Origin of the sequence: Rugamonas fusca, assembly GCF_014042365.1 — a bacterium.
Taxonomy (GTDB): domain Bacteria; phylum Pseudomonadota; class Gammaproteobacteria; order Burkholderiales; family Burkholderiaceae_D; genus Rugamonas; species Rugamonas fusca.
The window spans coordinates 1-86326 of the sequence record NZ_JACEZS010000024.1 but is presented as its reverse complement, the minus strand read 5'-3'; the positions used below and the strand labels follow the sequence as shown (position 1 = coordinate 86326).

At 65.4% G+C, this 86326-nt stretch carries 78 protein-coding genes, 4 tRNA genes, 1 pseudogene and 1 riboswitch; of the genes and pseudogenes, 45 read left to right on the top strand and 38 right to left on the bottom strand.

Annotated features, from left to right (window positions below; genetic code table 11):
* Positions 1-361: 361 nt before the first annotated feature.
* Positions 362-946 carry an LAGLIDADG family homing endonuclease gene (locus tag H3H36_RS22160; RefSeq protein WP_182220245.1) on the bottom strand — a complete coding sequence of 195 codons (585 nt, stop codon included), beginning with the start codon at positions 944-946 and terminating at the stop codon, positions 362-364.
* Between the two features lie 75 nt (positions 947-1021).
* Here H3H36_RS22160 and H3H36_RS22155 point away from each other — a divergent pair, with 75 nt between their 5' ends.
* Positions 1022-1261 carry a helix-turn-helix domain-containing protein gene (locus H3H36_RS22155; RefSeq protein WP_182220244.1) on the top strand — a complete coding sequence of 80 codons (240 nt, stop codon included), beginning with the start codon at positions 1022-1024 and terminating at the stop codon, positions 1259-1261.
* 425 nt (positions 1262-1686) lie between these two features.
* Here H3H36_RS22155 and H3H36_RS22150 read toward each other — a convergent pair whose 3' ends face one another.
* The 7 genes from H3H36_RS22150 to petA form a co-directional block, all read right to left on the bottom strand.
* Complete coding sequence (locus H3H36_RS22150) at positions 1687-2748, bottom strand: tyrosine-type recombinase/integrase (RefSeq protein ID WP_182220243.1); 1062 nt, start codon at positions 2746-2748, stop codon at positions 1687-1689.
* Between the two features lie 352 nt (positions 2749-3100).
* Positions 3101-3176 (bottom strand) — tRNA-Thr (locus tag H3H36_RS22145).
* Between the two features lie 26 nt (positions 3177-3202).
* Entirely contained in the window at positions 3203-3676 is a 474-nt protein-coding gene (locus H3H36_RS22140; protein WP_182220242.1) for a ClpXP protease specificity-enhancing factor, read from the bottom strand.
* 82 nt (positions 3677-3758) lie between these two features.
* Entirely contained in the window at positions 3759-4370 is a 612-nt protein-coding gene (locus H3H36_RS22135; protein WP_017877976.1) for a glutathione S-transferase N-terminal domain-containing protein, read from the bottom strand.
* A gap of 121 nt (positions 4371-4491) precedes the next feature.
* Positions 4492-5256, bottom strand: coding sequence for a cytochrome c1 (locus H3H36_RS22130; RefSeq protein ID WP_182220241.1), 765 nt, complete (start codon positions 5254-5256; stop codon positions 4492-4494).
* A 33-nt stretch (positions 5257-5289) separates the two neighbouring features.
* On the bottom strand, positions 5290-6702 hold the full coding sequence (locus H3H36_RS22125; protein ID WP_182220240.1) for a cytochrome b: 1413 nt from the start codon (positions 6700-6702) through the stop codon (positions 5290-5292).
* 1 nt (position 6703) lies between these two features.
* Complete coding sequence (gene petA, locus H3H36_RS22120; RefSeq protein ID WP_182161662.1) at positions 6704-7312, bottom strand: ubiquinol-cytochrome c reductase iron-sulfur subunit; 609 nt, start codon at positions 7310-7312, stop codon at positions 6704-6706.
* A gap of 342 nt (positions 7313-7654) precedes the next feature.
* Between petA and mscL the strand changes: the two genes are divergently transcribed.
* Genes mscL through H3H36_RS22105 form a run of 3 tightly spaced genes read left to right on the top strand, consistent with a single transcriptional unit; the run spans position 7655 to position 9987 of the window.
* On the top strand, positions 7655-8089 hold the full coding sequence (mscL, locus tag H3H36_RS22115; protein WP_311196674.1) for a large conductance mechanosensitive channel protein MscL: 435 nt from the start codon (positions 7655-7657) through the stop codon (positions 8087-8089).
* A gap of 43 nt (positions 8090-8132) precedes the next feature.
* Positions 8133-9281 (top strand): trypsin-like peptidase domain-containing protein, encoded by a 1149-nt coding sequence (locus H3H36_RS22110; protein ID WP_182220239.1) that lies wholly within the window; start codon positions 8133-8135, stop codon positions 9279-9281.
* Between the two features lie 16 nt (positions 9282-9297).
* Entirely contained in the window at positions 9298-9987 is a 690-nt protein-coding gene (locus H3H36_RS22105; protein WP_182220238.1) for a DUF2461 domain-containing protein, read from the top strand.
* Between the two features lie 112 nt (positions 9988-10099).
* On the opposite strand, the gene H3H36_RS22100 is transcribed toward H3H36_RS22105, so the two are convergent.
* From H3H36_RS22100 to H3H36_RS22080, 5 genes are all read right to left on the bottom strand, one after another.
* On the bottom strand, positions 10100-11152 hold the full coding sequence (locus H3H36_RS22100; RefSeq protein ID WP_182220237.1) for an NAD(P)H-dependent glycerol-3-phosphate dehydrogenase: 1053 nt from the start codon (positions 11150-11152) through the stop codon (positions 10100-10102).
* 47 nt (positions 11153-11199) lie between these two features.
* Positions 11200-11643 carry an SH3 domain-containing protein gene (locus H3H36_RS22095; protein WP_182220236.1) on the bottom strand — a complete coding sequence of 148 codons (444 nt, stop codon included), beginning with the start codon at positions 11641-11643 and terminating at the stop codon, positions 11200-11202.
* Between the two features lie 70 nt (positions 11644-11713).
* Complete coding sequence (secB, locus tag H3H36_RS22090; RefSeq protein ID WP_182220235.1) at positions 11714-12190, bottom strand: protein-export chaperone SecB; 477 nt, start codon at positions 12188-12190, stop codon at positions 11714-11716.
* 157 nt (positions 12191-12347) lie between these two features.
* Positions 12348-12608, bottom strand: a complete 261-nt coding sequence (gene grxC, locus H3H36_RS22085) for a glutaredoxin 3 (protein WP_182220234.1) — start codon at positions 12606-12608, stop codon at positions 12348-12350.
* Positions 12609-12623: 15 nt separating this feature from the next.
* Positions 12624-13025 (bottom strand): rhodanese-like domain-containing protein, encoded by a 402-nt coding sequence (locus H3H36_RS22080; protein WP_182220233.1) that lies wholly within the window; start codon positions 13023-13025, stop codon positions 12624-12626.
* Between the two features lie 106 nt (positions 13026-13131).
* On the opposite strand from H3H36_RS22080, the gene gpmA reads away from it, so the two are divergent.
* From gpmA to H3H36_RS21990, 18 genes are all read left to right on the top strand, one after another.
* Positions 13132-13878 carry a 2,3-diphosphoglycerate-dependent phosphoglycerate mutase gene (gene gpmA / locus H3H36_RS22075; RefSeq protein WP_182220232.1) on the top strand — a complete coding sequence of 249 codons (747 nt, stop codon included), beginning with the start codon at positions 13132-13134 and terminating at the stop codon, positions 13876-13878.
* 70 nt (positions 13879-13948) lie between these two features.
* A complete protein-coding gene (locus H3H36_RS22070) occupies positions 13949-15391 on the top strand; it encodes a murein hydrolase activator EnvC family protein (RefSeq protein ID WP_182220249.1) in 1443 nt (480 codons plus the stop codon).
* Positions 15392-15436: 45 nt separating this feature from the next.
* Positions 15437-16996: a S41 family peptidase gene (locus tag H3H36_RS22065; protein WP_182220231.1), complete on the top strand. Its 1560-nt coding sequence runs from the start codon at positions 15437-15439 to the stop codon at positions 16994-16996.
* Positions 16997-17033: 37 nt separating this feature from the next.
* Positions 17034-17798: a HesA/MoeB/ThiF family protein gene (locus H3H36_RS22060; protein WP_182220230.1), complete on the top strand. Its 765-nt coding sequence runs from the start codon at positions 17034-17036 to the stop codon at positions 17796-17798.
* A gap of 90 nt (positions 17799-17888) precedes the next feature.
* A complete protein-coding gene (locus H3H36_RS22055; protein WP_182220229.1) occupies positions 17889-20027 on the top strand; it encodes an amidohydrolase family protein in 2139 nt (712 codons plus the stop codon).
* A gap of 249 nt (positions 20028-20276) precedes the next feature.
* A complete protein-coding gene (gspG, locus tag H3H36_RS22050; protein ID WP_182220228.1) occupies positions 20277-20720 on the top strand; it encodes a type II secretion system major pseudopilin GspG in 444 nt (147 codons plus the stop codon).
* A 21-nt stretch (positions 20721-20741) separates the two neighbouring features.
* Positions 20742-21206, top strand: a complete 465-nt coding sequence (gspH, locus tag H3H36_RS22045) for a type II secretion system minor pseudopilin GspH (RefSeq protein ID WP_182220227.1) — start codon at positions 20742-20744, stop codon at positions 21204-21206.
* Positions 21207-21209: 3 nt separating this feature from the next.
* On the top strand, positions 21210-21599 hold the full coding sequence (gene gspI, locus H3H36_RS22040; protein WP_182220226.1) for a type II secretion system minor pseudopilin GspI: 390 nt from the start codon (positions 21210-21212) through the stop codon (positions 21597-21599).
* Positions 21596-22342: a PulJ/GspJ family protein gene (locus H3H36_RS22035; RefSeq protein ID WP_182220225.1), complete on the top strand. Its 747-nt coding sequence runs from the start codon at positions 21596-21598 to the stop codon at positions 22340-22342. Before gspI ends, H3H36_RS22035 begins: the two co-directional genes overlap by 4 nt.
* A complete protein-coding gene (gene gspK / locus H3H36_RS22030) occupies positions 22339-23325 on the top strand; it encodes a type II secretion system minor pseudopilin GspK (RefSeq protein ID WP_229220046.1) in 987 nt (328 codons plus the stop codon). The genes H3H36_RS22035 and gspK overlap by 4 nt, the downstream gene beginning before the upstream one ends.
* A gap of 27 nt (positions 23326-23352) precedes the next feature.
* Entirely contained in the window at positions 23353-24597 is a 1245-nt protein-coding gene (gene gspL / locus H3H36_RS22025; RefSeq protein WP_182220224.1) for a type II secretion system protein GspL, read from the top strand.
* Positions 24594-25112, top strand: a complete 519-nt coding sequence (locus H3H36_RS22020) for a type II secretion system protein M (RefSeq protein ID WP_182220223.1) — start codon at positions 24594-24596, stop codon at positions 25110-25112. Before gspL ends, H3H36_RS22020 begins: the two co-directional genes overlap by 4 nt.
* 37 nt (positions 25113-25149) lie before the next feature.
* On the top strand, positions 25150-25926 hold the full coding sequence (locus H3H36_RS22015) for a type II secretion system protein N (RefSeq protein ID WP_182220222.1): 777 nt from the start codon (positions 25150-25152) through the stop codon (positions 25924-25926).
* Positions 25923-28151, top strand: a complete 2229-nt coding sequence (gene gspD, locus H3H36_RS22010; RefSeq protein ID WP_182220221.1) for a type II secretion system secretin GspD — start codon at positions 25923-25925, stop codon at positions 28149-28151. The genes H3H36_RS22015 and gspD overlap by 4 nt, the downstream gene beginning before the upstream one ends.
* Before the next feature lie 9 nt (positions 28152-28160).
* On the top strand, positions 28161-29582 hold the full coding sequence (gene gspE, locus H3H36_RS22005; RefSeq protein ID WP_182220220.1) for a type II secretion system ATPase GspE: 1422 nt from the start codon (positions 28161-28163) through the stop codon (positions 29580-29582).
* Position 29583: 1 nt separating this feature from the next.
* On the top strand, positions 29584-30804 hold the full coding sequence (gene gspF, locus H3H36_RS22000; protein WP_182220219.1) for a type II secretion system inner membrane protein GspF: 1221 nt from the start codon (positions 29584-29586) through the stop codon (positions 30802-30804).
* 11 nt (positions 30805-30815) lie between these two features.
* Positions 30816-31406, top strand: a complete 591-nt coding sequence (locus H3H36_RS21995) for a type II secretion system protein N (protein ID WP_182220218.1) — start codon at positions 30816-30818, stop codon at positions 31404-31406.
* Positions 31407-31424: 18 nt separating this feature from the next.
* The gene (locus tag H3H36_RS21990) at positions 31425-33686 is read left to right on the top strand and encodes a patatin-like phospholipase family protein (protein ID WP_182220217.1); all 2262 of its coding nucleotides are present in this window, start codon (positions 31425-31427) and stop codon (positions 33684-33686) included.
* A gap of 400 nt (positions 33687-34086) precedes the next feature.
* On the opposite strand, the gene H3H36_RS21985 is transcribed toward H3H36_RS21990, so the two are convergent.
* From H3H36_RS21985 to H3H36_RS21975, 3 genes are all read right to left on the bottom strand, one after another.
* Positions 34087-34629 carry an ion channel gene (locus tag H3H36_RS21985; protein WP_182220216.1) on the bottom strand — a complete coding sequence of 181 codons (543 nt, stop codon included), beginning with the start codon at positions 34627-34629 and terminating at the stop codon, positions 34087-34089.
* Between the two features lie 399 nt (positions 34630-35028).
* Positions 35029-36018, bottom strand: a complete 990-nt coding sequence (locus H3H36_RS21980) for a hypothetical protein (protein WP_182220215.1) — start codon at positions 36016-36018, stop codon at positions 35029-35031.
* A gap of 441 nt (positions 36019-36459) precedes the next feature.
* A complete protein-coding gene (locus H3H36_RS21975; protein WP_182220214.1) occupies positions 36460-37209 on the bottom strand; it encodes a helix-turn-helix domain-containing protein in 750 nt (249 codons plus the stop codon).
* A gap of 176 nt (positions 37210-37385) precedes the next feature.
* Here H3H36_RS21975 and H3H36_RS21970 point away from each other — a divergent pair, with 176 nt between their 5' ends.
* Positions 37386-37997 carry an outer membrane protein gene (locus H3H36_RS21970; RefSeq protein ID WP_182220213.1) on the top strand — a complete coding sequence of 204 codons (612 nt, stop codon included), beginning with the start codon at positions 37386-37388 and terminating at the stop codon, positions 37995-37997.
* 41 nt (positions 37998-38038) lie between these two features.
* Here the strand turns inward: H3H36_RS21970 and H3H36_RS21965 are convergent, their stop codons facing one another.
* From H3H36_RS21965 to H3H36_RS21920, 10 genes are all read right to left on the bottom strand, one after another.
* Complete coding sequence (locus H3H36_RS21965) at positions 38039-38233, bottom strand: hypothetical protein (RefSeq protein WP_182220212.1); 195 nt, start codon at positions 38231-38233, stop codon at positions 38039-38041.
* 10 nt (positions 38234-38243) lie between these two features.
* Positions 38244-39578, bottom strand: a complete 1335-nt coding sequence (hslU, locus tag H3H36_RS21960; RefSeq protein ID WP_182220211.1) for an ATP-dependent protease ATPase subunit HslU — start codon at positions 39576-39578, stop codon at positions 38244-38246.
* A 4-nt stretch (positions 39579-39582) separates the two neighbouring features.
* A complete protein-coding gene (gene hslV / locus H3H36_RS21955; protein WP_182151455.1) occupies positions 39583-40119 on the bottom strand; it encodes an ATP-dependent protease subunit HslV in 537 nt (178 codons plus the stop codon).
* Between the two features lie 68 nt (positions 40120-40187).
* Positions 40188-41513 carry an STAS domain-containing protein gene (locus H3H36_RS21950; RefSeq protein WP_182220210.1) on the bottom strand — a complete coding sequence of 442 codons (1326 nt, stop codon included), beginning with the start codon at positions 41511-41513 and terminating at the stop codon, positions 40188-40190.
* 228 nt (positions 41514-41741) lie between these two features.
* The gene (gene dksA / locus H3H36_RS21945) at positions 41742-42191 is read right to left on the bottom strand and encodes an RNA polymerase-binding protein DksA (RefSeq protein WP_182151453.1); all 450 of its coding nucleotides are present in this window, start codon (positions 42189-42191) and stop codon (positions 41742-41744) included.
* A 205-nt stretch (positions 42192-42396) separates the two neighbouring features.
* Positions 42397-43440, bottom strand: a complete 1044-nt coding sequence (locus H3H36_RS21940; protein ID WP_182220209.1) for a CobW family GTP-binding protein — start codon at positions 43438-43440, stop codon at positions 42397-42399.
* A 133-nt stretch (positions 43441-43573) separates the two neighbouring features.
* Positions 43574-44527, bottom strand: coding sequence for a tyrosine recombinase XerC (locus H3H36_RS21935; protein ID WP_182220208.1), 954 nt, complete (start codon positions 44525-44527; stop codon positions 43574-43576).
* Position 44528: 1 nt separating this feature from the next.
* Positions 44529-45200, bottom strand: a complete 672-nt coding sequence (locus H3H36_RS21930) for a DUF484 family protein (RefSeq protein WP_182220207.1) — start codon at positions 45198-45200, stop codon at positions 44529-44531.
* A 143-nt stretch (positions 45201-45343) separates the two neighbouring features.
* Complete coding sequence (locus tag H3H36_RS21925) at positions 45344-46639, bottom strand: porin (protein ID WP_182220206.1); 1296 nt, start codon at positions 46637-46639, stop codon at positions 45344-45346.
* A 287-nt stretch (positions 46640-46926) separates the two neighbouring features.
* A complete protein-coding gene (locus H3H36_RS21920; RefSeq protein WP_182220205.1) occupies positions 46927-47958 on the bottom strand; it encodes a porin in 1032 nt (343 codons plus the stop codon).
* Between the two features lie 482 nt (positions 47959-48440).
* On the opposite strand from H3H36_RS21920, the gene H3H36_RS21915 reads away from it, so the two are divergent.
* Positions 48441-49958 (top strand): tetratricopeptide repeat protein, encoded by a 1518-nt coding sequence (locus H3H36_RS21915; RefSeq protein WP_182220204.1) that lies wholly within the window; start codon positions 48441-48443, stop codon positions 49956-49958.
* Between the two features lie 79 nt (positions 49959-50037).
* On the opposite strand, the gene dapF is transcribed toward H3H36_RS21915, so the two are convergent.
* From dapF to H3H36_RS21900, 3 genes are read right to left on the bottom strand one after another with little or no spacing between them, the layout of a single operon-like run.
* Entirely contained in the window at positions 50038-50901 is an 864-nt protein-coding gene (gene dapF / locus H3H36_RS21910; RefSeq protein WP_182220203.1) for a diaminopimelate epimerase, read from the bottom strand.
* A 38-nt stretch (positions 50902-50939) separates the two neighbouring features.
* A complete protein-coding gene (locus H3H36_RS21905; protein WP_182220202.1) occupies positions 50940-51821 on the bottom strand; it encodes an LpxL/LpxP family acyltransferase in 882 nt (293 codons plus the stop codon).
* Positions 51818-52672: a lysophospholipid acyltransferase family protein gene (locus tag H3H36_RS21900; RefSeq protein WP_182220201.1), complete on the bottom strand. Its 855-nt coding sequence runs from the start codon at positions 52670-52672 to the stop codon at positions 51818-51820. The genes H3H36_RS21905 and H3H36_RS21900 overlap by 4 nt, the downstream gene beginning before the upstream one ends.
* Positions 52673-52867: 195 nt before the next feature.
* Between H3H36_RS21900 and metK the strand changes: the two genes are divergently transcribed.
* The 4 genes from metK to metF all read left to right on the top strand — a co-directional run bounded on the left by metK (position 52868) and on the right by metF (position 56885).
* Positions 52868-54034, top strand: coding sequence for a methionine adenosyltransferase (gene metK, locus H3H36_RS21895; RefSeq protein ID WP_182220200.1), 1167 nt, complete (start codon positions 52868-52870; stop codon positions 54032-54034).
* 82 nt (positions 54035-54116) lie between these two features.
* Positions 54117-54187, top strand: a riboswitch (S-adenosyl-L-homocysteine riboswitch).
* A gap of 25 nt (positions 54188-54212) precedes the next feature.
* Positions 54213-55640 carry an adenosylhomocysteinase gene (ahcY, locus tag H3H36_RS21890; protein WP_182220199.1) on the top strand — a complete coding sequence of 476 codons (1428 nt, stop codon included), beginning with the start codon at positions 54213-54215 and terminating at the stop codon, positions 55638-55640.
* A 74-nt stretch (positions 55641-55714) separates the two neighbouring features.
* Positions 55715-56071 (top strand): phage holin family protein, encoded by a 357-nt coding sequence (locus tag H3H36_RS21885; RefSeq protein WP_182161742.1) that lies wholly within the window; start codon positions 55715-55717, stop codon positions 56069-56071.
* Entirely contained in the window at positions 56058-56885 is an 828-nt protein-coding gene (gene metF, locus H3H36_RS21880) for a methylenetetrahydrofolate reductase [NAD(P)H] (protein ID WP_182220198.1), read from the top strand. Before H3H36_RS21885 ends, metF begins: the two co-directional genes overlap by 14 nt.
* A 105-nt stretch (positions 56886-56990) precedes the next feature.
* On the opposite strand, the gene H3H36_RS21875 is transcribed toward metF, so the two are convergent.
* Complete coding sequence (locus H3H36_RS21875; RefSeq protein WP_229220045.1) at positions 56991-57578, bottom strand: 5-formyltetrahydrofolate cyclo-ligase; 588 nt, start codon at positions 57576-57578, stop codon at positions 56991-56993.
* Positions 57579-57678: 100 nt separating this feature from the next.
* Here H3H36_RS21875 and H3H36_RS21870 point away from each other — a divergent pair, with 100 nt between their 5' ends.
* The 4 genes from H3H36_RS21870 (at position 57679) to H3H36_RS21855 (ending at position 62455) form a co-directional block, all read left to right on the top strand.
* Positions 57679-59625, top strand: coding sequence for a lytic transglycosylase domain-containing protein (locus H3H36_RS21870; protein ID WP_182220196.1), 1947 nt, complete (start codon positions 57679-57681; stop codon positions 59623-59625).
* 28 nt (positions 59626-59653) lie between these two features.
* Positions 59654-60370 carry a glutathione S-transferase family protein gene (locus tag H3H36_RS21865; RefSeq protein WP_182220195.1) on the top strand — a complete coding sequence of 239 codons (717 nt, stop codon included), beginning with the start codon at positions 59654-59656 and terminating at the stop codon, positions 60368-60370.
* 3 nt (positions 60371-60373) lie between these two features.
* Positions 60374-61687, top strand: a complete 1314-nt coding sequence (locus H3H36_RS21860) for a multifunctional CCA addition/repair protein (protein ID WP_182220194.1) — start codon at positions 60374-60376, stop codon at positions 61685-61687.
* A gap of 96 nt (positions 61688-61783) precedes the next feature.
* Complete coding sequence (locus H3H36_RS21855; RefSeq protein WP_182220247.1) at positions 61784-62455, top strand: GNAT family N-acetyltransferase; 672 nt, start codon at positions 61784-61786, stop codon at positions 62453-62455.
* 3 nt (positions 62456-62458) lie between these two features.
* Here the strand turns inward: H3H36_RS21855 and H3H36_RS21850 are convergent, their stop codons facing one another.
* Positions 62459-62980 (bottom strand): Lrp/AsnC family transcriptional regulator, encoded by a 522-nt coding sequence (locus H3H36_RS21850; RefSeq protein WP_182161754.1) that lies wholly within the window; start codon positions 62978-62980, stop codon positions 62459-62461.
* 126 nt (positions 62981-63106) lie between these two features.
* Between H3H36_RS21850 and hppD the strand changes: the two genes are divergently transcribed.
* The 3 genes from hppD (at position 63107) to H3H36_RS21835 (ending at position 69763) form a co-directional block, all read left to right on the top strand.
* On the top strand, positions 63107-64240 hold the full coding sequence (gene hppD, locus H3H36_RS21845; RefSeq protein WP_182220193.1) for a 4-hydroxyphenylpyruvate dioxygenase: 1134 nt from the start codon (positions 63107-63109) through the stop codon (positions 64238-64240).
* Positions 64241-64480: 240 nt separating this feature from the next.
* A complete protein-coding gene (locus tag H3H36_RS21840; RefSeq protein ID WP_182220192.1) occupies positions 64481-68053 on the top strand; it encodes an indolepyruvate ferredoxin oxidoreductase family protein in 3573 nt (1190 codons plus the stop codon).
* Between the two features lie 195 nt (positions 68054-68248).
* A complete protein-coding gene (locus H3H36_RS21835; protein ID WP_182220191.1) occupies positions 68249-69763 on the top strand; it encodes a S41 family peptidase in 1515 nt (504 codons plus the stop codon).
* A 42-nt stretch (positions 69764-69805) separates the two neighbouring features.
* On the opposite strand, the gene H3H36_RS21830 is transcribed toward H3H36_RS21835, so the two are convergent.
* Both H3H36_RS21830 and H3H36_RS21825 read right to left on the bottom strand, forming a co-directional pair.
* Complete coding sequence (locus H3H36_RS21830; protein WP_182220190.1) at positions 69806-70315, bottom strand: GNAT family N-acetyltransferase; 510 nt, start codon at positions 70313-70315, stop codon at positions 69806-69808.
* 102 nt (positions 70316-70417) lie between these two features.
* Positions 70418-70666: pseudogene (locus H3H36_RS21825) on the bottom strand (hypothetical protein); the annotation flags it as partial.
* Positions 70667-70799: 133 nt separating this feature from the next.
* Between H3H36_RS21825 and H3H36_RS21820 the strand changes: the two are divergent.
* Positions 70800-71597: an AraC family transcriptional regulator gene (locus H3H36_RS21820; RefSeq protein WP_229220044.1), complete on the top strand. Its 798-nt coding sequence runs from the start codon at positions 70800-70802 to the stop codon at positions 71595-71597.
* Between the two features lie 42 nt (positions 71598-71639).
* Here H3H36_RS21820 and ttcA read toward each other — a convergent pair whose 3' ends face one another.
* From ttcA to H3H36_RS21805, 3 genes are all read right to left on the bottom strand, one after another.
* Positions 71640-72560 carry a tRNA 2-thiocytidine(32) synthetase TtcA gene (gene ttcA / locus H3H36_RS21815; RefSeq protein ID WP_182220188.1) on the bottom strand — a complete coding sequence of 307 codons (921 nt, stop codon included), beginning with the start codon at positions 72558-72560 and terminating at the stop codon, positions 71640-71642.
* Entirely contained in the window at positions 72557-72955 is a 399-nt protein-coding gene (locus H3H36_RS21810; protein WP_182151429.1) for a dihydroneopterin aldolase, read from the bottom strand. Before H3H36_RS21810 ends, ttcA begins: the two co-directional genes overlap by 4 nt.
* Positions 72956-73043: 88 nt before the next feature.
* Positions 73044-73841: an SDR family oxidoreductase gene (locus H3H36_RS21805; RefSeq protein WP_182220187.1), complete on the bottom strand. Its 798-nt coding sequence runs from the start codon at positions 73839-73841 to the stop codon at positions 73044-73046.
* A 109-nt stretch (positions 73842-73950) separates the two neighbouring features.
* On the opposite strand from H3H36_RS21805, the gene H3H36_RS21800 reads away from it, so the two are divergent.
* Complete coding sequence (locus H3H36_RS21800) at positions 73951-75114, top strand: class I SAM-dependent methyltransferase (protein ID WP_182220186.1); 1164 nt, start codon at positions 73951-73953, stop codon at positions 75112-75114.
* Between the two features lie 134 nt (positions 75115-75248).
* Positions 75249-76265, top strand: a complete 1017-nt coding sequence (locus H3H36_RS21795) for a J domain-containing protein (protein WP_182220185.1) — start codon at positions 75249-75251, stop codon at positions 76263-76265.
* 12 nt (positions 76266-76277) lie between these two features.
* Here H3H36_RS21795 and H3H36_RS21790 read toward each other — a convergent pair whose 3' ends face one another.
* Positions 76278-76772 (bottom strand): chemotaxis protein CheW, encoded by a 495-nt coding sequence (locus H3H36_RS21790; protein WP_182220184.1) that lies wholly within the window; start codon positions 76770-76772, stop codon positions 76278-76280.
* 300 nt (positions 76773-77072) lie between these two features.
* Between H3H36_RS21790 and H3H36_RS21785 the strand changes: the two genes are divergently transcribed.
* The 3 genes from H3H36_RS21785 (at position 77073) to H3H36_RS21775 (ending at position 82085) form a co-directional block, all read left to right on the top strand.
* Positions 77073-78656 carry a DUF3369 domain-containing protein gene (locus H3H36_RS21785; protein ID WP_182220183.1) on the top strand — a complete coding sequence of 528 codons (1584 nt, stop codon included), beginning with the start codon at positions 77073-77075 and terminating at the stop codon, positions 78654-78656.
* Positions 78657-78835: 179 nt separating this feature from the next.
* The gene (locus H3H36_RS21780) at positions 78836-80488 is read left to right on the top strand and encodes a tetratricopeptide repeat-containing response regulator (RefSeq protein ID WP_182220182.1); all 1653 of its coding nucleotides are present in this window, start codon (positions 78836-78838) and stop codon (positions 80486-80488) included.
* A gap of 52 nt (positions 80489-80540) precedes the next feature.
* Positions 80541-82085, top strand: a complete 1545-nt coding sequence (locus H3H36_RS21775) for an HDOD domain-containing protein (protein ID WP_229220043.1) — start codon at positions 80541-80543, stop codon at positions 82083-82085.
* A 27-nt stretch (positions 82086-82112) separates the two neighbouring features.
* Here the strand turns inward: H3H36_RS21775 and H3H36_RS21770 are convergent, their stop codons facing one another.
* A complete protein-coding gene (locus tag H3H36_RS21770; protein ID WP_182220181.1) occupies positions 82113-85385 on the bottom strand; it encodes an EAL domain-containing protein in 3273 nt (1090 codons plus the stop codon).
* Between the two features lie 198 nt (positions 85386-85583).
* Between H3H36_RS21770 and H3H36_RS21765 the strand changes: the two genes are divergently transcribed.
* From H3H36_RS21765 to H3H36_RS21750, 4 genes are all read left to right on the top strand, one after another.
* Positions 85584-85668, top strand: a tRNA-Tyr gene (locus tag H3H36_RS21765).
* A gap of 48 nt (positions 85669-85716) precedes the next feature.
* Positions 85717-85790: transfer RNA gene (locus H3H36_RS21760), tRNA-Gly, on the top strand.
* A 36-nt stretch (positions 85791-85826) separates the two neighbouring features.
* Positions 85827-85901: transfer RNA gene (locus tag H3H36_RS21755), tRNA-Thr, on the top strand.
* Between the two features lie 100 nt (positions 85902-86001).
* Positions 86002-86326 (top strand): GTP-binding protein (locus tag H3H36_RS21750; protein ID WP_229220042.1); only part of this gene is annotated, 325 nt, incomplete at its 3' end.

Sequence of the window (86326 nt, the reverse complement as noted above, 5' to 3'; positions counted from 1 at the left end):
TGGCGGGCCTAACCTTACTATCTGGCGCAATCGTCTTCGTGAGGATGACCGAAACCCTGAGAGGCTAAATTGGTCGGAGGCTGCGCCCTTGTTTTGGTCGCAATAACGGTCTTGTTCTTGTTGGACGTCAGCATGGCGTTGGCCGTGCCCAGCAAGGGCGTCCGTATCTGCGCCGTGGTCAGCCGCTCGCCGTCAGCAACGCTGAGTTCCGTGTCCCTGCGGCTGTCGTACAGGCGCAGGGACGCGATTTCTTTGACGAGCTGGTGCGCAACTACCGCCGGCCCACCGGCACGCCCGACGGGCCGATGCCGACCAGCCACGCTGGTTTTACACCGTCTAGCGCCCCCCCTTCCGAAAGGGTTCACCAACTCAGAATTATGTTGGCTGTACGGTTAGTGTGTATGGGTTCAATGAGGGAATCGCGTTCGACTGCCATTGCATCGATATGTTCCCAAAATGCTGGCAGCTCTGAGTAGGGTTGACCTTTAGAAAATCGTCCACGGTGTGGCTGTGCATCTACCCATTTTATCGTGTCAAGTAGTAGCTCCGCATAGCGTCGCTTCGCAACTAAGTAAGGTAATACCAACTGCAACAGTTTGACGATGTTGACCTTTGCAGACACGGTGATTTCAAGTTGGTTTCGCCAGGTCGATTTGCGGTTCTTGTATCGCTTCACGTGATTGATTGCGTAGAAAAACACGATACCATGTTCAACGTAAATTTCAGAAATCCGCTTAATCATGCGAACGTCCGTGTTGGTGATTCTGACCTTCGGCTCAAAGTAATTGCGCCGCGTTCCATCCGATCCACATTTTTTTTCCTGTACGGTAGCTTGTAGGTTACCTTCCCCATCAATGATACCGGCAAGCCAGGCAAGTCGATTTTTTCTTGCCGCTGGCCTATCGTCAATTCTCTGCAATAAAGCGTCTAAGGGGTGGGGTTTCATTTAGGAAATATTGGGGTCATCGGATGTCACGATTAGTGCGTGGTCGAATAGTGTACATTACTCCAGAGTCTTGGGGTGACTACAATCCTAAGAAAGCAATTTGGCGCGAGAATCAAGGAATTACGACTTGAGCGCGGCCTGTCGCAAGAAACCTTCGCTGACCGTTGTGGGTTCGCACGCAGCTATATGAGCCGCATCGAACGCGGCGGCGCGAATCCGTCGCTTGATGCGATTGAGATACTGGCGGACGCTCTGAGAATTGAGGTCGGTAGCCGCTGCTCCAGCAAATCCAGGTCGGCGCCTGTTAGGCGTTGACGAGCCTCCTGCACGTAGTCAGGAAACGCATCTGCGTCAAGCTCAAGTCGCCGCTGTATATCGATGGTGTTCGTACTGTTCCAGGGTGGTTCGGGCAGCAGATCGAGTGCGAGGTTGCATCGAAAGTCAGGACGGGGGGAGAAGCGTTGGCTCTGTGTGTATAAGAGAATGGAGAAATTCGGTCCATGCCTGGTCAGCTGTTCATGGAGGTCGCGTTGTAGTGGCTTAAAGATGGCGTCGGCGAGGTCATTCACCGAAATCCCCGTTGCTATTGCTTCGAGCTGGATGACGACAGGCACGTCCATGTAGTTCTTTTCCAATGCGACTTCCTCATATAGGCGTTAATAGTGGCCACAGCTTGGCGGATCAAGCCATGGGTCAGCGTCAATGCAAGCGTTAATTGGCCCCATGTGATTTGGCGTGAACTATTCAACCCCCATGCGCGTGGCCAGTAGATCGCCAAGTTCGACCACGCTTTCAGGCGCCAGGTGGGAATATCGCGCAACCATAGCCATGGTTCGTTGTCCCAGAATCTTTGAAATCATGAGTGGGGACGTGCCTGCCATCGCTAGGTATGATGCGGCTGTGTGCCGTAAGTCATGCCAATGGAAATCGACGATGCCTGCACTGTTCAACGCTGCCTTGAAGGGAGCGCGCAGGTCCAGGTAAGGTGATTTACTTCCTTGCTTTGGCGGAAATAGCCGGTTATCGTCGACGGCTACTACGGTTGCTCGTTCACGAAGTAGCCGGATGGCGTCGCCGCTCAAGGGGAGCGATCGAGCATCACCGTTCTTGCTGTCACCCAGCAAGGCTGTTCTGCGCGCAAAGTCGATTTGTGGCCAACGCAGCCCCATCACCTCTGATTGTCGCGCACCTGTGGTGAGTGCAAGTACCACCGCCAGATAGAGGTGGCTGTTGGTTGACTCGCGGCAGGCTTGCAAGAATCGAGGCAGCTCTTCGCTGGACAGGAAGCGTACTCGGCCTTTGTTCTCAGAAGGCTTGTTCACCAGTTCGAGTGGGTTGCGGTCCAGCCACCCGAGTTCTTTGACGGCGAAGGAGCATACGCTGGATAAAGCCGCGAGCGTCCGGTTCACATCTGCCGCTGACCGTTGCCCGCTGCCCCGTTGTTTCGGTGTAGCCTGTAAGTCATCACGCGCCTTGGCGATTATGTCGCGTGTCATTTCCGATAACATTTTTTCGCCGTGATGGCGCCGCCACCAGTCAAGCTTCGCCTTGACTGTCCTGGCTGATTTGAGTTTTGACAGTTCGGACTGCTCATAGCGGTCGAGCAGCTCAGCCAAGGTGTGGCGCTTACTGGTGCCGAAGTGTCGTCCGGCCTTGATGTCGGCCTCAATTCGTTGTGCCCACTCTTTTGCGTCGGTGCGCCGGTCGAAGCTGGCCGTCTCTGGTGCGTGTCCTTTTAGGCGCACCTTCACACGATAGGTCACCGCACCATCGCCACCCACCCGCTTTTCAATTGTTGCCATTCCACCCTCCAAGAGTACAAACGGACACCTCAGGAAAGCATAGAACAAATAGGAAATAATGGCAACAGAAGATAAATAATCTTCAGATGTGCAAGTAAAACTTGCACTTAATCAGTGAGTTAGCAAGTTTTAGTTGCACCATGGGGCAAATTTGGGGCAGTTGGATGAGGCCGGGCCGTGAAATTTCCGGTTCAAACATCAGTTGGGTGTGAAAAATCAGGAGGGAGGCGCTGCTGCTTCCGCAAAACATAAAATTTGGATTGAACTGTCCCGCCAGTGTCCCATGCATTCAAAAAACAAAAAGGGTTGCATGCTCTTATGCATGCAACCCTTTGATTTTCCTGCGCATTTCTGGTGCCGACTGCCGGTTTCGAACTGGCCACCTGATGATTACAAATCAACTGCTCTACCAAATGAGCTAAGTCGGCGAAACTTGTACGGTGCGGATTATAGCTTATTTAATCCGCGTAAGGGTGGGGCGGCCACCCTTTTTGGGCGGGTCGGTATCGTCGTCCGGCGCGCTTGCGGCGGGGCTGTCGGGCTCGCCCTGGGCCGGTGGCACGGCGGCCAGCGATGGTGCGGGCGGGGCCGGTTCCGGCACCGGTTCGCTAAAGCCAAGCTGGGTTTCGAACGCCATGCCTTGGCCATTCTCGTTGGCATAGATGGCCATCACGTTGTTGACCGGGACGAAGATTTCACGCGACACGCCGCCAAAGCGGGCATGGAAACGGATGCTGTCGTTGTCCATCTTGAGGCCGGAGGTGGCGCCGAAACTGATGTTGAGGACAATCTCGCCCTTCTTCACATATTCCATCGGCACCGTGGTCGCGCCATCGACCTTGACGGCCAGGTAAGGGGTGTAGCCGCTATCGGTGCACCATTCGTAGATGGCGCGCAGCATGTAGGGCTTGGTTGAAATTTCGGACATGATGAGTCAGCAGTAAAACGCGGCGCGCCGCCCCTGTGGGCTGCGGCGCGCCGATACTTCAAGTGAGGCGGTCGGCGTCCGCTTAGCGGCGCATGACCTTTTCCGACGGGGTCAGCGCTTCGATGTAGGCGGGACGCGAGAAGATGCGCTCGGCGTACTTCATCAGCGGCGCGGCCGTCTTCGACAGTTCAATGCCGTAGTGGTCGAGGCGCCACAGCAGCGGGGCCACGGCCACGTCCAGCATGGAGAACTCGTCGCCCAGCATGTACTTGTTCTTCAGGAACAGCGGCGCCAGCGTCGTCAGGCGGTCGCGGATTTCCGCGCGGGCCTTGTCGTGGCTCTTGTCGTTACCCTTGGCGCGTTCGCTTTCCAGCACGTGCACGTGGACGAACAACTCTTTTTCGAAGTTGAACAGCATCAAACGGGCACGGGCGCGCATCAGCGGGTCGGCCGGCATCAGTTGCGGGTGCGGGAAGCGCTCGTCGATGTACTCGTTGATGATGTTCGATTCGTACAGGATCAGTTCGCGCTCGACCAGGATCGGTACCTGGCCATACGGGTTCATGGTCGAAATGTCTTCCGGCTTGTTGAACAGGTCGACATCGCGCACCTCGAAGTCCATGCCTTTTTCAAACAGGACCAGGCGGCAGCGCTGGGAAAATGGGCAGGTCGTACCCGAATAGAGAACCATCATTTTTATAGTTCCTTAGAAACAAAGAGGGTGAATCCGAAAAACGGATCACCCTGGATCGCCCGCCAACGCGGGCCACGCAAACACATGCGCCGCCACATGGGCGGCGGCGCACAAACTTATTTTATTTGACTTCTTTCCAGTAGGAGGCGTTCAAGCGCCACGCCAGCAAGGCGAACAGCGACATGAACATCACCACCGCCACGCCGAGGCGCTTGCGGGTACCCTGGGCCGGTTCAGCCATCCATTCCATGTAGCCTACCAGATCGGCGACGGCCGTATCATACTCGATCTTGGACATCTTACCCGGCGTGACTTGCTCGAAGCCGACAAATTGGTGGATTTTCTTGCCTGGTTCGTGCGGATCGTCCACCTCTTCCATCTTGGCCGTCTGCACGCCTTGCAGTTCCCACAGGATGTGCGGCATGGCCACGTTGGCCAGCACCAGGTTGTTCCAGCCGGTGGGGCGGGTGTCATCCTTGTAGAAGGTGCGCAGGTAGGTGTACAGGTAGTCGCCGCCGCTGCCGGCGCCCGACGCCTTGGCGCGGGCGATCACGGACAGGTCGGGCGGCACCACGCCGAACCATGCTTTCGCATCTTTCGGATTCATGGTGGTGGTCATCATGTCGCCCACTTTTTCGCCGGTAAACAGCAGGTTGGCCTTGATCTGGTCTTCCGTCAGGCCCAGGTCCTTCAGGCGGTTGTAGCGCATGGAGGAAGCGTTGTGGCAGTTCAGGCAATAGTTGACGAACAGCTTGGCGCCGTTCTGCAGCGCGGCCATGTCGTTGGAACGGTCAGGTGCCTTGTCCAGCGGATAGCCGCCTTCGTTGGCCAGTGCCAGGCCTGGCAGCAGGGCCAGCATGGCGAGCAATTTCTTCGTGAAATTCATGTAATGTCCTTTGTGTGCTGAGCGTGGGTCGGCTTAGTGCGCGTGGAACGTCACACGGTCCGGCACTTTCTTGAAGCTACCCATGGTGCTCCACCACGGCATCAGCAGGAAGAAGCTGAAGTAGAACAGCGTGCACACCTGCGAGATCATGGTCTTGGTTTCCGTCGGCGGCTGGGTACCCAGGTAGCCCAGCGTCAGGAACGACAGGCCGAACAGCAGGTACACGTATTTATGCCAGTCCGGACGGTAGCGGATCGATTTCACCGGCGAGTGGTCCAGCCATGGCAGGAACGCCAGGATCACGACCGAACCGCCGAAGAACACCACACCCCAGAATTTCGCGTCCAGCACCTGCGGCAGCATGCCGATGATGGCCAGCAGCGCGATACCGGCGATGGCGGCCTTGACCTTGCTTGGCAGGCGCGACTTGAGCCACACGAACGACACATAGGCGGCCGTGGCGAACATCAGCACGTACATGAAGTCGGCCGTGGTGGCGCGCAGCACCGAGTAGAACGGCGTGAAGTACCAGGTCGGCGCGATGTGCAGCGGGGTCTTGAGCGAGTCGCCCGGCAGGAAGTTGTTGTACTCCAGGAAGTAGCCGCCCATTTCCGGCGCGAAGAACACCACGGCGCTGAAGATGGTCAGGAACACGGACACGCCGAACAGGTCGTGCACGGTGTAGTACGGGTGCGACGGGATGGAATCGACCGGGTGGCCGTCCGGGCCCAGGTTTTCCTTCACTTCGATGCCGTCCGGGTTGCTCGAGCCGATTTCATGCAGCGCGATCAGGTGGGCAGCCACCAGGCCCAGCAGCACCAGCGGGATGGCGATCACGTGGAACGCGAAGAAGCGGTTCAGGGTGGCGTCGGACACCACGTAGTCGCCGCGGATCCACAGCGACAGGTCAGGGCCGATGAAGGGGATGGCGCCGAACAGGTTGACGATCACCTGGGCGCCCCAGTACGACATCTGGCCCCATGGCAGCAGGTAGCCGAAGAACGCTTCGGCCATCAGGCACAGGAAGATGGCGAAACCGAACAGCCAGATCAGTTCGCGTGGCTTGCGGTAGGAACCGTACATCAGGCCGCGCGTCATGTGCAGGTAGACGATGATGAAGAACGACGAGGCGCCGGTCGAGTGCATATAGCGCACCAGCCAGCCCCATGGAACTTCACGCATGATGTATTCGACCGAACCGAAGGCCAGGTTGGCGTCCGGCTTGTAGTGCATGGTCAGGAAGATGCCGGTGACGATCTGCAGCACCAGCACCAGCATGGCCAGCGAACCGAAGATGTACCAGAAGTTGAAGTTTTTCGGGGCGTAGTACTTGCCCCATTGGTCGTTCCACAGCTTGGTCAGCGGGAAGCGGTCGTCGACCCAGCCCAGCGCCTTTTGCGCCACCGGTGCGTCGGCGGGGAATTTGGTTTCTTTGAAAGCCGCCATATTATGCCTCGCCCTTTTCGTCTTTACCGATGACCAGTTTGGTGTCGCTCAGGTACATATGGCGCGGCACTTGCAGGTTGTCCGGTGCGGGTTTGTTCTTGAACACGCGGCCGGCCAGGTCGAAGGTCGAACCGTGGCACGGGCACAGGAAGCCGCCGGCCCAGTCGTCAGGCAGCGAGGGCTGCGGGCCCGGGGCGAACTTGGACGAGGGCGAGCAACCGAGGTGGGTGCAGATGCCGACCGCCACCAGGATTTCCGGCTTGATCGAGCGCCATTCGTTGCGTGCGTACTCGGGCGTGAATTCGGCCGGGTTACGCTTCGATTCGGCGTCGGCCACCTTGCCATCGGTCTGCTTGAGCGAGGCGATCATTTCCGGCGTGCGGCGCAGGATCCACACCGGTTTGCCGCGCCATTCGACCGTCTTCATCTCGCCCGGATTGAGGGTGGAGATATCCACTTCCACCGGCGCGCCAGCGGCTTTCGCCCGCTCCGACGGCTGGAATGTACTTACCAAGGCTCCTGCGGTGCCTACACCGACCACACTGCCCGCCGCACACGTGGCGACGAGCAAGCCACGTCGGCCGGAATCGACCTGCTTTTCGTTACTCATACAAACCCCAATCAGTCAAAATGCGAACAAAACTCGAAAGCTTACGATGCGCTAAGATAGCCGCTAATAACCTTAAATTATATTTGAACCGTGTAGCGAGTTAAAGCAAAAACGTTGCTCAGACCGTAAGTCAAATCAAGCCGAGGCCACTCAGGACTTGAATTTCTGCGACTCCATCCCGAACTGCGTGCCCCCGCTGGGTTCAATTGACGCAAATCAAGCTTATAGCGCAAAAAGCATGCGTTGCGTGCAACTGTGTGCCTTGTTTGGCTTCTAAATGAAACAATAGTATGATCCAGTTGCAACTTTGTTCAAAATTGACCACACAGCGAGGATAAAAAGATGGCAATGATGCAAGAATTTAAAGAATTCGCCATGAAGGGTAACGTGGTCGACCTGGCCGTCGGTGTGATCATCGGCGGCGCGTTCGGCAAGATCGTCGATTCCCTGGTGCAAGACATCATCATGCCGCCCATCGGCAAGCTGTTTGGCGGCCTCGATTTCGCCAACTATTACCTGCCGCTCAATGGCCAGAACCCTGCGCTGAGCCTGGTGGAAGCGAAGAAGCTGGGAGCTGTTTTCGCGTACGGTAACTTCGCCACCATCCTGTTAAACTTCCTGATACTGGCGTTCGTGATCTTCCAGATGGTGCGCCTGATGAACAAGGCCCGCCACCTGGCCGAGCCGGTCAAGCCGGCTGAACCGGAGGGGCCGCCACCCACGCCGGAAGACGTGGTGCTGTTGCGCGAGATCCGCGACGCCCTGAAGAACCGCTAGACCCGGGCACGCCGCTGCGGCGTGTCCCCCTGATAGAAACGCTATGCGACGACTGTGGTTATTGTTTGCGCAAACGGTGACCATCGTACTGGCACTGTATTTTGTCTACACGGCCCTGGGTAACGGGACCATCGGTGGGCGGGCGCCCCTGTCCGCCGGCCCGGCGCCGGTGTCGGCGCTGGCGCTGCAAGCGTCGTCGGCCCACACCTCGGGCAGCTACCGCGTGGCGGCCGCGCGCGCCATGCCGGCCGTCGTCAACATCCTCACCAGCAAGGTGCCGCGGCGCGGCAAGCACTTGCTGCGCGACCCCTTCTTCAAGAAATTCTTCGGCGACCGCGACGGCGAGCCGGACGATGAAGAATCGAGCCTGGGCTCGGGCGTCATCGTCAGCGCGGAAGGCTATATCCTGACCAATAACCACGTGGTGGAAGCGGCCGACGAGATCGAGGTGGTACTGGCCGATGGCCGCAAGGCGGCCGCCAAGGTGGTGGGCACGGACCCGGAAACGGACCTGGCCGTCATCAAGATCGGCCTCGACAAGCTGCCCGTGATCGTGCTGGGCCAGCCCGAGCAAGCCCAGGTGGGCGACGTGGTGCTGGCCATCGGCAACCCGTTCGGCGTGGGGCAGACGGTCACCATGGGCATCATTTCCGCGCTGGGGCGCAACAACCTGCACATCAACCACTTCGAGAACTTCATCCAGACGGACGCCGCCATCAACTTCGGCAACTCGGGCGGCGCGCTGATCGACACCAACGGCAATCTGCTGGGCATTAACTCGGCCATTTATTCGCAGACCGGCGGTTCGGTCGGCATCGGCTTCGCCATTCCCGTCTCCACGGCCCGTTCCGTGATGGAAGCGATCATCAAGTCCGGCCACGTGGTGCGCGGCTGGATCGGGGTGGAGACCCAGGAAATCACGCCGGAACTGGCGGAAAGCTTCGGCCTGAGCCGGCAAAGCGGCGCCATCATCGCCGGCGTGGTGCGCAACGGCCCGGCCGACAAGGGCGGCATGAAGCCGGGCGATATCCTGCTGTCGGTGGAAGGGCGGCCCGTGGCCGACACCAACGAAGTGCTGAACCTGATCGCCCAGCTCACGCCGGGCGGCAACGCGAAAATGACAGTGCTGCGCAAGAGCCGCGAAACCACGCTCGACATCGTGGTGGGCAAGCGGCCGGCCGGCGTCAAATAACCTTACCGGAACCTGCATGCACCTGCGCGACCTGACCCGCTACCTCCAAGAACTGGAAGAGAACAACAACCGCCCCTGGTTCATCATGAACAAGCCGCGCTACGACATCCTGCGCGAAGAATTCCTGCAAGTGGTGACGGAGCTGATCGCCGCGCTGGGCAAGTTCGATCCGGCCGTCAAGTTCTGCAATCCCAAGAAAGCCATGTTCCGCATCAACCGCGACGTGCGCTTTGCCCACGACAAGCGCCCGTACAAGACCCGTTTCTCGGCCGCCATCGCGCCGAACGACATGCGCCGCCCCAGCAAGGCGGGCGGCCCCACCTATTATTTCCAGATGGATGGCAACGGCAAGCTGCTGTTCGGCGCCGGCGAATACATGCCGCCGCCGGGCCGGCTGCGCGCCTTGCGCCAGCTGATGGTCGATGACGCGGCCGGCTTCACCAAGGTGCTCAAAAACAAGCGCCTGCGCGCCACTTTTGGCGACATCCAGAATGAGGGCAAGCTGATGCGTCCGCCCAAGGGTTTCGATCCCGAGGCCGAGCACATCGAATACATCAAGCTCAAGAGTTTCTTCGTATGGACGGAGATCGATTTGCCGATCAACCGGCCCGAGCAGCTCGTGCCCACCATCGCCAGCGGCATGCAGGATGCGTTCCCGCTGGTGACCTGGATGCGGCAAGCGAAGGAAGAGGAAGTGGCCGAATAAGGCGGCCACGGAAAAGAGCGAAAAGCGGGGACGGAAAAATGGGGACGGACCCCAATTTTCACATCGTGAAAATTGGGGTCCGTCCCCATTTTTCACAACTGTCTACAGCGGATTAGTTGCCGCTGGTCGGGGCGAGCTTCTCGTCGCGCGGGTCGCGCGCCAGCAGGCGCGCTACCATGGCCTTGGGCGGCACGCCGTCGAACAGCACGCCAGCCACGGCGTTGGTGATGGGCATGTCCACACCGAGCTTGCCGGCCAGTTCGCGCACGGCCTTGGCGCAGGGCACGCCTTCGGCCACGTGGCCCAGTTCATGCACGATCACGTCCAGCGGCTTGTCCTGCGATAAACCCAGGCCCACGCGCCGGTTGCGCGACAGGTCGCCCGTGCAGGTCAGGATCAGGTCGCCCATGCCCGTCAGCCCCATGAAGGTTTCCACCTGGCCACCCAAGCGGGTGCCAAGCCGGGTGATTTCCGCCAGGCCGCGCGTGATCAGGGCCGCGCGCGCATTCAGGCCCAGGCCCAGGCCGTCGGCCACGCCGGTGGCGATGGCCAGGATATTCTTGACGGCGCCGCCCACTTCGACCCCCACCAGGTCGGTGCTGGCATAGACGCGGATATTGCCGCCATGTACGGCCGAGACGACGGCTTCGCGCAGCGGCGCCGAGTCGGACGCGATGGTCAGCGCGCACGGCAGGCCGCGCGCCACTTCCTGCGCGAACGAGGGGCCGGACAGGGCGCCGGCCGGCACGGTATCGCCAAGCACCTGGCGCACGATCTGGTGCGGCAGTAGGCCGGTGCCATATTCGAAGCCCTTGCACAGCCACACGAGGTTGGCGATGGCGCGGGTTTTCAGTTGTTCCAGCAGCGGGCGCAGGCCGGCCACGGGGCAAGCCGCGATCAGCAAGCCGTCCGGAGCGGCTGCGTGGGCCAGGGCCGCGTCGAAATCGGGCTCGACGGCCAGGCCGGCCGGGAACGGGAAGCCGGGCAGGTAATGGGTGTTTTCGCCGGCGGCGGCCATGGCTTGCATGGCGGCCGTGTCGCGGCCCCACAGGCGCACGGCATGGCGCTGGGCCAGCGCGATGGCGACGGCCGTGCCCCAGGCGCCCGCGCCCAGCACGGTGATGTGGCGCGCGATGGCGTTCTTATGGTTTGGGTGGTCTTGCATGGCGCCTCGGGCAGCGTTGAATGGGCGGCGTCATGCCGCCCTGGGCCTCACAGGCCCCAGATGTCGGTATTCTTGATGTAGCCGGTCAGGCCGTCGCGGTGACGCACCTTGACCCAGCCGCCGGCGGCCGGTTCGGCCAGTTCCAGCAGCACGCCCTTGTCGGCGATGAACACGGGGGCGCCATTGTCGTCGGCCGTGGCGCGGATCTTGACGTTGGCCGTACGCACGATCACGTTGCGCTTGGCGCTCAGGCCTTTCGCTTCCGTCCACGCCAGCTCGCCGCTCAGGTCGCGCACCTTGACCCAGTCGCCGTAGGTCAGCACCACTTCCAGCGGGGTGCCGCGTGGCACGATGAACAGCTTGCCGCCCTTGGTGGAGGGAGCATCGTACAAAATGGCCGGGGCCGCGCCCACCGTCTTGAAGTCGAACGCCTGGCTGGTGGCCGTGGCCAACAACAGCAGGGCGCCTGCAATCCAACGGGGAAAAGTCATTGCTTGCCTTAAAGGTAACAAACCGGCGGGCGCGTGTGACGCGGCCCGCCGGTCTGGCTTGCTGTCTTGCTTAGTTCGCTGGTGCGGCGGCGCCGTTGGCCTTGGCGGCCGCTTCGGCCATCGCTGCCATGCGCTGCTGGTAGAACACTTCGAAGTTGATCTCAGCCAGGTGCACGGGCGGGAAGCCGGCACGGGTGATCACGTCGGCGATGTTGGCGCGCAGGTAAGGGTAGACGATGTTCGGGCAGCCGATACCCAGCAGCGGGTCCAGTTGTTCGGCAGGAATGTTGCGTGCCTCGAAGATGCCGCCTTGCTTGCCTTCGACCAGGAACGCCACTTTATCCTTGACCTTGGCGGTCACGGTGATGGTCACGGTCGATTCGAAGATGCCGTCGGCCAGGGGCTCGGCGCCCACGTCCAGGGCCACTTCGATGGTTGGCGCTTCCTGTTCCAGGAAGATGGCTGGGGAATTCGGTTGTTCCAGCGACATGTCTTTCAGGTAGACGCGTTGGATTTGGAATACTGGTTGCAGGTTTTCTTCAGACATGGAACGCTTTCGTTATAGTGGAAACGAGCGGCAGCGCCGCCCCGTGTAAGTTTGTTTGCGAGGTCTTGTGGAAGGCTCAAATCAAACGCGAGGGCAATTGTATCAAAACCAATTCAAAATCCGACGATTTCCGCCCTCGCGTTGTATTTGGGGGTGCTTAACCTTTTAACAAGGGGTCCAGGCCGCCGGCCTGGTCGAGCGCGTACAGGTCGTCGAAGCCACCGACGTGGGTTTCGCCGATGTAAATCTGGGGCACCGTGCGGCGGCCCGTGCGTTCCATCATCGCGACGCGCTGTTCAGGGTCGAGGTCGACGCGGATCTTGTTGATCGCGGTCACGCCTTTGGCTTCCAGCAGGCGCTCGGCGCGCACGCAGTAGGGGCAAACGGCGGTGCTATACAGGGTGACGGGGGCGGTCATGCAAACTTCCTTCCTTTATTTCGACAGCGGCAGGCCGGCGGTTTTCCACGCGGCAACACCACCATCCAGATTGACGACTTCGGCGAAGCCGGCCTTTTGCAGCAGGCCGGCGGCCGAGGCGGCGCGGGCGCCGCTCTGGCACACCACGATTACGCTCTTGCTTTTCGCGCCATCGAGTTCGCCCACGCGCTGGGCCAGCTCGGCCAGCGGAATGTTCTTGGCGTTAGGCAAGTGTCCGGTGGCGAACTCGGTGGCGTCGCGTACATCCACAATGGTGGCTTTGCCGCGGTTTATCAACTGAGTCACTTCCAGCGCCGAGGCGCGCTTGCCCCGTTGGGTCAGGGCTGGCCACAGCAGGGCGCCGCCCGAAACGAGCACGATGGCGATGATGAAAATATTATCAATGAAGAATTTCACGGTGGTCCAATGGTTGAAGTTGATGCGCGCATTATAAAATAGAAGGCTGGAAGAGTTCTGTTAGCCGCGTTTTTCTGTCCGTTCACTCCTTTTTGAAGATAGTCCTATGTACAAAATCGTATTCATGCGCCATGGCGAATCCACCTGGAACCTGTCGAACCGCTTCACCGGCTGGACCGACGTTGACCTGACGGAAAAAGGCATCGCCGAAGCGAAGGCGGCCGGCGCCGTCCTGAAGGAAGCCGGTTTCACCTTCGACCTGGCCTATACCTCGGTGCTCAAGCGCGCCATCCGCACCCTGTGGCTGACGCTGGACGCGATGGATATGATGTACCTGCCGATCAAGCACGACTGGCGCCTCAACGAGCGCCACTACGGCGCCCTGCAAGGCCTGGACAAGGCGGAAACGGCCGCCAAGTACGGCGACGAGCAAGTGCTGGTGTGGCGCCGCAGCTACGACACCCCGCCGCCGCCGCTGGCCGAGAACGACGACCGCACCTCGTTCAACGACCCGCGCTACGCCGGCCTGCCCAAGTCGTCCATCCCCCTGACCGAATGCCTGAAGGACACCGTGGCCCGCGTGATGCCGGCCTGGGACGAGGAAATCGCCCCCGCCATCCGCGCCGGCAAGCAAATCCTGATCTCGGCCCACGGCAACAGCCTGCGCGCCCTGATCAAGATGCTCGACGGCATCAGCGATGAGGACATCGTCGGCCTGAACATCCCCAACGGCCAGCCGCTCGTGTACGAGCTGGACGCCGACCTCAAGCCGATCCGCCATTACTACCTGGGCGACGCGGCCGCCATCGCGGCGGCGCAAGCGGCCGTGGCCAACCAAGGGAAGGCCAAGTAATTTGCCGCTGCCTCATGTCCCCCGCGGCCGCGGCCGCGGCGTAGCTGTCCTGTTGTGCGCCCTGCTGACCATGGCCCTGGCCGGCGGCACGGCGCACGCCCGCACCACGGAGCGCGCCAAGCAGAAGGCGGCGGCCGAGGCCGAGCGCGCCGGCTTGCAGCAAAAGCTCAGCGCCCTCAAGCGCGACATCAGCAAGACGGAGTCGGCCAAGGATGACGCGGCCGACACCCTGGCCGAGTCCGAGCAAGCCATTTCCGACGCCAACCGCACGCTGCGCGACCTGACGGCCGAGCAGGCCGCCACCAACGACAAGCTGGCCCGCCTGTCGGTCGAGCACGACCGGCTGGTGGTGACGGTCGAGCAGCAAAAGCAGCAGCTGTCCCGGCTGCTGCGCCAGCAGTACGTGGCGGGCAATGAGGATCGCATCAAGTTATTGTTGTCAGGTGACAACCCCAACCGCATCAACCGCGACTTGCAGATGCTGGCCTATGTGTCGCAGGCACAAGCCCGTCTGCTGGACGCGTTGCGGGCCAATCTGAAGGCGGTGGAAGCCAACCAGGCCGAGGCGCAGAACGCCAAGGACGAGCTGGCTGAGATCGCGGCAGAGGAATTACAGCAAAAAGCCTTGCTGGAGCAGGAAAAAGGCCGCCGTGCGGCCTTGCTGGCCACGCTGTCCAAGCGGCTGGCGGCCCAGCGCAAGGAAGCGGGCAACGTCGAGCGCGACGAGCAGCGCATGGCCGGCCTGGTCGACAAGCTGTCGCGCCTGATCAAGGAACAGGCCGAGGCCGCCGCCGCCGAGCAGCGCCGCCAGCAGGCACTGGCCGCCGCCCGCGCCGCCAAGGCCAAGGCCGAGGCCGAAGCGAAGGCCCAGGCGCTGGCCAAGGCCCGCGCGGCCGAGGCCGAGGCACGCGCCGAACGCGAACGGCTGGCCAAGGCGGGCAAGACCGGCGCCGCCAAGTTGCCGCCAGCACCCGTCAAGCCACCCGTCAAGCCCGAACCGATAGTTGTGGACGAACCCAAGGTGGCCCAGCAGCCCAAGCCGGAACCGAAGGACGAGTCTTCCACGCCCCCAGCCGCCAAGCCGGCCGATATTGCCCTGGCACCGGCCGCGCCGGCCGGCGCGTTCGAAGCCTTGAAAGGCCAGTTGCGCGCGCCCGTGGCCGGCAAGCTGGCCGCCAAATTCGGCGCCAAGCGGGGCGACGGCCCCAGCTGGAAGGGCGTGTTCATCCGCGCCACCGAAGGGGCGGACATCCACGCCATCGCCGCCGGCCGCGTGGTGTTCGCGGAATGGCTGCGCGGTTTCGGCAACCTCATCATCGTTGACCACGGCGGCCAGTACATGAGCATCTACGGCAATAACCAGTCGCTGCTCAAACGGGCCGGCGACATCGTCAAGGCGGGCGACGCCATCGCCAGCGCCGGAAACAGCGGCGGTAACGAAGAATCAGGTTTATACTTCGAGCTTCGCCACCAGGGCCGTCCGTTCGATCCGGCTGGCTGGGTCAGGTTCTAGCGTTTTCAGCCGTTTTAGTCCGCCGTTATCGGCCGCAGAGGTTTCATGGGCAACAAAGTCAAGAGTTTCGGCCTGATCGGCCTGGGCATGGTGGCCGGCATCACGGCTTCCCTGCAGTTTTCCGCCATCGCCCAAAAGGCCGGCGTGTCGCCCCTGCCGCTGGAAGAGCTGCGCCAGTTGTCGGACGTGTTCAGCCTGATCAAGTCCGACTACGTGGAAAGCGTGGACGACAAGAAGCTGCTGACGGAAGCCATTTCCGGCATGGTGTCCTCGCTCGACCCCCATTCCGTCTACCTGGACAAGAAGGCGTTCAATGAAATGCGCGAGACGGTGGCCGGCAAGTTCGTCGGCATCGGCATCGAAGTGGGCATGGAAGACGGCTACATCAAGGTGGTGTCGCCGATCGAGGACACGCCCGCGTTCAAGGCCGGCATCAAGGCCGGCGACCTGATCACGCGCATCGACGGCAACCCGATCAAGGGCCTGACGCTGGAGGAAGCCGTCAAGAAGATGCGCGGCGAGCCCCATTCCAAGGTGGTGCTCAACATCACCCGCAAGGAACTGGACAAGCCGCTCACGCTGACCATCGTGCGCGAGGAAATCCGGGTCCAGAGCGTCAAGGCCAAGATGATCGAACCCGGCTACGCGTGGGTGCGCATCTCGCAGTTCCAGGAACCGACCGTGGAAGACATGGCCAGGAAGATCGGCGCCCTGTACGCCCAGGACCCGCACATCAAGGGCATGGTGCTGGACCTGCGCAACGATCCGGGCGGCGTGGTGCCGGGCGCGATCGGCGTGTCGGCCGCCTTCCTGCCCAAGGACGCCGTGATCGTCTCCACCAACGGCCAGCTGCTCGAATCGAAACAGACTTTCTACGGCCGCCGCGAGTTCTACGCCGGCCGCAATGGCGGCGACCCGCTGGCCAAGCTGCCGCCCGCGCTCAAGGACGTGCCGCTGGTGGTGCTGGTCAACGGCGGCTCGGCCTCGGCTTCGGAGATCGTGGCCGGCGCACTGCAGGATTACAAGCGCGCCATCATCATGGGTTCGCAAACCTTCGGCAAAGGCTCGGTGCAGACGCTGCGCCAGCTGACGGCCGATACCGCCGTCAAGCTGACCACGGCCCGCTACTACACCCCGCACAACCGCTCGATCCAGGCCAAGGGCATCGTGCCTGACCTGCTGGTCGATGAAACGGCCGATGGCGATGGCCTGAACGGCTTGCGCGTGCGCGAGGCCGACCTGCAAAAGCACCTGGGCAGCGACGACGGCCAGGATGGCGCTGCGGGCGCGGTGGCCCGCGCCGACAAGCGCGACGAGCTGGAAGAGGAGCAGCGCCTGCTGGCCGCGGCCCGCAAGCAAAAGCCGTTCGAGTACGGCTCCAGGGACGACTTCCAGCTGGCGCAGGCCCTGAACCACTTCAAGGGCTTGCCCGTCAAGCTGGCCAAGGCCGAAGGCGCGGCCGTGGCTGATGCGAAAGCGGAAGCCAAGCCGGCCGCCAAGTCCGACACCAGGGCGGAAGCCATCCCGGCCGTCAAGGCGGACGTCAAGACCGACGCCAAGGCGGACTCCAAACCCGACACCAAGCCGACTCCGACCAAAAAATAAGCGGCCGGCGCCCCAGTGCCGGTCCAGTCCCCCACCGATGAACGACTCGCAACTGCTGCGCTACTCGCGCCACATCCTCCTCGACGAAATCGGCATTGAAGGCCAGACGGCCCTGCTGCAGGCGCACGCGCTGGTGATCGGCGCCGGCGGCCTCGGTTCGCCGGCCGCCATGTATTTGGCCTCGTCCGGCGTGGGCAAGCTGACCCTGGTCGACAACGACACGGTGGACCTGACCAACCTGCAGCGCCAGATCGCCCATACGACGGCGCGCGTGGGCCAGCCCAAGGCCACCTCGGCGCAGCTGACGCTGGAACAGATCAATCCCGAAATCGTCATCGAGGCGCTGGTCGAGCGGGTGGACGACGCCCGCCTGGCCGAACTGGTGGCGGCGGCCGACGTGGTGCTCGACTGCACCGACAACTTCGCCACCCGCCATGCCGTCAACCGTGCCTGCGTGGCCCACAACAAGCCGCTGGTGTCGGGCGCCGTGATCCGCTTCGACGGCCAGGTCAGCGTGTTCGATCCGCGCGGCGGCGCGCAGCCGTGCTACTCCTGCCTGTTCCCGCAGGATCAGAAATTCGAGGACGTGGCCTGTTCCACCATGGGCGTGTTCGCGCCACTGGTGGGCGTGGTGGGCGCCATGCAGGCGGCCGAAGCGCTCAAGCTGATCATGGGCATTGGCCAGTCGCTGGCCGGCCGCCTGCTGCTGCTCGACGGCCTGCACATGGAGTGGACCAGCATCGCCGTGGCCCGCAACGCCGACTGCCCCGTGTGCGCCGGGCGCCAGCCGCCGCCCGCATAACGCTGCGACAAAGCGCATCATCAAAACGCATCGACATAATTGATGCGAGACGACGTTCCATCCCTTCCCCAAAAAACGGAGACCCCCACGATGCTGAACCGCCTTTCCCTGTTATCCCTGGCCCTGGCCGCCGCGTTCGGCGCGTCCGCCCATGCCGCCAGCACCACCCAATACCTGATCATCGCCGAAAACGGCAAGCAGATCGGCCAGCAGGTGGTGCAGCACGAAGACGATGGCCTGACCAAGGTGCGCTTCAGCTACAAGGACAATGGCCGCGGCCCGGAACTGGAGGAGCAGTTCCGCGTGGGCGCGGACGGCACCATGACCGAATACACGGTCAAGGGCAGTTCCACCTTCGGCAACGCCGTCAATGAACACTTCGAGCGCAAGGGCGACCAGGCGCAATGGAAGGCCACCTCCGAGCAAGGCAGCAAGAGCGTCAGCGGTCCGGCCGCCTACCTGCCGCTGAACAGCTCCTTCGAAGTGGTGTCGGCCAATATCGCCGCGCTGGCCGCCACGGCCGACGGCAAGCTGCCGTTGCTGCCGTCCGGCACCCTGAGCCAGCGCGTGCTCGACACGGTGGAAGTGACGGGCGACGACGCGGCCCACCCGCAAACCCAGACCGTGCAGCTGGTCGCGCAGACGGGCGTCGGCCTGTCGCCGTCGTTCTACTGGGCCACCACGGGCGCCAAGCCGCGCCTGTTCGGCGTCGTCATTCCCGGTTTCGCCACCATGCTGGAGCAGGGCTGGCAGCACAACGGCGCGGCGCTGGCCACGCGCCAGAAGGCGGCCGAGAGCAAGATGCTGGCCGACGTGGCGGCCCAGCTCCAGCATCCGCTGACCGGCCTGACCGTGGTGCGCAACGCGCGCGTGTTCGACAGCGAGAAGGCCACCGTGGATGCGCCGTCCGACGTGTACGTGCTGCGCGGCCGCATCACGGCCGTGCTGCCGGCGGGCGCGCCCGTGCGCGGTGCCGTCAACCAGATCGACGCAGGGGGGCGCATCATGCTGCCCGGCCTGTTCGACATGCACGGCCACGTGGACCGCTGGTCCGGCGCGCTGAACCTGGCGGCTGGCGTGACCAGCGTGCGCGACATGGGCAACGACAACGCCCAGTTGCAGCAGATGCTAGACGAAACCGTCGCCGGCAAGCTGCTGGCGCCGCAAGTGGTGCCGGCCGGTTTCCTGGAAGGGGAAAGCCCCTATTCGGCCAATGGCGGATTTGTCATCAAGGATCTGGCGCAGGCGAAGAACGCCATTGACTGGTATGCCGAACATGGCTACCCGCAGCTCAAGATCTACAACTCGTTCCCGAAGGCGATCCTGAAGGAGACGGTGGCCTATGCCCACAGCCGCGGCATGCGCGTGTCGGGCCACATTCCGGCCGGGCTGCGCGCGCAGCAGGCGCTGGACGCGGGCTACGACGAGATCCAGCACATCAACCAGGTGCTGCTGAACTTCCTCGTCACGCCGACCACGGAAACGCGCACGCTGGAGCGCTTCACGCTGCCGGCCGAAAAAGTGGCGGGGCTGGATTTCAATTCCAGGCCGGTCAGGGACTACGTGGCCGAACTGGCGAAAAAGCAGATTTCCATCGACCCCACGCTGTCGGCGTTTGCCTTCCTCAAGCAGCGCGACGGCGACATGAGCGAGCCGTTCGGCCCCATCGCCGAGCACATGCCGCCGGACGTCAAGCGCGGTTTCTCGGTCGGCACCATGAAGATCGCGGACGACGCCAGCTACCAGCGTTACCAGAAGTCCTATGACAAGATGGTGCAGTTCGTCGGCATCCTGTACCGCGCCGGCGTGCCCATCGTGGCTGGCACGGATGATCTGGCCGGCTTCACGCTGCAATCGGAACTGCAATTGCTGGTCAAGGCCGGCCTCACCCCGGCCCAGGCGCTGCAGGTGGCCACCCGCAACGGCGCCCGCTACACGCGCACCAGCAATGAACGTGGCAGCATCGTGCCCGGCAAGCTGGCCGACCTGGTGCTGGTCGATGGCGATCCGACCAAGGACATCGCCGACGTGCGCAAGGTGGCCGCCGTCATCACGCGCGGCTACCTGATCTACCCGCGCGAGATCGACACCGCGCTGGGCATCGCGCCGTTCGTGCAGGAGCAGCCGGCCGTGCAGGCGCTGGCGCCCGTGTCCACCAACCATGCCTCGGCCGGCGGCAACGACGGCGCCCGCGCCCGCATCGAAGCGCTGGCGCGCCAGCGCGACTGAGGCGGCGCCGCGATATGGAGGCCATCCTCTAAGAAGTTGTTTCAAAATGACCATGGCTAGGCCTGGCGCCGAAGACAGTGCGCCTGCACGGCAAGGCGCCACAACGACGCCATGGGCTGTTTGAAATGACTTCTAATAGGGCTTTAAGGGTGGCTGGTGCATAATCGCCGGGGCGGCTTTGCTGGCCGCGCCGGTTCGGCCTTATACTCAGCATTCTTTTCAAATATTTAACCTACATTTGCCGGTCCAATGAAAAAACAGTCCATCCCCCGCCGCGCCGCGCGTGGCTTTACGCTGATCGAAATCATGGTGGTGGTGGTCATCATGGGTGTGCTGGCCGCGCTGGTCGTGCCCAAGCTGCTCAGCCGCACGGGCGAATCGAAGATCGCCGCGGCCAAGGTCGATATCGCCACCGTGATGCAGGCGCTCAAGCTCTACAAGCTCGATAACCAGCGCTACCCGACCACGGAACAGGGCCTGCAGGCGCTGCTGACCAAGCCCACCGCCGGCCCGGCCGCCAATGGCTGGAAAGCCGGCGGCTACCTGGAGAAGATGCCGAAAGACCCATGGGGCAATCCCTACCAGTACCTCTCGCCCGGCATCAAGGGCGAGGTGGACGTGTTCTCGCTGGGCGCCGACGGCCAGCCCGGCGGCACCGGCGACGATGCCGACATCGGTTCCTGGGACAATTAAGTCGGGCGGGAGTCATCTGTCATGCGCGCCGCGCCGCGCGGGTTCACCCTGATCGAACTGCTGGTGGTGATGGTCATCCTGGGCGTCACGCTGGGGCTGGTGTCGCTCAACGCCATGCCCAGCCGCCAGCAGGGCATGCAGCAGGAAGCCCAGCGTATCGCCTTGCTGCTGCAACTGGCGCGGGACGAGGCCATCGTGCGTAACCGCCTGATCGCGTTCGAGGCGGAGCCGGACCGCTACCGCTTCCTGGTCCGCAATGAGCAGCAATGGCAAACCGTCACCGGCGACGACCTGTTGCGCGAGCGCGAATTCAAGCACGCCCCCATCACGTTGCTGCTGGATCCGCCGTCCACCACGCCCGGCGCCAGCCTGCGCATCACGTTCGGCCGCGAGCCGGTCGACAAACCGTTCGTGCTGACGCTGGCCAGTGACAGCGGCACGGTCGCCATCCGCGCCGACGGCATTGGCCACTTCACGGTCGACTGATCCATGGCCCGCATCCTGTCATTCCCCGTCCGGCGCCAGCGCGGCTTCACGCTGCTGGAAGTGCTGGTGGCCCTGGTCATCGTCGGCACGGCGCTGGGCGCCTCGCTGCGCGCCGTGGGCAGCCTGACCCAGAACAGCAATGGCCTGCGCAGCGCCATGATGGCCACCTGGTCGGCCGAAAACCGGCTGGTGCAGATCCGCCTGGCCCGCACCTTCCCGGCCGTGGGCAAGCAGAGCTTCGACTGTCCGCAGGGCGACCTGCAGCTGGTATGCCAGGAGGAGGTGATCGCCAGCCCCAATCCGCGCCTGCGCCGGGTCGAGGTGAGCGTGGTGGACCAGAACAATCCCGAGCGCCGCATCATCAAGCTGGTGCAACTGGTGCTGAACCAATGACGACGCGCCGCCATTCGCCGCGCATGCGCGGCTTCACCCTGATCGAGCTGCTGGTGGCCATTTCCATCCTGGCCATCGTGGCCGTGCTGGGCTGGCGCGGGCTCGATGGCATCATCCGTTCGCGCCAGGCGCTGACGGCGCAGATGGAGCAGACCCGCGGCATGCAGCTGGCGTTCGCGCAGATGCAGAGCGATTGCGAAAACCTGGCGCCCACCACGCTGTTGCACGGCCGCGCCAACCTGCTGGCCGAAACGGATCGCCTGACGCTGGTGCGCACGGTGCTGACGGAAGATGAGCCATCGCGCTTGCAAGTGGTGTCCTACCGCGTGCGTGACGGCGTGCTGTTGCGGCGCGAATCGTCCGCCACCCGCGACCTGGCGCAGCTCGACATGCTGTGGCAGGGCGCGCGCAGCGACACCGATCCGGCGCCGGCCGTCCCCCTGCAATCGGGCCTGAACGGCATGACCATGCGCCTGTGGCTAAACGGCAGCTGGCGTCCGGCCACCAGCGTCTCGTTGCCGGCCACGGGCCAGCAGCAAGTGGTCATTGGACAGGGCGGCGCGGCTGGCCAGGGCGGCGCCTCCGCGCCAAGCGGCGGCGGGGCATCGGGACCGAATCCGTCCACCGCAACGCAGGTCACGGCCCCGCTGTCCAATAACGCGCCGACCGGGCTGGAAGTATCGCTGCAGTTGCCCGGCATGCCGACGGCGCTGGTCAAGATTTTCCTGCTGGGGGCCGTATGATGGCGCGCAGTTTGCGACAGCTGCGGCGACAACCGCGGCGCCAGCGCGGCGTGGCCGTGGTCACGGCGCTGTTGCTGACCACGCTGGCCGTGACCATCGTGGCCAGCCTGTTCTGGCAGGTGCAGGTGCAGGTGCGTTCGATGGAGAACCAGCGCCTGCAACTGCAAACGCGCTGGATCCTGCGCGGTGCGCTGGACTGGGCGCGCCTGATCCTGCGCCAGGATGGCATGACCGGGGGGAAAACCACCACGCTGGACGGCGTGTGGGCCACGCCACTGGCCGAGACCCGGCTGGACCAGTACGTGGAACGGGAGCGGGTGGAAGGAGAAAACTTCAATGCCACGCTGTCGGGCCAGATGACGGACGCCCAGTCGCGTTACAATCTGGCCAATCTTGCCGCCAGCCGGGCGCCGGTGGCAGAGCAGGTGGCCGTGTTCCAGCGCCTGCTGACGGTGTTGCAGCTCGACGGCTCGCTGGCCCAGGCCGTGGCCGACGAGGTGGCGCGCACGCAGCAACCGGCTCCGCAAGGCCAGGCCGCGCCGAACGCGCTGCCGGTGCGCGCCGGCACGGAACCGATGGAATTGATGCGGGCCGAGGACTTGCTGGCGGTGGCCGGCTTCACGCCGCAGGCGATCGAGCGCCTGCGCGATTTTGTGATCGTGCTGCCCACGCAAACGGCCATCAACGTCAACACGGCGCCGGTGGAATTATTGGCGGCGCTGCCGGAGAATTATTCGATGGCCGAGGCGGCGGCCTTGGCCTATCAGCGCAAGCAGGCACCGTTTAACCAACTGTCCGAATACACGGGCAAATTGTACGGCAAGCAGGTGAGCGCGAAGGTGAAGACCGATGTCAGGAGTGATTTCTTCCTGGTGTTGAGCAAGGTGCGTCTGGACCGCGCCAACCTGGACGCGCAGGCGCTGATTCAGCGCGAGAGCAGTGGGAATTACAAGACAGACCTGGTCTGGATACGGCAAAACTGAGATGGCGAAACACGAAAGCGAGCTCCTTTGACTACCCTATTTATCCGCTATCCGGCCAAGGCCAGCATCGACAGCGGCGCGGCCCAGGCTTGCCCGTTCGCGCTGGTGGGCGACGGCGGCAACGTGCTGCAGCAGGGCGCGTCCCCGCTGGGCAGCCTGGCCGACATGGTGGCCTCCGCGCGGCGCGTGACGCTGTTGCTGGCCGCGCCGGACGTGACCTTGCTGCGCGTGAGCGTGCCGCCGCTGTCGCCGGCGCGCCTGAAGGCGGCCCTGCCGGCGCTGGTGGAAGAACACATCCTCGGTGACCCGGCCGATTGCGTGCTGGCCGTGGGCCCGGCGCAAGATGGCGGCGCTGAACGCACGGTGGCCGTGGCGCAGCGCGCCTGGCTGGAGGTGCTGGTCAAGGCCTTGCAGGCGCAGGGTGCGCACAGTATTGCGCTGCTGCCGGCCCAATTATGCCTGCCGCTGCAGCCGGGCGCCGTGTCGGCCGCGCTGTGCACCACGGACGGTGGCAGCGAACTGACGCTGCGCCAGTCGCAGACGGATGGCCTGGGCCTGGCCCTGCCGGCCCAGCCCGAAGCCGTGCTGCAAACGCTGCGTGCGCTGGCGGGCGACTCGCCCGTCACGCTGTACCTGCCCGGCGCCGAACTGCGCCGCTACGAGACGCTGGCCGCCAGCCAGCCCGCCGGGCAAGCCACCATCACGCTGCAGGAAGACCAGTGGGCGCACTGGATCGCCGCCGCCCGCACGGCCGCGCCGGACCTGGCCGCCGCCGTGGGCGCCAGCGGCACGGCGGCGCGCCAGTGGCAGCGCTGGCGCTGGCCGCTGCGGCTGGCCGTGCTGGCGCTGGCCGTCAACGTGGCGGGCATGAATATCGAATGGCTGCGCATGAAGCGCGAGGCGGGCCAGGTGCACCAGACTATCCAGCAGATCTTCAAGGCGGCGTACCCGAATGAATCCATGCTCGATCCGGTCGCCCAGATGCGCCAGCACATCGCGGCCGCCCAGGCCGACAATGGCGCGCTGGCCGGTGATGAATTCGGCGCGCTGAGCGCGGCCTTTGGTGAAGCGCTGGGCAGCCTGCCGAACAAGAACATCGTGGCCTCGCTCGAATACCGCGAACGCGCGCTGCAAGTGAAAATCAAACCCAATACGGTGGATGCCGCCGCCATGGGCCAGATCCGTGCGGCCCTGGCCGCGCGCAAGCTGGACTTGTCGGAAGCGGCGCCCGGCGTGTGGAAGATCCGCGTCGGCACCGGGAGCAAGGCATGAGCACATTGAAAACGACGCTGGCCCAGTACCGCGCCGGCGCGGAGCAGTTCTGGCAGGCGCGCACGGAACAGGAGCGCAAGTTCCTGGCCGTGGGCGGGGCCGTGGTGGGCGTGGCGCTGGCCTACGCGGTGCTGGTGGCGCCGGCTATGGAAGGGCGCGTGAAACTGCGCAAGGAACTGCCCCAGTTGCACCAGCAGGAGGCGCAATTGCAGGCGCTGGCGTTGCAGGCTTCCGCGCTCAAGGGGCAGGCCAGGGTGGCGCCGCCGCCCATGACGCGTGACAGCCTGACGGCCAGCCTGGCGGCGCGCAGCCTGACGGCGCAGTCGGTCGCCATCACGGGCGAGTACGCGCGGCTGCAACTGAATAACGTGTCCTTTCCCGGCCTGATGGACTGGCTGGCCACGCTGCGCCGCGATGGCCATATCACGGTGGAGGACGCCGTGATCAACGGCCAGGCCACGGCGGGCCAGGTGGACGCCACGCTGACGCTGCACCAGGCCGGTGGCGCGCAATGACGCGGCGCCCGTCCTCGCCCGCCATGGTGGTCCAGCCATGAAGCGCGCCGCCCTGTGGCTGCTGACGATCGCGCTCAGCGCCGTCGTCACGCTGCTGGTGTGCTTCCCGGCCAGCTGGCTGGGCGCGCTGGTGGAGCGCCAGACGGGCGGACGTTTGACGCTGGGGGACGCGCAGGGTACGCTGTGGCGCGGCTCGGCCTTTATCGGTGGCGCGGCCGGCGGCAATGGCCCCGTCACGCCGCTGCTGCCGGGACGTTTCGCGTGGCAGGTGTCGCCGCTGGCGCTCTTGGGCGCGGTGGAACTGCGGCTCGAGAACAGCGAGGCGCTGGCCCAGCCGGTGACGTTCCGCGGCGGCTGGCGCCAGTGGCAGCTCAGCCCTTCGGCCCTGCTGCTGCCGGCCGAAGGCTTGTCCGGCCTGGGCGCGCCACTGAACACGATCGCGCCGGCCGGCACCATGCGGCTGTCGTGGACGGCGCTGGAACTGGCCGTGGCCGGCGGCGCCGTCAGCGTCAACGGCCGCACCACGCTGGAGATGACGGACATGGCGTCCAAGCTGTCGGCGATCCGGCCGCTGGGCAGTTATGCGCTGGCGCTGGACTGGCATGGCCAGCAGGCGCAGCTGACCTTAAGTTCGGTCAAGGGGCCGTTGCTGCTCAGTGGCAGCGGCAGCCTCGATCAGGGCCACCTGCGGTTTTCCGGGCAGGCGCAGGCGGCCGATGGATATGAAGATACGTTGGCCAACCTGTTGAATCTGTTGGGCCAGCGCCGTGCAAACAGCGACAAGAACATCATCGCCTTAGAGTTCAACCAATGAAAAAACAGACCGTGAGCAAACCGACCTTTCCCGCGCTGCGCCGCCTGAGCGCGGGTGCGATGTTATGCTGCGCCGTGGCCGCCGCTGTGCCGCCGGCCGCATGGGCCGCCAACGATGATGCCGCGCTCAATTTCGTCGGCGCCGACATCGAATCGGTGATCAAGGCCGTGGGCCACTACACCAACATCACGTTCGTGATCGATCCGCGCGTGAAGGGCACCTTGACGCTGGTGTCGGAAAAGTCGATCAGCAAGTCGCAAGCGTTCTCGCTGCTCACCTCGGCCCTGCGCCTGCAAGGCTACGCCGTGGTCAGCGGCGACGGCTACGCCAAGGTGGTGCCGGAGGCGGAAGCGAAGTTGCAATCGGGGCCGACCCTGATCGGCACGGCGCCCAGCGCCATCAAGGGCGACCAGATCGTCAGCCAGGTGTTCCATCTGAACTATGAGTCGGCCGCCAACGTGGTGACGGTGCTGCGGCCCCTGATCTCGCCCAACAACACCATCAACGCCAACCCCGGCAACAACTCGGTCGTCATCACGGACTACGCGGACAACCTCAAGCGCCTGACCAAGATCATCGCCGCGCTGGACGCGCCGGCCGCCACCGACATGGACGTGATCCCCGTGCGCTACGCCATCGCCAGCGACCTGGCCGTCATGGTCAACAAGCTGATGGAGACCGGTTCGGGCGCCGGCGCCACGGACGCGGGCCGCGTCAGCGTGCTGGCCGACCCGCGCACCAATGCGCTGGTGCTGCGCGCGCCGTCGGCCGCGCGCGCCAACCTGGCCAAGTCCCTGATCGCCAAGCTCGATCAGCCGACGGCGGAACTGGGCAACGTGCACGTGGTCTACCTGAAGAACGCGGAGGCGACCAAACTGGCGCAGACGCTGCGCGCCGTCGTCTCGAACGACGCTTCGTCCGGCGCCACCAGCGCCACGGGCGGCGTGGCCCAGGGCAGCACGGCCAGCCAGCCCGGCCAGGCGGGGCAGGGCGGCATGGCCGGCAACAGCCAGGGCATGGGCGCCTCCAGTGGCCCCAGCAATCCGCTGCTGAGCAGCGGCACCGCGCCGCAGCAGGCCGGCTCCAATTCGGCCGGCTACATCCAGGCCGACGCGTCCACCAATACCCTGATTATCACGGCGCCCGAATCCGTGTACCGCAACCTGCGGGCCGTGATCGACCAGCTCGACGTGCGCCGGGCCCAGGTCTACATCGAATCGCTGATCGTGGAAGTCACGTCCGACAAGGCGTCCGAATTCGGCGTGCAGTGGATGGGCGCCACCGGCAACGATCGCAGCACCTACCGCGTGGGCGGACTGCAGTCCTACAACACGGGCGGCACCAACAACAACATCGCGGCATTGGCCTTGTCGCAACGGGCCGGCAGCACCACCACCAGCACCAGCACGCCCACGCTGCCCGGCGGCGGCCTGTCGATCGGCGTGTTCAAGCAGGTGGCCGGCCAACTGGGCCTGGGCGCGCTGGCGCATTCGCTGGAATCGGACGGCAACGCCAACATCCTGTCCACACCCAACATGATCACGCTCGACAACGAGCTGGCCACTATCCAGGTGGGCCAGAACGTGCCTATCCTGACGGGCCAGTTCACCACCACCGCCGGCACCAATTCGAACCCGTTCCAGACCATCGACCGCAAGGAAGTGGGCCTGACGCTGAAGGTGCGGCCGCAGATTTCCGAAGGCGGCACGATCAAGATGGCGATCTACCACGAGACCTCCAATGTCGATAAATCGACCCTGACGGCGACGGCCGGCATCACCATCAACAAGCGCGTGATCGAGAACAACGTGATCGCCGACGATGGCCAGATCATCGTGCTCGGTGGCCTGATCGAGGACACCACGGGCGACGGCACGGACAAGGTGCGCGGCCTGGGTGACATTCCCGTGCTGGGCAACCTGTTCAAGTACCAGACCCGCAGCCGCAAGAAGACCAACCTGATGATCTTCCTGCGCCCCGTGGTCATCCGCAGCAAGGAGCAGAGCGTGAGCCTGGCCACGGACCGCTACGACTACATGCGCAGCGCGCAGCAGGGCATCAAGCCGGCCGACAGCATCCTCGTCAACGACTTCGGCCAGCCCGTGCTGCCGGCGTTGACCAATGGCCGCCCCACGGGCAGCGTCACCGTGGCCCAGCCCGTGCCGCCGGCGCCCCAGCCCAAGCCCGACCAGGCGCCCGGCGCGGCCACCCCGGTGAACAACTAAGGCGGCGCCATGAGCAACCTGCTGCCTTACGCCTTCGCGCGTGACTTCATGCTGCTGGCCCATCCCAGCGACGAGGCGGAAAACACGGTCGAAGTGCTGACCTGCGGCGCCACGGCGCCGGCCGCCATCGCGGAAGTGTCGCGCCGCTTCGGCCGTATCACGCTCAAGAGCATGACGCGCGCCGACCTGGAGACGGCCATCGCCGCCGCCTACGCCAGCGCCGGCGCCAATGCCTCGCTGGTGGCCGATGAATTCGACGCGGAACTGGACCTGACCAAACTGCTGCAGGACGTGCCGGCCATCGAGGACTTGCTCGAATCGTCCGACGACGCGCCCGTGATCCGCATGATCAACGCGCTCCTGACCCAGGCCCTGCGCGACGGCGCCTCCGACATCCACATCGAGCCGTTCGAGCAAACCTCGGTGGTGCGCTTCCGCGTGGACGGCAGCCTGCGCGACATCGTCCGTCCGCGCAAAGCGATCCACGGCTCGCTGATCTCGCGTATCAAGATCATGGCGCAGCTCGACATCGCGGAAAAGCGCCTGCCGCAGGACGGCCGCATCACGCTGCGCATTGGCGGCAAGCCGGTCGACGTGCGCGTCTCAACCCTGCCCACCGGCCACGGCGAACGGGCCGTGCTGCGCCTCTTGGACAAGGAGGCGGGCCGGCTCGACCTGCAGCATCTGGGCATGAGCGACGCCATGCTGGCCCAGTTCAATGGCCTGATCAACCAGCCGCACGGCATCGTGCTGGTGACCGGCCCCACCGGCTCGGGCAAGACCACCACGCTGTACGCCGCGCTGTCGCTGCTGAACGCCTCCAGCACCAACATCATGACGGTGGAAGACCCGATCGAATACGACCTGGCCGGCGTGGGCCAGACCCAGGTCAACGCCCGCATCGACATGACCTTCGCCAAGGCCCTGCGCGCCATCCTGCGCCAGGACCCGGACGTGATCATGATCGGCGAGATCCGCGACCTGGAGACGGCGCAGATCGCCGTGCAGGCCTCGCTCACGGGCCACCTGGTGCTGGCCACGCTGCACACCAACGACGCCGCGGCCGCCGTTACCCGTCTGCTGGACATGGGGATCGAACCGTTCCTGCTGTCGTCGTCCTTGCTGGGCGTGCTGGCCCAGCGCCTGGTGCGCAAGCTGTGCCCCAGCTGCAAAACCTTCGAAGGCGGCCAGTGGCATGCCGTCGGCTGCAGCCATTGCGGCCAGACCGGCTACCAGGGCCGGGTCGGCGTGTATGAACTGCTGCAGACGACGGAGCAGATCCGCGCCCAGATCCACAACCGCGCGGCGGAAGCCGAAGTGAAGGCGGCCGCCATGGCCAGCGGCATGCGCACCATGCGCGAGGATGGCGAACGCTGGTTGCGCGAAGGCGTGACCACCCAGGCCGAACTGCTGCGCGTGACCAAGGACTAGGATGCCTGCATTCCGATACGAAGCCGTCGATGCCGGCGGCGCCACCAGGAAGGGCGTGCTCAACGCCGACAGCGCCCGTTCCGCGCGCGCCGATTTGCGCACCCAGGGCCTGTTGCCGATCAAGGTGGACGCCATCGGCGCCCAGGTCGACGCGGCCGGCGTGGCCAAGAGCCGCGGTTTCGGCGAGCGCCTGTCAACCACCGAACTGGCCCTGTTCACGCGCCAGCTGGCCAGCCTGCTGGAAGCGGGGCTGCCGCTGGAGCAGGCTTTCACGGCCTTGCTGGAGCAGGCCGAACGTCCGTACGTGCGTGACCTGATCGCTTCGATCCGCTCGGAAGTGATGGGCGGCGCCGCGCTGTCGGATGTGCTGTCGCGCCACCCGCGCGACTTCGCCGAGATCTACCGGGCGCTGGTGGCATCCGGTGAGCAGATCGGCCACCTGGCGCGCGTGCTGTCGCGCCTGGCCGACTACATCGAGCGGCGCAACGCGCTGGTGCAGAAGGTCAAGCTGGCGTTCACCTATCCGGCCATCGTGACGGTGGTGGCGTTTTCCATCGTGATCTTCCTGCTCACCTACGTGGTGCCGCAGATCGTGTCCGTGTTCGCCAACACCAAGCAGAAGCTGCCCTTCCTCACCGTCGTGATGCTGGCCGTGTCGGACTTCGTGCGTCATTACGGCGTGCTGGTGGCCGTGCTGCTGGTGGGCGCGTGGTTCGCGTGGCGCCGCGCGCTGGAGAACCCGGCGCTCAAGCGGCGCTGGCACAGCTGGCTGCTGACGGCGCCCCTGTACGGCAAGTTCGAGCGCAGCCTGAACACGGCGCGCTTCGCCAGCACGCTGGCCATCACCACCGGCTCCGGCGTGCCGATTTTGCGCGCGCTGCAAACGAGCCGTGACACGCTGTCCAACGTGGCCATGCGCGAGCTGGTGGACGAGGCCAGCGACAACGTGCGCGAGGGCGTAAGCCTGGCGCGGGCGCTGTCGGCCCAGCAGCATTTCCCGCCCATGCTGATCCACATGATCCGCGCCGGCGAACTGACGGGCGAACTGCCGGCCATGCTGGACCGGGCCGCCAGCGCGCAGGAACAGGACCTGGAGCGCCGCACGCTGACCATCGCCGGCCTGCTGGAGCCGGCCCTGATCCTGGCCATGGGCGTGGTGGTGCTGCTGATCGTGCTGGCGGTGCTGATGCCCATTATCGAAATCAATCAGCTGGTGCGCTGAACAAGGAACCCATGAAGCGTCTGCCTTTCATCCTCACCGTGGCCGCCGTGGCGGCCTTGTCCGCCTCGCTGGCTTACTGGGGGCTGCAGCTGTTCAAGCCGCAGCAGCGCCCGATCGCGGCCGCGCCCGTGGCGCCCGCGCCGGAAGCTAGCCTGGATGCGGCCAAGGGCCTGTTCGGCGGCCAGATCGCCGTGGCCGTGGCCAGCAACTACCAGCTCAAGGGCGTGGTGGCGGCCGGCGATGGCCGCGACAGCGCCGCCATCCTGGCCGTCGATAACAAGCCGGCCGTGGCGCTGGCCGTGGGGCGCGAGGTGGCGCCCGGCGTGACGGTCAAGGAAGTCCATCCCAAGTACGTGCTGCTGTCCGAGGGCGGCGTAGTCAAGCGCATCGACCTGGCCAGCGACGCCGGGCCGCAGAGCAATCCCAACCTGGCGCCGCCATCCATCACGCCGCCGCCCCTGCCGCAGCCGTCGGTAGCGCCCGCAGTGCCGCCGCAGCCGGCCGTGATGCCGCAGCCGCAGTTGCAGCAATCGCCGCCGTCGGCGGCGGCGGCAGGGCACGCGGGTGTGGCGCCGGCGGGGCCCGGCCCTGACCGCCGTTGACGCTGCGGGTGTAACACCATGTGGTTCCTCCGCGCCCTGGGCGTTGTGCTGTGCTGCTGGCTGATGGCGGCGCAAGCACAATCGCCGACGCCAGCCTCCGTATCTGCAAACACGCCGGCCGCCGCGCCCGCGACTGACGCCGATCCCGTTCACCACCGTCCCCGCATCGCATTGGTGCTGTCGGGCGGCGGTGCGCGCGGCTTCGCCCATATCGGCGTGCTGCGCGTGCTGCAGGAATTGCGGGTGCCCATCGACATCGTGGTCGGCACCAGCATGGGCAGCGTGGTCGGCGGCGCCTACGCGGCCGGCAGCTCCGTGGCCCAGCTTGAACAACTGGTGCGCCGCACGGACTGGAACAGCGTGGTGGCCGACCGCCCGCCGCGCGACGAACTCAATTTCCGCCGCCGCGAGGAAGACTTGCTGCTGCCATCGCGCATCGAGTTCGGCGCCACGCTGGAAGGCATCTCGCTGCCGCCGGCCGCCGCCGGCAACGAGGCGCTGGAGCTGGCGCTGACCCGCGTGCTGCCGCAGGGCACGCGCGACCGGCCCGTCAACCAGTTGCCGCTGCCGTTCCGCTCCGTCGCCTCCGACCTGGTCACGGGCGAGCTGGTGGAACTGGACGACACCCCGCTGTTCCTGGCCATGCGCGCCTCGTTGGCCGTGCCCGGCGTGTTCGCGCCGGTGCGGGTCAAGGAGCGGCTGGTGGTCGACGGTGGCCTGGTGCGCAACCTGCCGGTGGACGTGGCGCGCGCCATGGGGGCCGACGTGGTCATCGCCGTCAACGTGGGCACGCCGCTGGCGCCGGAAAAAGACTTGAGCAGCGCGATCCGGGTGGCCCAGCAGATGCTGCAGATCCTGACGGAGCAGAACGTGCAGCGCTCGCTCAAGGAGTTGGGGCCGCGCGACATCCTGCTGGCGCCCAACCTGAACGGCATCAGCTTCCTCGATTTCGCGCGCCACGACCGTGCCATCCTGGCTGGCGAGAAGGCGGCGCGCGCGCTGTCGGCCCAACTGGTGCAACTGGCCGTGCCGGAGGCGGAATACACGGCGTTCGAACAGCACCGCCTGGCCGGTCCCGTGGTGGCCGACCAGCCGCTGCCCATCACCAAGCTGGCCGTGGAACCCAGTGGCCACATCAATCCCAAGGCGCTGGAAGTGCAGTCCGGCCTGGCGCTGGGCCAGAAGGTCACGGCGGAACAGGCGCAGCAGGCCGGGGCCCAGTTGTTTGGCCGCGGCGACCTGGCGCGCGTGGAAACGGAAGTGCAGGACGTAAACGGCGGGCGCGAAGTGCTGATCAAGCCGACCGAGGCCGACTGGGCCCGCAGCCGCCTGCGCGTGGGCCTGGAACTGGCCAGCGACTTCTCCGACAACAACACGTTCGCGCTCAAGATGATGCACGTGCGCTCCTCGCTCAACGACTGGGGCGCGGAGCTGCGCAGTTCGGCCCGCATCGGCACCGAGCGCGCGTTTGAAGTGGAGTTCTGGCAGCCGCTGGGGCCCGGTTCGCAGTGGTATGTGGCGCCGGCCGTCAAATATGGCGCGGCCGCCTCCGACACGTTCAGCCTGACGGGCCAGCGCCAGAACCGCATCGGCTTCAACTACGCCGGCACCAGCGTGGTGCTGGGACGCCAGCTGGGTAACTGGGGCGACGTGCACCTGGGCGTGGCGCGCCAGAGCGCCAACGTGCGCGTGACGATACCGGAAGATCCGACGGTGCCGGCGGCCCGCGTGCACCAGACCGTGCAAACGCTGGCCTACAGCGTCGACACGCTGGATTCCGTGGCCTTCCCCACGCGCGGCGGGCTGTTCAACCTCAACCTCGAACGTTCCGTGCTCAACGCGGGCACGCGCGTGTCGCTGATGCAGCAAAGCGTGGAGGGCTTACGCGCTTTCCATGCCGGGAACTGGGCCGGCCACTTGTATGCGGAATGGGCGCGCAGCCAGCAAGGGCTGGCGCCGCTCAACCTGGGCGGCTTCCTGCGCTTGTCCGGCACGGCGCCCGAATCCGTGGCCGGCAACCGCGTGGTGCTGGGCCGCGTCGTAATGGCGCGCACGGTAGGCGCCATGCCGGCCGCGCTGGGCGGTGACGTGCGGCTCGGTTTCTCGCTGGAGGCGGGCGCTGGTTATGGCGCCGACAATCCGCTGCACTGGGCCAGCGTGAAGCAGGCCGGCAGCATCTTCACGGCCGTCGATACGCGCTTCGGTCCACTCTACTTCGGCGCCGGCAGCACCAAGGGCAACAGCGGCACGCTGTATTTGTTCCTCGGTCCCGTCTGGTAAGGCGGCCCTTGGCATGCCATGGCCCCTTGGCGGGCGCGGGCTGCCTGCGCCTCCCAGGCGGCTGAATATTCTCATCACTGGCGCCACTATACTCCTAAGGGTACCTCGAAAAACCCTGTTTTCTAAAAATTCCCTCCTCTATAAATCAAAGGCTTACGAAGCGAGCAATATTGAAAAAGGAGGTTTTTCGAGGTCCCCCTACGTCGCCGCCATCTGTTCTCACTGACCGCCGCCACCCAATCGCATGGAACGCCGCCACGCGTTCTCATGCAGTCCCGCCAGCGCTCTGCTGTGGCTGCGGCCAACACCGCAGGGCTGCGAAGGACTGCTTGCACCCAAAGCGGAAGCATCTCCTTATATTTATGTTTTCACTCGACTATTATTTCGTAACATGCATGGATTATTCTTCCTGACTTGCATTGTCGTTCGGTTGCCCAAGGCTACCAATTACATAAGTCACGACTACTGCGAGAAAAATAAATGAACAAAATGCCTCAATTACGACCAGCTTCCTGCCGTCAAATGTTGGCACAATATCGCCATACCCAATAGTTGCGGAAGTTATGACACTAAAATAATAAGCAGAAAAAGAATCGGTTACTGAGGCTGAGCCAAAGCGAAGAGCGTCGAAATGCAAATATAGACCAGCAAACCACGCCGTAAATTCAATGAAATTTAACCCTAAAGATATCAACGTCCTGTTTAGTGACAATGGTGCATGCCAAAAATTTCTCAGCAGGACTATAGCGAGAATATTCGAAAATAAATCAACTAAGGAGATCGTACATAGAATTACGTATAGGTTTCCCGCCCACAGCCCACCAAAGAGTGCAAATACTGCACCACATGTTTTTAATAAAACATACACTTCAATCGAAAGCTTCCTTGCCATTCGGCTTATTTTTCCTGCGATCCAGCGCACGACCATTGCTGGAGTTGCCATCAGAGTTATGCAAAGAATAATAATAAAAAATCGTTCCAGTAATAAAATTTTCCGATACTTTATATTATTGAATTTTAATAGATCGAATACCAGTGAGCCATGTTTTGCGTATGGGTTGTGTGTCGAAGGAGTCATTGCCACTTTATTAGATCACTTCCATTTTTTTTGATTTTCAACTATCAGCTCGTGCTTCGGCAGCCGCCACCTGTCTCGCGAGCACTTTCCTGGATCGGTACCTTTTCTGGCCTTCGGCATCGGACACAGTCCAGGGTGCTTTCGCAGTCCAGGCAGGCTACCGGACGTGCGTGCCGTCCGTGGCCTTTCCCCGATTCACGGGCGCTCCGGCTACGGCTTGAACGGGAACTGGTAAGGTGCTTCAAATGGCAGATCATTGAGGAGCTAAGCTGCTTTGTCTCCTAGCATTTCGTCAAGCTTCTCGAACTCTGCAGCGATCTCGGCGTGGATTTTCTGCGTGTAGCGTTCGAAAAGGTGCCCCTCCAATTCCATCGCAAAGTCTCGCACTGCATCCATCAACTCTTGGATTTCGAACTCACCCAGCTCAATAGGCTCACCATCCTTGGAATTGCCGCTGCGGTGAATGATGTCGTGGCGCTTGATGGTAGGCTCAATAAAGGCATCGAAGGACGGCGCCTTTATCTCCAAAGCATGGGCAATCAGCATGGTGACGCTATCCCATTTGTGCCAAACCGTGTCTTGCAGATACCCTTTTACCAAACCACGCAGGCTGTCGAACTTGTCGTAGATTTGTCCAAGCTTCATCCCTTGGTCTTTAAAGTGCGGAAAGCGCGTTACTATGTTCTTCAAAACCCGATCATCGTTCTCAACGGCATAAGTCATCGTCTCCCAGAGATAGGACTCAAAGGCAGTTATGACGTTGCTGTACGCAAGCTTCTTGGCTAAAGCGACGGCCGCCTCTGATCCAGTAAGAGTGAGCACTTCCGATATTTCTTGGAGCCGGCGCTCGAGGACATTTGCAGGATCTTTTGGATTAGCAACGTTGACTCCGAATTCCTCGTCGTAATCGTCGTCATCGCCCCATTGAACTGGAGCCCAATCGTCTCCTACGTTCGATTGCAGTTCATCAACCACATCGGAGATTAATTCTTCGTCCACAATTCCGCTGAATCTCTGATCAAGTTCATCTTTAGGATGATATGGGCCGCCATGCACAAAGATATAGCCACCCTCGGCAGATATGTAGGGAGTTTCCTCCGCAGGGTCGCAGTAGCGAGCCAGAAACCAAGCCTTCATTGCCTGTCGCTTGAGTGAGGGGCTGGCCTTCTGGAGCCACACCTCATCAATATCCATTAAACGTGAACTGTTATCGACTGCCTCATCGGGCAGATTTGTTACGAACCATTCATCCATTCGATCATTCCAACCCATAAATATCCTTATTTAGATTCAGATTTCTTGAAGAGTTCGGAAGGGGGTAATTTTGTGGCATTAAAACTTAAAATTATACTCACCCAGTTTCGAGTCGGTTTTCGCCTAATCTTGGGGCATTTCCCAGAAAATGAACTATACCTTGAAAACCATGAACACAATTTCCTACTTTATTTACGGTTCGAAATGGCCGCTGCTGGCCGAACTCGGCCGATGACCATAAAGGATAACATCTTGCTCATCTGAAAAAAGCGCGGATTCTCACAAGCCCGGGTGGCGGCGCTGCATGAGAGCGAGTGGCGGCGTTCCATGCGCTTGGGTTGCGGCGGTCAGTGAGAACAGGTGGCGGCGACTTAGCAGAATGGGTGGCGGCAGTGATGAGAATACTCAGGCGGCTCAAGCGGCTCGGGCGGCACAGCAGACTCAGGCCGCTTGCTGCGGCTGGCGCCGCAGCGCCGTGAACGCGGCGAATTCCCACGAACGAAATCCCACCAGCAAGGTGTAGCCGTCGCGCTCGGGCGCGGGCAGGCGGCGGTCGCCCTGGTGCAGCCGCGCCAGTTCGCCGGCCAGCGACTGGATCTTGGCGGCCAGTTCCAGCGCGCTGGCGCGCGACAGCCGCGCGGGCAGGCACAGCAGCGCTTCACCGGCACCGTTGAACGGGCCGCTGAAATAATCGGCTACCACATGGCTGCGGAAGAACTGTTGCACGGGGCCGTCGGCCAGCCAGTGGAACGCGTTCGACACGCGCAGCCGGTAGCGGTTCAGCGGCTTGAGTTCGATCAGGCCCAGCCGGTCCAGCTCGGCCAACAAGACGATGCATTCCGGCTCGCTCAGCTGGTAAGTTTCCAGCACCTGCTCCAGGCTCCAATGGCCCAGGCAGCAGATTGCCATCAACAGCAGGCGCGGGTGGGCCACCAGCGCCTTTTCCTGCAGCAGGGTCAGCGTGTCCGCATGGGGCGTGGCGTCGGCCGCGCCGCGCAGCACGTCCTCCAGCGCGATGCCGGCCGCCTTGCAGATTTGCGCCAGCCGCGACAGCGCCATGTCTTGCTGGCCGAACATGCGCTTGACGCTCGATTCGCTCATGCCGATGCGGCTCGCCAGTTCCTTGTAGGTGACGCCGGCCGCGCGCAATTGGGCGCGCAACACTTGCAGCAGCAATTCCGGTGAACTCATGCCTGCCCCTGTGCTTGTCATAAAGGCAAAAAAGTAGCACGGTTCGCTACCGTCTGTACAGGATTTTGCGCCCTGGTACTTTCCGCTAGGACTTTCGATGGAACGGGATCACACTGCGCAGCGATGTCACTCGTTGCAGCGACGTCATCCAGCCACAAGAGACTACGAGGGGAACGATGATGAAATTTAACGTGCGCACCATGCTGTTGGCCAGCGCCTTGCTGGGCGCCAGCGGCGCCGCCGCCGCCGCCGACCTGTCGCCCGGCTACATGGGCGTGGACGTGGGCTACCGCAACCACTACAACTTCGACTGCCTGAGCGGCAGCCCGTGCGAGCGCAACGCCGGCGCCAGCACCCGCGTGTATGGCGGCTATACGCTGGGCCAGGGCGAGGCGTTCGGCCTCAAGTCTACCCGCGCCATCGAAGTAGCCGCCTTCACGGGGGGCAGCGTCAAGGGCGCGTTCAGGGATGGGAGCGGTGCGCTCAGTCCGGGCAAGGGCAAGTTGTCGGGCGTGAGCGTGGTGGTCGCATCGGCCACCCAACTCAGCGATAACTGGGCCTGGACCACGCGCTTGGGCCTGGTGGCCGAGCATGGCAAGGTCAACTACACGGCCGGCGGCAGCGACAGCACCAATACCCTGGCCGTGACGGTGGGCACGGGCCTGTCCTACGCCATCGACCGGAACTGGTCGCTCAACGCGGACTGGAACTACCTGCCGGCCCGCATGGGCAAGGCCGCCAAGTCCAACCTGAATGTGTTCTCGGTGGGCGCCGCCTACCACTTCTGATTACCCGAGAGCGGGCGCCAACCCCGGCGCCCGCTGACGGTTCACTCTTCGTCGTGCTTCTTCAGCAAGGCCTTGGCCAGCGCCCGCTTGGCCGCCTGGCGCTGGCCGGACGGCGTTTTCACATGCGGCCCGGCCGAACGCAGCTTGGCCGCCACGGCCACCGGATTGCGTGGCTTGGGCGACGGTCCCACGCGGAACTGCATTTTCTGCCGGGTCGCCAGCGCCTTGTTGGCCATGATCTCTCCGTTACAGCACGTAACGCGACAAGTCTTCGTTGACGGCCAGCGCGTCGAGCCGGGCGTTGACGTAGGCCGCGTCGATGGTGAGCACCTTGTCCGACGTTTCCGTGGCCGTGAACGAGATTTCCTCGAGCAGCTTTTCCATCACCGTGTACAGCCGGCGCGCGCCGATGTTCTCGGTGCGCTCGTTGACGGAAAACGCGATCTCGGCCAGCCGGTTGATGCCGTCCGGCGCGAACTCGAGCTTGACGTCCTCGGTGGCCAGCAGCGCTTCATACTGCTTGGTCAGGCAGGCGTCGGTGCTGGTGAGGATGCGTTCGAAATCGGCAATCGACAGCGATTCCAGCTCCACCCGGATCGGGAAGCGTCCCTGCAGCTCGGGTATCAGGTCGGACGGCTTGGCCAGGTGGAAGGCGCCGGACGCGATGAACAGGATGTGGTCGGTACGGATCATGCCGTACTTGGTGTTGACGGTGGTGCCCTCCACCAGCGGCAGCAGGTCGCGCTGCACACCGGCGCGCGACACGTCGGCCCCGCCCACTTCCGAGCGCGAGGCGATCTTGTCGATTTCGTCGAGGAACACGATACCGTTCTGCTCCACGTTCTGGATCGCCTTGTGCTTCATCTCGTCTTCGTTGATCAGCTTGGCCGCTTCCTCGTCCACCAGGATCTTCATGGCGTCCTTGATCTTGAGCTTGCGCGATTTTTTGCGCCCGCCGCCGATGCCCGAGAACATGGTCTTGATCTGCTCCGTCATTTCCTCCATGCCGGGCGGGGCCATGATTTCCATCTGCGGGCTGGCCTCGGCCAGCTCCAGCTCGATTTCCTTGTCGTCCAGTTCGCCCTGGCGCAGCCGCTTGCGGAAGGTCTGGCGCGTGGCGTCGCCGGCCTGCGGTTCGCTGCTGGCCGTGTTGAAGCCGAAGTCGCGCGCCGGCGGCACCAGGATGTCGATCACCCGGTCCTCGGCCGCGTCCTCGGCGCGCGCGCGCACCTTGGCCATCTCGGACGAGCGGGTCTGCTTGATGCCGATGTCGATCAGGTCGCGGATGATGGTGTCCACGTCGCGCCCCACGTAGCCCACTTCCGTGAACTTGGTCGCTTCGATCTTGATGAACGGGGCGTCGGCCAGCTTGGCCAGGCGGCGCGCGATCTCCGTCTTGCCCACGCCGGTCGGGCCTATCATCAGGATGTTCTTGGGCGTGATTTCATGGCGCAGCGGCTCGGCCACCTGCTGGCGGCGCCAGCGGTTGCGCAGCGCGATGGCGACGGCGCGCTTGGCCTTGGCCTGGCCGACCACGTGTTTATCGAGTTCGCCGACGATTTCCTGTGGGGTCATGTTCATGGGTTCAGTCCAGGGTTTCGATGATGTGGGACAAGTTGGTATAGATGCACAGCTGGCCGGCGATGGTCAGTGACTTTTTGACGATGTCGGCCGGCGACAGTTCCGTGTTTTCCTGCAGCGCCAGCGCGGCCGACTGGGCGTAGGTGCCGCCCGAGCCGATGGCGCCGATGCCGTTCTCCGGTTCCAGCACGTCGCCATTGCCGGTGATGACCAGCGTCGATTCGCTGTCGGCCACCAGCAGCATGGCTTCCAGGCGGCGCAGCACGCGGTCGGTGCGCCAGTCCTTGGCCAGTTCGACCGAGGCGCGCAGCAAATTGCCCTGGTGCTTTTCCAGCTTGCCTTCGAAGCGGTCGAGCAGCGTGAAGGCGTCGGCCGTGCCGCCGGCGAAACCGACCAGCACCTTGCCCTGGTACAGCTTGCGCACCTTGCGGGCCGTGCCTTTCATGACGATATTGCCGAGCGTGACCTGGCCATCGCCGCCCAGTGCGACTTGCTTGCCGCGGCGCACGCACAGGATGGTGGTGCCGTGAAATTGTTCCATAGTGACCTCGGTTAGTGATGCGATTCAAGTCCCGCACATGGGGCTAGCCACCGCAATTGCAAGACGGGTCAGTATTTGTGCGGGTAGATCTTGGCCAGTTCGCCGTAGCCGAGCAGCCGCAGCAGGGCCGCCACCAGGTGGTTGACGTCGCGGAACTCCACCTTCTTGCCGTCTTGCACCAGCGCTTGCAGCCTGGTCTGCAAGGCGTTGGCGGCGCTAAATTCCACGCGCGCCAGCCGCGAGCAGTCGAACACGAGGGTCTGGTACTGTTCAGCATAGGCGGCCAGCGCGGCAAGTAAACCGTCGAGCGGGTTCTCGACCACGGTGGGCAACAGGTAGCGGTCCGGCGCGCCGGCCAGCGGCTGGCGGGCCGCCGTGGCCACGGCGCGCGGCGCCACGAACGACGGCGGCGACACTTCGAACGTGACGCAGTAATCCATGCCCGTTTCCTCGAAGTCCTTTTCGCGGTTGAGCAGTTGCAACAGTTCCAGCAACAGCAGCCACGGCGCCGGGCCGCCGTCGCGGTTGCCCACGGCCACGGTGGCCTGGATCAGGGCCGCCAGGTGGTCGGCCGCCACCACGATCAGCTCGCGCTCGCCGCCGTGCAGTTGCTGCAGCACGGGCAGCAGCAGCGCGCAGCCCTCGGGCGTGACGCCCTGCACCCGGCTGAAGTCCAGCCGCAGCACGGGGTGGCTGGCCATTTGCTGGCGCAAGCGCTCGAGCTGGGGGGCGATGGTGTCGTCGAGCTGGCCCGAGAACAGTTCCGTGGGCGTGACGCCCGACCAGGCCCGGCCGCTGGCGGCGGCGGCAGGTGGCGGCAGCGCGTTCCAGGGCGGCGGCGACGTTTCGAAGGTGCTGGCGTAATCGATCGACAGGCTGTCGAACTTGTCCTGCTGGCCGGTGACCTGGTACAGGTCGAACAGCATCCACCACAGCGTGCGGTCCTGGGCGCCGGCCGGCGGCAGGTTGTCCACCAGCATCTGCTCGGCCATGTCGGCCTGGCCGTTGGCGTACACGATGGCGATTTCCTCCACCACGGGCGCGGTCTGGGCCGCCACGGCCTGGGCCGGCAAGTCATCCTCGCCCAGCAATTCCGTCGTATTCTCGTCCAGCAGGGGCAGGGTGGGATGGTCGCCGGCCACGGCGGGGCGCGGCGGGCGCGCGGGGCGGCTGCCCCAGGCCGGTTCCGTGTCCTGGAAGATGTCGAGTGCCATGGCGGCCTCGATGGCGTCGATCTTCATGGCCGTGGCACGGGCCAGGTCGCGCTGCAGGGCCTGGGCTTGCTGGCGTTCCAGTTCGCTGTTCGGGCCAAGGCGCACGCCCTCGTCGGCGCCGGCCGTGGCGGCCGGCGCGCGCTGCGCGTCCTGTTTCTTGAAGAGCGAAAATATGCCCACGTCGTGCCCCGTTGGTGCTCCATTGTGTTTCACGCTGGCCGGCACGCGCACAGCGCGTGCCGCAGGATATGTAGTGTAGCTTATGGGAAAGGTCTTGCCATGTGCGCACGCAAGCGGATACAACAATTTTCACCAAATTCCACAATTCGGCGCGCCAGCTTGCGAAAGCGTGGACGAAAAAAAAGCACGCGAGGGCATCGCGTGCTTCTTTGGCAGTGGCCGGATGGCTCAGTCGCCGTACAGCTTCTGTTTCAGTTCGCGACGCTGCTGGGCTTCCAGCGACAGCGTGGCCGTGGGACGGGCGATCAGGCGGGGAATGCCGATCGGTTCGCCCGTTTCCTCGCACCAGCCATAGTCGCCGGCGTCGATGGCCACGATCGATTGCTGCACCTTCTTCAACAGTTTGCGCTCGCGGTCGCGGGTACGCAGCTCCAGTGCGTGCTCTTCCTCGATGGTCGCGCGGTCGGCGGGATCGGGCACCAGCACGGTTTCGCGCAAGTGTTCCGTGGTCTCGTCGGCGTTCTTCAACAATTCTTTTTCAAGGGCCTGCAGCTTGGCCTTGAAAAATGCCATTTGCGCCGGGTTCATGTAATCCTTGTCATCCATCTTCAGAATTTCTTCTTCGGTCAGGATGCGTTCAGTGCTCGCGGCGGGGGTCGATTTATTAGTTTTAGTCATCACTTCGCTTACCTTCGATACGACAGAGTTTTCAAATGGATGGGCTGTTGGGGTGCCAGGCCACACAGCCGCACCGGTATCCGCATCGGCACTGCTTGCCGGATGGTGCAACACTTAATCTTTCGTTATGGTCTTTCGCATCATACGCGTTCGAGCGAGCCGTGCCCGATTCGCGGGGGAGTCTGTCGCTAAAAACGCAGATAGTTTATACCAAACATTGTTCCAAACCGCGAATAAAGATGTCTTTCGGTAGATTTTTGCCAATAAATACCATTTTGCTGCCACGGTTTTCCGTTTCCCCCCATTTCGCGCCCAGGTCGCTGCCCATCAACTGGTGCACGCCCTGGAATACCACCTTGCGTTGCGCCCCTTGCATCCACAATACGCCTTTATAGCGCAGCATGCGAGGGCCGTACACCTGGACCAGTCCGTTCAGGAACTCATCGAGCTTGCCGCTGTCGAACGGGCGCTCGCTCTTGTAGACGAAGGCGGCGATGTCGTCCGTGTGGTGGCTGTGGTGATGGTCGTGGCCGCAATCGGGACCGTGGGCATGGCCGCAGTGTTCGTCGTGCACGTGCGCATGCTCGTCCTCGGCGGCCAGGAAGTCCGGGTCCAGTTCCAGCTTGTCGTTCAGGTTGAAGCCTTTCAAGTCCAGCACTTCGGCCAGTGGCAGGCGGCCGAAGTCGGAGCGCACGATGGGGGCGCGCGGGTTGATGTGCTTGACGCGGGCCGTCAATGCGTCCAGTTCGGCCGCCGTCACCAGGTCGGTCTTGGATAGCAGCAACTTGTCGGCGAAGCCGATCTGGCGCTGGGCTTCCTCGTGCTCGTCGAGCTGTTGCATGGCGTGGCGCGCGTCCACCACCGTGATCACGGCGTCGAGCATGTAGTGAGCGCCCACTTCCTCGTCGATGAAGAAGGTCTGGGCCACGGGGCCGGGGTTGGCCAGGCCGGTCGTCTCGATCACCACGCGGTCGAACTGCAGCTGGCCGGCGTCGCGCTTTTGCGCCAGCGCCGTCAGCGCCACGATCAGGTCGCCCCGTACCGTGCAGCAGATGCAGCCATTGTTCATTTCCACGATCTGTTCCTGGCTGTCCTGCACCAGGATTTCATTGTCGATATTTTCCTGGCCGAATTCATTTTCGATCACGGCGATGCGCATGCCGTGCTGTTCCTGCAGGATGCGGTTGAGCAGCGTGGTTTTGCCGGCGCCGAGAAAGCCCGTCAGGATGGTGGTGGGGATGAGTGCCATGGTCGCTCGTCGAAATGAATGATGGGGTGCTGGGGGCGCCGTCTGGGGCGATCCAGCCAAGCCGCCGATTATGCCGGAATTTCGCAAACGGTTGCAAACCGTGTGTTTGCTGCGCATCAAGCCATTGTGCGCGTTATTTGATTTTTGCGCGCGGATGCGCCCGGTCGTAGACGTCGGCCAGGTGCTGGAAGTCGAGCGCCGTGTAGACCTGGGTGGAACTGATGCTGGCGTGGCCCAGCATGTCCTGCACGGCCCGCAGGTCGCCCGACGATTGCAGCACGTGCGAGGCGAACGAGTGGCGCAGCATGTGCGGGTGCACGTGCACCGGCATGCCGCAGGCCAGCGCATGGGCGCGCAGCCGCTGCTGCACCACGCGCGGGCTGACGCGGGCGCCGCGCGTGTTGACGAACAGGGCCGCGCTGCCGTCGGACGGGGCCGGGCGCACGGCGATCCAGGCCGCCAGCGCGGCCAGCGCCGCGCTGCCCACGGGCACGGTGCGCATCTTGTTGCCCTTGCCGGTGACGACGGCCTCGCCCTGCGCGAGATCGAGCCAGCCCAGCGAGGCGGGCAGGGCGCCGTCGGCCTTGCGGTATTGCAGGTCCATGGCGGCCAGTTCCGACACCCGCAAGCCGCTGGAATATAAGAGTTCGAACATGGCGCGGTCGCACAGCGCGGCCGGTTCCGGGGCCGCGCCCGGCTGTGGCCGGCCGGCGCCGCTCACCAGCCGCACGGCGTCGTCCACCGACAGTGCGCGCGGCAGGCCGCGCGCTTGCTTGGGCGCCCGCACGCCGGCAGCCGGATTGGCGGGCAGCTCGCCCTGTTCGATGAGCCAGTCGAAAAAGCCGCGCCAGCAGGACAGCTTGCGGGCGATGGAACGCGGTTCCAGCCCCTGGCCGTGCAGGGTGGCGGCCAGCCGGCGCAAATCGGCCTGGCCCAGTTGACGCCACTCGCGCCCGGCGGTGAGGGTGGCCAGCTGGCGCAAGTCGCGCCCGTAGGCGGCCGTGGTGTGGGACGACAGCTGGCGCAGGGTGCGCAGCCGTTCCAGCCAGGCGGCGGCCCAGTCCTGCTTGCCGCGCCCGGCATCCATGTCAGGCCAGCAGCGGCAGCAGCGCGGTGCTGCTGGTTTCGCCGATGTGGACCAGGAAGTCGGTCGCCATCATGGCCGTAAAGCGGGCCGGGTCGGCCGAACCGAGGATCAGCAGGCCGAAGGCGCTGCCCTTGCTGCCGGGTTGGCGCAGCGCAATCATGACGGTCGACTGCACGCTGGCCGCGTCGGCCAGCCAGCGCACGGCTTCGAAATCCTTGTTGCTGCCGCAGTAGGGCGCCAGCAGGCTGTTGGCGAACAGGCGCGCATCCTCCGACACGCCGCGCGTGAACCAGGCGGCCTCATGCTCAGGCGCCGTGTTCCACAGGCGCAAGGTCACCTGCGGCACGTCGAACGCCGTGCGCAAGCCGTCCGACACGGCGCCGGCCAGCGCATCGGCGCCGCGCGCCGTCACCAGGGCCTGGGTCCAGCGGTGGAACTTGTTGGCGATGGCTTCGTTCTCGGCGGCCAGGCGCATCAGCTCGGCCATGCGCAATTCCAGCGCCTTGTACTTGTCGCGCATCACTTCCATCTGGCGCTCCTGCAGCGAGACCGCGCGCCCGGTCAGCGGGCTCGACAGCTTGATCTCGCCCAGCAGGCTGGCGTGTTCTTCGAAGAAGTGCGGGTGATCGGTCAGGTATTGCGCGACGGCGGCGGAGTCCAGAGGGGCGGTCATTGATGGTGTCGTTCTAATTAAGAGAGGGAAAGCACACCGCATTTTAACCGAGTGCGCACCTTGCCATGGGCCCTCTGTGCGTTTTGTGCCGCAGCAATGAAAAAGACGCCCGCAGGCGTCTTGTGGACTGGCGTGGCCGCCGATCAGAAACGGTGGCGCATGCCCAGCTGGATGCCCTTGCTGGACTCGCCCGGATGGCCCGTGAAGCCGCCCGAGGCGCTGGCCGCGCCGATCGCGTACTGGCCATCGTTCTGGTTCTTGATGTAGGCCACCACCGAGTACAGGTCGGTGCGCTTGGACAGGTTGTAGTCGTAGCCGAGGCCGTACTGGGTGGCGTCGCTGTTGGAGGCGCTCTTGTCGTTCTGGCGTACCACGGAGGCCATGATGCGGCCCTGGCCCACGCGGTAGTGGAAGCCGAGCTGGTAGCTGACGGCGTCGAGCAGGAAGGTGCGGCGCAGCGTGGTGTCGAGCTGGCCGGCCAACACCGGGCCCAGCGCCGGGCCGAAGGCGGCGAAGGTGGGCGCCAGCGCGTCGTGGGCATAGCGGATGATGACGGAATTGTCGTTGTTTTGCTTGTGGTAGCCGGCGAACAGTTTCCACTGGTCGATGCTGTACGAACCGCCCACGGTGGTGGTCACCAGGCCGCGCGCGCCGACCTGGTCGGTGCCATAGTTGTGGCCCAGGCCGACGTCCCAGCCGTTGGCCTTGTAGCGCAGGTTGGCGCCCCAGGAGCGCTTGTCCATGCCGATGTAGCCCGAATGCTCGGTGCCGTACATCAGCGCGGCGGCCACGCCGTTGGGCAGTTCCATCCGGTATTGGATCGACTTGTCGGAACGGATCGCCACGCCGGCCGTCAGCAGGCCGCCGGTGCCGCCCACGATGCCGCCCCAGCCGGCCGCCGTGCCCGACTCGAACACGTCGGCGTTGTTGAACACTTCGTAGTCGGGCGTGTACATGCGGCCCAGCAAGACCGCGCCCACCGGCGTGACCAGGCCCACCATCGAGGTGCGGTCGAACAGGGCGTTGTTGATATTGACGTTGACGGCCGGCTGCAGCGCCGACTGCACGCCGGCCAGCAGCTTGGCGGCCGTGGCGGCGCCACCGGCGGCGGCCGGTACCGTGAAGGCCAGTCCCTTGGTCAGCGCGTAGCCCTGGTTGCTCGACAGATTGCCGGCCTGCTGGCCGCCCGTGTCGAGCTGCACCCGCGCCTCCAGGTTGAACACGGCCTTGTAGCCGTTGCCCATGTCTTCCGTGCCCTTGAAGCCGAGCCGGGAGCCGTCGGCGATGCCGCTCACTACCTTGGTGCGGGCATCGCTGCCGCCATTGTCGGCGTACATCACGCCGGCGTCGGCGATGCCATACACGGTGACGGACGACTGGGCCAGGACGGGGGCCGCGCAGCCGGCGGCGATCAGGCCGGCCAGTACTTTGATTTTCATTGTGTCTCCAGTTTTTATCGGTTTTCTTATCACGACTTTAAAATAGCACGGACGTGCTAATCAACTATGACAGCGATAGTGCATGCTGTACAGCAAGGTTTGCGCTGGACAGCGCGCGTGGTTGCGCGGAAGACACGATCCTTGTTGGGGATTCAAAAAAAGTGCGCGCCATCTGACGGGCGGTGGCGGGGCGGGCGGCCAGGGCGGCCAGGGCGGGGCGAAAAAAAAAACGGACAAGGTGGCCCCTGTCCGTCGCGGTGAAGGCAAGCGGCCGCAGGCCGCCGCGATCAGAAGTTGTGGTGGATGCCCACGCCGTAGAAGTTGACGGTGGTGGCGGCGCGCTTGTTGGACGCGTCCAGGTACACATAGGTACGGGCCGACAGGCTGTACTCATAGCCCAGCGAAGCCTGCTTGGTCTTGGCGACGCCGTCCGGGGTCTTCTGGCCATAGCCGGCCAGGATCTTGCCGGCGCCGACGGTGTAGTTGGCGCCCAGGATCCAGGACTTGGTGTCATAGTTGGTGAACACGGTCTGGCCCTGGTCCTGCTTCTGGTACGAAGCCATCAGTTTCAGGGCAGGGATAGGCTTGACGGACGCGGCCACCGACCACAGTTTGGTTTCCAGCGCGTTCTTCTCGTAGGCGGCCATGGCGGCGAACTGGCCATTGTCCACGGTGGCGCTCAGCGAGTAAGGCGTGGTGTTGGGCACCATGTTGGCCGGGATGGCGACCGAGTTGGCGGTGGCGGCGACGGCGGCGTTGCCGTTCGCTTCCTTGGCCTGGATGGTGGCATTCAACTGGAACACGCCGCCGATGACGGGGGTGTTGTAGAAGAAGGCGTTCGAGAAGCGGTTGGCCGAGTTGCCGGTCTGGTCCAGCGGCGAGCTGGTGTAGCCAGCCACTTGCAGGTCGGTCTGGTAGCCGGCCACCGATGGGATGCCGCTCCATGGTTCGAAGGCGGTGATCGATTCCTGGAAGGCGGTCAGGCCACGACCCAGGCGCACGGTACCGAAGTCACCCTGCAGGCCGACGCGGCTCTGGCCCTGGAACAGCGGACGGCTGTTGGCGCCGGAGGTGTTCTCGATGGTGCCGGTGTCGGGCTCGTAGCGAATTTCCAGCTGGAACAGTGCCTTCAGGCCGCTGCCCAGGTCTTCCACGCCTTTGAAGCCCAGTTTGTTGTTGTCGCGCTTGCCGATGGCCGTGGAGGTGCCGCTTTTCTTGGTGACGCCCGCATCCACGGTGCCGTAGATGGTCACGGACGATTGCGCATATGCAGCGGAGAATGCGCCCATGAGTGCCAGAGCCACTAAAGATTTTTTCATTTGTTATTCCTTTTGAAAGTGAATCGTCCAAACATCTAAAAGCCGACAAGTGCGCCTAACGCCACCTGGGATGAGCTGAACCTTAATGGCTGCCCGCGTCAATGGCGCCGGTTTGGTTGATTATGGGGGCGAGTCTTGGTCGAAATGGGGAAAACCGCACTTCCCTGTTGTATTTTTGAAACGCTTGATGGGCCGTCCAGAATGGCATCGCGCATATGATTTCCTTTCACGTGTGGAGCAGGGATTGCTTTCACACTACACGGCACATAGCGCGGAGATTTGCGCCATATCAAGCAGATAGCCACGCCGTCGCGCGCACGCTACGGTGCCGGCCGCGCGCCGCGCTACACTGCCGTCTGTGTTTATCTGGCCCTATCTTCTTCTTTCATGGCAAGATGTGGGCACAACATCGGCCGTCCCAAGCTCGCGCAGACAGCACGGACGCACCGCCCGCTTTCATGAATCACATGCATAGTGAGACGATGGCAAATCGAGAAGAACTAGGAATCATCCGGGGGGCTCGCGCGGGAGACGCGGTCAGCCAACTGGCGCTGGGCAAGCTGTACCTGTTTGGCGGGGCCAGCCTGCCACGCAGCATGCCGACGGCCTTGCACTGGCTGAGCCGGGCGGCCCAGCAGCAGCAGGACGAGGCATGGATGCTGATCGGCCACCACATTCCATTTGAATACGCACAACATTGCCAGCCGGCCGTGCTGCCCTGGTATGACCGCGCCTATGACGCCGGCGTGGCGCCGGCCGGCCTGGTGCTGGCCCAGCTGGTGCTGGGCGGGCAGGCCGACGGCGTCGATGACGGCTTGCGGGCCAAGGCCCTGCTGGCGCTGGAGGACGCGGCCAAGGGTGGTTCGGCCGAAGCCCGGCGCCTGCTGGCCAGCCAGCGCGGCGAACCGGCGGCGCTGGCCGCCGCTGCCCCGGCTTGCGCCGCCGGCATGGGCCCGGTCCGGCCCGATCCGTGCGCTGACCAGTACGGGGTACTGGAGCAGGCGTGGCAGGCGGGGGATTTGCGCGGCTACCTGACGCTGGCCTTGCCACTGGCGCGCACCGTGCTGCAGGGCGCGCCGGCCGATGCCGAGGCGGCGCGGGTGGCCGCCTGGCCGGTCGAGCCACAGCAGGTGCAACTGCTGGCGCGCTGTGCCGAGGCGCTCGATCACCTGGCCGAGCACGATCCGGAATTGCAGCAGTGCCGGGAGCTGGCCGCGCATGGGGGCGACCGCCAGGCGCAGCTGGCGCTGGGGCTGTGGTTCGCCCGCATGAATTGCGCCGGCAAACGGTTGGCGGCCGGTATCGCCGCCGTCAACTTCAAGCGTGCCATCCGCTGGCTCACGCTGGCCGGCGAGCAGGGCATGGCCGAGGCGTGGTTCGCGCTGTCGCGCATCTACCTGAAACCGGAATTCTCGCAACGCTCGGTGGCCGAAGCCCAGGCTTACCTGGAACGGGCGGCCGAGATGGGGCACCGGGTGGCCCAGCTCGAATGCGGCCTGTACGCCTGGCGCACCCGCCGCAATGGCGAACTGAGCGACGTGCGGGCCGCGTACTGGCTGCAAAAGGCGGCCGCCCAGGGCTGTGCCGAGGCCGAGGCTGTGCTGGCCAAGATCGCCGCCCCGGCCGTCACCCCCAGCTGGACCGAGGCCGTGCTGCCGCTGCTGACGCGGGCCCTGGCCGACAGCCAGCCCTTGCTGGCGGCCCGCATCGAGCTGGCCCGCCTGTTCGGCCTGACCCGGGCGGAAACCTTGTTGCTCGACGTGAAGGCGGCCGACCATGGCCATTGCCTGGTGGTCGATATCCGCGCCAGTTACGGGCGCAGCAAGCGGCGTTTGATCCTGCTGCGCACGGCCCAGCAGCGCCAGGCGCTGGACCGCATCGTGCGCCAGTTCGAGCATGTCGATAGCGGGCCGGACGGGCTGGAAGGCAATTACCGCCAGCGTTTGTACCGGCTCAAGACGTGGATGGGGGCGGGCATGCCCAGGCTGCTGGCGGCCTGAGCGTCCGCCAGGGGAGCGGGGGGCGGCGGCCGGCCCCCGCGGCGCGCCAGATCCGCAGCGGATCCGGCCTGGGACGGGGTCAGATCTCGATCTCGCCCTCGAACACGGTCACGGCCGGGCCCGTGAGGAACACGGACTGGCCTTCGCCGTCCCAGGCGATGGAGAGCTGGCCGCCGCGCGCATCCACGCGCACGGGCGAGTCCAGCAAGCCGCGCCGGATGCCGGCCACCACGGCCGCGCACGATCCCGTGCCGCAGGCCAGCGTCTCCCCGGCGCCACGCTCATAGACGCGCAGCTTGATGTGGTGGCGGTCGACGATCTGCATGAAACCGGCGTTGACGCGGTTCGGGAAACGCGCATGGTGTTCGATCAGGGGACCCGTCAGTTCCACCGGCGCCAGTTCCACATCGTCGACCACTTGCACGGCGTGCGGGTTGCCCATCGACACGGCCGACACCAGCACCTGCTCGCGCGCGCCGCCCAGTTCCAGCACCAGCGGCCACAACGTGTCGCGGCCCTGGGGCTGGCCCTGCAGGCCGTCGGCGTCGAATGGCACGCGGGCCGGTTCCAGCACGGGCGCGCCCATGTCGACCGTGATGCTGCCATCGTCCTCGAGCCGGGGGGCGATCACGCCGGCCTTGGTTTCCACCGTGATGCCGCGGGCCTGGCTCAAGCCTTTCTCGGCCACGAATTTCACGAAGGCGCGCGAGCCGTTGCCGCACTGCTCCACTTCGCCGCCGTCGGCGTTGAAGATGCGGTAGCGGAAGTCGCAGCCGGGCACGGTGGGCCGTTCCACCAGCAGGATCTGGTCGGCGCCCACGCCGAAGCGGCGGTCGCCCAGCTTGCGCCACTGTTCGGGCGTGAAGTCGATTTGCTGGTGGATCGCGTCGATCACGACGAAGTCGTTGCCGGCGCCATGCATCTTGGTGAATTTCAGTTTCATCTTCGCTTATTTTTATCTATCTACGTTGATCTGTCGGGTCAGGGGGCGGGCCGCTGGTACAGCGACGCTGCGCCCTGGGGCCGGGTCTTGAACCGCTTGTGGGTCCAGAAGTACTCGGCCGGGGCCAGGCGGACCTCGTCCTCGATAAAGGCGTTCATCCGGCGGGTGGCGGCAACCATGTCCGTGCCCGGGTAATTGTCCCACACCGGGTAGAACTTGACACGCCAGCCCTGGTAATTGGGCAGGAAGGTGGCGATCACGGGCATGACCTGGGCGCCGGTGGTGGCGGCGATGCGGGCCGTGGCCGTCAGCGTGGCGGCCTGGATGCCGAAGAAGGGCACGAATTCAGCGTCCTTTTCGCCGAAATCCATGTCCGGCAGCATGAAATACGGCAGTTTTTCCTTCAGCGCGCGCAGGATGGGCTTGATGCCGTCCTGGCGCGTGAACAGCCGCACGGGCTTGAAGCGGGAGCGGCCCTGGCGCAGCACCTTGTCGAACGCGGCGTTCTTTTGCTGCACGTACATCGACGATGCGCTCGCTTCCATGGCGATGGCGACGCCGGCCACGTCCAGGCACACGAAATGGGGGCACAGCAGGATGGTGGGCCGTTCCGTCATCTCGGCCACGGGTACCGGGCCCGGTTCCAGCTTGATCAGGCGCCGCAGCCGCGCTTCCGAGGACCACCACAGGATGCCGCGTTCCCACACGCTGCGTGAATACGCCTGGAAATGCTGGCGCGCCAGCACCACGCGTTCCGCTTCCGTCAGTTCCGGCATGCACAGGCGCAAATTGGTGAGCGCGATATGGCGCCGCGAGCGCAGCAGCACGAACAGGATGCTGCCCACCAGGTTGCCGAAGCGGCCCAGCAGGGGCAGGGGCAGCCAGTGCAGCAGCCACATCAAACCAAGCATGGCTTTCATGCACCCTCCTGGACGGATGCGGGCGCGGTGGCGCCGGCCGGCACCTTGTAGCGGTTGTAGCTCCAGAAATACTGGGCTGGCGCGCGTGCGATCAATTGTTCCATGGCGGCGTTGATGGTGCGCGCCTGCTGGGCCGGGGTGCCGTCCAGGCTGTCCGTGAACGGCACGAAGCGGATCAGGTAGCCCTTGCCGTGCGGCAGGCGCTCGGCGTAGGTGACGATCACGGTGGCGTCGCCCATCTGGGCCAGCTTGGCCGGCAGGGTCATGGTGTAGGCGGGGCGGCCGAAGAATTCGGCCCACACGCCTTCGCCCTCCTGCGGCACCTGGTCCGGCAGCAGGCCGATGGGCCGGCCTTTCTTGAGCGTCTTGGCCAGGATGCGCACGCCCGACATATTGGCCGGCGCCAGCAGCAGGTTGTCGCGCGCGCGCGCCCCTTCCACCAGCGGCTTCAGGGCCGCCTTCTTCGGTGGCCGGTACATCACGGTCAGTTCCGTGCGCAGCGCGATTTCCTGCGCCACGATCTCAAAGCAGCCCAGGTGGGGGGTGAGGAACACGATGCCGCGCCCTGCGTCCAGTTCCGTCTGCACCAGTTGCCAGTTCTCGTCGCTGGCGTGGCGCGACACACGCTCGGGCGCGCCGCACCAGATGAAGGGCAGTTCCACGATGCTCTTGCCCGCTTCCGCGATGGCGGCCGGCAGGTAGGCGCTGTAGCCGGCCTGGGCCAGGTTGTCGCGCATGCGCCGTCGATAGGACGGCGAGGACAGGTAGACCACCCATCCCAGCGCGGCGCCCAGGGCGTGTAAGACCGGCAAGGGGAAGATGGACAGAAAGCGAAACAGGAGGACTAGCATGGAGATTCGTTATATTGATATGAGGCAAAAATCGAGGAGTTGCCTAGGCAAATTTTTTTTAAGAAGCGTAAAATACCACGTATGTAGTAACCGCTGAGTTAACAGACAACTTGCGAGGCGGAATATAAATCTCGCTAAAGCGTCGCAAGCCGTATTGGTAAGCGACAACATTTTCACCAATATCAGGAGCTTGCGATGTCCAACGATTACCTTTTTACCTCTGAATCCGTGTCGGAAGGCCACCCGGACAAGGTGGCCGACCAGATTTCGGACGCCATCCTCGACGCCATCCTGGCCCAGGACCCCAAAGCCCGCGTGGCCGCCGAAACGCTGTGCAACACCGGCCTGGTGGTGCTGGCCGGCGAGATCACGACGCACGCGAACGTGGATTATATTCAAGTTGCGCGCGAAACCATCAAACGTATCGGTTACGACAACACGGACTACGGCATCGACTACCGCGGCTGCGCCGTGCTGGTCGGCTATGACAAGCAGTCGCCCGATATCGCCCAGGGCGTGGACGAGGGCGCCGGCCTGGACCTGGACCAGGGCGCCGGCGACCAGGGCCTGATGTTCGGCTACGCCTGCGACGAGACGGCCGAGCTGATGCCCGCCGCCATCCACTACGCGCACCGGCTGGTCGAGCGCCAGTCGCAGCTGCGCAAGGATGGCCGCCTGCCATGGCTGCGCCCGGACGCCAAGTCGCAAGTGACGCTGCGCTACGTCAACGGCCGCCCGGTGGCCGTGGACACGGTGGTGCTGTCGACCCAGCACTCGCCCGAGATCAGCCACAAGCACATCGAAGAAGCCGTGATCGAGGACATCATCAAGCCGGTGCTGCCGCGCGAATGGCTGAATGACACGCGCTACCTGGTCAACCCGACCGGCCGCTTCGTCATCGGCGGCCCGCAGGGCGACTGCGGCCTGACGGGCCGCAAGATCATCGTCGACACCTACGGCGGCGCCAGCCCCCATGGCGGCGGCGCGTTCTCGGGCAAGGATCCGTCCAAGGTCGACCGTTCGGCCGCCTACGCGGCCCGCTACGTGGCCAAGAACGTGGTGGCGGCCGGCCTGGCGCGCCAGTGCCAGGTGCAGGTCAGCTACGCCATCGGCGTGGCCAAGCCGATCAACATCACGGTCTACACGGAAGGCACGGGCGTGATCCCGGACGAGAAGATCGCCAAGCTGGTGATGGAACACTTCGACCTGCGCCCGAAAGGCATCGTGCAGATGCTGGACCTGCTGCGCCCGATCTACCAGAAGACGGCCGCCTACGGCCACTTCGGCCGCGAAGAGCCGGAATTCACGTGGGAACGCACCGACAAGGCCGCCATCCTGCGCGCCGCCGCCGGCCTGAAATAACCAGCGGCAAAATCGGGGACGTAACACGATTATTCTTTCGGGAAAAATGGTGTTACATCCCCGATTATTCTTGTAAAATACCCCTTCCGAGGAGCGTTGCGACGAATCGCCCCGATTCGCCAGGCTCGGAATCTGCAACCGCGCTCACGTTACTTTTTTCTATCGAAAGGAGGGCGTGATGAACGCCGTACTCAAATCCGCACAAGACTACCTGGTCGCCGACATCTCCCTGGCCGCCTGGGGCAACAAAGAAATCAAGATCGCCGAAACGGAAATGCCGGGCCTGATGGCCATCCGCGAGGAATTCGCGGCCAGCCAGCCCCTGAAGGGCGCCCGCATCACCGGCTCGCTGCACATGACGATCCAGACGGCCGTGCTGATCCAGACGCTGGAAGCGCTGGGCGCGCAAGTGCGCTGGGCTTCGTGCAATATCTACTCGACCCAGGACCACGCCGCCGCTGCCATCGCGGCCAACGGCACCCCCGTGTTCGCCATCAAGGGCGAAACCCTGGATGAATACTGGGATTACACCCACCGCATCTTCGAATGGCCCGCCGACGCGGCCGGCAACCCCGTCTACTCCAACATGATCCTGGACGACGGCGGCGACGCCACGCTGCTGCTGCACCTGGGCGCCCGCGCTGAAAAAGACATCTCGGTGCTGGCCAACCCCGGTTCGGACGAGGAAATCTGCCTGTTCAACGCCATCAAGGCGCACCTGGCCAAGGACGCCAACTGGTACTCCAAGCGCCTGCCGCACATCCTGGGCGTGACCGAGGAAACCACCACCGGCGTGCACCGCCTGTACCAGATGCACAAGGAAGGCAAGCTGGCCTTCCCCGCCATCAACGTCAACGATTCGGTCACCAAGTCCAAGTTCGACAACCTGTACGGTTGCCGCGAATCGCTGGTGGATGGCATCAAGCGCGCCACCGACGTGATGATCGCCGGCAAGATCGCCGTCATCGCCGGCTATGGCGACGTGGGCAAGGGTTCGGCCCAGGCCATGCGCGCCCTGTCGGCCCAGGTGTGGGTCACCGAGATCGACCCGATCTGCGCGCTGCAGGCGGCCATGGAAGGCTACCGCGTGGTGACCATGGATTACGCCGCCGCGCACGGCGACATCTTCGTCACCTGCACCGGCAACTACCACATCCTGACCGAACAGCACATGCTGGCCATGAAGGACCAGGCCATCGTCTGCAACATCGGCCACTTCGACAACGAGATCGACGTCGCCTCGCTCAAGAAATACACCTGGGAAAACATCAAGCCCCAGGTCGACCACGTGATCTTCCCGGACGGCAAGCGCATCATCCTGCTGGCCGAAGGCCGCCTCGTCAACCTCGGCTGCGGCACGGGCCATCCGTCGTACGTGATGAGCTCCTCGTTCGCCAACCAGACCATCGCCCAGATCGAGCTGTTCGCCAACACGGCCAACTACCCGGTCGGCGTGTACGTGCTGCCCAAGCATCTGGACGAGAAAGTGGCGCGCCTGCAGCTGAAAAAGCTCAACGCCCAGCTGACCGAACTGACCGACGAGCAAGCGGCCTACATCGGCGTGCAGAAGCAGGGTCCGTACAAGCCTGAGCACTACCGCTACTAACCGGCGATGACGCGGCCCGCCGGCGCCAGCTGGCGGGCCGCATCTCCCTTCATTCCTGCCGCGAGCCTCTTACCATGCGTTTGGTCCTTACCTGGTTAATCAATGCCGCTGCCCTGCTGGCAGTGCCCTACCTGATGCATTCCGTCGATGTCACAAGCATAGGCGCAGCCCTCGTCGCAGCCCTCTTGTTGGGTCTGGTAAATACGCTGATCCGGCCCGTGCTGCTGTTGTTGACCCTGCCCGTGACCGTGCTGTCGCTGGGCCTGTTCATCTTCTTTATCAACGGCTTCATGTTCTGGCTGGTGGCGCAGTGGGTGACGGGCTTTCATGTCGACAGTTTCTGGTCGGCCATGGGCGGCGCCCTGCTGTACAGCGTGATTTCCTGGGCTTTGTCTACCTTACTTTTGAAGAACGCCGATGGACAACCCTAATTTCAGTATCGAATTCTTTCCGCCCAAGACGGCGGAAGGGGCGGACAAGCTGCGCGTGACGCGCGCCAAGCTGTCTGAACTGCATCCTAAATATTTCTCCGTGACCTTTGGCGCGGGCGGCACCACCCAGCGCGGCACGCTCGACACCGTGCTGGAAATCATGGCCGCCGGCGAGCAGGCCGCGCCCCACCTGTCGTGCGTGGGCGGCACGCGCGAATCGATCCGCGCCATCCTGGCCGAGTTCAAGGCGCACAACATCCGCCGCATCGTCGCCCTGCGCGGCGACCTGCCCAGCGGCTACGGCGCGGCCGGCGAATTCCGCTACGCCAACGAGCTGGTGGAATTCATCCGTGCCGAGACGGGCGACTGGTTCCACATCGAAGTGGCGGCCTACCCGGAGACGCACCCGCAGGCCCGCTCGCCGCAGGATGATTTGCTGGCGTTCGAGCGCAAGGTGAAGGCGGGCGCCAATGCCGCCATTACGCAGTATTTCTACAACGCGGATGCCTACTTCTACTTCATGGAGCAGTGCGGCAAGCTGGGCATCACCGTGCCCGTGGTGCCCGGCATCATGCCGATCACCAATTACACGCAGCTGATGCGCTTTTCCGACATGTGCGGCGCCGAGATCCCGCGCTGGGTGCGGCTCAAGCTGGCCAGCTTCGGCGACGACACGGCGTCCATCAAGGCCTTCGGCCTGGACGTGGTGACGGCCCTGTGCCAGCGCCTGCTGGCCGGCGGCGCGCCGGGCCTGCATTTCTACAGCATGAACCAGGCGGCGCCGACGACGGCGCTGTGGCAGCGCTTGGTGTAATACGGTGGGCGGGCCTGTCTGTCCGGGCCCGCCCCAATTCCTTGAGCCTGGCGCAAATTGCCACGCGCACGGCGGCAGGGCGGCGCCGGCCCGCTCAGGTGCGCCTCAGGTTCTTGCGTCCGGCGTCGTCGTGCCCTGTTCCGTGACGATGCAGTCGAGCGCGATATCGTGCGGATCATCGCCAAACGGCGCCTGCTGGCACGCGTAGGCCACACCCACCGTGCGCGGCCGTGGCAGCGCCTCCAGCGTGCGGTCGTAGAAGCCGCCGCCGTATCCCAGCCGGTAGCCATGGCGGTTGTAGCCCAGGCACGGCACCAGCAACGCTGGCGGCCGGGCCGCCAGCCGCAGGTCGGCCGGCACGGCCACGCCCATCCCGTCCTTCACCATCGGCTCGCCGATGTGCCAGTCCGCGAACGCCAGCGGCGCATGTTTTTCCACCACCACCGGCAGCAGCAGGCGCACGCCGCGCCGCGCCAGTTCCCCGTAAGCCGCCTGCAAATCCGGTTCGTCGCGCAGCGGCCAGTACACGCCCAGCGCGCTGACTGCCGCCATCTCTGTCCAAGCCAGCACGTGCTGGCCGATGGCCACGTCCCACGCGGCGCGCGTGGCCGCGTCCAGCGCGCGGCGCGCACTGAGCAAATGCTTGCGCAAATCGGCCTTGGACAGGGGCGTTGCCGCTGGCGGCTGCGCCATGGCGCGTGGTATTCTAGGATCGCTGGTCATATGACTGTTTTAAGACTTGATTGAGAGTTGCACATTGAATTCCGCTTCAAAATGGATAGCCGGCGCCGTGATGGCCGTAGCCTGCCTGGCCTCACCCTGGAGCCGCGCCGACGATAGTGGAATCGACAGCAGCCGCAAGGACGATGACGCCTTCCTGCTGCTGCGCGACGCGGTGCGCCAGGACGATCCAGCCAAGGTTGCATTCTATGCCGACCGGCTGGCCAACTACCAGATTCCTTCCTACGTCGATTACTACCGCCTCAAGTCGCACCTGCGCGACGCCGCCAACAGCGAAGTGCGCGACTTCCTGCGCCGCTATGAGGGCAGCGCCATCGCCGACCGCCTGCGCAACGACTGGCTGCTGGAGCTGGGCCGCAAGCGCGACTGGGCCACCTTCGACGAGCAGTTGCCGCTGTTCGTGCTGAACGACGATACCCAGGTCAAGTGCTACGGCCTGATGTCGCGCGCGCTCAAGGGCCAGCGCGTGGCCGAACAGGCGCGCGTGTTGCTGGTCAACCCGCCCGTCTATGGCGAAGCCTGTTCCGGCCTGATCGCCACGCTGGCCCAGAACGGCCAGTTCGACAACGAGGACTTGTGGACCCAGGTGCGCCTGGCCGGCCAGTTCGACGCCACCGGCCCCGGCAAGCGCACCATGGTGCTGCTGGGCGGGCCGGAAAAGCGCATTGCCCAGGCCATCGACCTGCCGGCCATCGCGCTGGCCAAGGGCGTGGGCAGTGGCCGCATCGACCACGAGATTTACCTGGTGGCCGTGGGCCGCATGGCGCGCACCAGCGTCAAGCTGGCCGCGCTGGCGCTGCGCAAGGCCACGCCCAGGCTGACGGCGCAGGAACAGGCGATCGGCTGGGCCAACATCGCGCTCGCCTCGTCCTACACGCTGGCCCCGGAGACGGCGGAATACTGGCGCAAGGCGGCCGGCGCGCCGCTGTCGCAGGAGGCGCAGCAATGGAAGGTGCGCTATGCCTTGCGCGCCGGCGACTGGAAGCAGGTGCGCGCCGGCATCCGCGCCATGCCGCAGGCGCTGCGCAACGACCCGGCCTGGATCTACTGGCAGGCCCGCGCCTTGATGGCCGAGTCGGGCGCCAGCCAGCCCACCGGCGAGGCGGCGCAACTGTTGCGCAGCATTTCGGACCAGTCCAATTTTTATGGCCAGCTGGCGCTCGAGGAGCTGGGCCAGCTGATCACGATCCCGCCGGCCGGGCCGCCCATCACGCAGGCCGAGATCACGCCGTTCGCCTCCGATCCCAATTTCCAGCGCGCGCTCAAGTTCTTTTCGATGCGGCTGCGCTTCGAAGGCACGCGCGAGTGGAACTGGGCGCTGCGCGGCCTGAGCGAACGCCAGCACCTGGCGGCGGCCGAATTCGCGCGCCAGAACAACATCCTGGACCGCATGGTGAGCACCTCCGAAAAGACCCGCATCCAGGTCGACTACACGCAGCGCTTCCCCGCGCCGCATGACGACATCATGCACCCGGCCACCCAGACCCTGGGCCTGGACAAGGCCTGGGTGTATGGCCTGATCCGCCAGGAATCGCGCTTCATCATGGACTCGCAATCGGCCGTGGGCGCCTCGGGCCTGATGCAGGTGATGCCGTCCACGGGCCGCTGGGTGGCCAAGAAGATCGGCCTGACGGACTTCGTGCAGAACATGCTGAGCGACGTGCGCACCAACATCCTGCTGGGCACCAACTATATGAACATGGTGTTGGGCAGCATGGACGGTTCGCAAACGCTGGCCACGGCCGCCTACAACGCCGGACCGGGGCGCCTGCGCAGCTGGCGCGCCGCGCTCGACAAGCCGATGGAAAGCGCCGTCTTCATCGAGTCGATTCCCTTCCCCGAAACGCGCACCTACGTGAAGAACGTGATGTCCAACGCGACCTACTACGCGGCCCTGTTCGAAGGCCGGCCGCAATCGCTCAAGGCCCGTCTCGGCACCGTCGCGCCCAAGGGCTACACGGCGCAGGAACAACAAGAAACCAGCTTCGGCTCCCGTTAGCATCCACCGACCCTATCCGGACCACTCCATGCAAACCACTGAACTCGATCCCACCCTGTCGCAAGCCCTGGCCAACGCGCGCGCGCCCGGCCTCACGCTCATCATCGGCAACAAGAATTATTCGTCCTGGTCGATGCGGCCGTGGGTGGCCATGACGGCGTTCGGCATCCCGTTCCAGGAAGTGCGGGTGCTGCTCGACCAGGCCGACACGGCCAACCGCATCGCCGCCTATTCGGCCGCCGGCCGCGTGCCCGTGCTGCTGGCCGGCGAGATGACGATCTGGGACAGCCTGGCCATCTGCGAGTACCTGGCCGAGCAATTCCCGGAACTGCACATGTGGCCGCAGGACGTGGCCGCGCGCGCCATGGCCCGGTCCGTGTGCGCGGAAATGCACTCCGGTTTCGCCGACCTGCGCACGGCCATGTCGATGAACATCCGCGCCAGCTATCCGGGCAAGGGCCGCACCAACGGCAGCCAGGCCGACATCGGCCGCATCAGCGAGATCTGGGAGGAGTGCCTGTCGCGCTTTGGCCACCACCAGTTCCTGTTCGGTGACTTCAGCATCGCCGACGCTTTCTTCGCGCCCGTCGTGATGCGCTTCCGCACCTATGGCGTGACGCTGGCGCCGGCCCTGAACGCCTATTGCGACCGCGTCTGCGCCCATCCGGCCGTCGCGCGCTGGATCACGGAAGCGCTGGCCGAGACGGAAATGGCGCCCCGCCACGACGCCGAGATGCCGGACTGACGCATGCGGACCTATGTAGTGGGCGGCGCCGTGCGCGACGCCTTGCTGGGCTTGCCCGTCAAGGACCATGACCACGTGGTGGTGGGCGCCACGCCCGAGGCCATGCTCAAGCTGGGTTACCGCCCGGTCGGCAAGGACTTCCCCGTGTTCCTGCATCCGAAGACCAACGAGGAATATGCGCTGGCCCGCACCGAGCGCAAGACGGCGCCCGGCTACCGCGGCTTTGTATTCCACACGGCGCCCGACGTCACGCTGGAACAGGACCTGGTGCGGCGCGACCTGACCATCAACGCCATCGCGCGCGCCGACGACGGCAGCCTGACCGACCCGTTCGGCGGCCAGCGCGATTTGCAACTGCGCGTGTTCCGCCACGTGTCGGACGCGTTCGAGGAAGACCCGGTGCGCATCCTGCGCGTGGCCCGTTTCGCCGCGCGCTTCCCCGAGTTCACGGTGGCGCCGGAAACCAATGCGCTGATGCGGCGCATGGTGGAGCAGGGCGAGGTGGACGCGCTGGTGGCCGAGCGGGTCTGGCAGGAACTGTCGCGCGGCTTGATGGAGCAGCGTCCGTCGCGCATGCTGCAAGTGCTGCGCGACTGCGGCGCGCTGGCGCGCGTGCTGCCGGAACTGGACCAGCTGTGGGGCGTGCCGCAGCCGGTGCAGCACCACCCCGAAATCGACACCGGCCTGCACATCGAGCAGGTGGTCGATTGCGCGGCCGACGCCGGGCTGGACCTGCCGGCGCGCCTGGCGTGCCTGCTGCATGACCTGGGAAAAGGCGCCACCCCGCCAGAGAACTGGCCGGCCCACCACGGCCATGAGGGCCTGGGCGTCAAGCTGGTGGAGCAGGTGTGCCAGCGCCTGCGCGTGCCGACCGAATGCCGCGACCTGGCGGTGATGACGGCGCGCGAGCATGGCAACGTATGCCGCGCCCTGATCCTGCGCCCGAACACCATCGTCAACCTGCTGGAGCGCTGCGATGGCTTTCGCAAGCCGGCCCGCTTCGTCCAGATGCTGGAAGCGGTGCAGTGCGACGCGCGCGGCCGCATCGGCGCCACGGCCAGTTTCCGCGACCAGCCTTTCCCCCAATTGGCCCATTTGCGCTGCGCGCTGGATGCGGCGCGCGCCGTCAACGCGGGCGAGGTGGCAAAGCGCTGGGGCGAGCAACCGCAGCGCATTCCGGAGATGGTGCGCAAGGCCAGGGTGGCGGCCGTCAAGGCGGCGCTGGGCGCGGCGGCGCCGGACGACGATGAGGACGAAATCAAGCCTGGCCCGGATAGCGGCGCCGGCGACGCCGGCGAGTCGTCCGGGGGCGCCTGAGCTGCGCTACAATAGGTGCATGTTGCGCCGCACCATGCGCGCTTTCCACTCTCTTGTTTTACGGCCGCGAGGAGCCCACCAGTGAACCCGACCGATATGTTTTCCAACCCGTTCCGGCGGCGCGACAGCAACGGCGAGCGCAAGCGGCCCACCGTGCTGGTCAAGGAATTGAGTGAGCGCGACCGGCGCCGCATGGTCAAGCATTTCCTGGCGCTGGAGCCGCGCGACCGCCTGCTGCGCTTTGGCACCATGCTGCCCGACGAGCAGGTGACGGCCTACGTCAACCGCATCGACTTCGCGCGCGACATGGTGTTTGGCGTCTACAACCGGCTGTTTACGCTGGTGGCGGTCGGTCACCTGGCGTTCGCGCCCACGGAGCCGGACAAGAACGCGGTGACGGAAAAGGAGCACGTGGCCGAATTCGGCGTCTCCGTCGGGAAGACCGCGCGCGGCATGGGTGTGGGCACCAAGCTGTTCGAGCGGGCCGCCATTCACTGCCGCAACAATGACGTCGATACGCTGTACATGCACTGCCTGTCGTCGAACGCCACCATGATGCATATCGCGAAGAAGGCCGGCATGGAGATCCACCGCGATTATGGCGAGGCGGACGCCTACCTGAAGCTGCCGCCGGCCAATCCCACCAGTGTGTTGCAGGAAGCGCTGGACGAGCAGTTCGCCACGCTCGACTACACGCTCAAGGCCAACAAGCGCTTCGCCAGCAAGTGGTTGCACCGGCTGATCGGCCGCAAGGCACGCCAGGACTGAACTTCAGACCAGCGGCAGCGCCGTGGTGTCCTTGATGCGCTGCAGGGCGAACGACGATTTCACGTCCAGCACGGCCGGGTGACGCAGCAGCGTGGCCATCATGAAGCGCGAGAAGTGGTCCATGTCTTCCACGTGGACCCGCAGCAGGTAATCCATCTCCCCCGTCATCGCATAGCAGGCCACCACTTCCGGCCACTGCTCGACGGACACGGCAAAGTCGGCCCGCGGCGAGGCCGGCGCGGCCGCCGCACCGAGCGCGCGCGCGTTGCTGTGGGCGGCCGCCTCGCTGTGCTTTTCCAGCCGCACATTCACATAGGCCAGCAGGCCCAGGCCGATCTTGTCCGGGTCCAGCAGCGCCACGTACTGGCGAATCACGCCCGCTTCCTCGAGCCGCTTGATGCGGCGCAAACAGGGCGAAGGCGACAGGCTGACCAGCTCGGCCACGTCCTGGTTGGACAGGCGGCCATCCTGCTGCAGGATGCCGAGAATCTTGCGGTCTGTCTTATCGAGCGCTATCTTGGTCATAAATACCTCAATAATGAATTTTCCAGGCAATATTATTGCTCAGATTCGCAGAACAGGGGAATTGTTTGCAATTTAATGCCGGCGGCCCGGGACTATACTGTGCGCTATTCTAACGAGGAGATCACTATGCAATTCCAGCCTTGGGACAACCCGATGGGGACCGATGGTTTTGAGTTTGTCGAGTACGCGGCGCCGGACCCCAAGGCGCTCGGCGCCCTGTTCGAGAGCATGGGTTTCACGGCCATCGCCCGCCACCGCCACAAGGATGTGACGCTGTACCGCCAGGGCGACATCAACTTCATCATCAACGCCGAGCAGGATTCGTTCGCCCAGCGGTTCGCCCGCCACCACGGCCCGTCCGTGTGCGCCATCGCCATCCGCGTCAACGACGCCGCCTTTACCTACAAGCGCGCGCTGGAACTGGGCGCCTGGGGCTTCGATAACAAGACCGGCCCGATGGAACTGAACATCCCCGCCATCAAGGGCGTGGGCGACTCGCTGATCTACTTCGTGGACCGCTGGCGCGGCAAGGGCGCCGGCACGGACCATGCGCCGCAGCCGGGCGCCATCGGCGACATCAGCATCTACGACGTGGACTTCGTCGCCATTCCTGGCGCCGTGGCCAACCCGGTCGGCAACGGCCTGACCTATATCGACCACCTGACCCACAATGTGCACCGTGGCCGCATGAAGGAATGGGCCGAGTTCTACGAGAACCTGTTCAATTTCCGCGAAGTGCGCTACTTCGACATCGAGGGCAAGCTGACGGGCCTGAAATCGAAGGCCATGACCTCGCCCTGCGGCAAGATCCGCATCCCCATCAACGAATCGTCGGACGACAAGTCGCAGATCGCCGAATACCTGGACCAGTACCACGGCGAAGGCATCCAGCACATTGCGCTGGGCACGGACGACATCTACACCTCGGTCCAGCAGCTGCGCGACAGCGGCATCGTGTTCCAGGACACCATCGAGACCTATTACGAGCTGGTCAACCGCCGCCTGCCCAACCACGGCGAGCGCCTGGAAGACCTGCGCCGCATGCGCATCCTGATCGATGGCCGCAGCACGGAAACAGAACGCGAACTGCTGCTGCAGATCTTCACCCAGAACGTGATCGGCCCGATCTTCTTCGAGATCATCCAGCGCAAGGGTGACCAGGGCTTCGGCGAAGGTAATTTCCGTGCCCTGTTCGAGTCGATCGAGCTGGACCAGATCAAGCGCGGCGTGCTGCAAGACCCGGGCAAGACGGCCGCCTGACGCTGAAACCGGGGACAGACCCCCGATCGCCACTGATCGCAAACCGGGGACAGACCCCAAAAAGCCGGGGTCAGTCCCCTGAACAGATTCGGTAGCGCCGCGCAGAACGGCGCGCCAGCCTGTGATAATCTGTATCTAACCATATCCGTGCCGGTCCGCCCACAAGGCGGGCCGGCTCGCGCGCTTCCGGGCTTATCCCGTCCGGCCGTGCACCGCAATGAGAATATTGGAGACAAAGTAATGAATGCACCTCACAAGGGCTCGCAACTGGAGCCGGGCACGGACATCCCCCACGCGGACGCCCCCATTTCCCTCGACGACAAGTGGACGCTGGAACGCGGCCGCGCCTTCATGACGGGCACCCAAGCCCTGATCCGCCTGCCCATGATGCAGCGCGAGCGCGACCTGAAGGCTGGCCTGAACACGGCCGGCTACATCACCGGCTACCGCGGTTCGCCCGTCACCAGCGTCGACATGACGGCCATGAAGGCCAAGAAGTACCTGGACGAGCACCACGTCAAGTTCCACCCCGGCATGAACGAAGACCTGGCCGCCACCGCCGTGTGGGGCACGCAGCAGACCAATCTGTTCAAGGATGCCAAGTACGACGGCGTGTTCGCCATGTGGTACGGCAAAGGCCCGGGCGTGGACCGCTGCGGCGACGTGTTCAAGCACGCCAACAATGCCGGTTCGGCAAAGCACGGCGGCGTGCTGGTGCTGGCTGGTGACGACCACGCGGCCAAGTCCTCGTCCACCGCCCACCAGTCCGACCACATCCTGAACGCCTGCGGCATCCCCGTGCTGTATCCATCGTCGGTGCAGGAATACATCGACTACGGCCTGCACGCCTGGGCCATGAGCCGCTACACGGGCTTGTGGGTGTCGATGAAGTGCGTGACCGACATCATCGAATCGGGCGCCGTCGTCGATTTCGACCCGGACCGCGTCAAGATCGTGATCCCGGACGACTTCGACCTGCCACCCGGTGGCCTCAACATCCGCTGGCCGGACACCGTGCTCGACATGGAAGTGCGGATGAACAGCTACAAGTGGTACGCCGCGCTGGCCTACGTGCGCGCCAACAAGCTCAACAAGATTATCTGGGACAGCCCCAAGCCCAAGATCGGCATCATCACGGCCGGCAAGTCCTACCTCGACACCCGCCAGGCCCTGGCCGACCTGGGCATCGACGAGCAGGCGGCGGCCGACATCGGCCTGCGTCTGTACAAGATCGGCATGACCTGGCCGCTGGAAGCGGACGGCGTGCACGCCTTCGCCAAGGGCCTGGACGAGATCCTGGTGGTGGAGGAAAAGCGCCAGATCCTCGAATACGCGCTCAAGGAGGAGCTGTACAACCTGCCCGACGGCCAGCGTCCGCGCGTGGTCGGCAAGTTCGACGACACGGGCGAGTGGAGCAACAAGGGCCACACGGGCCACGGCGACTGGCTGCTGCCGGCCACCTATGAGCTGAACCCGGCCCAGATCGCGCGCGCCATCGCCAGCCGCATTTCGCACTACTGCGCCGGCCACCCGGTCGAGCAGCGCGTCAAGGAGCGCATCGCCTTCCTGGAAGCGAAGGAGCTGGTGCTCAAGTCGGTGGCCGTCAAGCCCAATCCGGAGACGGACCGCACGCCGTACTTCTGCTCCGGCTGCCCGCACAACACCTCGACCAAGGTGCCCGAAGGCTCGCGCGCGCTGGCCGGCATCGGCTGCCACTACATGGTGCTGTGGATGGACCGCGAAACGTCCACCTTCACCCACATGGGCGCGGAAGGTGTGACCTGGGTGGGCCAGGCCCCATTCACCAACGAGAAGCACGTGTTCACCAACCTTGGCGATGGCACCTACTTCCACTCCGGTCTGCTGGCCATCCGCGCCGCCGTGGCGGCCAAGGTCAACATCACCTACAAGATCCTGTTCAACGACGCCGTGGCCATGACGGGCGGCCAGGAATTCGACGGCCCGCTGGACCCCGGCATGATCTCGCGCCAGATCGCGGCCGAAGGCGTGGGCCCCATCATCGTCGTCACCGACGAACCGGAAAAATACCCGGCCGGTTACAAGTGGGCCGAAGGCGTGACGGTGCGCCACCGCAGCGAACTGATGGACGTGCAGCGCGAGCTGCGCGACCAGCCCGGCGTGTCGGCCATGATCTACGACCAGACCTGCGCCTCCGAGAAGCGCCGTCGCCGGAAACGCAACGAGTATCCGGACCCGGCCAAGCGCGCCGTCATCAACGAGGCCGTGTGCGAAGGTTGCGGCGACTGCTCGGTGCAGTCGAACTGCCTGTCGGTGGAACCGCTGGAGACGGAACTGGGCCGCAAGCGCCAGATCAACCAGTCGTCCTGCAACAAGGACTTCTCGTGCGTGACGGGCTTCTGCCCCAGCTTCGTGACGGTGGAAGGCGGCGCCCTGAAAAAGCCGAAGAAGGCCGCCGCCGGCGACGCCGCCATGCCCGCGCTGCCATCGCCCGTGCTGCCCGGCACGGCCCAGCCCTATGGCATCCTGATCACGGGCATCGGCGGCACCGGCGTGGTGACGGTGGGCCAGATCCTGGCCATGGCCGCCCACGTGGAAGGCAAGGGCGCCATCGTGCTCGACATGAGCGGCCTGGCCCAGAAGGGCGGCCCCGTCATGTCGCACGTGCGCCTGGCCGACCACCAGGCCGATTTGCACTCGACCCGCGTGGGCACGGGCAGCGCCGACCTGGTGATCGGCTGCGACCTGATCGTCACGGCCAGCCGCGACGCGCTGTCGCGCATGGGCGAGGGCCGCACCTACGCGGCCATCAACGCCACCGGCTCGTCCACGGCCGCCTTCATCAAGAACCCGGACTGGCAGTTCCCGGACGCTTCCTCGCGCGGCGAGATCGTCAAGGCGTGCGGCACCGGCCGCACGGACTTCGTGGACGCCGGCCAGATCGCCACGGCGCTGATGGGCGACTCCATCGCCACCAATATGTTCATGCTCGGTTACGCCTTCCAGAAGGGCCACGTGCCGCTGACGGAAGCGTCCATCCTGAAGGCGATCGAACTCAATGGCGTGTCCGTCAGCTTCAACAAGGCCGCCTTCGCGTGGGGCCGCACGGCCGCGCACGACCTGGCCTCCGTGGTGAAGCTGACCACGCCGGCCAAGGTGATCGAGTTCAAGCGCACCCAGTCGCTGGACGATATCGTCAGCCGCCGCGTGGAATTGCTGACGGCTTACCAGGATGCCCGCTACGCCTTCGACTACAAGTCGTTCGTCGACGAAGTGCGGGCCCAGGAGGCCAAACTGGGCAAGGGCACGCGCCTGACGGAAGCCGTGGCCCGCTACCTGTACAAGGTGATGGCCTACAAGGACGAGTACGAAGTGGCCCGCCTGTACACGGACGGCGCGTTCCAGCAGAAGATCGCCGGCATGTTCGAGGGCGACATCAAGCTCAAGTTCCACCTGGCGCCGCCGCTGCTGGCCAAGCACGACGCGAAAGGCCAGCTGGTCAAGCAGGAATTCGGCCCGTGGATGATGAAGGCGTTCGGCGTGCTGGCCAAGCTCAAGGGCTTGCGCGGCACGGCGCTCGACATCTTCGGCTACACGGCCGAGCGCAAGATGGAGCGCGCCCTGATCGGCGAATACCGCCAGACCGTGGCGGCCCTGCTGCCCAAGCTGACGGCCGATAACCTGGCGCAGGCCGTGGCCATCGCCAGCATCCCGGAGGACATCCGCGGTTATGGCCACGTCAAGGAACGCCACGTCAAGGCCGCCCGGCAGAAGCAGGCGGCGCTGGTGGCCGCCTTCCACGCGCCGGCCGGCGTGGCGAACCACGCGGCCTGATGATGGGCTGACTGCGGCCTGACCGTGGTGGCCACTGGAAACCGGCAAGCGCGCTTGCCGGTTTTTTTTCGGCCACGCGCCGCCTCCCGGCCCGGCGGCGGAGAGTGTGTCCCATGTGCAAGTAATTGTAATAAATGCCACTCGCGACGTCCGGCGCGCTACAATCGCGTGCTTTCGTTCCGGCTCACCGCTTCCATGCTCAACAAGTTTGCCTTCATCCTGGCTTCGGCCGCCCTCCTCACCGTGGCCGGTTGCGGTGGACAGGGCAGCGCCGGCACCGCGCCGGCCGATCCCGCCCCGTCGGGCGGCGATTCGGCCATCATCGATCCGGCCCACCCGCCCGACTGGCTGCGGCTGCACGGCGTGTGCGAGCATCCGCGCACGGGCCGCGCACCCAACGGCGCCTTCTACGACGACAGGCAAGGCACGCTGGCCGACGAGCAGAACTGGCTCACCTCCATCATCGACGCCACCTACCTGTGGTACAAGGAGATCCCCGCCGGCCTGAAGATGGGCGACTATCCCACCCCGATCGCCTGGTTCAACGTGCTCAAGACACCGCGCATCACGGCCAGCGGGCGTCCCAAGGACCGCTTCCATTTCACCTACCCGACGGAGGCATGGAACGCCATGTCCAGCAATGGGGTGGAACTGGGCTACGGCCTGACCTGGCAGCGCAACGCCGATCCATCCCAGCCGCGTACCTGGCTGGCCACCGTGGTCGAACCGGGTTCGCCGGCCGACCTGGCCGGCGTGCGGCGGGGCGATCGCTTGCTGGAGGTCGATGGCGCGGCCATCGCCGACAGCGGCGACAGCGCCGTGGCGGCCCGCCTCAACGCCGGCCTGTTTCCGGCCACGGCCGGCGAGAGCCACCGCCTGCGCTTGCGCCGCGACGGCGCCACGCGCGAGGTCAGCCTGGTGTCGGCCCGCCTCAGCATGCTGCCGGTGCGGGAGGTGAAGGTGATCGAAACGGCCGCCGGCAAGACCGGATATCTGCTGTTCCGGCAGCACAACGGCGTGGCCGAGGCGGCCCTGGTGGACGCCATCGCCACCTTCAAGGCGGCCGGCATCGACGAACTGGTGCTCGACATGCGCTACAACGGCGGCGGCCTGCTGAGCATTGCCAGCGAGCTGGCCTACATGATTGCGGGGCCGGAGGCGACGGCCGGCAAGGTGTTCGAGCGCTCCATCCACAGCGACCATGTCAAGCCGCAGCCACCGCTGGGCTTTTCCGACAAGGCCAGCGGCTATCCGGCGCCGCGGCCGCTCAAGCCGGGCAGCGCGCTGCCTTACCTGGGCCTGAAGCGGGTCACCGTGCTGACCACGGCCGGCACCTGTTCGGCCAGCGAATCGGTGATCAACAGCTTGCGCGGCATCGATGTGGAAGTGAACCTGGTGGGCGACCCCACCTGCGGCAAGCCGTATGCCTTCGTGCCGCTGGAGAACTGCGGCACCACGTATTTCTCGATCCAGTTCCAGGGCGTGAACAACAAGGGCTTTGGCGACTACGCGGACGGCTTCCAGCCCACCTGCCGGGCCGGGGACGACCTGGCGCACGCCTTGGGCGACCCGTCCGAAGGGATGCTGGCGGCGGCGCTGGCGTATGGCGTCAGCGGCATCTGCCCGGTTCATCAGGGCAACCCGGCTGGCGCCATGCAGCTGGTGCGTTCGCCGGTCGAGGAGCTGTCGGTCAACGCCGGCGGCAGGTAAGGGGATGCTGGCCGGCGTACCGTCGCCAGCCAGCCGGGCCGTTCACAGCACGAGGCGGTAGCGCCAGCAGTCCTGCGTGCCCGTGGCCAGCGCCGCGTATGATGGCAACCATGCCTCGCGCCTGAAGCCGGCATGTTGCGCCACCGCCGCGGAGGCTGGATTGGCCACCGAAACGATGGCCACCAGCTGCGCCAGGCCCCGGCCGCGCGCGGTTTCCGCCAGATGGTGCAAGGCCCGCGTAGCCAGTCCCTGGCCCGTCGCCGCTTGCGCGATGCGGTAGCCCACTTCCGCCACGCCGGTCGCTTGATCGATGTCTTTCAGATTGGCCCGCCCGAGAATGCTGCCGTCCGGTGCCGTGATGACGCAGGGATGCAAACTGTCCTGCCGGTAGCCAGCCAGGCAGTCGCCGATATGCCGCTTGATCCCCGCCGGGCTATAGACGGCCGGATCGCGCGCTTCGATGAAGCGCTCGAACCACTGCCGGTTCGCGACTTCAAACGCGAGCAACGCCACATGGTCGTCGTCTCGCAGGGTGCGTATATGGATGCGCATGCTGGTGTGGCTCGCTGTTCAGTTGGTCGGTGCGCCATAGACTACGGCCGGTCGGTCGGGGTGGTCAACCACCTGATGGCCGGCGGCCAGTTGCGCCGCGCGTTGCGCCGCGACGAAGGTGCGCAGCGCCGGGTCGGCGATGTCGAGGATGTCGAACAGGCCCAGCGCCTCCAGTGCCGGCAGCGCGTCGATAATGTCTGCTTGCGCGCTGGCCCGCGCGGCCGGCGCGCTATCGGCCGCCAGCAAGGTACGGGCATTGTGCAGGAAGGCGGCCACCGTTCCCTTGCGGATGGTGACGCCGCCGTAGTCGCGGTGGTTGATGTGCTCTGGCAGTACGTCCTGGGCTTGCATGCTGGGTGCTCCTGTAAAGTGAAACGCGGCCGGCCCCGCGTGGCGGGCCGGCCCATCGCATAGGGCCGGCGTGGGTAACAGCATGCCGGCGCCGCGCTGGCCTGGCTTGCGCGCAAATGCCATAATGTGTCGCATGCACGCCAGTTCCCCGCCCCTGCTCGAACCCGGCAGCGCCGATGCCACGACCGGGCCCCTCGTCATCGTCAGCCTATGTGCCGCCGCCGCGCGCGCCACGCCCATGCACCGCCACGCGCGTGGCCAAGCCATTGGCGCCGTCAGCGGCCTGCTGGCCATCGCCACGCACGGCGAGCGCCTGATCGTCCCGCCCGGCCACGTGCTGTGGATGCCGCCCGGTCATCCTCATGGCCTCAATGCCCACGGCCCGGCCAGCACCTGGAACGCCTACGTGGCGCCCCACGCCTGCACGGCCTTGCCACCGCTGCCGCAGGTGATGGCGGTGTCGGGCCTGTTGCGCGAAGCCGTGGCGCGCGCCGCCGGCTGGAGCGCGCAGTCAACGCTGGTCGAGGCGCAGGCGCGCGTATGCGCCGTTATCCTGGACGAACTCGCCGCCGCGCCGGCCCAGCAACTGGTGCTGCCCATGCCGCGCGAACGGCGCCTGCGGGCCATCGCGCTGGCGCTGGCCGGACAGCCGGCCGACCCGCGCACGCTCACCGAATGGGCCGCCTGGGCCGGCATCGCGCCACGCACGCTCACGCGCCGCTACGCGGCCGAAACGGGACTGGCGTTTTCCGCCTGGCGCCAGCGGGCCCGCCTGTTGCGGGCACTGGAACTGCTGGCGGCCGGGCACGCCGTGACGACGGTGGCGCTGGAACTGGGCTATGACAGTCTGAGCGCCTTCATCGCCATGTTCCGCCGCGTGATGGGCGTCTCGCCAGGGGGCTACGTGGCCAGCCAGGGGCGCATGCCATGAGCGCGCAGGCCGGCGCCTGGCTGGGGCCGGCCCACCCTGCGCTTAGCGCGGTTGCAGCTGGATGAAGCCTGGCGTCGCCGTCGGCGTCGCGCACGGTTCCTCGTCGAACGCGATGTCGCCCAGCGGGTTGGGCATGCCGTCGGCCTTGACGTTGACGAAGTCGTACAGCGCATGGTCCATCAGGTGTGACGGCACCACGGTCGACAGGGCCGAGAAGATGTTCTCCACGCGGCCAGGGTGCTTCTTGTCCCATTCGCGCATCAGCATCTTGATCTGCTTGCGCTGCAGGTTCTCCTGCGAGCCGCACAGGTCGCACGGGATGATGGGGAAGCCCTTCACTTCGGCGTAGCGCGCCGTGTCGGCTTCCTTCACGTAGGCCATGGGGCGGATCACCACGTGCTTGCCATCGTCCGACACCAGCTTGGCCGGCATGCCCTTGAGCTTCCCGCCGAAGAACATGTTGAGGAAGAAGGTCTCGAGGATGTCGTCGCGGTGGTGGCCCAGCGCGATCTTGGTGGCGCCCAGTTCATCGGCCACGCGGTACAGGATGCCGCGCCGCAGCCGCGAGCACAGCGAACAGGTGGTCTTGCCTTCCGGGATCAGGCGCTTGACGATGCTGTAGGTATCCTGGTTCTCGATGTGGAAGGCCACGCCCAGTTCCGTCAGGTAGGCCGGCAGCACCTCGGCCGGGAAGTTGGGCTGCTTCTGGTCCAGGTTGACGGCCACGATGTCGAAGTGGATGGGGGCCCGCTCGCGCAGCGTCATCAGGATGTCGAGCAGGGCGTAGCTGTCCTTGCCGCCGGACAGGCACACCATCACCTTGTCGCCATCCTCGATCATGTTGAAGTCGCCGATGGCCTGGCCCACCAGGCGGCACAGGCGCTTGTGCAGCTTGTTGTTCTCCAGCGCGATCTTGTCGGCCGATTTGCCGCCCTGGGCGGTCTCGTTCAGCACGGCGCTCATACGTTGTCCTTGATCTGGAACACTTCCACGCCCACGCCCTCGCAATCGGGGTACACGTCCGGCTTCATGGTCGACACGCGAGCGGCGCGCACGCGCGGGTGGGCCAGCATGGCGCGCACCACGTCGTCGCACAGGCTCTCCTGCAGGTGCACATGGCCCTGCGCCATGCGGCGCGCGATGGTCTCACGCATGAAGTCGTAATCGACCACTTCTTCCAGCTGGTCGTGGGTGGGGGTGGACAGGGCCAGCGGGATATACAGGTCGACGTTGATCAGCACGCGCTGCTCGCCCTTCTTCTCGAAGTCGTGCACGCCGATGTTGATCAGCACTTCATAATTGCGCAGGAACAGGCGCCGGCAATCGGTCAGGCGCGGATGGGATAGAGCGGACAACATGGTTTACCTTCTTTCGGAAATACGGAATAAACGATATAAATAATATTTAGCCACTGACATGAATCCCGTGCATGCACGGCGCATGGCGCTACTGCGCCAGGAACATCACGTCGCGCGCCAGTGGCATCAGGTGCTGGCCGCCGTCCACCAGCAGCGTGGTGCCGGTCACGGCCCGGGCGCCAGCCGCGTAGACGACGGCGGCGGCGATGTCGTCCGGGGTGCTGGAGCGGCCCAGCGGCGTTTGCTTGTGGGCCTGGACAAAGCCGGCCTCGGTCTGCTCGCCCGACACCATGGTGATGCCGGGCGCCACGCCCACCACCCGCAGCCGGGGCGCCAGTTGCTGGGCCAGCATGGTGGTGGCCGTTTGCAGCGCGGCCTTGGACAGGGTGTAGGACAGGAAGTCGGGGTTGAGATTGTACAGTTTTTGGTCCAGCAGGTTGATCACGGCGCCCTGGCCGCCGTCCGGCGTGGCCGCGTGCAGGGCTTGCGCCAGCAGGATGGGGGCGGCCAGGTTGGCGCGCATGTGGGCCTCCATGCGGGCCACGGTGAAGTCGCTGGCGCTGTCGTAATCGAACAGCGAGGCGTTGTTGACGACGCAGTCGAGCGTGCCCAGCGCGGCCACGGCGCGCGGCACCAGCGCGCGCACGGCCGCCTCGTCGGCCAGGTCGGCCTCCAGCGTGACGGCGCGCCGCCCCAGCGCCGTGATGGCGTCGGCCACTTCGCGCGCCTGCGCTTGGGAGGCGCGGTAATGGACGGCCACGTCCCAGCCGGCCCGCGCCAGCGCCAGCGCGATGGCGCGCCCGATGCGCCGGCCGGCGCCGGTGACGAGCGCCACTGGCGCGGTGGGCGCCGTGGCGGGAGGGCAAGGATGCTGTGAGCTGGTCATGAGTTTTACGCTGAAGTTCTGCACGGAAGTTCCACACTGGCCCGCGGGCCAGAAACCACCAAATACCGCCAACTGGCGCCCGTGCGCGCCGATTCGCTACAATGCGGGAATGTCCCTACCCGCACCTACCCCGGACGCGCTGGCCGCGTCGCACGCCCTGCAGCACCGGATCGCCGCCGACATCGAACGGCACGCCGGCGCCATTTCCTTCGCCCGCTACATGGAGCTGGCCCTGTACGCGCCCGACCTGGGCTACTACAGCGGCGGCGCCGCCAAGCTGGGAAAAGATGGCGATTTTACAACCGCGCCCGAGCTCTCCTCCCTGTTCGGGGCCGCGCTGGCGCAGGTGGCAGCCGCTATTATCGCCCAAAGCGCGCCGCGTATCCTCGAATTTGGGGCCGGCACGGGCAAGCTGGCATATGACGTGCTGACGGAACTGGCCGCCGCCGGCGTGGCCGTGGAGCGCTACGCCATCGTCGATTTGTCCGGAGAATTGCGGGCCCGCCAGCGCGAGACGCTGCGCGAATTCCCCCAGGTCGAGTGGCTCGACACCCTGCCCGAGGCGTGGGATGGGGTGGTGCTGGCCAACGAGGTGCTCGACGCCATGCCCGTGCAACTGGTGCGCAAGACAGCGGCCGGCTGGCGCGAACTGCTGGTGACGGTGGAGGAGGGCCGCTTCGCCTACGTGGAGGCGGCGCCCGACGCGGCGCTGGCGGCCCAGGTGGAACGCCAGATCGTGTCCCATATTGCGCGCCCGGATGAACTGCCCGACGGCTACACGACGGAAGTGCATGGCGCCGCCTGCGGCTTCATGGCCTCGCTGGCGGCCATGCTGGCGCGCGGCGCCGGTGGCGCGGCCATCCTGCTCGACTACGGCTTCCCGGCCCATGAATACTATCTGGGCCAGCGCGAGGCCGGCACGCTGATGTGCCACTACCGCCACCACGCCCATCCGGACCCGTTCTACCATCCTGGCCTGCAGGACATCACGGCCCACGTGGATTTCACGGCCATGGCGCTGGCGGCCCAGGACGGCGGCGCCGACGTGCTGGGCTACATGAACCAGGCCGGGTTCCTGATCGGAGCCGGCATCGGCGAACTGCTGCTGCGCACCGATCCGGCCGACGCGCGCCGCTACCTGCCCCAGGCCAACGCCTTGCAAAAACTGGTGTCGCCGGCCGAGATGGGCGAGTTGTTCAAGGTGCTGGTGGTGGGCCACAACGTGCGCTTGCCGGCCGCCCTGCTGGCCCACGACCGCTGTCACCGCTTGTGATCAGTTTGACCATCACCGGAACAGCCGTCACTTTCTCCTTGAATTCCACGCGATTTCACGCCAAAACTCGGCTATGATGACTGATTCAGCGTGAACACCCGTCGCGGCGCGCTGGTTGAAAACTGAATGGAACGATGGGAAAGATACACACTCACTATGACAACCTGAAAGTGTCGCGCATGGCGCCTCAGGAAGTCATACGTGCCGCCTACAAGGCCTTGAGCCAGAAATATCATCCGGACAAGAATCCCGGCGATGAGAAGGCCGCGCGCATCATGGCCATTCTCAACAGCGCCTATGGCACCCTGTCCGATCCCCAGCGCCGCAAGGAACATGACGAATGGATCGCGGCCGAGGAATGGGAGATCGAGTGGCTGGAAAGCACGCGCCACGAGGATAGCCACGACAGCCGTGGCCGGCCGCGCCACGACGCCCCCCAGCAGGCCTGGGGCGCGGAGGACGAGGAGCCGCGCCTGCCGCGCCGGCGCCGCAACTGGCGCCTGTGGGCTGGCCTGCTGTTGTGCCTGGGGCTGGGCTGGGCGGCCGGCGTGAGCATGGTGGGCACGCCCCAGCTGCTGGCCACCATGCTGGCCTCGGCCTGGGGCGGCAAGGCCGAAGGCGCCGGGGACGACGCCGGCGCCGCGCGCGCGCCGCGCGCGGCCGGCAAGCTGGCCGTGCGGCAGGACGGGCGGGCCGACGCCCGTAACGAGGCCGTCCTTGATAGCTGGGCCGTGGCCCATCCCTATCAGGCCGAGGCGGCCAACAGCCGTCCTTCCCCCATCAAGGTGCTGGCCCTGTCCCAGATCGTGTTGCCCGGTTCGGTGGCCGACTGCGAAGGCGCCACCCCGGCCGCCACCGCCCCCAACGGCGAACCGTGGCCGACCCAGTCCGGTTACGTGGATGGCTTCCCCGTGGCCGCCAAGGGCGATGACATGCAACTGCTGCTCGACAATAGTGACAACGCGTCGGCCGCCTTCATCAAGGTGTACGACATGGAGCGCCATGCCAACGTGCGCTACGTGTTCGTGCTGGCGCACGACAAGCTGATGGTCGACAAGCTGCTGAGCGGCAAGTACGAGATCCGCTACCAGAACATCGACCTGGGCGCCGGCTGCCCGCCGCCCAAGCCCACCACCACGGCCAGCAACTGAGCCAGCGCGGCGTCAGGCGCTGGGCGCGTCGCTCAAGCCCATTTCCGGGCTGGACATGAGCTTGTCGATATCGACCAGGATCAGCATGCGCTCGTCGATCGTGCCCAGTCCTATCATGTAGTCGCTGCTGAAGGCCGTGCCCATCTCGGGCGCCGGCTTGACCTGGTCGGGCGTGAGCGTGGTCACGTCCGACACGGAATCGACCACCATGCCCACCACGCGCCCGCCGATGTTGAGGATGATGACGACCGTGAACTGGTCGTACACCGGTTCGCCGAGCCGGAACTTGATGCGCATGTCCACCACCGGGATGATGATGCCGCGCAGGTTGATCACACCCTTGATGAACTCGGGCGCGTTGGCGATGCGGGTCACGGCTTCGTAGCCGCGGATCTCCTGCACCTTCAGGATGTCGATGCCGTACTCCTCCTTGCCGAGGGTGAAGGCGAGAAATTCGCGCCCGGCGATGTCGTTGCCGGACACGGTGGCCGATGCGGGTTCTTGCATGCTAGGGTCCTTTGCGTCGTGGGGCGGTCCGCGCCGTCGCGGAGCCATGGCCGGCGGGACTGCGCCGCCGGGCTGGTCTTGCTTGCTCGCTGCGGCAAGTCCAACTTGCGCCGCCGCCGTGCAAGAGTAGCAGAGTCGGTGCCGGAATACGAGCGTGGCGGGCCTGCTTTTCGCACTTTGCCGGGCCCCGCCGGCCATGGCGACGGAAGGGGTTGTCACGTTGTCAGAATCTGATTATGCTAGGATCAAGGCGGCACGGAGACCGCCTGCCGGGCGGCACCCGCCCCATGAGGAGACTGTATGACCGATTCCAACGCTGCGGACGAGAACTGGCTGATCGACGAGGACGAGGACGAGACCGCGTCGGCCAGCCCGGGCGCGCCCGACCAGCGGCTGTGGCGCGTGCTGATCGTCGATGACGACGTCGACGTGCATGCCGTGACCAGACTGGCCCTGCGCAACGTCAGCTTCAAGGGCCGCGAGCTGGAACTGTATTCGGCCTACAGCGGCCGCGAAGCGTTCGACATCCTGCGCGACACGCCCGACATCGCGCTGGTGCTGCTGGATGTGGTGATGGAGACCGATGACGCCGGCCTGATCCTGGCGCGCCGCATCCGCGAGGAACTGCATAACAGCATCGTGCGCGTGGTGCTGCGCACGGGCCAGCCGGGCCAGGCGCCCGAGCAGCGCGTGATCATCGAATACGACATCAACGATTACAAGGCCAAGACCGAGCTCACCACGCAAAAGCTGTTTACCACCGTGATCTCGGCGCTGCGCGCGTATGAAAGCCTGAACATGCTCGAGCGCAGCCGCATCGGCCTGGGCAAGATCCTGGCCGGCGCCACCAATCTGTACCAGATCCATTCGCTGCGCGAATTCGCGTCCGGCGTGCTGAACCAGGTGTCGGCCATCCTCGACGTCGGTTCGGACGGCGTGCTGTGCCTGATGCAGGGCGACACCGGCGTCACCACCGTGGTGGCCGCCACGGGCGGCTACGCGGCCTTGAACGATACCGAACTGATGCCCGTCAGCCATCCGCTGTGGCCCACCATCGCCAAGGCCTTCGCGGAAAAGAAAAGCCAGTTCGAGCATCCGGCCAACGTGCTGTTCATCCACACCCAGGAGAACCGCGAGGTGGCCATCTCGGTCACGCCGCCGTGGCCGCTGGCCCAGATCCAGCGCGACTTGCTGGAAGTGTTCTGCCAGCGCATCGCGGCCGCGTTCGACAACCTGTACATGTTCGGCCAGTTGCGCAAGGCCCAGGAAGCGACCGTGGTGGCGCTGGCCGACCTGGCCGAGTTCCGCGACAGCGGCACGGGCGGCCACGTGCGGCGCGTGCAGCAACTGTCGAGCGCACTGGCCCAGCGCCTCAAGGACCGCGGCGTCTACCTCGACGAATTGACCCCGCAGCTGCTCGACATGATCGGCCTGGCCAGCATCCTGCACGACGTGGGCAAGGTGGCCACGCCCGACCACATCCTGCTCAAGCCGGGCCTGCACACGCCCGAGGAGCGGGTGCAGATGCAAAGCCACGCGGATGTGGGACGCACCATCCTGGAACGGGCCGCCAACATGGTCGATGGCGTCAGCTACCTGACCTATGGCGCCGAGATCGCCGGCGCCCACCACGAGCACTTCGACGGCCAGGGTTATCCCAATGGCCTGGCCGGGCGCGCCATTCCCATCTCGGCCCGTATCGTGGCCGTGGTCGACGTGTTCGACTCGCTGCTGCACGAGCGCCCCTACAAGGAACCGTGGCCGCACACGGAAGTGATGAGCTACATCACGGAACGGGCCGGCAAGCAGTTCGACCCGGAAGTGGTGGCCGCCCTCGTCGACCTGATCCACAGCGACCCCACCATCGGCCACACGCCGGACTGAGCCAGGCAGCGCCGCCGTCCTGTGCGGCGCCTGCCTTGTGGTTCAATACTCACAGATCATCACCAAAATCGCTGGCGCGCCGCCGCCGCCGTATATACTGGGGGCCAAGGGCAGGCCCGTCCATGGCGCCTGCCGGCGCGCGCCCCGGTGGCGCCGCCCCGCAGCGGAAAACACGAATCATGAAAGATTTACAAGGCCTCAGTGCGCTCATCATCGAGCCGCACCAGGGCATGCGCGCCAGCCTGCACGGCATGCTGGGCCAGTGCGGCCTGGCGCGCATCGATGACGCGGCCAACGCCAGCCAGGCCATCCGCCTGATGGCGCTCAAGGCCTACGACCTGATCCTGTGCGAATACGACCTCGAGGCTGGCCAGGATGGCCAGCAGATGCTGGAGGACTTGCGCCACCACCGGCTGATGCATCCGGCCACCCTGTTCTTCATGGTGACGGGCGAGGGCGCGTTCGGCAAGGTGGTCAGCGCGGCCGAGCTGGCGCCGGCCGACTACATCCTCAAGCCATTCGCGGCCGACGCCATCCTCGAGCGCGTCGCGCGCGCGCTCGACAAGCGCGCCGTGTTCCTGCCCATCCACGAGCTGATCGATGCGGGCGACCAGGCCGGCGCCATCGCCGCCTGCGTGGCCGGGGCCGAACGCCATCCGCGCTACGGCGTCGATTTCGACCGCCTGCGGGCCGAACTGCACCTGGTGCTGGGCCAGGCGGGCGTGGCCGAGGGCATCTACCGTGCCCTGTACGAGAGCCGTGGTGTGGGCTGGGCCCGGCTGGGCCAGGCCAAGACCCTGTTCCTGCGCGGGCGCTACGGGGAAGCGCAAACCATGCTCGAGCAGTTGCTGGCCCAGTATCCCCGTTTTCTCGACGCCTATGACTGGCTGGCCCGCGTGCACGAGGCGCAAGGCGGCCTGCCCGGTTCGCAAGCCGTGCTGGCCGAGGCGGTGGCCTTGTCGCCGCACGCCGTGCGCCGCCTGCGCCGGCTGGGCGAGGTGGCGTTCGAGGCCGGCGACGTGGACGCGGCCGAACAGGCGTTCCGCCAGGTGGTGGCCAAGTCGCGCTATTCCGAGTTCCGTGACCCGCAAGACCATACCCGGCTGGTGCAGGCGCTGCTGCGCCAGGGCGACCCGGTGCAGGCGGCCACCGTGATCCGCGACCTCGACAAGGCCATGACGGGCCAGCGCAACGGCGTGGCCTGCGGCGCCATCGCGGCCGTCATGCTGCACGACTACACGGGCAATGACATGCGGCTGCAGCAGTCGCTGGACCAGGCGCTGGCCGGCTGCCGCATCGCCCAGGGCCTGGCGCCCGAGCTCAAGCTGGAACTGGCCCGCACCTGCCTGGCCCACGGCCGCGCGCGCCAGGGCGCCGAGCTGGTGCGCGAAGTGATGCGCAACGCCGCCGGCCCGGCCGGGGTCGACAAGGCCAGCGCCATGCTGGTGCAGGCCGGCCATGGCGCGCTGGCCGAGCGGCTGGCCCAGGAAAGCCGGCAGGAGGTGGGCGACATGGTGGCCCACGGCGCGGCGCTGGCCAAGCATGGCGACTACCGGGGCGCGGTGGAACTGATGCTGGAGGCGGTGGCCAAGCTGCCCGACAATCCGCACGTGGTGTTCAACGCGGCCGTGGCCGTGCTCAAGTGCCTGGAGCACACGGGCTGGGATGACCGCCTGGGCCAGTACGCGCTCAAGCTGATCGCCGCCGTGCGCCGGCTCGATCCGCTCAACGCCAAGCTCGACGCGCTGGCCGCCCTGCACCAGCAGATTTTGAAGAAATACAACATCCGCGCCGCGCGCTGGAACGACACCGCGAAAGTGGCGCTGCTCTAGCCATGGGCGGCGCTACAATGGCTGTTATCGCAGAGACACAGATGGAACCCCTATGGAACATGCACCCATGCATGACGCGTCCGGCGCACCGCGCCCCGTGCGCGGCCTGTTGCTGAAAAAGTTATGCAGCGACGAGGGCATGTTCGCGCTGGGCGCCTCGGTGGCGCGCGTGGTGCAGCTGGTCGACTCGGACGACCAGGGTACCCACAGCCTGGCCTATTACGTGCTGTCGGACGTGGCGCTGACCCAGAAGATCCTGCGCCTGGCCAACACGCCGGCCTACCGCACGGCCGGCGGCACCCCCGTCACGACCATTTCGCGCGCCATTTCCCTGCTCGGTTTCGACAACGTCAAGACCACGGCGCTGGCCATGCTGCTGGTCGATACGCTGGCCAACAGCAAGCACGCGCAGGCCGTGCGGGTGGAGCTGGAAGCGGCCCTGTGCGCCAGCCTGGTGGGGCGCGAGATGGCCCGCCTGTCGGCCTACCAGGGCGCCGAGGAAGCGTCGATCGGCGCCCTGTTCAAGAACATCGGTCCGCTGGTGATCGCTTCGCAGGAGCACGAGCGCTTCCGCGAGATTGCCGCGCTGATGGCCGGTGGCAAGCACACCCAGGCCCAGGCCTCGCAAATGATTTTGGGCAGCACCTACGACACCTTGTCGGCCGCCATCCTGCATGAATGGAAGATCCCGGACGTGATCGTGCGCGCCCTGAGCGCGCTGCCGCCGGGCAAACAGAAGCCGGCCCTGAACCGCCAGGAATGGGTGCGCCAGGTGGTGTCGTTCAGCATCGACGCGGCCCGCCTGCTGGCCCGCAAGCAGGGCCCGTCCGACCCGGACGGCCTGGCCCTGGAGCAGCGCTACGGCGTGGCCCTGAACCTGGACCAGGAGCGCTTGCAGCAGATCTTCGCCACCGTGCGGCGCGACATGGCGGCCCTGCTCGACAGCATGCAGCTGGGGCCGCAGACGGAAGTGGAGGAACCCACGGCCGACGGCTTGCCCAACGTGCTGCTGCTGGCCACCATGAACGGCGACAGCCGCGAACAGGAAGGCGTGCATCCGAGCGGCAAGCCATTCAACGCGCGCGAGCTGTTGCTGGCCGGGGTGCAGGAAGTGACGCAGATCCGCGCCACGCCGCACAGCAAGGCCAACGAGGTGATCCAGGCCGTGCTGGAAACGCTGTACCGCAGCATGGGTTTCCGCTTCGCCACCGTGGTGCTCAAGGATGTGCGCAGCGGCCAGTACCGGGCCCGCATCGCGCTGGGCGAGCAGTACGCGGCGCGCCAGGCCGGCTTCGTGTTCCCGCTGCCGTCCGATGGCAGCCTGTTCCACCTGGCCATGGAGAACGACGCCGACCTCATGATCGCCGACGCCAGCGCGCCCAAGATCCGCGACCTGCTGCCCGCCTGGCACCGGACCTTGCTGCCGGACGCGCGCAGCTTCATCGTGCTGCCGCTGGTGGTGCAGGGCACGCCACTGGGCCTGTTCTACGCGGACCGCGCCCAGCCGGCGCCGGAGGGCGTGCCGCCGGACGAGGCCTCGCTGATCCGCGCGCTCAAGGGGCAGGTGCTGGTGGCCCTCACGCCTGGCAACGGCTGACTGACTGCGCGGCGGCAGTCGCAGGCTTCAGCCGGCCAGTTCCGCCGGCGCCTGCAGCAGCGCCTCGAACTGCGCGGCCGGCATGGGCCGCGCGAACAGATAGCCTTGTCCTTCCTCGCACTGCTTGGCGCGCAGGAAGTCGCGCTGGGCCGCCGTCTCCACCCCTTCGGCCACCACGCTCAAGCCCAGCGAATGGGCCAGCGCGATGGTGGCGGCCACGATCACGGCATCGTTCGGGTCGCTCTCGATATCCTTGACGAAGCCGCGGTCGATCTTGATGCGGTCGATCTCGAACAGCTTCAGGTAGCTCAGCGAGGAATAGCCGGTGCCGAAGTCGTCGATCGCCACCTTGCAGCCGCGCGCGCGCAGTTCGCGCAACAGCTTGCGGCTGCGCTCGGGGTCCTGCATGGCGGCCGATTCCGTGATCTCCAGTTCCAGCAGCGCCGGGTCCAGGCCGTGCTCGGCCAGCAGCCGGTCCAGCTGCGGCAGCAGGCCAGCGCCGTGGCACTGGCGGGCCGACAGGTTGACGGCCAGCCGCAAGTGGCCCAGGCCGCGCGCGCGCCAGCCGGCCAGCAGCGTGGCCGCCTGCTGCAGCACCCATTCGCCCAGCGGCAGGATCAGGCCCGATTCCTCGGCGATGGGGATGAAGCGGTCCGGCCCCACCAGGCCCAGCTCCGGATGGTGCCAGCGCAGCAGCGCCTCGGCGCCGATGATGGCCTGGTCGGCCAGCCGCACTTGCGGTTGCAGATACAGTTCGAACTCGTGCTGCTCCAGTGCCAGCCACAGCCGGTTTTCCAGCATCAGCCGCTCATGGGTGGCCACGTTCATGGCGGCCGAGAAGAACTGGAAGATGCCCCGGCCCTGGCTCTTGGCCGCGTACATGGCCGTGTCGGCGTGGCGCAGCAGGGTACTGGCGTCGGCGCCGTCGCCGGGGAACATGGCCACCCCGACGCTGGCGCCGGTGTGCACGGTCTTGCCGTCCAGCTGGTAGGGTGCGCCCAGCGCCTCGACGATGCGCACGGCGATCGTGCTGGCCTCGTCCGGGGTCACGTTGCCGGAAGTGACGACGATGAATTCGTCGCCACCCAGGCGGGCGATGGTGTCCACTTCGCGCAGCAGCTCCTGCAGCCGCTGGGCCACGGCCTGCAGCAGCAGGTCGCCGGTCTGGTGGCCGTGGGTGTCGTTGATTTTCTTGAAGTGGTCGAGGTCGATGAACAGCACGGCCGCCGTGCCGTTGGCGCGCCGGGTCTGGGCCAGCAACTGTTCCAGCCGCAGGTTCAGCGACAGCCGGTTGTCCAGTCCCGTCAGCGGATCGTGGTGGGCCAGCCGGTGGATGCGCTCCCGGGAGCGGTGCTGCTCCGTCAGGTCGTGCAGGATGGCCACGAACAGGTGTTCGTCGGGCAGCTCCACCTCGCTCACGGACACGGCCAGCGGGAAGCTCTGGCCGTCGCTGCGCGCGCCCGTCAGCTCGTGGGCGTGGCTGTCGCTGGCGGCGATGCGGCGCAGCACGCTGGCCGCCTGGTCCGGCGCCGCGCCGCCGTCCTGCGGCAGCAGCCGCGCCAGCGGCAGGCCCGGCATCTGCTCGGGCAGGTAGCCGAACAGGCGGCCGGCCGCGCCGTTGGCCGACATCAGGCGGCCGTCGCCGCCGATGGTGAGGATGGCGTCGGCGGCCTTGTCGAGGATCGCTTGCAGGCGCGCCTCGCGCTCGCGCAGGCGCGCCGTGCTGTCCTTGACCTGGGCCTGGATGCGGGCCCGTTCGCCGCTGATGAGCAGCATCAGCGCGCCCAGCAGGCCGGTCAGCACCAGCCCGCCCGTCAGCACGATCCAGCTTTGCCAGCCCCGTTGCGCCAGCAGGTAGCCGGGCGTGGGCGCCAGCGTCAGCACGAAGATGCGGCCGCCGAAGTGCAGCTGGCGCTGGAAGTCGCTGGCCCGGACCGGGCGGCCCAGGCTATCGCGCACCACGTGCAGCGGGCCGTTGTCGTCCGTGTCCTCGAAGCGCACCAGGAAGGCGGGGAAGTCGATCTGGCGCAGCGCGTGGTCGAGGTAGGCGTCCATCTGCAGCCCGATCAGCAACATGCCCAGCGCCCGGTGGCGATCGTTGGCCGCATAGGTGGCCTGCAGCAGCAGCATGCCGCGCAGCGCGCCCTCGCGGTGCAGCAGCAGGGGCGCGCTGGCCGTCGGCTGGCCGGACTGCAAGGCCCGCTCCACGGCCTGGGCCCGGGTCGCTTCGGACAGGAAATCCAGGCCCTGGAAGCGGCGGCTGGCGGGTGGCTCGATGAAGGTGGCGGCCACGTAGCGCGCGCGCACCGCGGCCGGGTGCAACTGGTCGTCCGGCCCCGCCTCGCTCACGGCGAAGCCGGGGCCCAGGTGGCGCTGGCCCCACGCCTCGAACGCGGGCCGCTGTTCCTGGGTGAGCGGTTGCAGCCAGGCCAGCGACAGCAGCTCGGGGCGCTGGTCCAGGTAGCCGTTGGCCAGGTTGCTGAAGTCGTCGGCGCTGAGCACGCGCTGGGGGTCGTTGAGGGCCTTGGCCATGGCGAACAGGAAGCGCTCGTGTTCGCTGAACTGGGCTTGCAGCAAGTCGCCCATCTGCTGCGCCTTGAGCCGGAACGCTTGCAGCTGCTGGTTCGATTCCCAGCGCGCCGCCTGCACGTAGATGCCGACGAAGGCGGCCATGGCCAGCAGCAGCGGCAAGCCCACCAGGGCGCGCCGGCGCCACCACAGCGTGCGCGGGCGGCCGATGACGATCCACGCCAGCGGCGCGCCCAGCAGCATGCCGATGGTGTCGCCTATCCACCAGGTGACCCAGTCGGCGGGCAGCCGCGCCCACTGCTCCATGCCGGCCAGCGCCATGCCGGTCAGCGCCACCGTGCTGCTGACCAGCGTGACGCCGGGGGCCAGCAGCAGGAAGCGGCCCACGTCGCGCCCGGAACCGAGGCTGGTCTCCACGTGGCGCCGGAACAGCCAGTTGCCCAGCGTGGCTTGCAGCACGGCGCCCAGCGCGCCCATCAACGCGCCCGTGACGGCCGTGGCCGTGATGCCCCCGGGGCTCAGGGAAGGGTAGAACAGGTCGACCGCCAGCGCGCCCACGGCGATGCCGGGCAACAGGCGCAAGCCGCCGCTGACGCAGGCGGCCAGCGCCAGGCCGGCCGGCAGGAACAGGGGCGAGGCATAGCTGGGCGGCTGGGCCAGCAGCAGGCCCGCGCGGCCCACGGCGAAGTACAAGGCAGCCAGCGCCAGGTTGGCCAGCAGCGTGGTGCGCCAGTGGTACCGGCCGTGCCGGCCGCCGCTACGATGGTTCAACGCGGATGCTCCTGTGGAGGTGGGGTACAGCGGTCGATTGTATAAGAAAATGGAAAACGTAAAAACAACACTTGCACATTCGCAGTTGGCCCTATACAATTTCGCCCCGAAGCAGACGAATCATCGCTGCAGCAGAAAATAACTGCTGAAGATGATTGACAAGTCGACGTAGTTGCTTCATACTCTGCGGTTCCTCGCGGAGGGGTGGCCGAGTGGTTAAAGGCGACAGACTGTAAATCTGTTCTCTATGAGTACGCTGGTTCGAATCCAGCCCCCTCCACCAAGTTGTTGCAGGACGACTGAGTGGCAATGAAGATGTGAACGAAACCTCGCGGGTGTAGCTCAATGGTAGAGCTGAAGCCTTCCAAGCTTATGACGAGGGTTCGATTCCCTTCACCCGCTCCAGCATGACGCGGCATAAATAGTGTGTCGCAACAATAAGCCCTTGTAGCTCAGTGGTAGAGCACTCCCTTGGTAAGGGAGAGGCCACGTGTTCAATCCACGTCAAGGGCACCAGAATTCGCGGTATTCGTAGCAATACGGCAGTATAAGTAGCACTATCATTGACAGTCGGGCGCGAGCCCTGGCAATCACACCAAATCGTTAGGAGTCTAAAATGGCAAAAGAGAAATTCGAGCGGACCAAGCCGCACGTCAACGTCGGCACCATTGGTCACGTTGACCACGGCAAGACCACCCTGACCGCTGCGATCGCAACCGTACTGTCGAAGAAATTCGGCGGCGAAGCTAAAGCCTACGACCAGATCGACGCTGCGCCTGAAGAAAAAGCACGCGGCATCACCATCAACACCGCGCACGTCGAGTACGAAACGGCTACCCGTCACTACGCGCACGTTGACTGCCCAGGCCACGCCGACTACATCAAGAACATGATTACCGGTGCGGCCCAGATGGACGGCGCGATCCTGGTGTGCTCGGCCG

Bases quoted from the DNA above. Each gene is read 5' to 3' on its own strand.
- H3H36_RS22160 (WP_182220245.1), bottom strand. From the start codon at position 946: ATGAAACCCCACCCCTTAGACGCTTTATTGCAGAGAATTGACGATAGG.
- H3H36_RS22150 (WP_182220243.1), bottom strand. From the start codon at position 2,748: ATGGCAACAATTGAAAAGCGGGTGGGTGGCGATGGTGCGGTGACCTAT.
- H3H36_RS22140 (WP_182220242.1), bottom strand. From the start codon at position 3,676: ATGTCCGAAATTTCAACCAAGCCCTACATGCTGCGCGCCATCTACGAA.
- H3H36_RS22135 (WP_017877976.1), bottom strand. From the start codon at position 4,370: ATGATGGTTCTCTATTCGGGTACGACCTGCCCATTTTCCCAGCGCTGC.
- H3H36_RS22130 (WP_182220241.1), bottom strand. From the start codon at position 5,256: ATGAATTTCACGAAGAAATTGCTCGCCATGCTGGCCCTGCTGCCAGGC.
- H3H36_RS22125 (WP_182220240.1), bottom strand. From the start codon at position 6,702: ATGGCGGCTTTCAAAGAAACCAAATTCCCCGCCGACGCACCGGTGGCG.
- petA (WP_182161662.1), bottom strand. From the start codon at position 7,312: ATGAGTAACGAAAAGCAGGTCGATTCCGGCCGACGTGGCTTGCTCGTC.
- mscL (WP_311196674.1), top strand. From the start codon at position 7,655: ATGGCAATGATGCAAGAATTTAAAGAATTCGCCATGAAGGGTAACGTG.
- H3H36_RS22110 (WP_182220239.1), top strand. From the start codon at position 8,133: ATGCGACGACTGTGGTTATTGTTTGCGCAAACGGTGACCATCGTACTG.
- H3H36_RS22105 (WP_182220238.1), top strand. From the start codon at position 9,298: ATGCACCTGCGCGACCTGACCCGCTACCTCCAAGAACTGGAAGAGAAC.
- H3H36_RS22100 (WP_182220237.1), bottom strand. From the start codon at position 11,152: ATGCAAGACCACCCAAACCATAAGAACGCCATCGCGCGCCACATCACC.
- H3H36_RS22095 (WP_182220236.1), bottom strand. From the start codon at position 11,643: ATGACTTTTCCCCGTTGGATTGCAGGCGCCCTGCTGTTGTTGGCCACG.
- secB (WP_182220235.1), bottom strand. From the start codon at position 12,190: ATGTCTGAAGAAAACCTGCAACCAGTATTCCAAATCCAACGCGTCTAC.
- grxC (WP_182220234.1), bottom strand. From the start codon at position 12,608: ATGACCGCCCCCGTCACCCTGTATAGCACCGCCGTTTGCCCCTACTGC.
- gpmA (WP_182220232.1), top strand. From the start codon at position 13,132: ATGTACAAAATCGTATTCATGCGCCATGGCGAATCCACCTGGAACCTG.
- H3H36_RS22070 (WP_182220249.1), top strand. From the start codon at position 13,949: ATGGCCCTGGCCGGCGGCACGGCGCACGCCCGCACCACGGAGCGCGCC.
- H3H36_RS22065 (WP_182220231.1), top strand. From the start codon at position 15,437: ATGGGCAACAAAGTCAAGAGTTTCGGCCTGATCGGCCTGGGCATGGTG.
- H3H36_RS22060 (WP_182220230.1), top strand. From the start codon at position 17,034: ATGAACGACTCGCAACTGCTGCGCTACTCGCGCCACATCCTCCTCGAC.
- H3H36_RS22055 (WP_182220229.1), top strand. From the start codon at position 17,889: ATGCTGAACCGCCTTTCCCTGTTATCCCTGGCCCTGGCCGCCGCGTTC.
- gspG (WP_182220228.1), top strand. From the start codon at position 20,277: ATGAAAAAACAGTCCATCCCCCGCCGCGCCGCGCGTGGCTTTACGCTG.
- gspH (WP_182220227.1), top strand. From the start codon at position 20,742: ATGCGCGCCGCGCCGCGCGGGTTCACCCTGATCGAACTGCTGGTGGTG.
- gspI (WP_182220226.1), top strand. From the start codon at position 21,210: ATGGCCCGCATCCTGTCATTCCCCGTCCGGCGCCAGCGCGGCTTCACG.
- H3H36_RS22035 (WP_182220225.1), top strand. From the start codon at position 21,596: ATGACGACGCGCCGCCATTCGCCGCGCATGCGCGGCTTCACCCTGATC.
- gspK (WP_229220046.1), top strand. From the start codon at position 22,339: ATGATGGCGCGCAGTTTGCGACAGCTGCGGCGACAACCGCGGCGCCAG.
- H3H36_RS22020 (WP_182220223.1), top strand. From the start codon at position 24,594: ATGAGCACATTGAAAACGACGCTGGCCCAGTACCGCGCCGGCGCGGAG.
- H3H36_RS22015 (WP_182220222.1), top strand. From the start codon at position 25,150: ATGAAGCGCGCCGCCCTGTGGCTGCTGACGATCGCGCTCAGCGCCGTC.
- gspD (WP_182220221.1), top strand. From the start codon at position 25,923: ATGAAAAAACAGACCGTGAGCAAACCGACCTTTCCCGCGCTGCGCCGC.
- gspE (WP_182220220.1), top strand. From the start codon at position 28,161: ATGAGCAACCTGCTGCCTTACGCCTTCGCGCGTGACTTCATGCTGCTG.
- gspF (WP_182220219.1), top strand. From the start codon at position 29,584: ATGCCTGCATTCCGATACGAAGCCGTCGATGCCGGCGGCGCCACCAGG.
- H3H36_RS21995 (WP_182220218.1), top strand. From the start codon at position 30,816: ATGAAGCGTCTGCCTTTCATCCTCACCGTGGCCGCCGTGGCGGCCTTG.
- H3H36_RS21990 (WP_182220217.1), top strand. From the start codon at position 31,425: ATGTGGTTCCTCCGCGCCCTGGGCGTTGTGCTGTGCTGCTGGCTGATG.
- H3H36_RS21985 (WP_182220216.1), bottom strand. From the start codon at position 34,629: ATGGCAACTCCAGCAATGGTCGTGCGCTGGATCGCAGGAAAAATAAGC.
- H3H36_RS21980 (WP_182220215.1), bottom strand. From the start codon at position 36,018: ATGGATGAATGGTTCGTAACAAATCTGCCCGATGAGGCAGTCGATAAC.
- H3H36_RS21975 (WP_182220214.1), bottom strand. From the start codon at position 37,209: ATGAGTTCACCGGAATTGCTGCTGCAAGTGTTGCGCGCCCAATTGCGC.
- H3H36_RS21970 (WP_182220213.1), top strand. From the start codon at position 37,386: ATGATGAAATTTAACGTGCGCACCATGCTGTTGGCCAGCGCCTTGCTG.
- H3H36_RS21965 (WP_182220212.1), bottom strand. From the start codon at position 38,233: ATGGCCAACAAGGCGCTGGCGACCCGGCAGAAAATGCAGTTCCGCGTG.
- hslU (WP_182220211.1), bottom strand. From the start codon at position 39,578: ATGAACATGACCCCACAGGAAATCGTCGGCGAACTCGATAAACACGTG.
- hslV (WP_182151455.1), bottom strand. From the start codon at position 40,119: ATGGAACAATTTCACGGCACCACCATCCTGTGCGTGCGCCGCGGCAAG.
- dksA (WP_182151453.1), bottom strand. From the start codon at position 42,191: ATGACTAAAACTAATAAATCGACCCCCGCCGCGAGCACTGAACGCATC.
- H3H36_RS21940 (WP_182220209.1), bottom strand. From the start codon at position 43,440: ATGGCACTCATCCCCACCACCATCCTGACGGGCTTTCTCGGCGCCGGC.
- H3H36_RS21935 (WP_182220208.1), bottom strand. From the start codon at position 44,527: ATGGATGCCGGGCGCGGCAAGCAGGACTGGGCCGCCGCCTGGCTGGAA.
- H3H36_RS21930 (WP_182220207.1), bottom strand. From the start codon at position 45,200: ATGACCGCCCCTCTGGACTCCGCCGCCGTCGCGCAATACCTGACCGAT.
- H3H36_RS21925 (WP_182220206.1), bottom strand. From the start codon at position 46,639: ATGAAAATCAAAGTACTGGCCGGCCTGATCGCCGCCGGCTGCGCGGCC.
- H3H36_RS21920 (WP_182220205.1), bottom strand. From the start codon at position 47,958: ATGAAAAAATCTTTAGTGGCTCTGGCACTCATGGGCGCATTCTCCGCT.
- H3H36_RS21915 (WP_182220204.1), top strand. From the start codon at position 48,441: ATGGCAAATCGAGAAGAACTAGGAATCATCCGGGGGGCTCGCGCGGGA.
- dapF (WP_182220203.1), bottom strand. From the start codon at position 50,901: ATGAAACTGAAATTCACCAAGATGCATGGCGCCGGCAACGACTTCGTC.
- H3H36_RS21905 (WP_182220202.1), bottom strand. From the start codon at position 51,821: ATGAAAGCCATGCTTGGTTTGATGTGGCTGCTGCACTGGCTGCCCCTG.
- H3H36_RS21900 (WP_182220201.1), bottom strand. From the start codon at position 52,672: ATGCTAGTCCTCCTGTTTCGCTTTCTGTCCATCTTCCCCTTGCCGGTC.
- metK (WP_182220200.1), top strand. From the start codon at position 52,868: ATGTCCAACGATTACCTTTTTACCTCTGAATCCGTGTCGGAAGGCCAC.
- ahcY (WP_182220199.1), top strand. From the start codon at position 54,213: ATGAACGCCGTACTCAAATCCGCACAAGACTACCTGGTCGCCGACATC.
- H3H36_RS21885 (WP_182161742.1), top strand. From the start codon at position 55,715: ATGCGTTTGGTCCTTACCTGGTTAATCAATGCCGCTGCCCTGCTGGCA.
- metF (WP_182220198.1), top strand. From the start codon at position 56,058: ATGGACAACCCTAATTTCAGTATCGAATTCTTTCCGCCCAAGACGGCG.
- H3H36_RS21875 (WP_229220045.1), bottom strand. From the start codon at position 57,578: ATGGCGCAGCCGCCAGCGGCAACGCCCCTGTCCAAGGCCGATTTGCGC.
- H3H36_RS21870 (WP_182220196.1), top strand. From the start codon at position 57,679: ATGGCCGTAGCCTGCCTGGCCTCACCCTGGAGCCGCGCCGACGATAGT.
- H3H36_RS21865 (WP_182220195.1), top strand. From the start codon at position 59,654: ATGCAAACCACTGAACTCGATCCCACCCTGTCGCAAGCCCTGGCCAAC.
- H3H36_RS21860 (WP_182220194.1), top strand. From the start codon at position 60,374: ATGCGGACCTATGTAGTGGGCGGCGCCGTGCGCGACGCCTTGCTGGGC.
- H3H36_RS21855 (WP_182220247.1), top strand. From the start codon at position 61,784: ATGTTTTCCAACCCGTTCCGGCGGCGCGACAGCAACGGCGAGCGCAAG.
- H3H36_RS21850 (WP_182161754.1), bottom strand. From the start codon at position 62,980: ATGACCAAGATAGCGCTCGATAAGACAGACCGCAAGATTCTCGGCATC.
- hppD (WP_182220193.1), top strand. From the start codon at position 63,107: ATGCAATTCCAGCCTTGGGACAACCCGATGGGGACCGATGGTTTTGAG.
- H3H36_RS21840 (WP_182220192.1), top strand. From the start codon at position 64,481: ATGAATGCACCTCACAAGGGCTCGCAACTGGAGCCGGGCACGGACATC.
- H3H36_RS21835 (WP_182220191.1), top strand. From the start codon at position 68,249: ATGCTCAACAAGTTTGCCTTCATCCTGGCTTCGGCCGCCCTCCTCACC.
- H3H36_RS21830 (WP_182220190.1), bottom strand. From the start codon at position 70,315: ATGCGCATCCATATACGCACCCTGCGAGACGACGACCATGTGGCGTTG.
- H3H36_RS21820 (WP_229220044.1), top strand. From the start codon at position 70,800: ATGCACGCCAGTTCCCCGCCCCTGCTCGAACCCGGCAGCGCCGATGCC.
- ttcA (WP_182220188.1), bottom strand. From the start codon at position 72,560: ATGAGCGCCGTGCTGAACGAGACCGCCCAGGGCGGCAAATCGGCCGAC.
- H3H36_RS21810 (WP_182151429.1), bottom strand. From the start codon at position 72,955: ATGTTGTCCGCTCTATCCCATCCGCGCCTGACCGATTGCCGGCGCCTG.
- H3H36_RS21805 (WP_182220187.1), bottom strand. From the start codon at position 73,841: ATGACCAGCTCACAGCATCCTTGCCCTCCCGCCACGGCGCCCACCGCG.
- H3H36_RS21800 (WP_182220186.1), top strand. From the start codon at position 73,951: ATGTCCCTACCCGCACCTACCCCGGACGCGCTGGCCGCGTCGCACGCC.
- H3H36_RS21795 (WP_182220185.1), top strand. From the start codon at position 75,249: ATGGGAAAGATACACACTCACTATGACAACCTGAAAGTGTCGCGCATG.
- H3H36_RS21790 (WP_182220184.1), bottom strand. From the start codon at position 76,772: ATGCAAGAACCCGCATCGGCCACCGTGTCCGGCAACGACATCGCCGGG.
- H3H36_RS21785 (WP_182220183.1), top strand. From the start codon at position 77,073: ATGACCGATTCCAACGCTGCGGACGAGAACTGGCTGATCGACGAGGAC.
- H3H36_RS21780 (WP_182220182.1), top strand. From the start codon at position 78,836: ATGAAAGATTTACAAGGCCTCAGTGCGCTCATCATCGAGCCGCACCAG.
- H3H36_RS21775 (WP_229220043.1), top strand. From the start codon at position 80,541: ATGGAACATGCACCCATGCATGACGCGTCCGGCGCACCGCGCCCCGTG.